The sequence below is a fragment of the Streptomyces sp. NPDC005574 genome (genome assembly GCF_040605435.1).
Taxonomy (GTDB): Bacteria; Actinomycetota; Actinomycetes; order Streptomycetales; family Streptomycetaceae; genus Streptomyces.
Genome location: NZ_JBEXCW010000011.1, coordinates 48,329 through 158,695, shown reverse-complemented (window position 1 = coordinate 158,695; position 110,367 = coordinate 48,329). Strand labels below are relative to the sequence as shown.

Annotated in this window: 90 protein-coding genes, 1 pseudogene and 1 riboswitch; of the genes and pseudogenes, 29 read left to right on the top strand and 62 right to left on the bottom strand. The window is 71.3% G+C overall.

Annotated elements, in window-relative coordinates; genetic code table 11:
• Window positions 1-174: 174 nt before the first annotated feature.
• The 7 genes from ABZT03_RS11015 to ABZT03_RS10985 all read right to left on the bottom strand — a co-directional run bounded on the left by ABZT03_RS11015 (window position 175) and on the right by ABZT03_RS10985 (window position 6,735).
• Window positions 175-936 carry a DUF3159 domain-containing protein gene (locus tag ABZT03_RS11015; protein ID WP_356036625.1) on the bottom strand — a complete coding sequence of 254 codons (762 nt, stop codon included), beginning with the start codon at window positions 934-936 and terminating at the stop codon, window positions 175-177.
• Window positions 937-939: 3 nt separating this feature from the next.
• On the bottom strand, window positions 940-1,338 hold the full coding sequence (locus tag ABZT03_RS11010; RefSeq protein WP_356036622.1) for an OB-fold nucleic acid binding domain-containing protein: 399 nt from the start codon (window positions 1,336-1,338) through the stop codon (window positions 940-942).
• A gap of 79 nt (window positions 1,339-1,417) precedes the next feature.
• Window positions 1,418-2,101, bottom strand: a complete 684-nt coding sequence (locus ABZT03_RS11005; RefSeq protein ID WP_356036619.1) for a response regulator — start codon at window positions 2,099-2,101, stop codon at window positions 1,418-1,420.
• The gene (locus tag ABZT03_RS11000; RefSeq protein ID WP_356036616.1) at window positions 2,098-4,641 is read right to left on the bottom strand and encodes a sensor histidine kinase KdpD; all 2,544 of its coding nucleotides are present in this window, start codon (window positions 4,639-4,641) and stop codon (window positions 2,098-2,100) included. The genes ABZT03_RS11005 and ABZT03_RS11000 overlap by 4 nt, the downstream gene beginning before the upstream one ends.
• A 198-nt stretch (window positions 4,642-4,839) precedes the next feature.
• Window positions 4,840-5,601 carry a DUF3710 domain-containing protein gene (locus ABZT03_RS10995; protein ID WP_356036613.1) on the bottom strand — a complete coding sequence of 254 codons (762 nt, stop codon included), beginning with the start codon at window positions 5,599-5,601 and terminating at the stop codon, window positions 4,840-4,842.
• 1 nt (window position 5,602) lies between these two features.
• The gene (dut, locus tag ABZT03_RS10990; RefSeq protein ID WP_356036610.1) at window positions 5,603-6,154 is read right to left on the bottom strand and encodes a dUTP diphosphatase; all 552 of its coding nucleotides are present in this window, start codon (window positions 6,152-6,154) and stop codon (window positions 5,603-5,605) included.
• Window positions 6,151-6,735 carry a PaaI family thioesterase gene (locus tag ABZT03_RS10985; RefSeq protein WP_356036606.1) on the bottom strand — a complete coding sequence of 195 codons (585 nt, stop codon included), beginning with the start codon at window positions 6,733-6,735 and terminating at the stop codon, window positions 6,151-6,153. Before ABZT03_RS10985 ends, dut begins: the two co-directional genes overlap by 4 nt.
• A 58-nt stretch (window positions 6,736-6,793) precedes the next feature.
• Between ABZT03_RS10985 and ABZT03_RS10980 the strand changes: the two genes are divergently transcribed.
• A complete protein-coding gene (locus ABZT03_RS10980; protein WP_356036603.1) occupies window positions 6,794-7,255 on the top strand; it encodes a DUF3093 domain-containing protein in 462 nt (153 codons plus the stop codon).
• Between the two features lie 160 nt (window positions 7,256-7,415).
• Here the strand turns inward: ABZT03_RS10980 and ABZT03_RS10975 are convergent, their stop codons facing one another.
• The 4 genes from ABZT03_RS10975 to ABZT03_RS10960 all read right to left on the bottom strand — a co-directional run bounded on the left by ABZT03_RS10975 (window position 7,416) and on the right by ABZT03_RS10960 (window position 10,945).
• Entirely contained in the window at window positions 7,416-8,348 is a 933-nt protein-coding gene (locus ABZT03_RS10975) for a hypothetical protein (protein WP_356036601.1), read from the bottom strand.
• A 13-nt stretch (window positions 8,349-8,361) separates the two neighbouring features.
• Window positions 8,362-8,658: a DUF4193 domain-containing protein gene (locus ABZT03_RS10970; RefSeq protein ID WP_005481602.1), complete on the bottom strand. Its 297-nt coding sequence runs from the start codon at window positions 8,656-8,658 to the stop codon at window positions 8,362-8,364.
• Between the two features lie 392 nt (window positions 8,659-9,050).
• The gene (locus ABZT03_RS10965; protein WP_356036598.1) at window positions 9,051-10,286 is read right to left on the bottom strand and encodes a HAMP domain-containing sensor histidine kinase; all 1,236 of its coding nucleotides are present in this window, start codon (window positions 10,284-10,286) and stop codon (window positions 9,051-9,053) included.
• 5 nt (window positions 10,287-10,291) lie between these two features.
• A complete protein-coding gene (locus tag ABZT03_RS10960) occupies window positions 10,292-10,945 on the bottom strand; it encodes a response regulator transcription factor (protein WP_030605557.1) in 654 nt (217 codons plus the stop codon).
• 421 nt (window positions 10,946-11,366) lie between these two features.
• Here ABZT03_RS10960 and ABZT03_RS10955 point away from each other — a divergent pair, with 421 nt between their 5' ends.
• Window positions 11,367-11,534, top strand: a complete 168-nt coding sequence (locus ABZT03_RS10955) for a hypothetical protein (RefSeq protein ID WP_356036594.1) — start codon at window positions 11,367-11,369, stop codon at window positions 11,532-11,534.
• Between the two features lie 268 nt (window positions 11,535-11,802).
• Here the strand turns inward: ABZT03_RS10955 and ABZT03_RS10950 are convergent, their stop codons facing one another.
• Both ABZT03_RS10950 and ABZT03_RS10945 read right to left on the bottom strand, forming a co-directional pair.
• Window positions 11,803-12,618, bottom strand: coding sequence for an inositol monophosphatase family protein (locus ABZT03_RS10950; protein WP_356036591.1), 816 nt, complete (start codon window positions 12,616-12,618; stop codon window positions 11,803-11,805).
• An 8-nt stretch (window positions 12,619-12,626) separates the two neighbouring features.
• On the bottom strand, window positions 12,627-13,754 hold the full coding sequence (locus tag ABZT03_RS10945; protein ID WP_356036588.1) for a ferrochelatase: 1,128 nt from the start codon (window positions 13,752-13,754) through the stop codon (window positions 12,627-12,629).
• A gap of 215 nt (window positions 13,755-13,969) precedes the next feature.
• Here ABZT03_RS10945 and ABZT03_RS10940 point away from each other — a divergent pair, with 215 nt between their 5' ends.
• The 3 genes from ABZT03_RS10940 to sepH all read left to right on the top strand — a co-directional run bounded on the left by ABZT03_RS10940 (window position 13,970) and on the right by sepH (window position 18,046).
• Window positions 13,970-15,208, top strand: a complete 1,239-nt coding sequence (locus tag ABZT03_RS10940) for an MFS transporter (RefSeq protein WP_356036585.1) — start codon at window positions 13,970-13,972, stop codon at window positions 15,206-15,208.
• Window positions 15,168-16,487: a D-arabinono-1,4-lactone oxidase gene (locus ABZT03_RS10935; RefSeq protein WP_356036582.1), complete on the top strand. Its 1,320-nt coding sequence runs from the start codon at window positions 15,168-15,170 to the stop codon at window positions 16,485-16,487. The genes ABZT03_RS10940 and ABZT03_RS10935 overlap by 41 nt, the downstream gene beginning before the upstream one ends.
• Window positions 16,488-17,002: 515 nt before the next feature.
• Window positions 17,003-18,046, top strand: a complete 1,044-nt coding sequence (sepH, locus tag ABZT03_RS10930; protein ID WP_356036579.1) for a septation protein SepH — start codon at window positions 17,003-17,005, stop codon at window positions 18,044-18,046.
• Between the two features lie 151 nt (window positions 18,047-18,197).
• Here sepH and ABZT03_RS10925 read toward each other — a convergent pair whose 3' ends face one another.
• Complete coding sequence (locus tag ABZT03_RS10925) at window positions 18,198-19,052, bottom strand: sulfurtransferase (protein WP_356036576.1); 855 nt, start codon at window positions 19,050-19,052, stop codon at window positions 18,198-18,200.
• Between the two features lie 300 nt (window positions 19,053-19,352).
• Here ABZT03_RS10925 and ABZT03_RS10920 point away from each other — a divergent pair, with 300 nt between their 5' ends.
• Entirely contained in the window at window positions 19,353-20,156 is an 804-nt protein-coding gene (locus ABZT03_RS10920) for a VOC family protein (protein ID WP_356036573.1), read from the top strand.
• Between the two features lie 250 nt (window positions 20,157-20,406).
• On the opposite strand, the gene ABZT03_RS10915 is transcribed toward ABZT03_RS10920, so the two are convergent.
• The 4 genes from ABZT03_RS10915 to ABZT03_RS10900 form a co-directional block, all read right to left on the bottom strand.
• Window positions 20,407-21,072, bottom strand: coding sequence for a thymidine kinase (locus ABZT03_RS10915; RefSeq protein WP_356036570.1), 666 nt, complete (start codon window positions 21,070-21,072; stop codon window positions 20,407-20,409).
• A gap of 46 nt (window positions 21,073-21,118) precedes the next feature.
• Window positions 21,119-22,318, bottom strand: a complete 1,200-nt coding sequence (locus ABZT03_RS10910) for a nucleotide pyrophosphatase/phosphodiesterase family protein (protein ID WP_356036567.1) — start codon at window positions 22,316-22,318, stop codon at window positions 21,119-21,121.
• Entirely contained in the window at window positions 22,318-22,905 is a 588-nt protein-coding gene (locus tag ABZT03_RS10905) for a DUF5998 family protein (protein WP_356036564.1), read from the bottom strand. Before ABZT03_RS10905 ends, ABZT03_RS10910 begins: the two co-directional genes overlap by 1 nt.
• A 121-nt stretch (window positions 22,906-23,026) precedes the next feature.
• Entirely contained in the window at window positions 23,027-26,014 is a 2,988-nt protein-coding gene (locus ABZT03_RS10900; RefSeq protein WP_356036561.1) for a GNAT family N-acetyltransferase, read from the bottom strand.
• Between the two features lie 176 nt (window positions 26,015-26,190).
• Here ABZT03_RS10900 and ABZT03_RS10895 point away from each other — a divergent pair, with 176 nt between their 5' ends.
• A complete protein-coding gene (locus ABZT03_RS10895; protein ID WP_356036559.1) occupies window positions 26,191-26,472 on the top strand; it encodes an HPr family phosphocarrier protein in 282 nt (93 codons plus the stop codon).
• A 216-nt stretch (window positions 26,473-26,688) separates the two neighbouring features.
• Here ABZT03_RS10895 and ABZT03_RS10890 read toward each other — a convergent pair whose 3' ends face one another.
• The 4 genes from ABZT03_RS10890 to ABZT03_RS10875 all read right to left on the bottom strand — a co-directional run bounded on the left by ABZT03_RS10890 (window position 26,689) and on the right by ABZT03_RS10875 (window position 31,534).
• A complete protein-coding gene (locus tag ABZT03_RS10890; RefSeq protein ID WP_356036556.1) occupies window positions 26,689-27,384 on the bottom strand; it encodes a GntR family transcriptional regulator in 696 nt (231 codons plus the stop codon).
• Window positions 27,385-27,641: 257 nt separating this feature from the next.
• Window positions 27,642-28,406, bottom strand: coding sequence for a M23 family metallopeptidase (locus ABZT03_RS10885; RefSeq protein ID WP_356036553.1), 765 nt, complete (start codon window positions 28,404-28,406; stop codon window positions 27,642-27,644).
• 13 nt (window positions 28,407-28,419) lie between these two features.
• A riboswitch (cyclic di-AMP (ydaO/yuaA leader) is annotated at window positions 28,420-28,583 on the bottom strand.
• 213 nt (window positions 28,584-28,796) lie between these two features.
• Window positions 28,797-30,185, bottom strand: coding sequence for a pitrilysin family protein (locus ABZT03_RS10880; RefSeq protein ID WP_356036549.1), 1,389 nt, complete (start codon window positions 30,183-30,185; stop codon window positions 28,797-28,799).
• Window positions 30,182-31,534: a pitrilysin family protein gene (locus ABZT03_RS10875; RefSeq protein WP_356036546.1), complete on the bottom strand. Its 1,353-nt coding sequence runs from the start codon at window positions 31,532-31,534 to the stop codon at window positions 30,182-30,184. Before ABZT03_RS10875 ends, ABZT03_RS10880 begins: the two co-directional genes overlap by 4 nt.
• A 291-nt stretch (window positions 31,535-31,825) precedes the next feature.
• Here ABZT03_RS10875 and ABZT03_RS10870 point away from each other — a divergent pair, with 291 nt between their 5' ends.
• Window positions 31,826-34,282 carry a DNA topoisomerase IV subunit A gene (locus tag ABZT03_RS10870; protein WP_356036544.1) on the top strand — a complete coding sequence of 819 codons (2,457 nt, stop codon included), beginning with the start codon at window positions 31,826-31,828 and terminating at the stop codon, window positions 34,280-34,282.
• Here the strand turns inward: ABZT03_RS10870 and ABZT03_RS10865 are convergent.
• The gene (locus tag ABZT03_RS10865; protein WP_356036541.1) at window positions 34,279-35,544 is read right to left on the bottom strand and encodes a CobW family GTP-binding protein; all 1,266 of its coding nucleotides are present in this window, start codon (window positions 35,542-35,544) and stop codon (window positions 34,279-34,281) included. The genes ABZT03_RS10870 and ABZT03_RS10865 overlap by 4 nt on opposite strands.
• 319 nt (window positions 35,545-35,863) lie before the next feature.
• Between ABZT03_RS10865 and ABZT03_RS10860 the strand changes: the two genes are divergently transcribed.
• From ABZT03_RS10860 to ABZT03_RS10830, 7 genes are all read left to right on the top strand, one after another.
• Window positions 35,864-36,430 (top strand): DUF6082 family protein, encoded by a 567-nt coding sequence (locus ABZT03_RS10860; RefSeq protein WP_356036538.1) that lies wholly within the window; start codon window positions 35,864-35,866, stop codon window positions 36,428-36,430.
• A 149-nt stretch (window positions 36,431-36,579) separates the two neighbouring features.
• Window positions 36,580-36,816 carry a hypothetical protein gene (locus ABZT03_RS10855; protein WP_356036536.1) on the top strand — a complete coding sequence of 79 codons (237 nt, stop codon included), beginning with the start codon at window positions 36,580-36,582 and terminating at the stop codon, window positions 36,814-36,816.
• Window positions 36,817-37,108: 292 nt separating this feature from the next.
• Window positions 37,109-38,275: a citrate synthase gene (locus ABZT03_RS10850; RefSeq protein ID WP_356036533.1), complete on the top strand. Its 1,167-nt coding sequence runs from the start codon at window positions 37,109-37,111 to the stop codon at window positions 38,273-38,275.
• 158 nt (window positions 38,276-38,433) lie between these two features.
• Window positions 38,434-39,690 (top strand): citrate synthase, encoded by a 1,257-nt coding sequence (locus ABZT03_RS10845; protein ID WP_356036531.1) that lies wholly within the window; start codon window positions 38,434-38,436, stop codon window positions 39,688-39,690.
• Window positions 39,691-39,744: 54 nt separating this feature from the next.
• On the top strand, window positions 39,745-40,683 hold the full coding sequence (locus ABZT03_RS10840; RefSeq protein WP_356036528.1) for a sucrase ferredoxin: 939 nt from the start codon (window positions 39,745-39,747) through the stop codon (window positions 40,681-40,683).
• 278 nt (window positions 40,684-40,961) lie between these two features.
• Window positions 40,962-42,635 carry a sensor histidine kinase gene (locus tag ABZT03_RS10835; RefSeq protein WP_356036525.1) on the top strand — a complete coding sequence of 558 codons (1,674 nt, stop codon included), beginning with the start codon at window positions 40,962-40,964 and terminating at the stop codon, window positions 42,633-42,635.
• Window positions 42,632-43,315 (top strand): response regulator, encoded by a 684-nt coding sequence (locus ABZT03_RS10830; protein ID WP_356036522.1) that lies wholly within the window; start codon window positions 42,632-42,634, stop codon window positions 43,313-43,315. Before ABZT03_RS10835 ends, ABZT03_RS10830 begins: the two co-directional genes overlap by 4 nt.
• 68 nt (window positions 43,316-43,383) lie before the next feature.
• On the opposite strand, the gene ABZT03_RS10825 is transcribed toward ABZT03_RS10830, so the two are convergent.
• From ABZT03_RS10825 to ABZT03_RS10815, 3 genes are all read right to left on the bottom strand, one after another.
• The gene (locus tag ABZT03_RS10825) at window positions 43,384-44,445 is read right to left on the bottom strand and encodes an ABC transporter substrate-binding protein (RefSeq protein WP_356036519.1); all 1,062 of its coding nucleotides are present in this window, start codon (window positions 44,443-44,445) and stop codon (window positions 43,384-43,386) included.
• Window positions 44,446-44,506: 61 nt separating this feature from the next.
• Window positions 44,507-45,385, bottom strand: coding sequence for an ABC transporter permease (locus ABZT03_RS10820; RefSeq protein WP_356036516.1), 879 nt, complete (start codon window positions 45,383-45,385; stop codon window positions 44,507-44,509).
• A complete protein-coding gene (locus ABZT03_RS10815; protein ID WP_356036513.1) occupies window positions 45,375-46,190 on the bottom strand; it encodes an ABC transporter ATP-binding protein in 816 nt (271 codons plus the stop codon). The genes ABZT03_RS10820 and ABZT03_RS10815 overlap by 11 nt, the downstream gene beginning before the upstream one ends.
• A gap of 160 nt (window positions 46,191-46,350) precedes the next feature.
• Here ABZT03_RS10815 and ABZT03_RS10810 point away from each other — a divergent pair, with 160 nt between their 5' ends.
• Window positions 46,351-47,046, top strand: coding sequence for a response regulator (locus ABZT03_RS10810; protein WP_356036510.1), 696 nt, complete (start codon window positions 46,351-46,353; stop codon window positions 47,044-47,046).
• A 60-nt stretch (window positions 47,047-47,106) separates the two neighbouring features.
• Here the strand turns inward: ABZT03_RS10810 and ABZT03_RS10805 are convergent, their stop codons facing one another.
• From ABZT03_RS10805 to ABZT03_RS10780, 6 genes are all read right to left on the bottom strand, one after another.
• Window positions 47,107-48,699 carry a cation acetate symporter gene (locus ABZT03_RS10805; RefSeq protein WP_356036507.1) on the bottom strand — a complete coding sequence of 531 codons (1,593 nt, stop codon included), beginning with the start codon at window positions 48,697-48,699 and terminating at the stop codon, window positions 47,107-47,109.
• Entirely contained in the window at window positions 48,696-49,250 is a 555-nt protein-coding gene (locus ABZT03_RS10800) for a DUF485 domain-containing protein (protein ID WP_356036654.1), read from the bottom strand. Before ABZT03_RS10800 ends, ABZT03_RS10805 begins: the two co-directional genes overlap by 4 nt.
• Before the next feature lie 69 nt (window positions 49,251-49,319).
• Window positions 49,320-50,003, bottom strand: a complete 684-nt coding sequence (locus ABZT03_RS10795; RefSeq protein ID WP_356036504.1) for a response regulator transcription factor — start codon at window positions 50,001-50,003, stop codon at window positions 49,320-49,322.
• The gene (locus ABZT03_RS10790) at window positions 50,000-51,151 is read right to left on the bottom strand and encodes a histidine kinase (protein ID WP_356036501.1); all 1,152 of its coding nucleotides are present in this window, start codon (window positions 51,149-51,151) and stop codon (window positions 50,000-50,002) included. Before ABZT03_RS10790 ends, ABZT03_RS10795 begins: the two co-directional genes overlap by 4 nt.
• Complete coding sequence (locus ABZT03_RS10785; protein WP_356036499.1) at window positions 51,148-51,672, bottom strand: DUF1453 domain-containing protein; 525 nt, start codon at window positions 51,670-51,672, stop codon at window positions 51,148-51,150. The genes ABZT03_RS10790 and ABZT03_RS10785 overlap by 4 nt, the downstream gene beginning before the upstream one ends.
• Window positions 51,673-51,868: 196 nt before the next feature.
• A complete protein-coding gene (locus ABZT03_RS10780) occupies window positions 51,869-53,992 on the bottom strand; it encodes a DNA topoisomerase IV subunit B (protein ID WP_356036496.1) in 2,124 nt (707 codons plus the stop codon).
• A 441-nt stretch (window positions 53,993-54,433) separates the two neighbouring features.
• Here ABZT03_RS10780 and ABZT03_RS10775 point away from each other — a divergent pair, with 441 nt between their 5' ends.
• On the top strand, window positions 54,434-54,667 hold the full coding sequence (locus ABZT03_RS10775) for a hypothetical protein (RefSeq protein WP_356036493.1): 234 nt from the start codon (window positions 54,434-54,436) through the stop codon (window positions 54,665-54,667).
• A gap of 103 nt (window positions 54,668-54,770) precedes the next feature.
• Here the strand turns inward: ABZT03_RS10775 and ABZT03_RS10770 are convergent, their stop codons facing one another.
• Entirely contained in the window at window positions 54,771-55,637 is an 867-nt protein-coding gene (locus ABZT03_RS10770) for a serine protease (protein WP_356036491.1), read from the bottom strand.
• Window positions 55,638-55,859: 222 nt separating this feature from the next.
• Here ABZT03_RS10770 and ABZT03_RS10765 point away from each other — a divergent pair, with 222 nt between their 5' ends.
• Both ABZT03_RS10765 and ABZT03_RS10760 read left to right on the top strand, forming a co-directional pair.
• Window positions 55,860-56,516, top strand: coding sequence for a hypothetical protein (locus tag ABZT03_RS10765; protein ID WP_356036489.1), 657 nt, complete (start codon window positions 55,860-55,862; stop codon window positions 56,514-56,516).
• 173 nt (window positions 56,517-56,689) lie between these two features.
• Entirely contained in the window at window positions 56,690-57,556 is an 867-nt protein-coding gene (locus tag ABZT03_RS10760) for a hypothetical protein (RefSeq protein ID WP_356036652.1), read from the top strand.
• Between the two features lie 175 nt (window positions 57,557-57,731).
• On the opposite strand, the gene ABZT03_RS10755 is transcribed toward ABZT03_RS10760, so the two are convergent.
• The 6 genes and pseudogenes from ABZT03_RS10755 to ABZT03_RS10730 form a co-directional block, all read right to left on the bottom strand.
• On the bottom strand, window positions 57,732-59,279 hold the full coding sequence (locus ABZT03_RS10755) for an RNA polymerase sigma factor (RefSeq protein ID WP_356036487.1): 1,548 nt from the start codon (window positions 59,277-59,279) through the stop codon (window positions 57,732-57,734).
• A gap of 431 nt (window positions 59,280-59,710) precedes the next feature.
• Entirely contained in the window at window positions 59,711-60,595 is an 885-nt protein-coding gene (locus ABZT03_RS10750; protein ID WP_356036485.1) for a FadR/GntR family transcriptional regulator, read from the bottom strand.
• 162 nt (window positions 60,596-60,757) lie between these two features.
• Window positions 60,758-62,731, bottom strand: coding sequence for an ABC transporter ATP-binding protein (locus ABZT03_RS10745; protein ID WP_356036483.1), 1,974 nt, complete (start codon window positions 62,729-62,731; stop codon window positions 60,758-60,760).
• Between the two features lie 187 nt (window positions 62,732-62,918).
• Window positions 62,919-63,677, bottom strand: a complete 759-nt coding sequence (locus tag ABZT03_RS10740; RefSeq protein WP_356036481.1) for an NUDIX hydrolase — start codon at window positions 63,675-63,677, stop codon at window positions 62,919-62,921.
• A 130-nt stretch (window positions 63,678-63,807) separates the two neighbouring features.
• Window positions 63,808-64,956: pseudogene (locus ABZT03_RS10735) on the bottom strand (glycogen debranching protein); the annotation flags it as partial.
• 523 nt (window positions 64,957-65,479) lie between these two features.
• The gene (locus ABZT03_RS10730) at window positions 65,480-67,279 is read right to left on the bottom strand and encodes a DUF4192 domain-containing protein (protein ID WP_356036480.1); all 1,800 of its coding nucleotides are present in this window, start codon (window positions 67,277-67,279) and stop codon (window positions 65,480-65,482) included.
• Between the two features lie 229 nt (window positions 67,280-67,508).
• On the opposite strand from ABZT03_RS10730, the gene ABZT03_RS10725 reads away from it, so the two are divergent.
• Both ABZT03_RS10725 and ABZT03_RS10720 read left to right on the top strand, forming a co-directional pair.
• Window positions 67,509-69,680, top strand: a complete 2,172-nt coding sequence (locus tag ABZT03_RS10725) for a RecQ family ATP-dependent DNA helicase (protein WP_356036478.1) — start codon at window positions 67,509-67,511, stop codon at window positions 69,678-69,680.
• A gap of 278 nt (window positions 69,681-69,958) precedes the next feature.
• Window positions 69,959-70,594 carry a hypothetical protein gene (locus ABZT03_RS10720; RefSeq protein WP_356036476.1) on the top strand — a complete coding sequence of 212 codons (636 nt, stop codon included), beginning with the start codon at window positions 69,959-69,961 and terminating at the stop codon, window positions 70,592-70,594.
• Between the two features lie 564 nt (window positions 70,595-71,158).
• On the opposite strand, the gene ABZT03_RS10715 is transcribed toward ABZT03_RS10720, so the two are convergent.
• From ABZT03_RS10715 to ABZT03_RS10705, 3 genes are all read right to left on the bottom strand, one after another.
• Window positions 71,159-71,800, bottom strand: coding sequence for a hypothetical protein (locus ABZT03_RS10715; protein ID WP_356036474.1), 642 nt, complete (start codon window positions 71,798-71,800; stop codon window positions 71,159-71,161).
• A gap of 68 nt (window positions 71,801-71,868) precedes the next feature.
• Entirely contained in the window at window positions 71,869-72,570 is a 702-nt protein-coding gene (locus ABZT03_RS10710) for a ribonuclease HII (RefSeq protein ID WP_356036472.1), read from the bottom strand.
• Between the two features lie 81 nt (window positions 72,571-72,651).
• Window positions 72,652-73,275 (bottom strand): TetR/AcrR family transcriptional regulator, encoded by a 624-nt coding sequence (locus tag ABZT03_RS10705; RefSeq protein WP_356036470.1) that lies wholly within the window; start codon window positions 73,273-73,275, stop codon window positions 72,652-72,654.
• Between the two features lie 186 nt (window positions 73,276-73,461).
• On the opposite strand from ABZT03_RS10705, the gene ABZT03_RS10700 reads away from it, so the two are divergent.
• Window positions 73,462-75,009, top strand: coding sequence for an MFS transporter (locus ABZT03_RS10700; protein ID WP_356036468.1), 1,548 nt, complete (start codon window positions 73,462-73,464; stop codon window positions 75,007-75,009).
• Window positions 75,010-75,527: 518 nt separating this feature from the next.
• On the opposite strand, the gene ABZT03_RS10695 is transcribed toward ABZT03_RS10700, so the two are convergent.
• The 3 genes from ABZT03_RS10695 to ABZT03_RS10685 all read right to left on the bottom strand — a co-directional run bounded on the left by ABZT03_RS10695 (window position 75,528) and on the right by ABZT03_RS10685 (window position 77,830).
• Window positions 75,528-76,433 (bottom strand): ADP-ribosylglycohydrolase family protein, encoded by a 906-nt coding sequence (locus ABZT03_RS10695; protein WP_356036466.1) that lies wholly within the window; start codon window positions 76,431-76,433, stop codon window positions 75,528-75,530.
• 12 nt (window positions 76,434-76,445) lie between these two features.
• Window positions 76,446-77,105 carry a histidine phosphatase family protein gene (locus ABZT03_RS10690; protein WP_356036464.1) on the bottom strand — a complete coding sequence of 220 codons (660 nt, stop codon included), beginning with the start codon at window positions 77,103-77,105 and terminating at the stop codon, window positions 76,446-76,448.
• Between the two features lie 119 nt (window positions 77,106-77,224).
• Window positions 77,225-77,830, bottom strand: coding sequence for a YdbC family protein (locus ABZT03_RS10685; RefSeq protein ID WP_356036462.1), 606 nt, complete (start codon window positions 77,828-77,830; stop codon window positions 77,225-77,227).
• 161 nt (window positions 77,831-77,991) lie between these two features.
• On the opposite strand from ABZT03_RS10685, the gene ABZT03_RS10680 reads away from it, so the two are divergent.
• Window positions 77,992-78,525: a TerD family protein gene (locus ABZT03_RS10680; protein WP_356036649.1), complete on the top strand. Its 534-nt coding sequence runs from the start codon at window positions 77,992-77,994 to the stop codon at window positions 78,523-78,525.
• Window positions 78,526-78,699: 174 nt separating this feature from the next.
• Here the strand turns inward: ABZT03_RS10680 and ABZT03_RS10675 are convergent, their stop codons facing one another.
• Both ABZT03_RS10675 and nrdR read right to left on the bottom strand, forming a co-directional pair.
• Window positions 78,700-81,606, bottom strand: a complete 2,907-nt coding sequence (locus tag ABZT03_RS10675; protein WP_356036460.1) for a vitamin B12-dependent ribonucleotide reductase — start codon at window positions 81,604-81,606, stop codon at window positions 78,700-78,702.
• A gap of 161 nt (window positions 81,607-81,767) precedes the next feature.
• Entirely contained in the window at window positions 81,768-82,346 is a 579-nt protein-coding gene (nrdR, locus tag ABZT03_RS10670; protein ID WP_356036458.1) for a transcriptional regulator NrdR, read from the bottom strand.
• Window positions 82,347-82,912: 566 nt separating this feature from the next.
• On the opposite strand from nrdR, the gene lexA reads away from it, so the two are divergent.
• On the top strand, window positions 82,913-83,692 hold the full coding sequence (gene lexA / locus ABZT03_RS10665; RefSeq protein ID WP_356036456.1) for a transcriptional repressor LexA: 780 nt from the start codon (window positions 82,913-82,915) through the stop codon (window positions 83,690-83,692).
• A 190-nt stretch (window positions 83,693-83,882) separates the two neighbouring features.
• Here the strand turns inward: lexA and ABZT03_RS10660 are convergent, their stop codons facing one another.
• From ABZT03_RS10660 to ABZT03_RS10640, 5 genes are all read right to left on the bottom strand, one after another.
• Window positions 83,883-85,940 carry an ATP-dependent DNA helicase gene (locus ABZT03_RS10660; protein WP_356036454.1) on the bottom strand — a complete coding sequence of 686 codons (2,058 nt, stop codon included), beginning with the start codon at window positions 85,938-85,940 and terminating at the stop codon, window positions 83,883-83,885.
• Between the two features lie 311 nt (window positions 85,941-86,251).
• Window positions 86,252-87,067, bottom strand: a complete 816-nt coding sequence (locus tag ABZT03_RS10655) for a GNAT family N-acetyltransferase (RefSeq protein ID WP_356036452.1) — start codon at window positions 87,065-87,067, stop codon at window positions 86,252-86,254.
• 106 nt (window positions 87,068-87,173) lie between these two features.
• Window positions 87,174-89,117, bottom strand: a complete 1,944-nt coding sequence (locus ABZT03_RS10650) for an IucA/IucC family protein (RefSeq protein ID WP_356036450.1) — start codon at window positions 89,115-89,117, stop codon at window positions 87,174-87,176.
• Between the two features lie 466 nt (window positions 89,118-89,583).
• Entirely contained in the window at window positions 89,584-91,056 is a 1,473-nt protein-coding gene (locus ABZT03_RS10645) for an aminotransferase class III-fold pyridoxal phosphate-dependent enzyme (RefSeq protein ID WP_356036646.1), read from the bottom strand.
• 850 nt (window positions 91,057-91,906) lie between these two features.
• The gene (locus tag ABZT03_RS10640; protein WP_356036448.1) at window positions 91,907-92,854 is read right to left on the bottom strand and encodes a polysaccharide pyruvyl transferase family protein; all 948 of its coding nucleotides are present in this window, start codon (window positions 92,852-92,854) and stop codon (window positions 91,907-91,909) included.
• 314 nt (window positions 92,855-93,168) lie between these two features.
• On the opposite strand from ABZT03_RS10640, the gene ABZT03_RS10635 reads away from it, so the two are divergent.
• The gene (locus ABZT03_RS10635; RefSeq protein ID WP_356036446.1) at window positions 93,169-94,401 is read left to right on the top strand and encodes a hypothetical protein; all 1,233 of its coding nucleotides are present in this window, start codon (window positions 93,169-93,171) and stop codon (window positions 94,399-94,401) included.
• A 139-nt stretch (window positions 94,402-94,540) separates the two neighbouring features.
• Here the strand turns inward: ABZT03_RS10635 and hflX are convergent, their stop codons facing one another.
• From hflX to miaA, 6 genes are all read right to left on the bottom strand, one after another.
• Complete coding sequence (hflX, locus tag ABZT03_RS10630) at window positions 94,541-96,034, bottom strand: GTPase HflX (RefSeq protein WP_356036444.1); 1,494 nt, start codon at window positions 96,032-96,034, stop codon at window positions 94,541-94,543.
• 244 nt (window positions 96,035-96,278) lie between these two features.
• Entirely contained in the window at window positions 96,279-97,748 is a 1,470-nt protein-coding gene (locus ABZT03_RS10625) for a M1 family metallopeptidase (protein ID WP_356036441.1), read from the bottom strand.
• Window positions 97,749-97,913: 165 nt separating this feature from the next.
• A complete protein-coding gene (locus ABZT03_RS10620; RefSeq protein ID WP_356036438.1) occupies window positions 97,914-100,052 on the bottom strand; it encodes an HD domain-containing protein in 2,139 nt (712 codons plus the stop codon).
• Window positions 100,053-100,262: 210 nt separating this feature from the next.
• Window positions 100,263-101,156 carry a diaminopimelate epimerase gene (dapF, locus tag ABZT03_RS10615; protein ID WP_356036436.1) on the bottom strand — a complete coding sequence of 298 codons (894 nt, stop codon included), beginning with the start codon at window positions 101,154-101,156 and terminating at the stop codon, window positions 100,263-100,265.
• 288 nt (window positions 101,157-101,444) lie between these two features.
• Window positions 101,445-101,948: a hypothetical protein gene (locus ABZT03_RS10610; protein WP_356036643.1), complete on the bottom strand. Its 504-nt coding sequence runs from the start codon at window positions 101,946-101,948 to the stop codon at window positions 101,445-101,447.
• A 108-nt stretch (window positions 101,949-102,056) separates the two neighbouring features.
• Window positions 102,057-102,995 carry a tRNA (adenosine(37)-N6)-dimethylallyltransferase MiaA gene (miaA, locus tag ABZT03_RS10605; RefSeq protein ID WP_356036433.1) on the bottom strand — a complete coding sequence of 313 codons (939 nt, stop codon included), beginning with the start codon at window positions 102,993-102,995 and terminating at the stop codon, window positions 102,057-102,059.
• Window positions 102,996-103,177: 182 nt separating this feature from the next.
• Here miaA and ABZT03_RS10600 point away from each other — a divergent pair, with 182 nt between their 5' ends.
• The gene (locus tag ABZT03_RS10600; RefSeq protein WP_356036430.1) at window positions 103,178-103,423 is read left to right on the top strand and encodes a hypothetical protein; all 246 of its coding nucleotides are present in this window, start codon (window positions 103,178-103,180) and stop codon (window positions 103,421-103,423) included.
• Window positions 103,424-103,445: 22 nt separating this feature from the next.
• Window positions 103,446-103,751: an antitoxin gene (locus ABZT03_RS10595; protein ID WP_356036427.1), complete on the top strand. Its 306-nt coding sequence runs from the start codon at window positions 103,446-103,448 to the stop codon at window positions 103,749-103,751.
• Between the two features lie 163 nt (window positions 103,752-103,914).
• Here ABZT03_RS10595 and ABZT03_RS10590 read toward each other — a convergent pair whose 3' ends face one another.
• The 4 genes from ABZT03_RS10590 to ABZT03_RS10575 all read right to left on the bottom strand — a co-directional run bounded on the left by ABZT03_RS10590 (window position 103,915) and on the right by ABZT03_RS10575 (window position 108,437).
• Complete coding sequence (locus ABZT03_RS10590; RefSeq protein ID WP_356036424.1) at window positions 103,915-104,664, bottom strand: class III extradiol dioxygenase subunit B-like domain-containing protein; 750 nt, start codon at window positions 104,662-104,664, stop codon at window positions 103,915-103,917.
• Between the two features lie 156 nt (window positions 104,665-104,820).
• The gene (gene miaB, locus ABZT03_RS10585) at window positions 104,821-106,338 is read right to left on the bottom strand and encodes a tRNA (N6-isopentenyl adenosine(37)-C2)-methylthiotransferase MiaB (RefSeq protein WP_356036422.1); all 1,518 of its coding nucleotides are present in this window, start codon (window positions 106,336-106,338) and stop codon (window positions 104,821-104,823) included.
• Between the two features lie 55 nt (window positions 106,339-106,393).
• A complete protein-coding gene (locus ABZT03_RS10580) occupies window positions 106,394-107,026 on the bottom strand; it encodes a response regulator transcription factor (protein WP_356036640.1) in 633 nt (210 codons plus the stop codon).
• A gap of 376 nt (window positions 107,027-107,402) precedes the next feature.
• Complete coding sequence (locus tag ABZT03_RS10575; protein ID WP_356036419.1) at window positions 107,403-108,437, bottom strand: sensor histidine kinase; 1,035 nt, start codon at window positions 108,435-108,437, stop codon at window positions 107,403-107,405.
• A gap of 183 nt (window positions 108,438-108,620) precedes the next feature.
• Between ABZT03_RS10575 and ABZT03_RS10570 the strand changes: the two genes are divergently transcribed.
• Window positions 108,621-109,106, top strand: a complete 486-nt coding sequence (locus ABZT03_RS10570; RefSeq protein WP_356036417.1) for a TrkA C-terminal domain-containing protein — start codon at window positions 108,621-108,623, stop codon at window positions 109,104-109,106.
• 4 nt (window positions 109,107-109,110) lie between these two features.
• Window positions 109,111-110,322 carry a cation:proton antiporter gene (locus ABZT03_RS10565; protein ID WP_356036414.1) on the top strand — a complete coding sequence of 404 codons (1,212 nt, stop codon included), beginning with the start codon at window positions 109,111-109,113 and terminating at the stop codon, window positions 110,320-110,322.
• Window positions 110,323-110,367 lie beyond the last annotated feature (45 nt).

Genomic DNA, 110,367 nt, shown 5'->3' with positions numbered 1-110,367 from the left:
CCCATTTTTTAACAATTGTGTTTGTGTTAAGAGTGTTGTGTTAAAACGAGGGGAGCGGGGCGCCCCGGATGTCCGGGGCGCCCTTCGCCGTCGTAACCGCTGCGGGGTGGGGCCGGGGGACCAGGCCGGCGCCCGCTACCGCCGCTCAGCCGTCCCGGCGCCGCTATCGCCCGCTCAGCCGTCCCGGCGGTGCCGTCCGCCCGTCGTCTCGGGTTCCTCGGTGGCGGCCTCGCGCTCCCGCTCCGCCTTCTCCTCGGCCTCCATCTCGGCGAACACGTCGATGGGGGCCGGCGCCTTGGCGAGGAAGACCCAGGTGAGCCAGACCGCGAGCAGGAACGGCGGGATCTTCAGGGCGACCAGGACCCAGCCCAGCTGCGCGGTGTTCGCCCACCAGTACAGCGGGAAGAGGATCGCGCACTTGGCGAGCAGGATCAGACCCCACGCCCAACTGGCCTTGGCGTACGCCTTCTTGCGGCCCGGGTTCCGCTTGCGCCAGGAGAGGTTCTCCTTGAAGACGGGACCGAGGATCAGCCCGATCAGCGGGACACCGCACAGGGTCGTGACGATGTACGCCACCGCCAGGCCCAGCGTGTACAGCATGCCGGGCAGGTAGAAGTCCTTGGCGTTGCCGGTCATCATCGCGAAGACGACGCCGAAGGCGACCCCGAAGACACCGCTGAAGGCGTGCTTGACGGTGTCCTTCTTGACCAGCCGGACCACGACCAGGGCGAGCGACACGCCGAGGGCGGCGATGGCCGACCAGTGCAGGTCCTTGTTGATCGTGAAGATGGTGACGAAGAGCAGCCCCGGCAGCACGGTCTCGACCATGCCCCGCACGCCGCCGAACGCCTCGAACAGCGCGGCCTCGGTGACCGCCCGGGCGTCCCGCTGCCGGGCGTCTTCGGTGTCTTCGGTCGGCTTGTCGAGCGACGTCACCGGCTACTCCCGTCCGAGGGGTCTCAGTTCGTATTTGGGGTTGAACAGCACGCGGCGGCCGCGGCTCATCGAGATCCGGCCCGATGCGATCAGCTTGCGTCCGGGCTCTATGCCCACGATGGAGCGCCTGCCTAGCCACACCACGTCCAGAGCGGCGGTGCCGTCGAACAGCTCGGCCTCCAGGGCCGGGACTCCGGCGCGCGGCCGCAGGGTGACCGTGCGCAAGGTACCAGTAACGGTCACGACCTGGCGGTCGTGACAGTCGCCGATGCGTGTGCAGCCCGCCGTCTCGGCATCCTCGCGCAGCTCCTCGGACTCCAGGTCCTCCTGCGACGAGGAGAGCCGGTCGAGCATGCGCCGGAACCGGCCCACCGGCTTCTCGGAACGGGGAACAGCACTCATATCTGAAGCGTACCGGGACACGCCGACAGCTTCGTACCCACCGCGCAGGCGTTCGCACCGGCCCCGTCCGCGCGACGGGTCACTTCTCGAACCGGTACCCCATCCCGGGCTCCGTGATGAAGTGCTTCGGGTGGGAGGGGTCCGCCTCCAGCTTGCGCCGCAGCTGGGCCATGTACACGCGCAGGTAGTTCGTCTCCGTCCCGTACGACGGGCCCCACACCTCCTGCAGCAGCTGCTTCTGGCTGACCAGGCGGCCGGAGTTGCGCACCAGCACCTCCAGCAGGTGCCACTCGGTCGGGGTGAGCCGGACGTCCCGGCCGTCCCGGTTGACCTTCTTCGCGGCCAGGTCGACGGTGAAGCCCTCGGTCTCCACCAGTACGTCGTCCTCGCCGCCGCCGGTGGGCTCGGCGCGGCGGACGGCGGCGCGCAGCCGGGCCAGCAGCTCGTCCATGCCGAACGGCTTGGTGACGTAGTCGTCGGCACCGGCGTCCAGTGCCTCGACCTTCTCGTCCGAGGAGTGCCGGGCGGACAGCACCAGGATCGGCACGCGGGTCCAGCCGCGCAGGCCCCTGATCACCTCCACGCCGTCCATGTCGGGCAGGCCGAGGTCGAGGACGACCACGTCGGGGTGGCGGGCGGCGGCGAGCCGGAGGGCGGTGGCTCCGTCGTGGGCCGCGTCGACCTCGTACTTGCGGGCCCTGAGGTTGATCACGAGGGCGCGCACGATCTGCGGCTCGTCGTCGATCACGAGCACCCGGGTCATGTGGCCTGCCTTTCCGGTGGTACGGCGTGCTGGAGCTCCGGGCGCGTTCCCGCCGCGCGGAGCGTGAGGACCATGGTGAGGCCCCCGCCGGGGGTGTCCTCGGCGGTGAGGGTGCCGCCCATCGCCTCGGTGAAACCGCGGGCGACCGCGAGGCCGAGGCCCACGCCCGCGCCGCGCGGGGCGTCGCCGTAGCGCTGGAAGGGCTCGAAGATGCGTTCCTTGGCGTCGTCGGGGACTCCCGGGCCGCGGTCGACCACCCGCACCTCGACCCGGTCGGCGATGGCGCTGGCGGACACCAGGACGGTGTCGCCGGGCGCGCTGTACTTCACGGCGTTCTCCACCAGGTTGGCGGCCGCCCGCTCCAGCAGCCCGGCGTCCACGGCGACCATGGGCAGCGCCTCGGGGACGTCGAGTTCGACGCTGTCCTCGGGCACCCCGCCGAGCGCCATCGGCACCACCTCGTCGAGGTCGATCTCACGGATCAGCGGGGTGACCGTGCCGGTCTGGAGGCGGGACATGTCGAGCAGGTTGCCCACCAGGTGGTCGAGACGGTCGGCGCCCTCCTCGATGCCCTCCAGCAGCTCCGCCCGGTCCTCCTCGGACCAGGCGACGTCGTCGGAGCGCAGGCTGGAGACGGCGGCCTTGATGCCGGCCAGCGGCGTGCGCAGGTCGTGGCTGACGGCGGCCAGCAGGGCCGTGCGGATGCGGTTGCCCTCGGCGAGCGTGCCGGCCCGGTCCGCCTTCTCCTGCAGGCGGGTGCGGTCCAGTACGACGGCGGACTGGGCGGCGAAGGCGGCGAGCACCCGGCGGTCCTCCGCGGGCAGCACCCGGCCGGTCAGCGCGAGGGCCATGTGGTCGCCGACCGGCATGTCGACGTCGGCCTCCTCGGGCCGCTCCAGCGGCCGTCCGAGGCCCACTCGGCCCGCGCAGGTCCAGGGGGCGACGTCGCTCTCCCGTTCCAGCAGGGCCGCCGACTCCATGCCGAAGGTCTCGCGGACGCGCTCCAGGAGGTCCTCCAGGCCGGTCTCGCCGCGCAGCACGTTGCCGGCGAGGAAGGAGAGGATCTCCGACTCGGCGCGCAGCCGGGCCGCCTGGTGGGTGCGGCGGGCCGCGAGGTCGACGACGGAGGCGACCGACACCCCGACGGCCACGAAGATCGCGATGGCGACGATGTTCCGCGGGTCGGCGATGGTCCAGCGGTGCAGGGGCGTTGTGTAGAAATAGTTGAGCAGCAGGGAGCCGACGGCCGCCGACGCCAGCGCGGGGAGGAGTCCGCCGAGCAGGGCCGCCGCGACGGTCAGCGTGAGGAACAGCAGCATGTCGTTGGCGAGGCCGAGGTGGACGGTGTTCAGCAGGACGGCGAGCACCGCCGGCCCGACGACACCGACGAGCCAGCCCCACACGACCCGGGACCGTCCGAGCCGGGCGCCCCGGGCCACGGGCAGACCGCGCCCCTTGGCGACCTCGTCGTGGGTGACGATGTGCACGTCGAGGTCGGGACCCGACTCCCGGGCCACCGTGGCGCCGACGCCTGGTCCGAAGACGTACTGCCAGCTCTTGCGGCGCGAGGAGCCGAGGATGATCTGGGTGGCGTTGACGCCGCGGGCGAAGTCCAGCAGCGCGGCCGGTATGTCGTCGCCGACGACATGGTGGAAGGTGCCGCCCAGGTCCTCCGCCAGGGTGCGCTGCACGGCCAGTTCCTTGGGAGAGGCCGAGGTCAGGCCGTCGCTGCGGGCTATGTAGACGGCCAGCACCTCGCCGCCGGCACCCTTCTCGGCCAGCCGGGCGGCCCGGCGGATCAGCGTCCGGCCCTCCGGGCCGCCGGTGAGGCCGACGACGATCCGCTCGCGGGAGCCCCAGATCTTCGACACGTGGTGCTCGCTGCGGTACTGCTTCAGGTACGCGTCGACACGGTCGGCCACCCACAGCAGCGCCAGTTCGCGCAGCGCGGTGAGGTTCCCGGGCCGGAAGTAGTTCGACAGGGCCGCGTCGACCTTGTCGGACTTGTAGATGTTGCCGTGGGCCATGCGGCGGCGGAGCGCCTGTGGCGACATGTCGACCAGTTCGATCTGGTCGGCCCGCCGGACCACCTCGTCGGGCACGGTCTCCTGCTGCCGTACGCCCGTGATCGACTCGACGACGTCCCCGAGCGACTCCAGGTGCTGGATGTTCACCGTCGACACCACGTCGATGCCGGCGGCGAGCAGTTCCTCCACGTCCTGCCAGCGCTTGGTGTTGGCCGAGCCGGGGATGTTGGTGTGGGCCAGTTCGTCCACGAGGGCGACCTCGGGCCGCCGGGCGAGGACGGCGCGCACGTCCATCTCGGTGAAGACGGTGTCGCGGTAGCCCAGCTCCTGGCGGGGGACCTGCTCCAGGCCGTGCAGCATCACCTCGGTGCGGGGCCGGCCGTGGTGCTCCACGACGGCGACCACGCAGTCGGTGCCCCGCTCCACACGCCGGTGCGCCTCGGACAGCATGGCGTACGTCTTGCCGACGCCCGGTGCCGCACCGACGTATATCCGAAGCTTGCCGCGTCCCATGGCCTCATTGTCTTCCGCTCCGTGCCGCCCGCGCAGCGTCGACCCTACGGCGGGCGATCGCGGCGAACCGGCCGGAAGGCGGCTGCGGCGCCGCCTTTGACACAACCCTGACGCCGTGGCGCTCGCGCCGGATTCCGCCGGGCACGGGAAAGGGCCGCACTCCTGTGGGAGTACGGCCCTGTTCGCGCGGTGTGTGGTCTAGCGGACCTCGGTGATCTCCGGTCCGCGCTGGAGCTGGCCCATGCCACCGGAGAAGCGGGAGGTGCCGTCGTCCTGCTGGACGCCCTCGGGCACCATCTGCGCGTCGTTCGGCAGCTTCAGGACGATCGGGTCGCGGGGCGCCATCGGGCCCTCGCCGCGGACCACGACCGTGTCACGGAAGATCTGTTCGAGCAGCCCGGCGGCCTGCGGCTGCACCGCGCCCTGACCGGAGATCACTCCGCGCAGGAACCAGCGGGGGCCGTCCACGCCGACGAACCGCACGACCTGGAAGCCGCCCGTGCCGTCCGGCAGCTGCACCGGCACCTGGGCCCTGAGCTCCCAGCCCAGCGGACCCTCGACCTCGTCGACGATGCCGCCCTGCTGGGTGATGCCGGAGCCGATCTCCTCGCGCACCTCGCCCCAGATGCCCTCGCGCTTGGGAGCGGCGAAGGCCTGGAGCTGGATGGCGCTGTCGCGCAGCACGACGGTGGCCGCGACGATCGCGTCGCCCGCGACCTCAACCCGCAGCTCCATGCCGTCGACGCCCGGTACGAACATGCCGCCCAGGTCGACCCGGCCCTCGGCCGGGTCGCGGACCTCGGTGCCGTCCCAGGGTCCGTCGGGACGGGGCTCCGGCTCCAGCCGGACGCGCTTGCGCTCGCCCTCTTCGTCCGCCTCAGCGTCGACGCTGTCGACGACCTGCTCGGCCTCGCCGGCCGCGTCCTCGGCGGCACCCTTATTCTTGCGACGTCCGAACACGTCACTGTCCTTCCCGGTCGGATACGACCGAAGCGTATCGATTCCCACCCGCCCCGCCGCCTGCGACGGCAGGGCCACTTGTGCCGCTTGCGCCGCCCACCGCGGCATGACCTCCGGTGGACCCGAAGCCCCCTTCGGCCCGTGCCGAGTCGGGAAGCTCCGCGACCTCCTGGAAGCGGACCCTCTCGACCTGCTGGACGACCAGTTGGGCAATCCGGTCGAAACGCTCGAACCGCACCGACTCGCGCGGGTCGAGATTCACCACGATCACCTTGATCTCCCCACGGTACCCGGCATCAACCGTCCCCGGGGCATTCACGAGAGCGACACCGCAGCGGGCGGCGAGGCCGGATCGGGGGTGCACGAAGGCCGCGTACCCCTCCGGCAGCGCGACAGACACCCCCGTGGGCAGTACGGCCCGCTCGCCCGGCGCTAGTTCACGGCTCTCGGTGGTGCGCAGATCGGCTCCCGCGTCACCGGGATGTGCGTACGCCGGAAGCGGTACGTCGGGGTCGACGCGCCGGATCAGGACGTCCACGGGGTCGGGGCTCACGGGTTCACCTCGAAGGCCCGGGCACGCCGGAGCCGGTCGGGGTCGCTCAGGGCGGCCTGGATCTCTTCCTGACGGCCGTTCTCGGTGAAGTGGTCGACCTTCACCTCGACGAAGAGGGCGTCGGCCCGGACGGCGACGGGCCCCTCGGGGCCGCCGATGCGGCCGGTGGCGGACGAGTAGATCTTGCGCCGGGCCACCGCGGTCACCTCGGCCTCCAGGTACAGCACGGTGCCGACGGGCACGGGCCGTACGAAGTCGGTCTCCAGCCGCCCGGTCACGGCGATCGTGCGCAGGAGCCAGTTCAGTGAGCCGAGGGTCTCGTCGAGGGCGGTCGCGAGCACTCCGCCGTGCGCCAGGCCGGGGGCGCCCTGGTGGGCGGGCCGCACGGTGAACTCGGCGGTGAGGGACACGCCCTCCCCGGCCCGCGCCTCCAGGTGCAGGCCGTGCGGCTGCTCGTCGCCGCAGCCGAAACACCGGCCGTAGTGCGCACCGAGAAGCTCACCGGGTGCGGGAGCGTCGGGGTGCCGCACCGGCTTCAGGGCGTCGGCGGGAGGCTGAAGAGCTGCGGAAGTACCACTCACAGGCGCAGACCTTACCCGCGCGTCGGTACCGACCCGACACCGTGCCAAGCTTGGCCGTATGCAGCCCTCCGCCGTCCCGTACGAAGAACGCCTCACCGCCCCCCGCTCCTGGTGGCTGATCTCCTTCCTGGTGGGCGTCGCGATGGCACTGATCCTGCTGCCCTTCGGCACCCTGCCGATGCTCGGGGGCCTGGTGGGCGGGACGGCGGCCGCGGCGGTCGTCGCGAGCGCGTACGGCTCGCTGCGCATCCGGGTCGTGGGCGGTCTGCTGATCGCGGGCGAGGCGAAGATCCCGGTGACGGCCCTGGGTGAGGCGGAGATCCTGGACCCGGAGGAGGCCCGCGCCTGGCGCACGTACAAGGCCGACACCCGGGCCTTCCTGCTGCTGCGCGCCTACATCCCCCGCGCCCTGCGCGTGCAGGTCACCGACCCCGCCGATCCGACGCCGTACCTGTACCTGTCGACGCGGGAGCCGGAGCGGCTGGCCGAGGCCCTGCAGCAGGCCCGGACCGCGGCCTAGTGCCGTGACAAGGTTCACCGGCTCCGGCAAACCCTTCCGGTCACGGCACTAGAACATTCGCGCGGGGTGTCGCCCCGCGGGTGACCGCACGGCGCCGGACGGGGTCTCCCCCGGGCCGGCGGGTGCGGGCCACACCGCGTGTGTGCGGGCGGCGCGGGGTTCAGCGCCCGGTCTCCCAGTGGCCGGATCCGAGTTCTCTGGTGACGTCGTCGATGGAGATCGGGTTCGCGGGCTCCTCCAGCGGCGGCAGCGCGGGCAGCGCGTCCCACGGCACCTGGAGCTTGCGGAGGTCCGTGCGGATGCGGGCGGCCAGTTTTCTGGTGTCCCGGCGGTTCATGACCGCCCCGACCGCGGCACCCACCATGAAGGGCATCAGGTTCGGCAGGTTGCGCACCGTGCGCTTCATGATCTGCTGGCGCAGCTCGCGCTTCATGTGGCCGTTCAGCGCCGTGCTCACGGTCGACGGCCTGACCACGTCGATCCCGCGCTCGCCCGACCACGAACTGAGGTAGGCGGTGCTGCGCTGCTTCAGGTTTCCGGGCGGCCGTACGCCGTAGACCTCGTGGAGTTCGGCGATCAGCTTCAGCTCGATCGCGGCGACGCCGGTGATCTCGGCGGCCAGTTCGGTGGGCATCGCCGGGGGCACGGGCAGCATCGCGGCCGCCCCGATCCCGGCGCCGACCGTGGAGGTGGCGTTGGCCGCGCCCGCGACGAGCTTGTCGGCGAGCTCTTCGGGCCCCAGGCCCGGGAACTGTTTGCGGAGCGCCGCGAGGTCCCGTACGGGGATCCGCGGGGCGATCTCGATGATCCGGTCGGCGAGGTACCCGAGTCCGGCCCTGGCGTGGCCGGCGCTCCTACGGACGCCTTCCCTGGCCTTGTCCCGGATTCCCGCCGCCCGTCGCCGGGCGACGGGCGCGGGAACCTCCGCCGGCGCCGGGAGGTCACCCGGGTCGGCCGACGGTTCGAGCGAGGCCGCTCCGATGTCGGATGAGCCCCGCTCGTCGTCACGCGCGTCGTGAGGGCCTGTGTACGGCCCGTGGTCCGCCTTCCGGAGAGGAAAGCGGCGCTTCCGAGGTGGGGTCGAGCCAGTCACGGCCGACCCGCCCTCAGTCGCAGTCGCGGCAGATGGGCTGACCGTTCTTCTCGCGGGCCAGCTGGCTGCGGTGGTGCACCAGGAAGCAGCTCATGCAAGTGAACTCGTCCTGCTGCTTGGGCAGTACCCGTACGGCCAGCTCTTCGTTCGAGAGGTCCGCGCCGGGCAGTTCGAGGCCTTCCGCGGCCTCGAACTCGTCGACGTCAACGGCGGATGTCGACTTGTCGTTCCGCCGGGCCTTCAGCTCCTCAAGACTGTCGGAATCGACGTCGTCGTCGGTCTTGCGTGGGGTGTCGTAATCCGTTGCCATGTCGCTCTCCCCCTCTGGGTGTCTGCGGTGTCTCCAGCGCACGTAACGCGTGAGAGGCCGGACTTGTGCCCGACCCGAGGCGGAGATTTTGCCTCACATCAAGGTCTGTTACTCAATCGACACCCAACCGGACCCCTCGAGAGTGATCGGCTTGGATGGCGAACGGGACCGTACACGGTCCCCATGCCGCTCTACAAAGGCGTCTCACCGTGTACTTCCCGTGATCAGGACCCCCGAAAACCCGGATTTACCCGGCTTTCCGGCAGGTTGCGTGATCACCGACAGTAGATGGCCGGAAATTCGCCCTTGTGATCGAAGACACACGGGACAGCCACATCAGCGGCCCGAAAATTCCGCGCAAAGCGAACATCCTCGTGTGTCGGGACATGCTCTCAGACAGGCAGCGTGACTCGCATCACCAGCCCACCTCCCTCGCGCGGCTGCGCCGAGATGTGCCCGCCGTGCGCCCGGGCCACGGACCGGACGATGGACAGTCCGAGGCCCACACCCTTGTCACTGCCGGTGCGCTCGGTACGCAGCCGCCTGAACGGCTCGAAGAGGTTGTCGATCTCGTACGCCGGCACGACCGGTCCGGTGTTGGACACCAGCAGGACCGCCTGGCCGTGCTGGATCTCCGTGTGCACCTCGACCCAGCCATTGTCGGGCACGTTGTAGCGCACCGCGTTCTGAACCAGGTTCAGCGCGATCCGCTCCAGCAGCACGCCGTTGCCCTGCACCACCGCGGACTTCTGCTCGCTGCGGATCTCCACACCCTTGGCCGCCGCCTCGGCGAGCACCTGGTCGACGGCCTGCTCGGCGACCTCGGCGAGGTCGACCGGCTTGCGCTCGACGATCTGGTTGTCGCTGCGGGCCAGCAGCAGCAGCCCCTCCACGAGCTGCTCGCTGCGCTCGTTGGTGGCCAGCAGTGTCTTGCCGAGCTGCTGGAGCTCCATCGGCGCACCAGGGTCCGACAGGTGCACCTCCAGCAGCGTGCGATTGATCGCGAGCGGGGTCCGCAGTTCGTGCGAGGCGTTGCCGACGAAACGCTGCTGTGCGGTGAAGGCGCGCTGCAGCCGCTCCAGCATGTCGTCGAAGGTGTCGGCCAGCTCCTTCAGTTCGTCGTCCGGGCCGTCCAGTTCGATGCGGCGGGACAGGTCCGAGCCGGCCACCGCGCGCGCGGTGCGGGTGATCCGGCCGAGCGGCGACAGGACCCGGCCGGCCATCGCGTAGCCGAAGGCGAAGGCGATGACCGCGAGACCCAGCAGGGCCAGCAGGGAGCGGCTGAGCAGGTTGTCGAGGGCGTGCTGGCGCTGCTCGCCGACGCAGTTGCTCATCGCGGTGTTGAACACGTCGGGGGTGGCGCTCGCCGGCAGGTCGCAGACCCGGCTGGTGACCTTGCCCTCGGTGATCTTGAACGGCAGGTCACTGCCCACGTTCAGGGCCTGCGCGGCCAGCAGATAGATGATCGACAGCAGCAGGATGCCGGCGATCAGGAACATGCCGCCGTAGAGCAGGGTGAGCCGTATGCGGATCGTGGGGCGCAGCCACGGCAGCGGCTGGGCCATCGGCCGGCGGGGGTCCCAGGTGGGTTTCGGGGGCGCCTGCGGGGGCGCGGGAGTGGTGGCCACGGGGCTCAGATCCGGTAGCCGGAGCCGGGCACCGTGACGATCACCGCGGGCTCGCCCAGCTTGCGGCGCAGCGTCATGACGGTCACCCGTACGACGTTCGTGAACGGATCGGTGTTCTCGTCCCAGGCCTTCTCCAGCAACTGCTCCGCCGAGACGACCGCACCCTCACTGCGCATCAGGACCTCCAGCACGGCGAACTCCTTGGGCGCGAGCTGGACCTCCTTGCCGTCGCGGAAGACCTCACGGCGGTTGGGGTCGAGCTTGATGCCGGCGCGCTCCAGGACCGGCGGCAGGGGCACGCTGGTGCGCCGCCCCAGGGCCCGCACGCGGGCCGTCAGCTCGCTGAACGCGAACGGCTTGGGCAGGTAGTCGTCGGCACCGATCTCCAGGCCCTCGACGCGGTCACTGACGTCGCCGGACGCCGTGAGCATCAACACCCGGGTGGGCATGCCGAGTTCGACGATCTTGCGGCAGACGTCGTCGCCGTGCACGAGCGGGAGGTCACGGTCGAGGACGACGACGTCGTAGTCGTTGACGCCGATGCGCTCCAGTGCGGCCGCGCCGTCGTACACGACGTCCACGGCCATGGCCTCCCGGCGCAGTCCGGTGGCCACCGCATCGGCGAGCAGCTGCTCGTCCTCGACGACGAGTACGCGCACGTCGCTTCCTTCCTGTGTCCGCCCGCGCGGTGCCTCTCGGGCATGCGCGGGCAGGGGCTTCGGTGAGTGTGTTGACGCCCATCCTGCCCCTTTCGGCCATAAGTCGGCGGTAAGGCGGGTGAGCGGCCCACTAAGGACCGGTGTGAGGCCCGGGAATGCCAGATTTTCTCCGAGGGTTGAGGTTTCCGTGCAGAGGAGTGAGGGGAGGACGGCTTTACACCCCGCGATCACGCTCTGCATGTACCGCACCACCGTGCGGTACGCAGCGATCCGCTTTCCGCAGAGTGGGCGTGGGTGTCCGGCACCGTCGCCGCCCAGCACGACGGGCAGTGTGCTGGGCATCCAGTGGAGACGTGATCGCCCCTTCCGACCGGCACACCCCCGTGCCATCGACCCACGACCCAGGACGAGGGGGCGCAGCATGGACGCATTCACCGCAGGACTTCGGCAGCGCATAAGGGCGACCGAGTCCGACCTGACGCGGGCTCGCGACGAGGGCGACGACTTCCTCGTCGAGGTGGAACAGGCCGAGCTCGACGACCTGCGCCGCCTCGCCGCCGAGCACGGTGTGGAGGTCGGCGCGTTCTAGCGTCTGTTCAGCACGTACGGCACGACAGCGGGACCCCGGCGAATCCAGCGCCGGGGTCCCCGCTTCGTGTTCCCTCGCTCAGGCCGACCAAGCCTGCGCCCCGGACGAACCCAGCCGGGCCCCGACGGGATCCCGGCGCGGGCCCACCGACGCCCACTCTCCCCACGCGCCGGCCGCGAGAGAGCCGTAGGGGCGCGCCGGTGCCGGGGGGCCCCGAAGGCGAACGAGCCGGAAGCGCGGCGCTTCGACGGTGAACGAGCGATCCAGCTCAGTCGTGCCAGGCGCCGAAGTCCTCCAGGAGCTGCTGGAGGGGCTCGAAGACTCCCGGGGCGGCCGCGATCGTCAGGTCACGTGCGGGGCCTTGTCCGGGGCGTCCACCGGTCAGCGCGCCCGCTTCCCGGGCGATGAGGTCCCCCGCGGCGAGGTCCCACGGGTGGAGGCCGCGTTCGAAGTAGCCGTCGAGGCGGCCCGCGGCGACGTCGCAGAGGTCGACCGCGGCCGAACCGCTGCGCCGGATGTCGCGCAGCAGCGGGATCAGCTTCCGGGCGACCTCGGCCTGGTGGGCGCGGACCTCCAGGACGTAGTTGAAGCCGGTCGACACCAGGGCCTGGTCCAGGGGTGGCGCGGGACGGCAGGCGAGTGCGCGTGCGCCGTCCCAGGCGCCGGTGGCCCACGCTCCGCCGCCGCGGACCGCGTGGTACGTCTCGCCGCGCATCGGGGCCGCGACGACTCCGACGACGGTCTCGCCGTCCTGCTCGGCGGCGATGGAGACGGCCCAAGTGGGCAGGTCGTACAGGTAGTTGACCGTGCCGTCGAGCGGGTCGATCACCCAGCGGACGCCGCTCGTGCCCTCGCTGGAGGCGCCCTCCTCACCGAGGAAGCCGTCGTGCGGGCGGTGTTCGGAGATCAGGTCGGTGATCAGTTTCTCCGCCGCGAGGTCCATCTCGGTGACCACGTCGATGGGGCTGGACTTGGTGGCGGCGACCGCGAGGTCGGCGGGGCGGCCGTCCCGCAGCAGCTCGCCGGCGCGGCGCGCGGCCTCCTGGGCGAGTTCGAGCAGGTGCGGGTGCAGGGGGTCGCTCACGGGGTTCCTCACGCGTAGGGGCTGTCGGCGCCCGCGGCGGCGGGCCGGGGGGCACGGGCCGGGCAGCAGCCGACGGGGCACAGGGTGTGGCTCGCGCCGAGGGCGCCCAGGGCGCAGGGCGTGACCTGCTGTCCGCGTTCGATGCCGGAGCGCTCCAGGACGAGGTCGCGGATCGCGGCGGCGAAGCGGGGGTCGGCGCCGACGGTGGCCGAGCGGCGTACCGGCAGGCCCAGCTCCGCGGCCTTGGCGGTGGCCTCCGTGTCGAGGTCGTAGAGGACCTCCATGTGGTCGGAGACGAAGCCGATGGGGACCATGACGACGGCCGGGACCCCGGCGGCGTGCCGTTCCTCGAGGTGGTCGCAGATGTCGGGTTCGAGCCACGGGATGTGCGGGGCTCCGGAGCGGGACTGGTAGACGAGCTGCCACGGGTGGTCGACACCGGTGCGTTCGCGGACGGCGTCGGCGATCAGCCGGGCGACGTCGAGGTGCTGGCGCACGTACGCGCCGCCGTCGCCGTGGCCCTCGGCGGGGCCGGAGGTGTCGGCGGAGGCGAGCGGGATGGAGTGGGTCGAGAAGGCGAGGTGGGCGCCGTCCCGGACGTCGTCGGGCAGGTCCGCCAGGGAGCGCAGCACGCCTTCGATCATGGGCTCGAGGAAGCCCTCGTGGTTGAAGTAGTGCCGCAGTTTGTCGACCTTCGGCAGCTCCAGGCCCTCCGCCTCCAGCGCGGCGAGCGAGTCCGCGAGGTTCTCGCGGTACTGGCGGCAGCCCGAGTAGGAGGCGTACGCGCTGGTGGCGAGGACCAGGACGCGGCGGCGGCCGTCGGCGACCATCTCGCGCAGGGTGTCCGTCAGGTAGGGGGCCCAGTTGCGGTTGCCCCAGTAGACGGGCAGGTCCAGGCCGTGGTCCGCGAAGTCCTTGCGCAGGGCGTCGAGCAAGGCGCGGTTCTGGTCGTTGATCGGGCTGACCCCGCCGAACAGGAAGTAGTGCTGTCCGACCTCCTTCAGGCGTTCCCGGGGGATGCCGCGCCCGCGCGTGACGTTCTCCAGGAACGGGACCACGTCGTCCGGCCCCTCCGGGCCGCCGAAGGAGAGCAGGAGCAGGGCGTCGTAGGGGGTGGCATCGAGCGCGTCTGGCATGACTCGATCCTGCCACCCGGCACCGACAGCCGGGAAACGGCGGGGCGGCGGGCGGGGGACGCGACCTGCGGCGCGGGGTGGCGGGGAGCGGATCCGGGCCGTCCGAGGGGGTGCGTTAGGGTCACCTTATTCGTAAGCTGTAACGGCCACCTTCACGCCTTACTGCTGTCTGTGCGCCGCACTGAGCGAGCCCTCCCTCCCCGACCGGAGACACCGTGCCCAGCCCGTACCGCGCCCTGTTCGCCGCCCCAGGCTCCACGGCCTTCTCCGCCGCGGGTCTCGTGGGCCGGATGCCGCTGTCGATGATGGGCATCGGCGTGGTGACGATGGTGTCCCAGCTGACCGGACGGTACGGACTGGCGGGCGCTCTGTCGGCCACCATGGCGCTCGCCGCGGCGGCGGTCGGCCCGCAGATCTCCCGGCTGGTCGACCTGCACGGACAGCGGCGGGTCCTGCGGCCGGCGACGCTGGTCGCGCTCCTGGCGTCGGCGGGTCTGCTGCTCGCCGCGCACTACGCGTGGCCGGACTGGGTGCTGTTCGTGTGCGCCGCCGGCATCGGCTCCGTGCCGAGTCTCGGCGCGATGGTCCGGGCCCGCTGGGCGGCGGTCTACCGGGGCACCCCGCAACTGCACACCGCGTACTCGCTGGAGTCCGTGGTGGACGAGGTCTGCTTCATCTTCGGACCGATCATCTCCATCGGGCTGTCGACGGCCTGGTTCCCCGAGGCCGGTCCGCTGCTCGCGGCCTGTTTCCTGGCCGTGGGCGTCTTCTGGCTGACCGCTCAGCGCGCTACGGAACCCGCCCCGCATCCGCGCGACCACCGCGGGGGCGGTTCCGCGCTGCGCGCACCCGATCTGCAGGTCCTGGTGGCCACGTTCGTCGCGACCGGCGCGATCTTCGGTGCGGTCGACGTGGTGACCGTCGCCTTCGCCGACGAGCAGGGGCACAAGAGCGCGGCGAGCGTCGTGCTCGCGCTGTACGCGGCGGGCTCCTGCCTGGCGGGGATCGTGTTCGGGCTGCTGCACTTCAAGGGGGCGCCCGAACGTCGCTGGCTGCTGGGCGTGTGCACCATGGGCGTGAGTATGATCCCCCTCCTACTGGTCGGAAACTTGCCGTTTCTGGCCGTGGCGCTGTTCGCTGCGGGCCTGTCCATCGCTCCCACGATGATCACGACGATGTCTCTCATCGAAAAGCACGTACCACGCGCGCAACTGACCGAGGGCATGACCTGGGTGAGCACGGGGCTCGCGGTCGGGGTGGCGCTCGGCTCATCCGTGGCCGGCTGGGTCATCGACGCGGCCGGTGCGCGTGCGGGGTACGGGGTTCCGGCGGTGTCCGGGGCCGTCGCGGTCGCGGTCGGTTTCCTCGGGTACCGCCGGCTCAACAGGCCGGTTCCGCGTCGGGGAGGCACCGTTGAGCAGCACAGCGAGCGGGAAGAACGGCACGTGGCGTAACTGGGGAGGCAACGTCGTCGGCCGTCCCGCGCGGGAGGTCACGCCCGCCTCGGTCGAGGAGCTCTCCGCGGCCGTACGCAGGGCCGCTGAGGACGGTCTGAAGGTGAAGGCCGTCGGCACCGGGCACTCCTTCACGTCCATAGCCGCCACCGACGGTGTGTTGATCCGCCCTCAACTGTTGACCGGTATACGCAACATTGACCGGGAGGCCGGGACGGTCACGGTCGAGGCCGGCACTCCGCTCAAGAGGCTCAACATGGCCCTCGCGCGTGAGGGCCTGTCGCTCACCAACATGGGCGACATCATGGAGCAGACGGTCTCCGGGGCCACCAGTACCGGCACGCACGGCACGGGCCGTGAGTCCGCCTCGATCGCCGCCCAGATCGCAGCGCTCGAACTGGTCACGGCCGACGGCTCGGTACTCACCTGCTCGGAGAAGGAGAACCCGGAGGTCTTCGCGGCCGCCCGCATCGGGCTGGGCGCGCTCGGCATCGTCACCGCGATCACGTTCGCCGTGGAGCCGGTCTTCCTGCTCACGGCCCGCGAGGAGCCGATGCCCTTCGACCGGGTCCTGTCGGACTTCGACGAACTGTGGGCCGAGAACGAGCACTTCGAGTTCTACTGGTTCCCGCACACCGGCAGCACCAACACCAAGCGCAACAACCGCAGCGCAGGCCCGGCGAAGCCGGTGAGCCCGGTCGCGGGCTGGATCGAGGACGAACTCCTGTCCAACGGCGTCTTCCAGGCGGCCCAGCTGGTCGGCCGCGCGGCGCCCGCCACCGTCCCGGCGATCGCCCGGGTCTCCAGCAGGGCCCTGTCCGCACGGACGTACACCGACATCCCGTACAAGGTGTTCACCTCGCCGCGCCGGGTGCGCTTCGTGGAGATGGAGTACGCGGTCCCCCGCAAGGCCGTCACCGAGGTACTGCGCGAGCTGCGGACCATGGTCGACCGCTCCGGGCTCCGCGTCTCGTTCCCGGTGGAGGTGCGGACCGCTCCGGCCGACGACATCACGCTGTCCACCGCCTCGGGCCGCGACAGCGCCTACATCGCCGTCCACATGTTCAAGGGCACCCCCTATCAGGCGTACTTCACCGCCGCGGAGCGCATCTTCACCGCGCACGAGGGCCGGCCGCACTGGGGCAAGGTGCACACCCGCGACGCCGAGTACTTCGCCGGGGTCTACCCGCGCTTCGCCGAGTTCACCGCCCTCCGGGACCGGCTCGACCCGGACCGGCTGTTCCAGAACGACTACCTGCGCAGGGTGCTGGGAGCGTGACGGACGGGGGCCTTGTGACGCACGGGGCCCCTGTGACGCCCGGGGCGACGTGACTTCAGAGGCCACTGCGACGCCCGGGACGAGGAACAGGCCGGCGGGGACGAGCCCTCCAAACCATTGGTTCCGTTTCTGCCGATTGCGTGAAGTACGCCACTTCCAAGATCGCGGAAGCCCCGGAGGGACGGCCAAGTCCCGTCCCTTGCAAGAAGTTCGGCGGCGTGCCAATCCACGCAGGTGGTCCGAATGGAGTACTGTGGCGAGCCCTGGGTCAAGTCTCCCGCCAGGGCGTCCGTGGCCACCAAGGACCGCCAGGAGGGGGCCAGTTGCACAGGGTGACGGAGTTGGTCACTTAGCGTTGCGAACAGGTAACCGTGCCATAACGGCGTGACCGGGCCCGCGTCCGACACGCCGGGCAACTCGGCAAGGTTGTGGCAGGCTGCACCCGGGCAGGCCACACTCGACTAGCGGAAGCAGCGACGCACGTGACGTCGGCAGGCACCACCCGGGAGGTCCCCATGCCCGAACTGCGTGTCGTGGCCGTCTCCAATGACGGCACACGGCTGGTGCTGAAGGCTGCGGACAGCACGGAGTACACGCTTCCGATTGACGAGCGTCTGCGCGCCGCCGTACGCGGCGACCGTCCCCGCCTCGGCCAGATCGAGATCGAGGTGGAGAGCCATCTCCGCCCCCGAGACATCCAGGCGCGGATACGTGCGGGTGCGACCGCGGAAGAGGTCGCCCACCTCGCCGGTATCCCCGTCGACCGCGTACGGCGCTTCGAGGGCCCCGTGCTCGCCGAGCGCGCCTTCATGGCCGAGCGGGCCCGCAAGACGCCCGTCCGCCGGCCCGGTGAGAACGCCGGACCCCAGCTCGGCGAGGCCGTGCAGGAGCGTCTGCTGCTGCGTGGCGCCGAGAAGGACACCGTCCAGTGGGACTCGTGGCGCCGCGACGACGGGACCTGGGAGGTCCTGCTCGTCTACCTGGTCGCGGGCGAACCGCACTCGGCGAGCTGGACCTACGACCCGCCCCGGCGGCTCGTCCAGGCGGTCGACGAGGAGGCACGCTCGCTGATCGGCGAGTCCGAGGACCTCGCCGCGCCGGAGCCCAGCTTTCCCTTCGTACCGCGCATCGCCCGACTGCCCCGGGACCGTCCGCTGGACCGCGCCCTCGACCGGGCGCTGGAGCGTCCCGTCCTGCCGCCGCCGGAGCCCGTCGAGGAGAGCACGAGCGAACGGGACTCGCTGACCAGCCTGCTGGAGGCGGTGCCCAGCTTCCGGGGCGACCTGGTGGTGCCGGAGCGCCCGGCGGAGCCTCCCGTGGAGGAGGAGCCCGACCCCGAGCCGGACGCGGAGGAGCCCCCGGCCCCCGCGGCCTCGGCCGGTGCCGGTTCCGCCTACGCGGACGTCCTCATGCCTCGTTCCGTCGGCAGCCACCGTGACCGCCTCGTCGGCGCGACGGACCGCCAGGCCGAGGCGGACGGCGTCCGGCCGGGCCGCCGCGCGGCGGTCCCGAGCTGGGACGAGATCGTGTTCGGAACCCGGCGCAAGAAGCAGGAGTAATCCCGTCGCACGAGGGAGGGCCCACCGCACAGCAGCGGTGGGCCCTCCCTCGTCGTCGTCCTAGGACCCACACGTCTCCAGGGCCCTCACGGCGGACGGCCCCGCGCGTCGCGCCCTGCCGCGCGCGAGCCGTCCGTCGCGCCGGGGGGCCCTACTGCGGGTCGGCGCCCACCGCCACCGGTCGTTCGGGGTCCGACGACCACTGCGACCACGAACCCACGTACAGCGCGGCCGGGATGCCCGCCACCGCGAGGGCCAGTACCTCGTGCGCGCCGGAGACCCCGGAACCGCAGTACACGCCGACGTCCGCCCCTTCGGCCGCCCCGAGTCCCTTGAAACGCGCGGCCAGTTCCTCCGTGGGCAGGAAGCGCCCGTCCGTTCCCACGTTCTGTGTCGTGGGCGCGGAGACGGCGCCGGGGATGTGACCGCCGACCGGGTCGATCGGCTCCACCTCACCGCGGTACCGCTCCCCCGCGCGCGCGTCGAACAACACACCGGACCGCGCCAGTGCCGCGGCCCCGTCCGCGTCGAGCAACCCCACCGCACCGGGCACGGGTTCGAAGTCACCCGGCGCCACCGACACCGGCGCCGCCGTCTCCAGCGCCCCTTCCCAGGCCGTCAATCCGCCGTCGAGCACTCGCACGTCCGGGTGACCCGTCCAGCGCAGCAACCACCACGCGCGGGCCGCCGCCCAGCCCTGTCCGCCGTCGTACGCCACGACCGGCGTCCCGGACGACACACCCGCCCGTCGCATGGCGGCGCCGAACTCCGCGACGTCGGGCAGCGGATGACGTCCGCCGGCACCGGGAGCGCCCGCGAGTTCCCTGTCCAGGTCGACGTAGACCGCGCCCGGAAGGTGCCCGGCCTCGTAGGCGGCACGGCCGTCGAAGGGCGGTTCACCGGCCGCCCTGGCCACGCTGAGCTGCCAGCGGACGTCGAGCAGTACCGGCGGGTTCTGCCCTGCCAGGTCGCTCTCGAGTTGGGATGCGGAGATGATGGCGTTCATGGTCACCATCCTCGCGCACGGGGTGGCCGCAGCGCCCGGGTCCGGTTACTCTGCTCGGCCGGACAGCTCCGGTCACGAGGCGTACGGGATCGGGCACATGCTGTACAGCCGATCGACATCCGTCGGCAACCGCACCGATGAGGACGAGAGGCCGCACACCCGGCATTCTCCGGTCTCGGATCCCGCATCCGTGCGGCGCGCCCGGAGCGCCTCGCACCGCGCGTGGTGCGAGCATCGGCACAGGGTCCGGACAACGGACGCGACACGGCCACCGCGAGGGGCCGAGAAGAGAGAGTGGCGATGACCGAAGCACGTGGGTCGGCCGGCCGGAACGGCGACACGCACGCTCGGTACGCGCCCGGCACACCCTGCTGGGTAAGTCTGATGGTGCACGGGCTGGAAGCGACCCAGGACTTCTACGGATCGCTGTTCGGCTGGGAGTTCCAGCCCGGCCCGCACCAGCTCGGCCCCTACGTGCGGGCCCTGCTGGACGGCCACGAGGTGGCGGGCATCGGCCAGTTGCCGCCCGACCGCCATCTGCCGGTCGCCTGGACCCCGTACCTCGCCTCCGAGGACGTGGACCTGACCGCTGAAACGGTCCGGCTGTGCGGCGGCACGCTCGGCGTGGGCCCGCTGGACGCGGCGGAGGACGGGCGTCTGGCGATCTGCTCCGATCCGTCGGGTGCCGTGTTCGGCGTCTGGCAGCCGCTGGCCCGCCTGGGCATGACCATCACCGGCGTGCCCGGCGCTCCCGCGTGGAACGAACTGGTGACCGCGGAGACGGCGGACGTCGCCAAGTTCTACGAGGCCGTGTTCGGTTACGCGCAGGAGGCGGAGGGCCCCGACGACCTCGACTACGTGAGTCTGCACATCGAGGGTCGCGCTGTGGCCGGCCTGCACGGAGTGGGCGACGCCCTGCCGCGCGAGCGGGGCCCGCACTGGATGACCTACTTCGCCGTCGCCGACGCCGACGAGGCGGCCGGCCGGCTCGTGGACCTGGGCGGGCACCTCCTGGAGCCGCCCCGGGACAGCGTCCACGGGCGGGTGGCCGCGGTGGCCGACCCCGAGGGCGCCAGGTTCTCGCTGCTGGAGCACCCGCACTGATCCTGACCGGCGCGGGCGGCGGCCGGCCTACGGGCGGGCCGCCGTCCGCGCGATCGCGGTCTAGTGCCGTGACCGGAAAGGTTCACCGGCTCGCGACGCCCGGCACGGCACTCCCCCAGCCTTCGGCCGGGGTACCCCCACGCCGCGTTGTCGCATCACCCGAGTACATCCAGTACGCGGGCGATGCTCCGCCTCGCGACGCACCGCACCGGACGCCGCGAACTTCCGGCAAACCCTTCCGGTCACGGCACTAGGCCGACGACACCGGGAGTATGTCGGGCCTCGGCAGCACGTCCGGCGACAGTGCCGCCGCCCGCGCCGTGGCGGCCGTCATACGGCGCCGGTGGTGCCGGCGGCACAGCACCTCGTAACCGACGGCGTCCGCCTGGTCGACGTCGCCGACGACCACCTGCTCGCCCTCGACGACCATTTCACCGCCCGTCGTACGAGCGTTGTGCGTCGCCCGGGCACCGCACCAGCACAGGGCCTCGACCTGGAGGACCTCGACCCGGTCGGCCAGCTCCACCAGCCGCTGCGAACCGGGGAAGAGCTTGGAGCGGAAGTCGGTCGTGATGCCGAACGCGTAGACGTCGAGGCCCACGTCGTCGACCAGGCGCGCGAGCTGGTCGATCTGCTCCGGTGCCAGGAACTGCGCCTCGTCCGCGATGACGTAGTCCGCGCGGCCGCCCTGTGACAGGTGGTCGACGAGGTAGCCGTACAGGTCCTGCCCGTCCTCGACCTCGACCGCGTCCGTCACCAGGCCGAGCCGGGAGGACAGTTTGCCCTCGCCCGCCCTGTCGTCACGGGTGAAGATCACGCCCACGAGGCCGCGCGCCGAGCGGTTGTGCTCGATCTGCAGAGCCAGGGTGGACTTCCCGCAGTCCATGGTTCCGGAGAAGAACACCAGCTCGGACATGGGAGGTTGAGCACCTTTCGGCAACGGGAGGGGCGGGAGTAAGACGTCAGGAGCGTACTTCGAGCAGCGGGACGAGCTGCTCGGCAGGGGTCATCGAGCCGTGGTTGCCGACCATCGCCGACTCCTTGGGCTCCCGCTCGGAGGCGATGATCAGGACGTCGTCGCGCGCGGCGGCGACCACGTCGCCGATACGGTCGTACACCCGCGCGTCGCATCCGTCGGGCGGCCCGAACCAGCCGGCCGCGATCGCCTCGTCGCGCGAGGCCACCCAGAACTGCTCGCCGAGGACCTCGCGCCAGCAGGTCAGGACGTCGCTCGCGGCGCCCGGTACGGCGTAGACGTGGCGGGCGCGGCCCTCGCCGCCCAGCAGGGCGACCCCGGCGCGCAGCTCCCAGTCCTCGTCGAAGTCGATGCGGTGCTCTTCGTCGAAGGGCACGTCGATCATGCCGTGGTCGGCGGTGACGTACAGCGCGGTGCGCGGCGGCAGCTGCTCGGCCAGCCGCTGGACGAGGCGGTCGACGTGCATGAGCTGCCCGCGCCAGGAGTCCGAGTCCACGCCGAAGCGGTGTCCGGCGCCGTCGAGTTCGGCGTAGTACGTGTAGACCAGGGAGCGGTCGCCCGCGGCCAGTTGTTCGGCCGCGAGGTCCATGCGCTCCTCGCCGGTCAACCGTCCGTGAAACGTTCCGCCACTGAGCGCGACCTTGGTCAGCGGGGTGTTCTGGAACGTGGGCGAGGACACCTGGGCGGCGTGCACACCGGCCGCGTCGGCCAGCTGGAAGACGGTGGGGTACGGCTGCCAGGCGCTCGGCGACGTCCACGGCTGCCAGCGCAGCTGGTTCATCAGGGCGCCGGTCTCCGGGTTGCGCACGGTGTACCCGGGCAGACCGTGCGCGCCGGGCGGGCGGCCGGTGCCGACGGAGGCGAGGGAGGTCGCGGTGGTCGCCGGGTACCCGGTGGTCAGGGGGCGCCCGGTGCCGCCGCGCGAGCTGGCGAGGAGCGAGGTCATGAAGGGCGCCTCGTCCGGGTGGGCCCGCAGCTGCTCCCAGCCGAGCCCGTCGATCAGGAAGACGCAGTTGCGGTCAGCCGCGGTCAACTCGGTGATCGCGGCGGTCATTCCCGGTACGGCCATGCCCGCCGCCAGGGTGGGCAACAGGTCGGCGAGGGAACCGGAGCCGTACTCCGGGACCGGCGCGGAGTCGACGGCGAGGGGTTCCGGGAGGTGGTCCCAGGCGGTGGGCTGCGCCATCAGCGGGGCACGTCCGCGGTCGCTTCGGAGATGGCCTGCGCGAAGGTGAGGGCCTGGCGGACCGTCTCCGGGCCGTCCCCCGCCTCGCTGACCCGCAGGCTGAGGTCGTCCGCCGTGGAGCTGCCCGTGTAGCCGTGGTCGGCCTCGCAGTCGGGGTCGCCGCAGGCGGCCGGCTCCAGGTCGATCCGGGAGACGGCGCCCCAGCCGATGGTCAGCACGATCTCGCGGGGCAGCGTGCCCGGCGTGTACGACTCCGGGTTGGCGACCACGCGGCTGACCACGACCGACGAGATCCGGCCGATCTTCACCGACTCGGTGGACGTGGTGGCGTACGGCGTGGGAGAGGTGCTGTCCGCGGCCTGCTCGTCGGTGTGGCTGACGATGAAGCGGTTGCCGGTGAGGACGAGCACGGTCACATGCCGGCGCACCTCGTTCTGGTCGAACGTCGTCTCCTGGTGGACCAGGTACGACCGGACGGGCTCGCCGCCCACGGCGGCCTCCACCGCCTCGGCCACGAGGGCCGGGTAGTAGCCGCTGCGCTCGATCGCCGCACGCAGCCCCTGGGTCGTCGTACTGGTCTTGGCCATGACGTCCATCCTACGGTGGCGCACTGACTGCGAGGCACCGCTCCGTACACAGGAAACGTCGCTAAGTGCGTAGCGCGGCCGGTCGGTGGGCGGTCCGCAGGGCCGTTCCACGGCCGGCCGGTCAGTAGACCGGGAGGGTGCGCGGGCCCAGGTCGTCGCGGGCGGGCGGCGGGGCCAGACGCACGGAGGCGCCGAGCACGCTCAGGCCGCGCGGGGCGACCACGATCGGCTCCAGGGTGATCGCGACGACCTCGGGATGGTCGTCGACCAGCCGCGACACCCGTAGCAGCAGCTCCTCCAGCGCGGGGGTGTCGACCGGCGTCGACCCGCGCCAGCCGAACAGGAGCGGAGCCGTCCGGATCGATCGCACCAGCGAGGTCGCCTCCCGGTCGGTGACCGGAACCAGCCGGTGCGCCATGTCCCCGAGCAGTTGCGAGGCGGCGCCGGCGAGCCCGAAAGACAGCACCGCTCCGGCCGCCGGGTCGATGACCGCGCGTACCACCGTGTCCACCCCGCGCGGGGCCATTCCCTGAACGACCGGACGCAGCTCCTCCGGCTTGCCGAACAGTTCCGTCAACTCGGCGTATGCGCGGCGCAGTTGCTCCTCGTCCGCGAGGTCCAGCCGTACGCCGCCGAGGTCGGCGCGGTGTCGCAGGTGCGGGGCGGTGGCCTTGAGGGCGACGGGGTAGCCGAGGGTGCGGGCGGCTTCGGCGGCGGCGTCGGGAGTGGGCGCGGGCAGCGCGCGGTGCACCTGGACGCCGTAGGTGGCGAGCAGGTCGCAGGTCTCGTCGGGGCCGAGGGTGCGCCCCTCCCCGCGCGCGAGGAGCCCGCTGATCAGGCCGGCGGCCCGCCTCTCGTCGATGTCCTCGTACTCGGGGACCCTGCCTGGCTCGGCGGCCTCCCGCCGCCACTGCGCGTACCGCACGGCTTCGGCGAGGGCCCGCACCGCGCGTTCCGCCGCCGGGTAGGCCGGGATGAGCCGGGAGCACGACTGGGCCGCACCGTCGGGAACGGGCGCGGTCGGGGATTGCGCGGGTGACGGCGCCGTGGCGCGCGCGGACGGGGGTGAGGGCGTGCCGGAGTCCGGTCCGGGTGCCGTTCCGGCGGCGGAGGACCGCGCGGGGCCCACGGTGAGGGGCTGGGCGGGGTCGCCGGACGAGGGGCGTGCAGGGTCCGCGGCCGTCGGTCGGTCCGTGGGGCGGGAGGCGGAGGCCGGTGCCACGCGGGCGGGCGGGCCCGCCTGCGGGGCGGTACTGGCCGCGGCCGACAGCGCCTCGGCGAGGCCGCCGAGTTCGACGTGGACCACCAGCACCGGCTTCCCGGGAACCTCGTCGGCGGCCGCCCGCAGGGCCTCGGCCAGGGCGGCGTCCCCCGCTGACCCCTCCCCCACCGCCGGGATGGCCGTCACGACCACCGCGTCGCACGCGTCGTCCGTCAGCGCGCGCGACAGCGCCGAGCGGAAGTCGTCCGGAGACGCGCCCGTCGTCAGGTCCAGCGGGGTCAGCGGCCTCAGCCCCTCGGAAAGACACGCGTCGTAGGTCAGCAGCCCCAGCGACTCGGAGTTCCCGAGGATCGCCACCCGGGGCCCGGCCGGCAGCGGCTGCCGCGCGAGCAGCAGGCCGGTGTCCACCAACTCGGTGATCGTCTCCACCCGGATCACCCCGGCCTGGCGCAGCAGCGCGGACACCGTCGCGTGCGGCAGCCGCGTCGCGCGTACGGCGTGTCCCTGCGGTGCCGATCCGGCGCCCTGCACCACCACCAGCGGTTTCGCCGCGGCCGTGCGCCGCGCGAGGCGGGTGAACTTACGGGGGTTGCCGATGGACTCCAGGTACATGAGGGCGACGTCGGTGTCCGGGTCGTCGTACCAGTACTGGAGGACGTCGTTGCCGGAGACGTCGGCCCGGTTGCCGGAGGACACGAAGGTGGACACGCCCGTCGTGCCGGTGACGCCTCCTCCGCGCCGGTGCAGACGGGACAGCAGGGCGATACCGATGGCACCGGACTGTGCGAACAGCCCGATCCGCCCCGGCCGCGGCATCTCGGGAGCGAGGGAGGCGTTGAGCCGGATCCGCGGGGAGGTGTTGATGATCCCGAAGGCGTTGGGCCCGATGATCCTCATCCCGTACGCGCGCGCGTGCCGCACGAGTTCGCGCTGGCGCTCCCGTCCCTCGGGGCCGCTCTCGGCGTATCCGGAGGAGAGGACGACGAGACCCTGCACCCCGTGCGCGCCGCACTCGGCGACGGCCTCGGGCACCTGCTCGGCGGGCACCGCGACGACCGCGACGTCGACGCGCCCGTCCACGTCACGCACCGAGCGGTGGGCGGGGATGCCGTCGAGTTCCTTCTGCTCCTCGGGGAACGCCTTGTTCACGGCGTAGAGACTGCCGGTGAAACCGGCGTCCTTGAGATTGTCGAGGACACTGCGGCCGACGCCCCCGGGGGCACGGCCGGTTCCGATGACGGCGACCGAACCGGGGGCCAGCAGCCGCCCTACCGAGTGCGCCTCGGCGCGCTGTTCCCGCGCGCGCTGCACGGCCAGTGAGCGGTCGGTGGGTTCGAGGTCGAACTCCAGGTGGACGACGCCGTCCTCGAAGCTGCGTTTCTGGGTGTAGCCGGCGTCCGTGAACACCTTGATCATCTTGGTGTTGGCGGGCAGCACCTCGGCGGTGAAGCGGCGGATGCCGCGCTCGCGCGCGACGGCCGCGATGTGTTCGAGGAGCGTGGAGGCGACACCGCGCCCCTGGTGGGCGTCCTGCACCAGGAAGGCGACCTCTGCCTCGTCGGCGGGCACCGAGGCTGCCATGCCGTCGGGGCCGATGCGGTCGTAGCGTACGGTGGCGATGAACTCGCCGCCGATGGTGGCCGCGAGTCCCACCCGGTCCACGAAGTCGTGGTGCGTGAAGCGGTGGACGTCCTTGGCGGACAGGCGAGGGTAGGGCGCGAAGAAGCGGTAGTACTTCGACTCGTCCGACACCTGCTCGTAGAAGCTGACCAGGCGCTCGGCGTCGTCGACGGTGATGGGCCGGATGCGCGCGGTACCCCCGTCGCGCAGCACCACGTCGGCCTCCCAGTGAGCGGGGTACTCGTGCCGGTCCGGCGAGGTCTGCATGGGCCCCAGAGTACGGCTCGCGTACGACAACGGCGCGAGGCAGTCTGTGCAGGACGGACGTCGGACCGAGGCCGCGGTCCGAGGTCACCGGGGGGCGGGACGACACCCTCCCCGGGCATGCTTCACCATATGGGAAACTGGTCTAGACAACCCTGAGCACTGAAGGGCAGCATCACATGGCTGAGCGCCGCGTCAACGTCGGCTGGGCGGAGGGCCTCCACGCCCGCCCCGCCTCCATCTTCGTCCGGGCCACCACGGCCACAGGTGTCCCCGTGACGATCGCCAAGGCCGACGGCAACCCCGTCAACGCGGCCTCCATGCTGGCTGTCCTGGGCCTGGGCGCCCAGGGTGGCGAGGAGATCGTCCTCGCCTCCGACGCGGAGGGCGCGGACGCCGCGCTCGACCGCCTCGCGAAGCTGGTGGCCGAGGGCCTCGAGGAGCTCCCCGAGACCGTCTGAGCACCTTCGCCCCACAGCACGCAGCCGCGTCGGCCTTTCCGGTCGGCGCGGCTGCGTCGTTTTTCCGGTACCGGAGGATGCTTTTACCGCGCGCACGGTTCACGTCTCCGTCACGGACATGCAAATGCCGCAGGCGCGGAATTCACCGGCACACACGGAAAAGGGCAGCAGAAATACCGGCCGCCGAATTGCACTTCTTTGTATACGGTGCCCGTGTTAATGCCGCAGACCCGACATGTTTACGGGAGGTTGCGAGTTCCTCACACGGTCGGAGCGGTCGCCGCCCGCGCCGAAACGCAGCCGGTGCGCGGTCGTCGCGCGCTCCGTGTGCAGTGCCGTGACCGCTCGCGCCCGCTCGCTGTCGCCGCGCGCCACGGCGTCCACGATCGCGCCGTGCTCCGCCCAGGAGTCCGCCGGGTCGGCGGGCGCGTCCACCACGAACATCCAGGCGATCTTGTGGCGCAGCTGGGTCAGCATCGACGTCAGCGCCGGGCTGCCGGACGCCTGGGCGAGCGTCTCGTGGAACCAGCCTCCCAGGGAGCGCAGGTCCTCGCTGTTGCCCCGCCGGGCCCGCTCCTGGCCCAGCCTGACCAGGCCGCGCAGCACCTTGAGGTGGGCCTCGGTACGCCGCTGCGCGGCGCGTGAGGCGCCCAGCGGCTCCAGGAGCATGCGCATCTCCAGGAGGTCGGCGCCCTCCTGCTCGGTGGGTTCCGCGACGCACGCGCCCGCGTGCCGCCGGGTCACCACGAACCCCTCGGCCTCCAGGGTGCGCAGGGCTTCGCGGACGGGGACGCGGGAGACGCCGTAGCGGCGGGCGAGCAGTTCCTCGGTGAGGCGGCTGCCACGCTCGTAGACACCGGCGACGATGTCGTCCCGGATCGCCGTGCACACCGAGTGCGCCGGAATACGCATGACCGACCTCCGCCTTAATCCCCGTGAAACGTCGATGATTGACGCTTGTCCAGTGACTCTATTGCAATGAGCGGGAATTTCCGACGGCGGGCCGGAATCCATGGATATTTTTTGGACAGAGGGGGGTCGGAAACGCCGAAAGCCCCGGCTGGAGAGCCGGGGCTTCGGGAAGTACCGCCGTCCGCCGTGGGACGGTCAGCGCTCGCGGGGGCCGCTACGCGCCGCTGACGGCGGTACGGCCTGCGTGGCGGCCGGTGTCAGACGCTCACGCCGTGCGACCGGAGGTAGGCGACCGGGTCCATGTCCGAGCCGTACTCCGCGGTCGTGCGGGCCTCGAAGTGCAGGTGCGGGCCGGTGGCGTTGCCGGTCGCGCCGGACAGGCCGATCTGCTGGCCGGGAGTGACCGTCTGGCCCACCGAGACGCCGATGGACGACAGGTGGCCGTACTGCGTGTACGTACCGTCAATCATCTTGATCACGACGTTGTTGCCGTAGGAACCGCCCCAGCCGGCCTCGACGACCGTGCCCGAGCCGACCGCGTGCACGGACGTGCCGCTCGCCGCGTGGAAGTCGATGCCGGTGTGGCTGCCGGAGGCCCACAGGCCGCTGCTGGCCTGGTAGCCGGTGGAGACGTAGGAGCCGGTGACGGGCAGCACGAAAGTGTTGAGACGCTTGCGCTCCGCCTCGCGCGCGGCACGCTGCTTGGCCTCGTGGGCCCTCTCGGCGGCTGCCGCGGCCTCCTTGCGCGCGGCGGCCTCGGCGGCCTCCCTGCGCGCGGTGTCCTCGGCGGCCTGCTGCTGGGCGACCGCCTGGGCGTCGATCTTCTGGGCGAGCGTGTCACCGATGGTGATGACCGGGGTGAGTCCGGTCTGCTCGACGGAGGGCTCCGCGGCGAGCGCGGGAGCGGCCAGGGTGCCGACGACACCGGTGGTGGCGAGCGCGGCGACGCCCGCCGCGCGAACGGTGGTGCGGTGCATCCGGCTGGGACGACGGTGCTTCCCGGCGGCGCGGGTGAACGCCATGAAGTGGTGGGTCCTTTCCTTCCTTCTCGCCTACCGGGTTAGCTGACGGGTTCGGAGCAGGAAGGTCTCCTACGGACCCCCTCGCTTGCGCGCGGGCGTCCGATTCACCCCAGGGACACATGGTGGGTCCCCGGCTCCCCTGGCTCGCGCCGTACGGGGACTCGGCGATGACTGCCCGGTGCCGCGGATGCGGCGCGGTGCCTGACGGACAGCCGGCATGACGCTAGACGCGGCTGCTTTCAATCCTCAAACGGATCACGCTTTTTGTAGCGCACGCCACAGGCCAGACAGGAGTGCACTCCCTCAATTCGGACATACGGCGGCCCTGACGACTCCTCAGTCACCAGGGCCCCGTAGGCGTGTCCGGCCGTCGGCCGGCCGGCCGGTCCGCTACTCGGCGGAGACGACGGTGACTTCGCCGATGCCGAGAGCCTCCACGGGCTCCTTGATCTGGGCCGCGTCACCGACGAGGACCGTGACCAGACGGTCCACCGGGAAGGCGCTCACGACCGCCGCCGTGGCCTCCACCGTGCCGGTCGCGGCGAGCTGCTGATACAGCGTCGCCTGGTAGTCGTCGGGCAGGTGCTGCTCGACCTGGTCGGCCAGCGTGCCCGCGACGGCCGCCGCGGTCTCGTACTTCAACGGCGCCACGCCGACCAGGTTCTGTACGGCGACATCGCGCTCGGCGTCGGTGAGCCCGCCCTCGGCGAGCGTGCGGAGCACGGTCCACAGGTCCTGGAGAGCGGGACCGGTGTTGGGCGTGTCGACGGAGCCGCTGATCGCGAGCATCGCGGCACCGGTGCCGTCCGGGGCGGAGCGCAGCACCTGGCCGAACGCCCGCACGCCGTAGGTGTAGCCCTTCTCCTCGCGCAGGACGCGGTCCAGGCGGGAGGTGAGGGTGCCGCCGAGGCAGTAGGTGCCCAGCACGCGCGCGGGCCACACCCGGTCGTGCCGGTCGGGACCCACGCGGCCGATGAGCAGCTGCGTCTGGACGGCACCGGGACGGTCCACGATGACGACCCGGCCCGCGTCGTCGGCGGTCACGGGCGGCACCGGCCGGGGCTCGGCCTGCGAGCCGGTCCAGGCGCCCAACGTGTCGCCCAGCAGCGCGTCGAGGTCGATGCCGGTGAGGTCACCGACGACCACGGCGGTCGCGGTGGCGGGGCGGACGTGCTTCTCGTAGAAGGCGCGTACGGCCGCGGAGTCGATCGCGGTGACCGTCTCCTCGGTGCCCTGGCGCGGGCGCGACATGCGCGCGGTGGCCGGGAACAGCTCCTTGGAGAGCTCCTTGGCGGCCCGACGGGAGGGGTTGGCCAGCTCGTGCGGGATCTCGTCGAGCCGGTTGCGGACGAGGCGTTCGACCTCGCTGTCCGCGAACGCCGGGGCCCGCAGGGCGTCGGCGAGCAGGTCGAGTGCCTTGGGCAGGCGGGAGACCGGCACTTCGAGGCTCAGGCGGACACCGGGGTGGTCGGCGTGCGCGTCGAGAGTGGCGCCGCAGCGCTCCAGCTCGGCGGCGAACTCCTCGGCGGAGAGCTTGTCGGTGCCCTCCGAGAAGGCGCGGGCCATGATCGTGGCGACGCCGTCGAGACCGGCCGGTTCGGCGTCCAGAGGCGCGTCCAGGAGCACCTCGACGGCGACGACCTGCTGGCCGGGGCGGTGGCAGCGCAGGACCGTCAGGCCGTTGTCGAGCGTCGCGCGCTCGGGGGCCGGGAACGCCCACGGCCGCGCCTCGCCGGCCTGCGGCTGGGGGTGGAAGTCCATCGTGGCGAGCTCGGTCACTTGGCCGCCTCCTCGTTCTCGTCCTCGTCAGCCTGGTTATCGGTGCCCTCGGTGGGCTCGTAGACCAGCACGGCCCGGTTGTCGGGGCGCAGCCGGGCCTTGGCGACCTCCTGGACCTCCTCGGCCGTCACCTCCAGCACGCGCTGCACGGCGGTCAGGGCGAGCTGCGGGTCGCCGAACAGGACGGCGTAGCGGCACAGTTCGTCGGCGCGGCCGGCGACCGTGCCGAGCCGGTCCAGCCACTCGCGCTCCAACTGGGCCTGGGCGCGCTCCATCTCCTCGGGCGTGGGCCCCTCCTCGGCGAACCGGGCGAGCTCCTCGTCGATGGCGGCCTCGATGACCGGCACCTCGACGTCACCGGAGGTCTTCACGTCCAGCCAGCCCAGGGAGGGCGCACCCGCCAGCCGCAACAGACCGAAGCCGGCCGCCACAGCCGTACGGTCGCGCCGTACGAGCCGGTTGTAGAGGCGGGAGGACTCGCCGCCGCCGAGGACGGTCAGCGCCAGGTCGGCCGCGTCGCACGCGCGCGTGCCGTCGTTCGGCAGCCGGTAGGCGGCCATCAGGGCGCGCGCCGGGACCTCCTCCTCGACGACCTCGCGCAGCTGCTCGCCGAGGGTCTCGGGCAGCGTGCCGTCGCGCGGGGCGGGCTTCCCGTCGTGGGAGGCGATGGAACCGAAGTACTTCTCGACCCAGGCGAGTGTCTGCTCCGGGTCGATGTCGCCGACCACCGACAGGACCGCGTTGTTGGGCGCGTAGTAGGTACGGAAGAACGCGCGCGCGTCCTCCAGCGTCGCCGCGTCCAGGTCGGCCATGGAGCCGATCGGCGTGTGGTGGTAGGGGTGGCCCTCCGGGTAGGCGAGGGCGGTCAGCTTCTCGAACGCGGTGCCGTAGGGGACGTTGTCGTAGCGCTGGCGGCGCTCGTTCTTCACGACGTCCCGCTGGTTCTCCATGGACTCGTCGTCCAGGGCCGCGAGGAGGGAGCCCATGCGGTCGGCCTCCAGCCAGAGGGCGAGCTCCAGCTGGTGGGTCGGCATGGTCTCGAAGTAGTTGGTGCGCTCGAAGCTGGTGGTGCCGTTGAGTGAGCCGCCCGCGCCCTGGACGAGCTCGAAGTGGCCGTTGCCCTTGACCTGGCCGGAGCCCTGGAACATCAGGTGCTCGAAAAGGTGAGCCAGGCCGGTACGGCCCTTGACCTCGTGGCGCGAGCCGACGTCGTACCAGAGGCACACCGCCGCGACCGGGGTCAGGTGGTCCTCGGAGAGCACCACGCGCAGGCCGTTGGCCAGGCGGTGCTCTGTCGCTGTCAGGCCGCCGGAGCCTGCCTGCGCTGTGGCCGTGTGACCCATGGGCATGTCGTCCCTTCGATCGCGGATGCGGTCGTCGAATACCGCGGTTTTCCTGCTGTCCTGCCACTGTATGCAAGCGTGCGGAGCGTCGGCGAAGTTCCCGGGCGACATACGCCCACAGCGGATCGCGTAGCCTGCGGGCAGTCGTGCCGCACGGCGGCACCTGTTCCGAAGCAGCGGCACCTGTGAACGCCGGGCCGGGGGCCCGGCATCGGGTCCTGGTCCGCGTTGTCAGTGCCGCGGTCCACAATGGTCCGCGTCAGATCCCGTTCACGCTTGAGCAAGGAGCCGGCAGCGATGGCCCGCCGCAGCACGAAGACCCCGCCGCCCGACGACTCGTACGAGGAGAAGATCCTCGACATCGACGTCGTCGACGAGATGCAGGGCTCCTTCCTCGAGTACGCGTACTCGGTCATCTACTCCCGAGCCCTGCCGGACGCCCGCGACGGCCTCAAGCCGGTGCACCGCCGCATCGTCTACCAGATGAACGAGATGGGGCTGCGCCCCGACCGCGGGTACGTGAAGTGCGCCCGTGTCGTCGGCGAGGTCATGGGCAAGCTGCACCCGCACGGCGACGCGTCGATCTACGACGCCCTGGTCCGCATGGCCCAGCCGTTCTCCATGCGGGTGCCCCTGGTCGACGGCCACGGCAACTTCGGCTCCCTGGGCAACGACGACCCGCCGGCCGCCATGCGGTACACCGAGTGCAAGGCCGCCGAGCCCGCGAGCCTGATGACGGAGTCCATCGACGAGGACACGGTCGACTTCGCCCCCAACTACGACGGCCAGGAGCAGGAGCCGGTGGCCCTGCCGGCCGCCTTCCCCAACCTCCTGGTGAACGGCGCGTCGGGCATCGCGGTCGGTATGGCCACCAACATGCCGCCGCACAACCTCGCCGAGGTCATCGCCGCCGCGCGTCACCTGATCCGCTACCCGAACGCCGACCTCGACGCCCTGATGCGGCTCGTCCCGGGCCCCGACCTGCCCACGGGCGGCCGCATCGTCGGCCTCTCCGGCATCCGCGACGCGTACGAGACGGGCCGCGGCACCTTCAAGATCCGGGCGACGGTTTCCGTGGAGACGGTCACCGCCCGCCGCAAGGGTCTCGTCGTCACCGAGCTGCCCTTCACGGTCGGTCCCGAGAAGGTCATCGCCAAGATCAAGGACCTGGTCGGCGCGAAGAAGATCCAGGGCATCGCCGACGTCAAGGACCTCACCGACCGCGCGCACGGCCTGCGCCTGGTCATCGAGATCAAGAACGGCTTCGTGCCGGAGGCCGTCCTGGAGCAGCTCTACAAGCTCACGCCGATGGAGGAGTCCTTCGGCGTCAACAACGTGGCACTGGTGGACGGCCAGCCCCTCACGCTGGGCCTCAAGGAACTCCTGGAGGTCTATCTCGACCACCGCTTCACCGTCGTACGCCGCCGCTCGGAGTTCCGCCGCGGCAAGAAGCGCGACCGCCTGCACCTGGTCGAGGGCCTGCTCACGGCACTGCTGGACATCGACGAGGTGATCCGCCTCATCCGCTCCAGCGACAACTCCGCGCAGGCGAAGGAACGCCTGATGGAGCGCTTCTCCCTCTCCGAGATCCAGACGCAGTACATCCTGGACACGCCGCTGCGCCGCCTCACCCGGTTCGACCGGATCGAGCTGGAGTCGGAGAAGGAGCGGCTGAACGCGGAGATCGCGGAGCTGACCCGGATCCTCGACTCGGACACCGAGCTGCGCAAGCTGGTCTCCGCCGAACTCGCCGCGGTCGCCAAGAAGTTCGGCACCGAGCGGCGCACGATCCTGCTGGAGTCGGCGGGCACCACCGTGTCGGCCGTCCCCCTCCAGGTGGCCGACGACCCGTGCCGGGTGCTCCTGTCCTCGACGGGACTGCTGGCCCGTACGGCGAACGGCGACCCCTTCCCGGAGGACGCCGACGGCAAGCGCACCAAGCACGACGTGATCGTCTCGGCGGTGCCGACGACCGCGCGCGGCGAGGTCGGCGTGGTCACCTCGGGTGGCCGCCTGCTGCGCCTGAACGTGGTCGACCTGCCGCAGCTCCCGGACACCGCTGCGGCACCGAACCTCGCGGGCGGCGCGCCGCTGGCGGAGTTCGTGTCCCTGGAGGGCACCGAGACCGTGATCTGTCTGACCACGCTCGACGAGTCGTCGCCCGGACTGGCGCTCGGCACGGAACAGGGCGTCGTCAAGCGCGTGGTCCCCGACTACCCGTCCAACAAGGATGAGCTGGAGGTCGTCACTCTCAAGGAGGGCGACCGGATCGTCGGCGCGGTCGAGCTGCGCACCGGCGAGGAGGACCTCGTCTTCATCACGGACGACGCGCAGCTGCTGCGGTTCCAGGCCTCCCAGGTTCGTCCCCAGGGCCGTGCGGCGGGCGGTATGGCGGGCGTCAAGCTCACCGACGGCGCCAAGGTCATCTCGTTCACCGCTGTCGACCCGGCCGCGGACGCGGTGGTGTTCACCGTCGCCGGTTCGCGCGGCACCCTCGACGACTCCGTACAGACGACGGCCAAGCTGACCCCGTTCGACCAGTACCCGCGCAAGGGCCGGGCGACCGGCGGCGTCCGCTGCCAGCGCTTCCTGAAGGGCGAGGACTGCCTGTCCCTGGGCTGGGCGGGTCCCGTTCCGGCGCGCGCCGCCCAGAAGAACGGCATGCCGGCCGAACTCCCGGAGATGGACCCGCGGCGCGACGGCTCGGGCGTGTCCCTGGCGAAGACGGTGTCGGTGGTGGCGGGACCGCTCTAGTCAGCGCTGGTCGGACCCCTCTCGTCGGTGGTGGCCGAACCGCTCCAGAGCCTCCCCGCGGTGCCGCCCCACTCCTCGGGGTCCGACATCTCGAAGTCCGGCTCTTCGGGGTCCTGTACGTAGCGCAGGACGCCCCACATGCCGTGCTCGTCGGCGTGCGGGGCGTCGCTTCTGCACCCGTCGAGCTCCTTGCCGAGGGCGGGCACGTCGATGCCGGAGCCGATGAGCACGAGCTGCGTGAGCTGGTCCCCGGCGGCCGGCCACGCCTGCGGGTAGAAACGCAGGAACCGCCCGACGGCGTGGACGTCGTACCGGTTGCCGGGATCGTGCGGTCCGAAGTCGACGTGCCCCTTGATCCGGTACAGCCCTTCCGGCCTGCTGTCGAGAAACCGCATCAGCCGACGCGGATCGAGCGGGACGTCGGAGGTGAAGGACAGGCTGTCGTAGGCGGTGTGCAGGTGATCGCCGTGCGCGTCTTGTCCGGCGTGCCCGTCGTGGGCGGTGGGCTCGCCGCGGGTGGTGAGTGGGGTGGGCGCGGTGTCTGCGGGACGGTCGGTGGGCGCGGCGGGCTCATCGCGCTCGGGCAGGTCGTCGAAGGACAGTTGCCCCACGCGCTCCTCGCTCGGCCGGCAGTCGAAGAGGAACTCCGGATCGATACGGCCGTAGGTGGCGGGGACGACCGCGGCCCGGTCGGTGAGGGACCGCACCAGGCCGAGGATCCGCTCCGGCTCCGGTGCCCGGTCGAGTTTGTTGACGACGACGAGGTCGGCGAGCGCGAGATGCCGGTCGACCTCGGGATGCCTGACCCGGGTGTCGTCGAACTCGGCGGCGTCGACGACCTCGACGAGACCGCCGTACACGATTCCCGGGTGCTCGCTGGCGAGCACCATGCGCACGAGTTCCTGCGGCTCGGCGAGACCGCTGGCCTCGATGACGATGACGTCGATGCCGGCGGTGGGCCGGGCCAGTCGCTCCAGGTAGACGTCGAGTTCGCCGGCGTCGACGGCACAGCACAGGCACCCGTTGCCGAGCGAGACGGTGGAGTCGCCGAGCGCGCCCGCGACGGCCATCGCGTCGATCTCGATGGCACCGAAGTCGTTCACGAGGGCGCCGATACGGCTGCCGCCGCTGCGGTGGAGGAGATGGTTGAGGAGGGTGGTCTTGCCGGAACCCAGGAATCCGGCGAGGACGACGACGGGGATCTGCCGCCGGTGCGGGCCGGAACCGGGACTGGCGCTCGAATGCGGACTCGACTGACTCAACGTGCGACCTCTCACGCCCACGCGTGCACCGGCTCACGGTCCGGCACACGTACGAAGATTGAATGCCGACACAGGATACGAGCGGGAAGAATCTCCGCGAAGTGAACGATTGTTAGCAGCCTTTGCTGGGCAGACGTTGGGCAGGCGCCGGAGTGTGCGACCCTCGCTTCCCTCTGTGCGCCTCCTCTCCGCCTCCCCGCCGATCAGAGCCGCTCGGCACCATGGGAGACGGCAAGCGCCGCCCACCGCTCGCCGGTCCCCATCAGTCGACCCGCACCCCGACGACCGGCGGACGGCCGCCTGATTCCGGGGGTTTGACATGGCCACACAGAAGAACGCAGCGGGGAGGGCAGGCTCAACCGCTCTGAGCCTTGCGCTCGCCGCCGCCACGATGGCACTGGCGGCCCGGCAACGGCGTCAGGAAGCGGCGCGTCTGGCGGAACAGCGCCTGGAGGAACGGCGCCTGCAGCTGGCGGAGTTGACGATCCGGCGTACCGCCCTGGCCCATCAGCAACTCATGCACTGGGAACTGCTCGCCCGGGCCATCGACGACCCCTCCCTGGCCGCGGTGATCGACACCTGGGACAAGAGCATCCCCGTGGAGCGGCGTCGCCAGTTCTTCTACGCCAACGCCTGGTACGTCCATCTGTTCCACCTGTACCAGGCGGGCCTCGTGGACCGGGAGGAGCTGTACACGCGTCTGCGTGAGTTCTTCCAGAGCCCCCTCTTCCGTGAGTACTGGAGGGCCTCGAAGACCCAGCGGGCGGCTTTGAACCAGTCGTCCGAGGAGGCATCGATCGGCCACATGGTCGACGGACTCGTCTCGGACCTCGACGAGGCCGACACGGACGAGTGGTGGGTGGTGGGAACGCCTCCGACGGACTGACGACCCCGGCCCTCCCAGGCGCACGAACCGGTCAACCCTTCAGCATCACGACACACCTGAGCGACTTTTGTGGATGTCGGCCACGGACACCTCTTGAATCCCTTACCTTCTGCTCAGCACTGTGCCCACACCCTAAGGACCGGTAACTCTTGAAGATCGTGCGCCGCATCGGTGTGCCCCCGAGCGCCCGTGGCAGTAGCTCAGGATCCACCTGCCCGGACGTGTTCGAACTCAGTGACGGAAACTTCGCCGTGATCGGCACCGAGGCCACCGAGGCGCTGGACGGTGAACTGCCTGCGGACGCCGGGCGCGCCGACTACGAACGCATTGTCATCGTGAGCAGGGAGACGCTGATCCGCGCCAAGGCGGACATCCCCGACGCCTGACACCACCGCACGAGCACGAGTCCACCCCGACCCGTCCCGTCCCACCCCCCGAGCGCACGAAACCGTTGAGCGAGTCGGGCACCACATAGCGAGCAGCCCGGCACCCCGTCGCTGCCCGGTCACCAACGATGAGGCCTGGCGTCAGAACGACACCAGGCCACACGCGTTTCCTCGCCTCCTCCGCCCACCGCTTCCTTCTCTGACAAGCATGGTCCACCTCAAGGTTGATTCAATCAATATTGACGATAACTCTGTCAAGGATTGATAGTCGGATCAAGTTCGAGGAGGAATCATGCTGATCAATCGCGCCGCGTCCACCTCCATAGACGTACCGCGGGGCCTCGCGGGCGTCGTCGTCACCGAGACCGCACTGGGTGACGTCAGGGGACTGGAGGGCTTCTACCACTATCGCCAGTACTCGGCCGTCGACCTCGCGCAAAGCCGCGGCTTCGAGGACGTCTGGCACCTGATGATCCACGGCGACCTGCCGGACACGGCACGACTGTCCGCGTTCACCGCACACACCGCACAGCTCCGCCGTCTGCCCGACGAGGTGCGCGCCGCGCTGCCCGCCGTCGCCGCGGCGAACGGACGGTCCGGTCCGCTCGCCGGCCTGCGCAGTGCGCTGTCGATGCTCGGGGCCGCGAAGGGGTTCCGGCCGGTGTACGACCTGGACGCGGAGCAGCGGCGCGCCGACACGATCGCAGCCGCGGCGGCCGTTCCCACCCTTCTGACCGCGCTGTACCGGCTGGGACACGGCTTGGAGCCCGTCGAGCCGCGCGCGGATCTGCCGTACGCCGCGAACTACCTGTACATGCTGACCGGTTCCGAGCCGGATCCGGAGCGGGCGAGGGCGATCGAGCAGTACCTGATCTCCACGATCGACCACGGGTTCAACGCCTCGACCTTCTCGGCGAGAGTGATCGCATCGACGGGCGCGGACGTGGCGGCGGCCCTGGTGGGGGCGGTCGGCGCGCTCTCGGGCCCCCTGCACGGTGGCGCGCCCAGTCGCGCACTGGACACGCTGGACGCGATCGGCAGCCCCGACCGCATCGACCCCTGGATTCGTGAGCACGTTCTCGCCGGTGAGCGCATCATGGGCTTCGGACACCCCGTCTACCGCACCGAGGATCCCCGTTCCCGCATGCTGCGCGGCATCGCGGAGCGGTTCGGCGGCCCGCTGGTCGACTTCGCCGTCGAGGTCGAACGGCAGGTGGAAGCGATCCTGGCAGAGCTCAAACCCGGCCGTGAACTGCACACGAACGTCGAGTTCTACGCCGGAGTGGTCATGGAACTGTGCGGACTGCCACGGGAGATGTTCACCCCGACGTTCGCGGCGGCACGGGTGGTCGGCTGGAGCGCGAACATCGTGGAACAGGCGGAGGACTCGAAGATCATCCGTCCGGCGGCGCGGTACGTGGGACCGCAACCACCCGTAGCGGTCCCGGCGGTGCTCTGAGACGGGCCGAGCGGCATCCAGATCCGAGTGCACGCCACTTGAGGGGAGCGCATGCGGACGGATCGAGATTGCTGAGCTCGGCTCGGATGACCGGGTGCGGTCGCCGGTTATCCACATTGATTCAGTCAATGTAGGCAGACACGGCTACGGTGACCTCCATGCGCGATCAAGAACCCGCCCCCGGCGACACGGAGCGGCGGCTGAGCACCAAAGAGGCCGCCGAACTGCTCGGCGTGAAGCCCGAGACCGTGTACGCGTACGTGAGCCGGGGCCAGCTGGGCAGTCGGCGCGTCCCCGGCGGCCGGGGCAGCACCTTCGACGCCCGGGAGGTGGAGGCTCTCGCCCGGCGCAACAGACGCGACAGTGGCCCGAGTTCGATCGGCGGCGGCGAGCTGTCCGTGCGCACGCGCCTCACGCTCATCGACACGGACCGGTACTACTTCCGCGGTGTCGACGCGGTCGAACTGGCCGCTCGCCATTCCTACGAAGAAGTCGCCGAATGGCTGTGGACCGGGCGGTTGAGCCCCGGCGTCGTCTTCACCGCGCCCCGCGCCTCGGTCGCAGTCGCCCGGCGCGCGGTGGAGGCACTGCCCGAACACACCACTCCCACGGACCGGTTGCGGGTCGCCGCGATCGCCGCGTCGGCCGCGGACCCGCTCCGCTTCGACCTGTCCGAGGAGTCCGTGCTCGGCACCGCGCGCACCCTCATCCCGACCCTGGTCGCCGCACTGCCTCCGGCGGGGCGGGGCCACCGTGAGGGCGGTCCCCTCGCCCACCGGCTGTGGACACGCCTCAGCGGGACGGCCGCCGACGAGACCTCCCTGCGCGTCCTGGACACGGCGCTCGCCCTCCTCGTGGACCACGACCTCGCGGCCTCGACCCTCGCGGTGCGCGTCGCCGCGTCGGCCCGCGCGCACGCCTACGCGGCCGTCTCCGCCGGGCTCGGCGTGCTGGAGGGCCCCCTGCACGGCGCCGCCAGCGGAGTCGCCCACCGGCTGCTGCTCGACGTGCTCGACCACGGCAGCGCGGCGCCCGTGATCGCGGACGAGCTGCGCGCGGGCCGCCGCATCCCCGGGCTGGGCCACCGGCTGTATCCCGGCGAGGACCCACGCGCGCGTGCTCTGTTCGGCCTCTTGGAGGAACTCCCCCGCGCGGCCCCCGCGCTCGCCGCGGCCCGCGACATCGTGGCCACCGCCGCACGGCACACCCCGTTGCACGCCAACGTCGACCTGGCTCTCGCCGTGTTCACGGCGTCGTCCGGCATGCTTCCGACGGCGGGCGAGACGATCTTCGCCGTGGCCCGTACGGCGGGCTGGATCGCCCATGCCCTGGAGGAGTACGGGGAACGCCCCCTGCGCATGCGACCGAGCGGTCACTACGTGGGCGCGCGACCCCCGCAGCCCCTTCCGGAGTAGGACGACACGACGGCCGAACGCGATCCCGGTTCAAGTCAGGTTAGGCTCACCTCTGTGAGTACGTGCTCAACCGTCTCCCAGAGCCTCGACGAGCCCCTCTCGGGAACCGCGCCCACCGCGAGCGCCTGGCTGCTCATCGAGCAGCCCGGGCCGTGGGGCCCCAGAGCGCTCACTTCCAGCCACCTGGACCCCCTGGTCGGGCGCGCCCTCGAAGCCGCCTCGGAGGGCACGGGCGTACGTGTGGCGCTCATCCGGCGGCCCGGCCGGCACGCCGACAGCGGCACGGTCACCGCGCGTCAGGTGTACGCGGCTCACACCAGGCCAGGGAACGCCTGGCTGCACGAGGCCACCACCTGCGATCCCCGGCGTCTCCTGGACATCGACTTCGCCGCTCTCGGCGCGGGAGACCACCGCGGCTTCGACCGGGCGGTGCAGGGCCGGCCCCACGCGGGCAACCCTCTCGCGCTCGTGTGCACCAACGGCAGGCGTGACCGCTGCTGTGCGCTGCTCGGGCGGCCCCTCGCGGCCGAACTGGCCGCCTCCGGCGCGGATGGCACCTGGGAGGTCACCCATCTGGGTGGTCACCGTTTCTCACCGACGCTGCTCGTCCTGCCGTACGGACACGCCTACGGCCGGGTCGGAGCCGCCGACGTGGAGGCGATCCTGCACGACGTCCAGGAAGGGCGGGTCGTCGTGGACGGCTGCCGCGGGAACTCCGCCTGGGAGCGGCCCGGACAGGCGGCGGAGCTCGCCGTGCGCACCTCGGTGCACGAGTACGCGGCGGACGCCCTGACCGTCGTACGGACCGACGGTACGGCGCCGCGCTGGGAGGTGACCGTCGCGCACACCGACGGACGCCACTGGCGCGTCGTCGTGGCCCAGGGCGCGTCCTCGCCGCCCCGACCGGAGACCTGCGGAACCTCGGTCCTCGGCTCACCGGCCCGCATGGACGTGGTGAGAGTGCAGGAACTGACGGCGGCCCTGGCGGGCTGAGAAGATCCGTGACCCCCGCTGTGCGCGCCGAACGAACGCACCCACGGGCGGACAGGGCAGCCCAGGTCGCATGGGTTCGCCGACGACCGTCCTACGATCACTGCCCCAGCGGCCGGCGAACGCACCGCACCGCACCGACAGCCGACCGGCCCGCCGGCCCCAGCCCAGACTCCGGACTCGAGCGTTGATCAGTTGATCCCGACGCTTCCCTTGATCAACAAAATCCAGGTCACACCCCATCGCCCGCACTTTCCGCCCGTCCACGTACCGTCATGGGTATGAGCCCCACTCCCCCCGCACGCCGTCTGCGCCTCGGTCTGCCCCGGCGGGTGTTCTCGCAGGTGCTGCTGATGCAGCTGGCGATCGCCGCGGGGGTCGCGGTGCTCGCGACCGGGCTGTTCCTCGCGCCGCTCAGCCAGCAGCTGGACGACCAGGCCATGCGCCGGGCGCTGTCCATCGCGCAGACGACCGCCGCGCAGCCGCGGATCGCGGAGGAGGTCGAGACCACGCCTCCGACGGCCACGGGCCCCGTGCAGCAGGAGGCGGAGCGGATCCGCCTCGCCACCGACGCCGAGTACATCGTGGTGATGGACCTGCGGGGCATCCGCTGGTCGCACACCGAGCCCCGGGAGATCGGCAGGAAGGTCTCCACCGACCCGCGCCGGGCCATCGCCGGCAAGGACGTCATGGAGATCGACAGCGGCACCCTGGGCCGCTCCGCGCGCGGCAAGGTACCCCTGCGCAACAACGCGGGTGACATCGTCGGCGCGGTCTCCGTGGGCATCGCGTACGACAGCGTGCGGGCGCGGCTGATCCACGCGATCCCGGGACTGTTCGCGTACGCCGGTGGCGCCCTGGCCGTCGGCGCGATCGCCGCCTGGCTCATCTCCCGCCGGGTGCAGCGACAGACCCGCGACCTGGCCTTCTCCGACATCTCGGGGCTCCTCGCGGAGCGCGAGGCCATGCTGCACGGCATACGGGAGGGCGTCGTCGCCCTGGACCGCGCCGGCCGTGTCCGCCTCCTCAACGACGAGGCGCAGCGTCTGCTGGGCATCGGCGACGAGGTCGTCGGCCGGTCCCCCGACGACGCGCTCGGCACCGGACGTACGGCCGACGTGCTGGCCGGCCGGGTCACGGGCACCGACCTGCTCACCGTCCGCGGCCAGCGCGTCCTGGTCGCCAACCGCATGCCCACCGACGACGGCGGTGCCGTCGCCACCCTGCGCGACCGCACCGAACTGGATCAACTCGGCCGGGAACTCGACTCCACCCGCGGTCTGATCGACGCGCTGCGCGCGCAGGACCACGAGCACGCCAACCGCATGCACACGCTGCTCGGGCTGCTGGAACTGGAGATGTACGACGACGCCGTGGAGTTCGTCGGAGAGGTCGTCGGGGATCACCGCGCGACCGCGGAACAGGTCACCGAGAAGATCCACGACCCCCTGCTCGCCGCGCTGCTCGTCGGCAAGGCGACCGTGGCCGCCGAGCGCGGGGTCGCCCTGTGGATCTCCGACGGGACGCGGCTCCCGGACCGGCTGGTCGAGCCCCGGGGGCTCGTCACGGTCGTCGGCAACCTGGTGGACAACGCCCTGGACGCCGTGGCCGGCACCGCGCACGCGCGCGTGGAGGTCGAACTGCGCGCGGACGGCCGTACCGTCGTGCTGCGCGTGCGCGACACCGGACCGGGCATCCCCGCGGAGCACCACGAGTCGGTCTTCACCGAGGGCTGGACCACGAAGAAGCCGCCCGCCCATCGAGAACGCGGTATCGGACTGTCCCTGGTGCGCAGGTTCGCCGAACGGCAGGGCGGCAGCGCGTCGGTCGGCGAAGCGGCGGGCGGGGGCGCGGAGTTCACCGTCGTCCTGCCCGAGGCCCTGGCCGGGCCGGACCTGGAACCGGCCCTCACCGCCCCCTCCGCGCCGTCGACCGTCCCCAAGGAGGAGTCGTGACGATCGAGGTCCTCGTGGTGGACGACGACACGCGGGTCGCGCGCGTAAACGCCGCCTACGTCGGCAAGGTGCCCGGCTTCCATGTGGCCGGTGAGGCGCACAGTGCCGCGGAGGCCCTGCGTCAGCTGGAGACGCTGCCGCATCTTGACCTCGTGCTCATGGACCACTACTTGCCCGACGAGACGGGTCTGGCGGTCGTCCAGGAGATGCGGCGACGCGGCCACCAGACCGATGTGATCATGGTGACGGCGGCGCGGGACGTCACGACCGTGCAGGCGGCGATGCGGCAGGGCGCCCTGCAGTACCTGGTCAAGCCGTTCGCCTTCGCGGGCCTGCGCGCCAGGCTGGAGGCGTACGCGAGTCTGCGGCACACCCTGGACAGCGGCGGTGAGGCGGAACAGGCCGAGGTGGACCGCATCTTCGGCGCCCTGTCCACGCCCTCGGAGCCCGACCTGCCCAAAGGGCACTCCCCCACCACCGCGGAACTCGTCCGGCGGTCCCTGATGAACGCCGAAGGCCCGCTGTCCGCCCAGGAGATCGCCGAGCGGACGGGGGTGAGCCGCCAGACCGCCCAGCGCTATCTGAAGCTCCTGGAGCGCACGGGCCGGGCCCGGCTCACCCTCCGATACGGCGACGCGGGCCGCCCGGAACACCGTTACGTGTGGGCGACCCGCGCCTGAGGCACCACCCGTGGGGGCGGGGGAAGGGGCCGTGCCCTCCTCACCTACGGACGGCGGGCGTGGGGATGTCAGCCGGCCGCCTTCTTCACGAACTCGGTCGTGTACGTCTTGCTCAGGTCGACCGTCGCGTTCTGGATGTTCGGATTGAACGCCTTGAGCACCTTCTCGACGGTCTCGGGGCCCTCCGCGGGCATCACACCGTCCTTGGTGAACATCGGGAGCGTGCTCTTGATCGCCACCGCGTAGAGCATCTTGTCGCCCTGCGAGTAGTCGGCCGGCATCGTGTCGGCGATTTCGCTCGCACTGTGGGTGGACATCCACTTGAGCGTCTTGACGAATGCATTGGCCAACTTCTGCACCGTGGCCTTGTGACTGTTGACCCAGCTCGTCTGCATGTACAGGCTCGACGAGGGGTACGGACCGCCGAGCGCTTCTTCCGACCCCTGCGGGGTGCGCATGTCGAGCAGCACCTTCCCCGCCTTCTTGTCCAGGATCGTGGCGACGGTCGGGTCGGTGGTCATGCCTCCGGCGATGGAACCCTGCTGCAGCGCCGAGATGAAGGTCGGCCCCGCGCCGACGGCGACCGGCGTGAAGTCGCTGACCTTGACGCCGTTCTTGACGGCGAGGTACTTGGTGAGGAAGTCCGTCGAGGAACCGAGGCCCGTGACGCCGAGCTTCTTGCCCTTGAAGTCCTTGGGCGAGGTGATGTCGCCCGCCGCCTTGGTGGAGACGATCTCCACCTCGCCCGGAGCGTGCGAGAACTGCACGACGGACTCGACAGCCTTGCCCTTGACCTGCAGATCGAGGGTGTGGTCGTAGAAGCCGACGGCGCCCTGCACCTGGCCGGAGACGAGTGCGGTCTCGGCCTGCACGCCCGCCGGCTCGCTCAGCAGTTCCACCTCGAGGCCCTCGGCGTCGAAGAATCCGAGACGCTGGGTGAGCATGGCCGGCAGGTAGATGACCTTGTCGAGGCCGCCGACCATGATCTTGACCTTCTCGCCCTTGCCGTCCCCCTTGCCGCCGGAGCCGGAGGAGGCGGTGCTCGCCGCGTCGTTGGCGCAGGCGGTGAGGGAGGAGAGAGCGAGCAGACCGGCGGCGGCCAGCACGGAGATTCTGGCGGACTTGCGCATGCGGTTCACGTCCTTGTGAGTGGGCTGTGCGGGAGGAGGAGACGCGGGAGAGGGGGCCGGTTCAGCTGTCGGATTCCGACGGCTTCCAGCGGAAGATGCGGCGCTCGCCGAATGTCAGCAATCCTTCGGCGAGCAGCGCGACGACGGCGAGGATGACCATCGCGGCGTAGACCCCGGCCGCGTTGAAGGTGCCCTGGGACTGCGCGACGAGCAGGCCGATGCCCTTGGTCGCGCCGATGTACTCGCCGACGATGGCGCCGATGAGGGCGAAGCCGAAGCTGACGTGGAGGCTGGTGAAGATCCATGAGGTGGCCGACGGGATGACGACCTGGAGTGTCACCCTGCGGTCGCTGGCACCCAGGATCCTGGCGTTGGCGACGAGGCTGCGGTCGACCTCACGGGCGCCCTGGAAGGCGTTGAAGAATACCGGGAAGAACACCAGGACGACGGCCGAGGCCACCTTGGAGGCCGGGCCGAGCCCGAACCAGATCATGAAGATCGGGGCGAGGACGATCCTGGGGATCGAGTTGAGCACCTTGATGTATGGACCAAGGACATCGGCGAGCAAGGTGATCCGCCCCAGCGCGATACCGAAGACCACACCGCCGACCACACCGAAGACCCAGCCGAGCAGCGCCTCGTACAGCGTGTACCAGATCTGTTCACCCAGCGGACCGAGCGCGGTGCCGTGCGTCACCCAGGTGTAGATCTGGTCCCAGATCTTCGAGGGCATCGCGAAGTAGAACGGGTCGATGATCTTGGTCCGGGCGCACATCTCCCACAGTCCGAGAACGGCGACCAAGAGGAGCACGCGGGCAGCCATGACGACGAACCTGCGTCTGCGTGCGGCACGCGCGCGCGTCTGGGCGCGGTCCGTCTTGCCGCCGGACTGGGTGAGGGGCAGCGCGACCGCGGCCTCGGGAAGGATGTCAGGCGACATTGGCCGCACCCCTCTCCCGCGTGATGCGCACCTCTTCGCCGAGGGACTCCCAGATCTCGCGGTAGATCTCGATGAACCGCGACTCCAGGCGGACGGATTCGACCTTGCGCGGCCTCGGCAGGTCGATGTCGAAGACCTGCTTGACGGTCGCGGGCCCGGCGGTCATCACCACGACCCTGTCGGCCAACGCGATGGACTCCTCCAGATCGTGGGTGACGAAGACGACGGAGGCGCGCGTGCCCTCCCACAGCTCGAGCAGCTCGTCCGACATCAGGGCGCGGGTTTGCACATCGAGCGCGGAGAACGGCTCGTCCATCAAAAGGATCTCGGGGTCGTTGACGAAGGTCGCGGCGAGCGCGACGCGTTTGCGCTGACCGCCGGACAACTGGTGCGGATAGCGGTCCTCGAAGGCGCTCAGGCCGACCCGGGCCAGCCAGTCGCGCGCCTTGCTCTTCGCCTCCGCCTTGGGCACACCGCGGAAGCGCGGACCCGCCATCACGTTGGACAGGACGGTGCGCCAGGGAAAGGTGGCGTCCTGCTGGAAGACGAAGCCGACCTTGTCGCCTACGCCGCGCACCGCCTCGCCGGCGACCAGAACCTCACCCTCGCTGGGCTCCTCAAGCCCGCTGACCAGGGTCAGCGTGGTCGACTTGCCGCATCCCGTGGGACCGACGACCGCCACGAACTCCCCACGTCCCACCGTGAGATCCAGTCCCCTGACGGCCGTGTGCAGACCCCCTGACGGGGTCCGAAACGTCTTGCTCGCGCCCCGCAACTCGATGGCGGGGCTGATGTCTGCGCTCATGGCCGGACGGTAGAAGTGGCGCGCGCCACAGCAGCAGTCTTCTGAGCACATGCCGTTCTTTTGCCTGCAACGGCCTGTTGTGCTTCTTTTGCTCGCGCTACAACAGCGAAGCCGAAACACGGGCGCAACGCCTGTCAGGCCTTTGACGGAAAGAGGCCCGATGATTGACGTCCTGGTCGTGGACGACGACTTCCGCGTCGCCGAGATCAACGCCAAGTACGTGGGGAAGGTTCCCGGATTCCGGGTGGCCGCCCGCGCGCACAGTGCTGCCCAGGCACTGGCCGCGGTGCAACGCAGCACCATCGATCTGGTGCTGCTCGACCACTACCTGCCCGACGGGACGGGCCTCGACCTCGTCCATCGCATGCGGGAACAGGGCCACGGCACCGACGTCATCATGATCACGGCGGCCGGGGACGTGGCGACCGTGCAGACCGCCATGCGCCTCGGCGCGCTGCACTACCTCGTCAAGCCCTTCACGTTCGCCGCGCTGCGCACCCGGCTGGACTCCTACGCCGCCCTGTGCCGCACCGTCGACCGGGTGGGCGGCGGTCGCGGCATCGCCGGCCAGGAGCAGGTCGACCGGATCTTCAGCGCCCTGCGCACCACACCGGCGCCGCCCTCACCGGGGCTGCCGAGCGGCCACTCGGAGCCGACCACGGACCTCATCTGCCGCGTCCTGCACAGCGCGAGCCATCCGCTGTCCGCCCACGAGGTCGCCGCCGAAACGGGCCTGAGCCGCTCCACCGCCCAGCGCTACCTCCGCCACCTGGAACAGGCCGGCCGCCTGCGCCTCTCCCTCAAGTACGGCGACACAGGCCGCCCCGAACACCGCTACGCCTGGGTGACTCCGTAGCGGGCAGGTCCCCACGGGTGACACTGAAGCGCATGCCCTACGGCCGTCACGGCGTCGCCTCTACACAGCCCCCGCCCCGGTCAGCGAGCGCACCTCGGTCTCCGCGTGCTTGGCCTCGTCGGGCAGTTCCGCCGAGGTGACGGTGCCGATCCAGCCAGCCAGAAAGCCCAGCGGGATCGAGACAAGCCCGGGGTTCTGCAGCGGGAAGTACTGGAAGTCGACGCCGGGGAACAACGATTCCGGGCTCCCCGACACCACGGGAGACAGCAGCACGAGGACCAGAGCCGGGACGAGACCGCCGTAGACGGCCCACACGGCACCGCGGGTGGTGAAGCCGCGCCAGAACAGGGAGTACAGCAGCACCGGCAGGTTGGCCGAGGCCGCGACGGCGAACGCGAGGCCCACCAGGAACGCGACGTTGAGATCGCGCGCGAGGAGTCCGAGGGCGATCGCGACCACCCCGATGCCGACCGCGGCGACGCGTGCCACGCCGACCTCGCTGCGCGGTTTGGTGTGCCGGCGCCGCAGGGACGCGTAGAGGTCGTGGGCCACGGAGGCCGAGGAGGCGAGCGTGATGCCCGCGACCACGGCGAGGATCGTCGCGAAAGCGACGGCGGCGACGATCGCGAAGAGGACCGTTCCCCCCGTGGAGTCGGCACCGCCACCGAGGTCGAGGGCCAGCAGCGGGACGGCCGTGTTGCCGGCCGCGTTCGACCCTCGTACGGCATCCGGGCCCACGATTGCCGCCGCCCCGAAGCCGAGGACGATCGTCATCAGGTAGAACCCGCCGATCAGGCCGATGGACCAGACGACCGAGCTCCGTGCCGCCCGTGCGGTGGGCACGGTGTAGAACCGCGACAGGATGTGCGGCAGCCCCGCCGTGCCCAGCACCAGCGCGAGACCCAGGCTGATGAAGTCGAAGCGGGCCGTCCAGTCGCCGCCGTACTTCAGTCCGGGTGCCAGGAACGCGTCGCCATGCCCACTGCGCGCCGCCGCCGTGAGCAGCAACTGGTCGAAGTCGCCGTGGAAACGCACCAGGACGAGCACGGTCAGCGCGATGGTGCCACCGAGCAACAGGACCGCCTTCACGATCTGGATCCAGGTGGTGGCCCGCATCCCTCCCAGCGACACATAGATCACCATCAGCGCACCGACACCGATGACGGTCCAGGTCTGCGCCGCCTTTCCGGTGCCGCCGAGCAGCAGCGCGACCAGGCTGCCCGCGCCCACCATCTGCGCCACCAGGTACAGCACGGACACGGTGACCGACGACGCGCCCGCGGCGATCCGTACAGGCCGCTCGCTCATCCGCGCCGCGACCACGTCGGCCAGCGTGAACCGCCCGCAGTTGCGGACCAGTTCGGCGACCAGGAACAACACCACCAGCCAGGCCACCAAGAAGCCGACGGAGTACAGCAGCCCGTCGTAGCCGAACAGCGCGATGATCCCGGAGATCCCCAGGAAGGACGCTGCCGACATGTAGTCGCCCGCGATGGCGAAGCCATTCTCCATGGGTGAGAAGAGACGGCCGCCCGCGTAGAACTCCTCAGCCGAGCCGTGCCGGTGGCGGCTCACCCATGTCGTGATGCCCAGGGTGACCGCGACGAACGCGCTGAACAGCAGCAGTGCCAGCGTCTGGTGCTCACCTCTCACAGCGCACCGCCCCGCGCACCGCGCGTGAGTTCCTGGGTGTCCCACCGCAGTTCGAGCGCGGCCCGGTCCCTGCGCAGTCGCGCGTGGCGGGTGTACGCCCAGGTGAGCAGGAACGTGGAGAGGAACTGCCCGAGCCCGGCGAGCATCGCCACGTTCACCGCGCCCGCCACGGGCCGCGCCATCAGCCCGGGAGCGGTGGTGGCGGTGACCACGTAGGCGAGGTACCAGGCGAGGAACCCGGCCACGCCCGGCACGACGAACCTGCGGTAGCGGCTGCGCACCTCCTGGAACGCGGCGCTGCGCTGCACTTCGAGGTACACGTCGGCCGCCGCGGCGGCCCGTGTCGCACCCTGCCGACTCGCCGGCACGGCCGCGGGCGCGCCTGCCGTGTGCGACTCACCCCAGCCGGAGGCGAGCGCGTCGTACCAGGGGTCGTCGTACCGGACGCTGCCGGACGTCTCGTCGGCGACCTGGTCGTGACCGGTGGGGGGCTCGGCCGGACTCTCGGCACCATCCGCGTCCCCGCGGGGAAGGCCGTTGCTTGACTGCATGCCCAAGGATGGACAGAACGGGAAGATCCCCGACACTTCTTCCCCCGGCTCTTCACCCCATCAGGTGACTCAATTCACCGATGGCCGCACAAGACCCTTCGCATACGCATAACGGACCGCCTGTGCACGGTCCTTGAGACCCGTCTTGGCGAACAGGTTGTTGATGTGGGTCTTCACGGTCGCCGTGGAGACGTGCAGCCGGCGGGCGATGTCCTGATTGCTCAGACCCTCGGCGATCAGCACCAGCACCTCGGTCTCCCGCACGGTGAGTCCGTCCGGCGCCTCGGCGGGCGCAGCCGGCCGGGGGTCGGGCTCGGACAGCCGCTCCAGCAAACGCCGTTGGATGCTCGGCGACAGCCCCGCGTCCCCGGACAGCACACTGTGCACCGCCCGCACGATCTCGTCGCCCCCCGCGTCCTTGGTGAGATAACCGCGCGCACCAGCCTTCAACGCGGGGAAGAGGGAATCGTCGTCTGCGAAGGTCGTGAGCACCACGACCTGCGTGCCGGGATACTCGGCCCGGATCCGCCGGGTCGCCTCCACCCCGTCGCACCGGGGCATCCGCAGGTCCATCAGCACGACGTCGGGGGCGAGTTCGGCGACCAGCTTCACCACTTCGTTCCCGTCACCCGCCGCACCGACGACCTCGATGCCGGGCAGCAGCCCCAACAACATCACGATGCCCTCGCGGACGACGGTCTGGTCGTCCGCGACCACGACCCGCGCGGGCTTCCTCGTCGCCTCCTGCGTCATACGGGCACCTGCAACCTCACCACGAACCCCTCCTCATCCGGCCCGGCGGCCAACGAGCCGCCCAGCAACTCGGCACGCTCCCGCATGCCGAGCAGACCGTACCCGGCTCCGGTGGCCGTGAGTTCGCCCGGCGAACCACCCGTGTCCCGTACGACAAGGGCCACTTGGTGCTCGCCGTAGACGAGCTGCATGCGCACCTTGGCGCTGGGGGCGTGCTTGCGGACGTTCGTCAAGGCTTCCTGGGCGACCCTGCGCACGGCCTGCGACGCCTCGGCCGGCAACGGTCTGCGCTCACCCTCAACGGTGACCTCGGCACCCTCGGACGCGCTGACGAGCTCGGTGAGGAAATCCTCCAGCGGGGTCAGGTCCCCGCGCAGCGCCGACAGTGCCTGCCGGGTCTCGGACAGGCCATCGCGTGCCATTCCCCGCGCCGCCACCACCCTTTCGAGGATCTGCTGCCGGTCGGCGCCCCGCTCGATCAGCAGCCGGGCCGCCTCCAGGTGCACGAGCTGTGCCGACAGACTGTGTGCCAGCACGTCATGGATCTCCCGCGCGATGCGGGCCCGCTCGGTGAGGGCCGCCGACTCCCTCTCCGCCGCGCGCGCGGCCCGCTCCTGGGCGAGCAGCCGCTGCGCGCTCCCGCGGGCCTCGGCGTCCAGCCGTAGGACGTATCCGGCCAGGGCGAGTCCCGCCGTCGTCGCCGTGGTGGTCAGCCACACGTCGTCGTTGACCGCGGCGTAGGCGGCGAGGGCCACGGATGTCGCGGGCAGGGCGACCGCGATGGGCAGCCGCTCCAGGGATACGACGGCGCAGGCGCACCAGAGGACGAGCGCGGGAATCCTGAAACCGGCGGCCTGCGCGGCGACGGCGACACCCCACAGCAGAACGAGGAGCGCCAGGGACGGCCAGAGCCGGTGTGCCAGCGTGGTCCGGAAGAAGCCCCAGGCCGCGAAGGCGGCGACGACGACGCCGACGGCCGCTCCCACCGCTCCCCAGCCCCGGCCGTCCTCACTGGTGAACACGCCCCAGAGGAGGATGCCGAGGGCCAGCAGCCGCGCGACCCGGCCGAGCATGAGCCTGGCCCGGGAGATGCCGGTTCGCCTCAGCGCTTCCGGTGAGGGCCAGCGTGTCCAGGCGTTGTCCTTCACACGCGCTCCTTCCACGCGGGCCGGGCCGTGCCGTCACGGTACGCCGCGGCCGCCTCCGCGGGCCGTTCCAGGGACCGGGCCCGCCAGACCATGATCCCGGAGCGGACGAGCAGGGTGCCCGCGAGGGCGAGCAGCAAGGCAGAGGTGTGCTGGTGGATCCCCAGCACGGCGCCGAGCGCGAACAGGGCGACGCGCAGGGCGATGCCGACGGCCCATACCGCGACGCTGCTTCCGGTGCTCCGGGTCCAGACACCGCCGTCCGCCTCCGCCCATATGCGTGAGGTCCAGGCCCAGCCGACACCGGTCACCAGGCCGATGAGGAGCTCGGCGCCGAGCAGCAGCGCGGAGGCGACGGGGTGGTGGGCATCGAGTACGCCCGGCTCGCGCAGCGCTATGACCGCCAGGACCGTGGGCACGAGCCACCAGCGCCGGCCGCTGTCGAGCCGGGTGGTGCGGAACTGCCGCACGATCACCAGGGCCACCACGGCCACGATGACCAATGTGTTGACGAGCCCGGACATCGGAGCCTCCGTGAGCGAGGAAGGTCGGTGCCGGCAGCGAGCGCTGCCGACACCTTCGACGCTACGGAAACGCGCAGGCCAGGAGATCGGCGTACGGGTGGATCGTGGGTGGATCCTCCGACGACGAAGGCTCCACCCGGGGGTGGAGACACTTTGCCGGCCAAGGGTCAGGCACCCGCACCCGCACCCGCACCCGCTAAGCGTCGATACGCGACCGATCCAGCGTCGCGGCCGAGCTGGAGATGAACTCCTTGCGAGGCGCCACGTCGTTGCCCATCAGCAGGTCGAAGACGGACTCGGCCGAGTCCAGGTCGGACAGGTTGATGCGGCGGAGGGTGCGGTGGCGGGGGTCCATGGTCGTTTCGGCCAGCTGGTCGGCGTCCATCTCCCCGAGGCCCTTGTACCGCTGGATGGAGTCCTTGTAGCGGACACCCTTGCTCTGGAACGCCAGGAGCTTGTCCCGCAGCTCACGGTCCGAGTACGAGTAGACGTACTTGTCCTGGCCCTTCTTCGGCTGGACCAGCTCGATGCGGTGCAGCGGCGGCACCGCGGCGAAGACACGGCCCGCCTCGACCATGGGCCGCATGTAGCGGTGGAACAGCGTCAGGAGCAGGGTGCGGATGTGGGAGCCGTCCACATCGGCGTCGGTCATCATGATGATCTTGCCGTAGCGGGCCGCGTCGATGTCGAACGTGCGGCCGGATCCCGCCCCTATGACCTGGATGATCGCACCGCACTCGGCGTTCTTCAGCATGTCCGTCACCGAGGACTTCTGCACATTGAGGATCTTGCCCCGGATCGGCAGCAACGCCTGGAACTCGGAGTTCCGGGCGAGCTTCGCCGTACCGAGCGCGGAGTCGCCCTCGACGATGAAGAGCTCGCTGCGGTCGACGTCGTCACTGCGGCAGTCGGCGAGCTTGGCGGGCAGCGAGGAGGACTCCAGGGCCGTCTTCCGGCGCTGGGCGTCCTTGTGCTGGCGGGCGGCGATGCGCGTGCGGGCCGCCGCGACGGCCTTCTCCATCACGACCCGGGCCTGCGCCGCCGCATCCCGCTTCGTGGAGGTCAGGAAGGCCTTGAGTTCCTTGGAGACCACATTGAAGACGATGCGGCGTGCCGCCGAGGTGCCGAGGACCTCCTTGGTCTGGCCCTCGAACTGCGGCTCGGCGAGACGGACGGTGACGACCGCGGTCAGGCCCTCCAACGCGTCGTCCTTGACGATGTCGTCCTCGGCCACGCGCAGCAGCTTCTTGGCGCGCAGCACCTCGTTCATCGTTTTTACGATGGCCTGCTCGTACCCGGCGACGTGGGTGCCGCCCTTGGGCGTGGCGATGATGTTGACGAACGACTTGAGCAGGGTGTCGTAACCGGTCCCCCAGCGCAGGGCGACGTCGACGCCGAGTTCGCGGGTGACCTCGGTGGGCGTCATCTGACCGTGGTCGTCGAGGACGGGCACCGTCTCCTTGAAGGTGCCCTGGCCGGAGAAGCGGAGGATGTCACAGACGGGCTTGTCGCTGGCCAGGTACTCGCAGAACTCGCTGATGCCGCCGTCGAAGCGGAAGGACTCCTCACCCTTGCTTCCGCCCTCGCCGAGACCGTACTCGTCACGGACGACGATGGTCAGGCCCGGCACCAGGAACGCGGTCTGGCGGGCGCGCTGGTGAAGCGTCTCCAGGGAGAGCTTGGCGTCCTTGAGGAAGATCTGGCGGTCCGCCCAGTACCGCACGCGCGTGCCCGTACGGGTCCTGGCGATCCTCTTGGCCTTGCGCAGGCCGCTCGCGGGATCGAATCCCGCGTCCGGGCCGGCACCGGCGAAGGCGCCGGGGACACCGCGCCGGAAGCTGATGGCGTGGGTGTGGCCGCTGCGGTCGACCTCGACGTCCAGCCGGGCGGACAGGGCGTTCACCACGGAGGCGCCGACGCCGTGGAGGCCGCCGGAGGCTGCGTAGGAGCCCCCGCCGAACTTGCCGCCGGCGTGCAGCTTGGTCATGACGACCTCGACGCCGGACAGTCCGGTCTTGGGCTCGACGTCGACCGGGATGCCACGGCCGTTGTCCCGCACCTCCACCGAGGCGTCGTCGTGGAGGATCACCTCGATGTGGTCGCAGTGCCCCCCTAGGGCCTCGTCCACGGAGTTGTCGATGATCTCCCACAGGCAGTGCATCAGGCCACGGCTGTCGGTCGACCCGATGTACATGCCAGGGCGCTTGCGTACGGCCTCGAGCCCCTCGAGGACGAGCAGGTGCCGCGCGGTGTAGTTGGAACCGTCCCGGTCTGCTCCTGCCAGCAGAGCTGTGGACGGCACGGACGTTTCGGCGGTCACGCGGTTCGCTCCTCGCTGAATTTCAGGTGGGGCCCTTCTGGGTAAGGGCGCGGCCTGGGTTGCCGCTCAGAGGGTACCGAGGCCTGGTAGAGCCGTTGTAACGCCACCCTCGTCTGCACTCACACTAGTCCAGAGTCGTATGCGCGTTCGATCCCTCGATGGAGTGAAGTACATATCACGTTCCCTTCGGGGCATGAACCATTTAGGCTCCGGGCACGTCCTCAAGAACAACCGGCAAGCCAGCCGGGAGGACCCGACCCTGCCAGACAGCGCGAACCCGTAAGACACACAGACACGTAATACGGCACATTCGCCGCCAACCGGCAGCAGACAGCCGCCTCGCAGATTTTTTTTCGAGGAGAAGCCACGAGCGGGAACGTTTTGGGGCTGGTTGGATGTTGACCCTGGTACGACAGCTCGTCGAGCTAGAGAAGAGGCGACGTGACTACTGTTCTGACCCCCGCGAGCCCGTTGACGGCCGCCGATCGCTGCGACCGTTGCGGCGCCCAGGCATACCTGCGCGTCGTCCTGCTCAGCGGCGGAGAGCTGCTCTTCTGCGCCCACCACGGCCGCAAGTTCGAGCCGGAACTCAAGAAGATCGCCGCCGAGATACAGGACGAGACGGAGCGACTCACGTCCGTTCCCGCGACAGCCACCACAGAAGAAGAGCGCTGACACTTCGCACACACGACGAGCCAGCTCCGGCACAGGCCGGTGTACGGGCGGCGGCCCCTGACCCCAGGGACCGCCGCCCGTACGTTATGCCCGTAAATGCCCCTCAGCGGCGTGCAGGCGCCCTCACGGCACCTCTCGTCACGCCGCCCCAGCCCAGCTTGCTCACCGCGTCGGAGACGCGCGTGTAGACGCCTGGGCTACCGGCGCGCCCGCAGCCGCTCCCCCAGGACACGAGGCCGATCAGTTTCCCGCCGGCGACCAGCGGTCCGCCGCTGTCGCCCTGGCAGGCGTCCCGGCCCCCCTCGGCCTCGCCCGCGCACACCATGGCCCCGGCGACGTACGTGCCGTCCGTGCTGCCCGGATACGCTTCTTCGCAGAGCGCGTCGGCCAGCACGTGCACGTGCGCCCCTCGCAGACTGTGCGCGTAGTCACCGACGCCCGTCAGGTCGCCCCAGCCGTAGACCGTGGCATCGGTGTCCGGCGCGTACGCGGGGTCACCGGCGCCCGCCATGCGGATCACCGAACCCTGCGGAAGCGGCGTGGCGAGGGTGAGCACGGCGAAGTCGCCGGCGTTGCTCGTACTGTCGTAGTCGGGGTTCACCCAGGTGTCGCGCACGGCGATCTCCTGACCCTGGTCCGACAGCAGATCGGTCCGGCCCGCGATGACCTTGAAATCGCGCACCCCGTCCGGTGACGCCCCCAGGACGTCCTTGGCCAGGCAGTGGGCCGCGGTGAGCACGGTGGTCGTGCCGACGGCGACACCCCCGCAGAACTGACCGGCCCGGGTACCCCCGAACCGGTCACGGCTGGACAGCGCCACCGTCCAGGGGCTCTCCGACACGTCTACGGGGAAACTGCCCACGACCACGGTGTCGGCGGCGGCCGGGACGGTGGACACCAGCGGTATCGCGGCTGCCGCGGCCGCCAGGGCCAGCGGCCGGGACAGCGCCCGGAAGATACGGCGACGCATGCGCACTCCTCACTCGGGGTGATGACTGAAAACCCAGAGTCATCCAGAGCACGGCGCCTCGCAGCACGAGAGCTCGGCCACCTGCGGGAACAGGACGGTGACTTCGAGTCAAAACAGCTGGTTGCAGGGCCGTGTTAGGCGCGGACCCGGCTTGGTGTCACGCGCGCCCCGTCGATAGCGTTGGCCCACTCGTGAGGCCCTCGCCCCACCGTGGAGCCATCCGTGAACCGCCGCCTCACCCTGTTCGCAGCCACCACGCTGACCGCCGTAGCGGCCCTGTCGCTGTCCGCCTGTGGGAGTGGGAATGACGGGGCGAAGGGGAACGACAAGATCGCGGGGGCCGGCGCGGGGAGTGAGGTCTCCGCATCGCCGTCCGCTTCGAGATCGAACGCGGCGGATCGACCGAAGATCGAGCTGCCGTCAGATCTGACCTACACGTTCGAGTGGCCCAAGACGGGCGATGAGGACAAGGACGCGGTGCTGGCCGACAGCGAGCAGTTCGTACGGGCCGTCGACATGGCTGTCGCCGAGCAGGACCCACTCGGCAGGGCATACCGCTTCTACTCAGACGGTGAGGCAGCGGCGGGGAGCCGGAAGTTCATCCAGGAATTTGTGGATTACAAGGACCGCATCACCGGGGCCAAGCGCTACTACGACGCAAACGTCAAGATCAACAGTGATGGGACTGCGGGACTCGTCTACTGCGAAGACCAGAACAAGGCGTACAACCGGAGCATCAAGACCGGTAGGACCGATGTGACTCCGGTGTCGAAGGACAACTATGTCCTCTACGGCAGCCGGCTTCGGGTCAACAAGCAGGGTGTCTGGGTCACCGAGACGCTGGCATCCCAGCGAGGGAGCGCCGCGTGCCAGTCGTGACCTGCCTCAAGCCCGGCTTGGTCGTGTGCGCCGCGGTCGCGACCCTCTCCCTGTGCTCACCGCAAGCGTTCGCCGGTTAGGGACACCATGGCAGCACCAACGGCTCAGACACGGACGCCAACGCCTCCGCCGGAGTCGACGGCGACAAGGTCTCCTCCGCCGTCTCCGGTGGGATCGTCTTCGACACGTCGAAGAACGGCAGGGGTGGATCGGCCGGTGCCGTCACCACGGCTTCGTCGTGGACTCCCCCTGCCTGCTACTACGCGCCGGCATGGACGCCCAAGGAGATTGGGGCGCAGATGCGGCAGGTGTGGGAGAGCAGCGCGCCCAGTCACGAGTGGGCGTTGGACTCCCAGAACTACTTCGTCAACGGCGACCCGTACAAGAACTTCAACGAGGCCAAGGCCGACAAGGGTTACTGGTGGGACTCGTTCGTCACCGAAGGGCGGGAGGCGGACCCGGCGTCCCAGGACTGTGACGAAAGGCCCTTCTGGGTCGACAAGGGTGCCGCGGCGCCCGCCGAGGTCCCGCAGGCGATCACGTCCGAGATGCTCGCCCAGCTCGCCTACGCCGAGATCCGTGTTCCCTCGACCAAGGTGGACCTCGCACCGAGGGACGCGACGAAGGTGAATCTGCCGACCTGGGCATGGCTGGACACGGCGGAGTTCGAGCCGGTGTCCGTGACGGCTTCCGTCCCGCTGCTCGGCCTCAGCGCGACGACGACCGCCGAGCCGGTCTCGCTGACGATCACCCCGGGCACGGACGACGCGGTCACCTACCCGGCCTCCGGACCCTGCGCGATCCGGAACGGGCGCATCGGCGAGCCCTACGCCAAGGGCAGGGCCGACGGGACTCCGCCGTGCGGGGTGAAGTACCTGCGTTCCTCCGGCGACAGCTCCTTCAAGCTCCGAGCGACCCTCGCCTGGAAGATCAGCTGGACGAGCACCACGGGTCAGGGCGGCGCCCTCCCGAACGGTACGTTCGGCGCGGACCAGGATGTCGTCGTCCAGGAGATCCAGGCTGTCAACCGCGGACGCTGAAACCGGAGTGAGCGGCTGGAGAAAGCCGTGCGGCTGAATCGGCGCGGACCGACCGTGGACGAGGCCCCCGCCGTAGGCGTCACCGCGGGTGGGTCATGGGCGTCATGGACGCACGCAGAAGCGCCCCGCCGGGTGAACTACCAGGTCAGGGCGCTTCTGAGGATTGCCTGATCGACTAGTCGAGGTAGTCGCGCAGCACCTGCGAACGGGACGGGTGGCGGAGCTTCGACATCGTCTTGGACTCGATCTGGCGGATGCGCTCGCGCGTGACGCCGTAGACCTTGCCGATCTCGTCGAGGGTCTTCGGCTGGCCGTCCGTGAGGCCGAAGCGCATGGAGACGACACCGGCCTCGCGCTCGGACAGCGTGTCGAGGACCGAGTGCAGCTGCTCCTGGAGGAGCGTGAAGCTGACCGCGTCGGCCGGGACGACCGCCTCGGAGTCCTCGATGAGGTCACCGAACTCGCTGTCGCCGTCCTCGCCGAGCGGGGTGTGCAGCGAGATGGGCTCACGGCCGTACTTCTGGACCTCGATGACCTTCTCGGGGGTCATGTCGAGTTCCTTGGCCAGCTCCTCCGGGGTGGGCTCGCGGCCCAGGTCCTGGAGCATCTGACGCTGCACGCGCGCGAGCTTGTTGATGACCTCGACCATGTGCACCGGGATACGGATGGTGCGGGCCTGGTCGGCCATCGCGCGGGTGATCGCCTGACGGATCCACCAGGTGGCGTACGTGGAGAACTTGTAACCCTTGGTGTAGTCGAACTTCTCGACCGCGCGGATCAGACCGAGGTTGCCCTCCTGGATGAGGTCCAGGAAGAGCATGCCGCGGCCGGTGTAACGCTTGGCCAGGGAGACCACCAGGCGGAGGTTGGCCTCCAGGAGGTGATTCTTGGCGCGGCGGCCGTCCTCGGCGATGATCTCCAGCTCGCGCTTGAGCTTGGGGGCGAGCTTGTCGGCGTTGGCCAGCTTGTCCTCGGCGAACAGGCCCGCCTCGATGCGCTTGGCGAGTTCAACCTCCTGCTCGGCGTTGAGCAGGGGGACCTTGCCGATCTGCTTGAGGTAGTCCTTGACCGGGTCGGCGGTCGCGCCGGCGACGGCGACCTGCTGGGCGGGCGCGTCGTCCTCGTCGTCGTCGGAGAGGACGAAGCCCTTGCTCTCCCCGCCCTCTTCTTCCTCTTCACCGGCCTTGCCGGTGCCGGGGGTCTCCTCGACTGCCTCTTCGTCGCCGGCGTCGGCGTCGTCCTTCTTGCCGGTCGTCTTCTTGGCCGCCGTCTTCTTGGCGACGGTCTTCTTCGCGACCGCCTTCTTGGCGGTCGTCGTCTTCTTGGCGGCGGCCTTCTGAGCGGGCGCCTCTTCCTCGGCGGAGGTCTCGGCGGGGGGCGCCGCAGGCGTCGCGGTGGCGGTGGCCTTCTTCGTCGTCACCGTCTTCGCCGCGACCGTCTTGGTGGCGGTGCGCTTGGCCGGACTCTTCGCTGCGACGCTCTTTCGGGTGCGCTTGGGCTCCGCGGCACTGACCATCAGCGTCACACCCTCTTCCTCGAGGATCTGGTTGAGGCTGCGCAGTACGTTCTTCCACTGAGTGGCCGGAATCTGGTCAGCTTCGAAGGCCCGACGCACGTCATCGCCGGCGATCTGCCCCTCAGCCTTTCCCCGCTCAATGAGCGCCATGACAGAGACGGACTCGGCGATCTCCGGCGGGAGCGTACGGGATGTGCTGGCCGACACGAACAACCTCTCGGAACGTTGGAAAACGGCTTCCGGCTCCGTCCGTCGCGGACTGGAGCCGACCACCGGCTTGGGATGGGCCGACGGTGCGGGCGGGCCGGGAAGATGCACAGCGCCTTGAACGGCGTCCGTATTCCCTCCGCGGCTGTCACCTCTTAGGTCATCGCACTGTTCCCAAGAGCGTTACGCCCAATCTGCGTGGCCCGAGTCACACCCCACAAACGATCAAAAGCGGTCATACGTGGACTTACAGGGTCAGACACAGCCCTTGACAGGGGACTCCGGCGACGGTCGGCGACCATATCGCGCCGTCGGACCCCGCAGTATCCCTGGGGATCCTGCGGGGTCCGACGGGAGACGGTTCGCCGGCCGAGCGGTGCCTGGGAGGAGGACGACGACACACTCCCCGCCGCGCCGCCCACGGTGCGCGATCAGTGCTCGCGCGGCGCGGGCACAACACGCTCCACCTCGGGATGGACGGTGAGCAGCTGCCGCATGGCCGACTCCGCCGCCGGGCCATCCCCGGCACCGAGGGCGTCGACGATCCTGCCGTGGTGCGACAGGGACGCGTCGGTCGGCCGGTCACAGCCGGTGACCGGGGCGCCGGAAACCTGCAGGGCGGCCGAGACGATCCCCGACAGGTGCTCCAGCATCCGGTTGCCGGCGACCTGGATGAGCAGGGAGTGGAACTCGGCGTCGGCACGGGAGAAGGTGAGCGCGTCGCCCTGCCCCATCGCGTGCCCCATGATCTCGACCATGTCGACGAGCCGCTGCTGGACGTCGGCGCGTCCGTGCCCGGCGGCGAGGCGCGCGGCGAGCGGCTCGATCGTCCAGCGCAGATCGCTCAGCTCCCGGCGCTGATTGTCGCGCTGCGGTCCGAAGGCGCGCCACTCGATGATGTCCGGGTCGAGAAGGTTCCAGTCGCTGACCGGGCGCACGCGCGTACCGACGTTGGGGCGGGCACTGACGAGGCCCTTGGCTTCCAGCACCCGCAGGGACTCGCGGACGACGGTGCGGGAGACCTCGAAGCGCTGGCCGATCTCCTCCGGCACCAGCGGGCGGTCGGCGCCCAGGTCACCGGAGACGATCATCTGTCCCAGCTGCTGAACGAGTTGGCCGTGCAGCCCGCGCCCGCGGCTGCCCGTAGCGCGCCGGCCCACGCGGCCCAGCTCCTGGTCCGCGCCGTCCCATACGGAGGCCCCGACACGGCCGGTCGGCGCCTCGGCGTAGGGGTAGCGGTCGAGTTCGCCCGGGCCGGCGAGGCCGGAGTCTGCGGAGCGGGCGGCGGTCATCATGGTGTGCGCAAGGGTACTCACGGATCATTTGTCGGCGCTGGTTCCAACTCCCTTGAGGTCTTTGGTGAAAAGCACACGAAAGGGTGATCGCTCACCCCATCGCAATTGACGCCTTATCGGAAAGAAACGTGCTTTCTCCGGGGAGTTGTGCGCAGGCCCGGTCCGGAAGACGACGGACGGTCGTCATCGGACCCTGCTGCGCAGGGTCGTGAGCAGATATGCGCAGAGCAGCGCCGTGAGAGACAACGTCAGTGCGCCACCCACAGGTTGGGCGAGTACGCGCGCGACGGCAGCAAAGTATCTCTCCCCGCCGAAGGGCCACTGCATGAGCAGCCCCTCACGCAGCCGTTCGGGGAATCCGGCCGCCGTCCGCACGGACGGCCGTGGCAGGACCTTCTGTACGAGGGGTACGACGACGACCGGGACGGTGACCACCGCGGCGAGCCCGGCCGTGGTGGATCTGAAGAGGCCCGCGGCCAGTACGCCGGCCCAGGCGCAGCCGACCATCAGCCCGGTCCAGCTCGCGCCCAGCGCCAACCAGTCGCCCGGAACTTCCGCGAGCTCCCGTCCGTAGACGAGATAGAGCATTTCGACGTCGCAACCCACCGTGAGGAAGGCCAGCAGCAGGGCGGTTGCGGCGGCGACGAGGAGTTTCGCGGCGAGCAGTCCGAGTCGGCGGGGCACGGTGCCGCGGTCCGCGGCCAGGGCGGGGTGGCGGAACTCGTCGCCGAAGGCGAGCGCCCCGAGCAGTCCCGCGCCGAGGGCCGCAGGCGGCAGGGGCAGTTCCCGCGGCCAGGCGGTGAGCAGACGCGTCTGTGGAGTGTGCCCGATGCGGGCCAGAAGTACCGCGGTGAGCGCGGAAGTGACGAGGACAGCGGCGCCGGTGAGGAACCCGGTGCTGATTCCGGTGGCGCGGCGCAGTTCGTAGCGCAGGGGGCGCAGTGGGCCGGGTGCGGTGCGGACGGAGATGGGGGGTGGGAGAGTGGGCGAGGATTCGGCCGGGGTGCGGGCTTGTGGGGCTTCTGCCGGGCGGGCGGCTGCCCGACCGCGGGCGTCTTCCTCGCCTGCGTGCGTGGGCGTACGGGCGGGCGTGCCCGTCAGTGGCCCGGGCTCTCGGGTCGTGGGCGACTCGGGCTCACCTGTCGTGACAGGGTCGGTCTCACCGGTCGCGAGGGGATCTGCCTCACCGTTCGGGAGCGGATCGGCGGCCGGGCGTGTCACCCTGTCCGACACCGCCGCCTCCAAGAGGTGTGACGACGACGGGGAGGGAAGCCGCGCGTGAGGCCCCATGTCGCCTGTCTCGTCGGCGAGTTGGTGTACGAGGATGTCGTGCCGGAAGGCTGTCTCGCCGACCTCGGCGCAGGTACTGCCGTACACGCTCAGGCGGTTGCCCTCCTCCCGTACGACCTCGACGGAGCGCCGGGTGGTCCGCGCCTCCTTGGTGAGGTGAGCCGCGAGACGGGCCGCGTGCGGGCTGCGGACGGCGACGCGGGGGCGTAGCCGGGTGCGGGCGAAGGCCGCGGCCTCCTGGTCGGCGACGAGCCGTCCCTGCTCCAGGGTGACCACGCGGTCTGCGGTGCGCGCGGCCTCCTTCGGGTCGGCCGTGGTGAACAGCACGGTGCCGCCCCGGTCGGCGTGCGCCCGCAGCATGCCGTGCAGCCAGCGGGCTTCGCGAGCGGAGAGTCCGTCGGCCGGGTTGTCGAGTACGAGTGCGTGCGGGTCGGCCAGCAGCGCACAGGCGAGGCCGAGACGGCGGTCCATGCCGCGCGCGAGGGTGCCGAGCGGTTCGTCGCGCAGGGCGGACAGGTCGGCGGCGTCGAGAACCTCGTCGGCCCGCCGGGCGGACACTCCGGCGGCGGCGCACAGCATGCGCAGGTGACCGCGGACGGTGCGGGCGGGATGGCCCGGCACGTCACCCAGCAGCACGCCGACCTCTCGCGCCGGGTGCGTGACGCGGTGCAGCGGGCGACCTCTGAAACAGGTGATTCCGCGGCCCTGTTGCAGTTCGAGCATCAGCCGGAGCACCGTCGACTTGCCGGCGCCGGGGGCTCCCAGGAGCGCGGTGACACGGCCTGCGCGCGCTTCGAAGGAGACGTCGTCGACAGCGGGCGGCAGGTCCTTGCGGGGATTGCTGGTCAGTCCGAAGGCCTGGATCATCCGTAGCAAGATAGCGCGCTATGTCCAAATTTGCGGGCATGGGATCGCCCGTCGTGCAACCGGAGATACCTCCGAACAGCCCCAGATCGATCCCCGTGAGGAGCGGTCGCGTGCCGTTGCCGTATTCCGCAGGCCGGATTCAGTGGGTCGCCGACCATTCGATCTGCCTGCCCTCCCCGCCCCGGCGTCAGACCTCCGGACGGAGCATCGGCGGGTTGAGGAGGGTGGCGCCGCCAGCGCGGAAGAGCTGGGCGGGGCGTCCGCCCTGGCGGGTGGTCGTGCCACCGGTGGGGACGAGGAAGCCCGGTGTGCCCGTGACCTTGCGGTGGAAGTTGCGGGGGTCGAGGGCGACGCCCCACACCGCCTCATAGACCCGGCGGAGCTCGCCGACGGTGAACTCGGGCGGGCAGAACGCGGTGGCCAGCGACGAGTACTCGATCTTGGACCGTGCGCGCTCCACCCCGTCCGCCAGGATCTGGTGGTGATCGAAGGCGAGCGGCGCGACCGTTTCTCCGTCGCGGCCGTACCCGCCCTGTTGCAGCAACTCCTCGACGGGTGCCCAGCGCGCGTTGCTCGCGTCGCCGCCGGCCCGTGGGGCCGGCAGGTCGGGAGCGAGCGCCAGGTGGGCGACGCTGACCACGCGCATGCGGGGATCACGCTTGGGGTCGCCGTAGGTCGCCAGCTGTTCTAGGTGGGCGCCGTTGCCCTGGGCGGGAACGGACGGGTCGTGCGCCCGCAGCCCGGTCTCCTCCGCCAGCTCACGCGCCGCGGCCTGAGCGAGGTCCTCGTCGTCCCGCACGAAACCGCCGGGGAGCGCCCAGCGCCCCTGGAAGGGCGGCTCCCCCCTGCGCACCGCCAACGCGCACAGGGCATGGCGGCGCACGGTCAGCACGACCAGGTCCACGGTGACGGCGAAGGGCGGAAACGCTGACGGGTCGTAGGGCATGCCGCGATCATAGTCGTCTGCCTGACGATAAACACTCCCTTCGCCGGCCGCATCGACGGCTGGATCGCCTGGGTCCGGCAACGTTCTGGCGCTGAGTCGCCCACGGCGTGCGGTGCCGTGTTCCACGAGGTCATGCCCTCAATTGCAGCCCGTCCGCGGCCTCCTCCATCAGGGCGAGGCCGAGGCGGCTGACCCGTACGGAGAAGGGCGCTCCGGCCACCCGCAGCCCCGTCAGGCCGATCTCTCCCAGCGGCGCGCTGCTCACGGGCCTCAGGGTCACCGTCCCGGCAGGTGCGTCGGGACGGACGCCGGCAAGAGTGGTCAGGAGCAGGACCCCAGCGGCGGCTGCCGTGGCCGACGGGCGGCAGGCCGCAGGATGCGGCACGGGCGCGCTGCCGTCGGTGCGTCGCTCCTCCGCGTACATCTCGGGAAGACGGTGTCCGAAGGTCTCGGCGGCCGCGAGTAGGCCTCGCAGCAGTGCTCCGGCCTCCTTCTCGTAGCCGGCGGTGGCCAGCCCTGAGACACCGATCGCCGTCTCGTGCACCCGCACGGCGCCGTCGCGGTGGCCGAACGGGATGTATCCGGTCTCCTTCTCCCCGAGCCCCCGCAGGCCCCAGCCGGAGTCCATGGCAGGGCTCCCGAGGAGCCGGGCGAGCTGTTCGGTCTGCACCTTGTCGAGCAGACCGGGCGCCTGTCTGCCTGCGCCGAGCAGGCCGGTGTCGAGCAGGTGCAGAGTTGCCGCCCCGAGCTGGGGAAAGAGACGTCCGTCCGGAGCGCGGGCCGCGGCGGGCCGACCGCCACCACGGTCATCGACCCAGAACTCCTCCCGGAAGGCCGCCCTCGGTCGATCGGCCCATTCCCTCAGTGCGGAGCCGCCGGGTCTGCCGAACGCGTCGAGCAGTTCCGCTCCGAGCAGTGCCGCCCGGTACGCCTGGGCCTGAACCTCGCAGCGGGCTGGACCGTCGGGGTACGGGTCGTGCAGGTACGTACCCTCACCGACCGTCGTCCACAGCCAGGCCAGACAGCGCTCGGCCGCCGGCGGCAACTCATGTATCTCCTGCTCCGGGAGCCCCCACCGGCGGGCCTCCGCCAGCAGCACGGGGAAGAGCAGGGTGGCCTCCGTGCCCGTGCAGCTCGGCGGCAGATGGACGCCCGCGTCCCGTCGCGGCCCGGGGATCATCCCGAATCGCGTTGCACCTCCCGGGAGTTGTGCTCGCGCGAGGGTACGCAAGGTACCCACGGCGAGCTTGGTGCCGAGGGGCAGCGTCATCCGGGCGGCGGCCGGCGCGGCACCGGCCGCGCGAGTGCGAGCCGGCGGGCCGGGGCGGCGAGCCGGTCGCCCCTCCCCCCGATCGGTGCGGTCGCGTCGGTGGAGTGGCGGTCGTGGTCATCGGCTGGAGGCGGGACGGCTGGCAGGTCGGCTGGTGCAAGGGGCGGCTTCCTCTGCTCTCTGAACGCTTCGTACGGTTTCGGCACCGGCGGCGGGGCTCCCAGGGGAAGATCGGTGGTCAGCGGCGCGGCTCGCTCAGGCGTTCCGCCACTCAGGTGAACCGGGCGGACGTCCCGCCGGTCACGCCCGCGGCCGGAGAAGCCGACCGAATGGCAGCGGTGGGCGGGACGGCAACCGGTACCGGTGCCATGACTGCGGTGCCCGTCGTCCTCGGCCACGCCACGGGCTCGTCCGTGCCGGGGTGTGATCGTGGTCAGATGGCCGGCGACCCAGGTCACGCGGGGGCCACTTCTCGGGCCGCACACCAACCCAACCGCCGGCCCGGAAACGGCTTGCCGTGTGATTCGGTCGATCAATTCTTGCTCTCGTCGGTGTCGTCCCCAGAGCTGACCTTGCCTGTACGGGTGCCGCGCCCTGGGGCGGTTTCCTTCCCGGGGCTGCTCGGTCCCGAGCCTGGCACCCTTCGCGTCCCGGGGCGGGAACTGCCCGCCGTCCGTACCGGGGGGCCCGATCCGTCTTTACCGCGTGCGTGCTCTCCCGGCTGCCTCGCGCCGATTTCCGCAGCCGTGGGCCCGGTGACCGGGCGCGTTGCCATGCGGGTCCGCCGTCGCCTCCGTGAAGCTCCGCTGGGTGACGGGAGCGGTTGGACTTCCTCCGGCCAGGGCGCCGCGTCGTGCTCCGTCGTGCTTGCGGGCGTCCCGTCGTACTGCGCCGGGACGGTCTGGGCGTCGGCGGACTGCCGCTCCTCACCCGCCGGTGTGCCTTCCGACCGCGCCCGCCTTTCCCGTTCGGCGCGCAGACAGGACCGGATCGACTCCGGGTCCAGACCCTCGTTGCACGCCTGATGCAGGAGACGGGCGAAGAGGTAGCCGGAGTCCGCGCCCAGCGCCATCGCCAGGGCTTCCCGGGCCTCGACGCCGTCGCCGCTCGACCATGCCACCCAGCCGGCCAGGGTGAGGGGCGCCGCCGCGTGCTCGCCGTACGAACCGACGCAGCGGCGGGCCAGGGCTCGCCACAGACGCAGAGCCGGGCCGGCTTCCTCGACCTCCATCCATTCGGCAACGCGATCGCGGGTCGTGCGGTCCTGCAGACCGATGATCAGGGCGGCGGCTTCGGGATGTCCGAGCAGTTCGTCGTCCCGCATGTCCGACTGCAGCGCGCCGGACGCGCGAGGTGCTTCGGCGAGGCGCGTCATGACCCGCTCGGCGAGCCGCACGGTCTCCTCGGCCACCCGCGCCCGATCCTCCCCGTCCAGCATCCTCGGGAGCAGACGCATGCTGGTGGCATCCAAGACCGTCTCCTGCTCCAGAGCCGCAGCGGTCTCCCAGGGCTGCAGCCGGGCCCTGAGCTCGCGCAGTGTGCCCCGGACCTGAAGGCCCGCGTACGTCGCCGCGGCGGCCAGGACGGACGTGCCGGGGAGCCCCATCGGCATGCCCTCGGGCGGGCAGCAGCTTTCGCTCGGACAGCAGTACGACCAGAAACGGCCGTCGGAGATGCACAGTGCCTCGATGACGGGCACATCCAACCGGCCGCACTCGGTGCGCAGCGTGGCGGCGAGGGACGCGAGTCGCGTCATGACCTGCCGCCCCGACTCACCCTTCGCGGGTTCCTGGCAGAGATAGGCGACCATCTGCTCGGGCTTGCGTCCTCGTCGCTCACTGCCCGTGATCAGGCCGTGGGTCAGCTGCCGGGCTACGGAGGCCCAGTCGTCCTCGTTCGACGGAATGCCGAGCCGGGCCCGGCCTCCGAACCGGCCGCGCCCGCTCCGGTCGTGCAGGGCGACCAGGACGATGCTGTCCTCGGGTCGATACCCGAGCAGATACGGCAGGGCGTCGGCCAACTCGGCCGGGGTCCGCAGGGTGATCTGGTGCTCGCTTCCGGGGGCGTCGTAGGTCAGGCACTCGACGTGCTCCTCGGCGCCTGCCCGCTCGGCTCCCACCCCGGCGAGGCCGGGTGTGTTACCTGCGGCTCGCTGGTGCCCCCCTCCGCTTCCATGGCCCCGCGCTTCGATGCCGCCGACGGTGCCGATGCCGTCGATGCCGCCGGAGTCTCCGAGGTCGCAAACAGCCTCACCGTCGGGGGCGTCGAAGACATTGCCGAAGCACTCGAACGTGGCCGAGGGTCCGGCGGTTTCGGGCGATGCCGCGTTCATACCGTTTCGCCCAGCTTCAGAAGGTTCGGATGATTCGGAAGGTTCGGGTGATTCGGACGGTCCGGTCGTTTCGCTGTGATTCGTCATGCGCCGACGATCTCGCGAATCACGGAATCCCGTTTCACCCTGTGGATAACTTCGATCAGGAACACGTCACCAGCACCTCGGCCGCCGTCCGGCGTCCACCGCCGCGCTCCCGCCTGTCAGTGGCGTCCTGTTGTATGGAGGCATGACGGACAGCAACAAGGCGGAACTGCGCACGACCGCGGACGCAGTACTGGCCCGACTCGTCGGGGACACCACGGGCTCGGCGCGGCTGCGCGAGGATCAGTGGCGCGCGATCGAGGCGCTGGTCGCCGACAAGCGGCGGGCGCTCGTCGTGCAGCGCACGGGCTGGGGCAAGTCCGCGGTGTACTTCGTGGCGACCGCCCTGCTGCGCGAGCACGGCGCCGGGCCGACCGTCATCGTCTCCCCGCTGCTCGCGCTCATGCGCAACCAGGTCGAGGCGGCCGCCCGGGCCGGCATCCACGCCCGCACCATCAACTCCTCCAACCCGGAGGAATGGCAGACCATCCAGGCCGAGGTGGCCGCGGGCACGGTCGATGTCCTGCTGGTGAGTCCCGAGCGGCTCAACAACCCCGACTTCCGCGACAACGTACTGCCCGAACTGGCCGGCGCCACGGGCCTTCTCGTCGTGGACGAGGCGCACTGCATCTCCGACTGGGGCCATGACTTCCGCCCCGACTACCGGCGGCTGCGCACCATGCTCGCGGACCTGCCGCCGGGCGTCCCGGTGCTGGCCACGACCGCCACGGCCAACGCACGGGTCACCGCCGACGTCGCCGAGCAGCTGGGCACGGGAACCGGCTCGGACGCGCTGGTGCTGCGGGGCCCACTGGACCGCGAGAGCCTCAGTCTGAGCGTCCTGCAACTGCCGGACGCCGCTCACCGACTGGCATGGCTCGCCGATCACCTGGACGATCTGCCCGGTTCCGGGATCATCTACACCCTCACGGTCGCGGCCGCCGAGGAGGTGACCGCCTTCCTGCGACAGTGCGGGCACACGGTCACCTCGTACACGGGCAAGACGGAGAACGCCGAACGGCAGCAGGCCGAGGAGGCTCTCCTGGCGAACCGGGTGAAGGCCCTGGTCGCCACCTCGGCTCTCGGGATGGGCTTCGACAAGCCCGACCTGGGTTTCGTCGTCCATCTCGGGTCGCCCTCCTCCCCCATCGCCTACTACCAGCAGGTCGGGCGGGCCGGACGCGGTGTCGAACACGCCGAGGTGCTGCTGCTGCCCGGACGGGAGGACGAGGCGATCTGGGCCTACTTCGCCTCCGTGGCGTTCCCGCCGGAGGAGGCCGTCCGACGCACGCTCGACCTCATCGCTCGGGCGGACCGGCCGCTGTCGCTCCAGGCCCTCGAACCGCTCGTGGAACTCAACCGCACCCGCCTGGAGACCATGCTCAAGGTCCTCGACGTGGACGGCGCCGTCCACCGGGTCAAGGGCGGCTGGATCTCCACCGGCACGCCTTGGTCGTACGACGCGGAGCGCTACGCCTGGGTCGCCAAGCAGCGCTCGGCCGAGCAGCAGGCCATGCGCGACTACGCCACCACCACGGCCTGCCGCATGGAGTTCCTGCGGCGGCAACTGGACGACGAACAGGCCGCTCCCTGCGGCCGTTGCGACAACTGCGCGGGAGCGCGCTTCACCGCCGAGGTCTCCTCCCGGGCCCTGGACACCGCCGGCGGCTCGCTCGCCCGCGCGGGAGTCGTGGTGGAGCCCCGCCGCATGTGGCCGACCGGGCTTCCGGCCGTCGGCGTCAACCTCAAGGGTCGTATCCCGCCCGGTGAGCAGGCAACCCCGGGCCGGGCCCTCGGCCGCCTTTCGGACATCGGCTGGGGCAACCGGCTGCGCCCCCTGCTCTCGCCCCAGACCCCCGACACGCCGGTGCCGGACGATGTGGCGAACGCGGTCGTGACCGTGCTGTCCGACTGGGCCACGGGGCCCGGCGGCTGGGCGTCGCGCGCTCCGGACGCCCTGGCCCGCCCCGCCGGCGTGGTCGCCATGCCGTCCCGGAGCCGGCCGCAGCTGATCGAATCGCTGGGCGACAGGATCTCCTCGGTCGGCCGCATCCCGATGCTGGGGTCTCTCGCCTACACGGACCAGGCGGACGCCCTGTCCGGGCCCCGCTCCAACAGTGCCCAGCGCCTTCGGGCCCTGAACGGGGCGCTCGTCGTGCCGCCGTCGCTGCGCGAGGCGCTCCAGGCCGCCGACGGTCCCGTCCTGCTCGTCGACGACGTGACCGAGACGGGCTGGACCCTCGCGGTCGCCGCGCGCCTTCTGCTGCAGTCCGGGGCGCAGGGGGTGTTGCCGCTGGTCCTGGCGGTGAGGAGTTGAGCCCGCCGGGTACACGCTGAGCACCCGCGGACGCGAAATCGCTGTGTTCGGCGGCCTCATGCGTCATCCGGCGACGCACTGGGTAGGGATATAAGCCTCGAACAATCCCATAGGGGTCACCGGGCTCAATTGCTCGTTGCCGCAACCCAGTTCGACAGGAAGAATTGAACTCCGCTCCCCGCACGGCTCGTCCGTGGTCCGGTAGGGCTCTGCTGCGGCGTGCGTTCCCCCGATTCCGACCTCGCCCGCAGTGCGGGCGCGTAGCCGAAGGGAGGACCGTGACCTTCGGACTTGCTCCGTCCTCCGCGGCATCGACCTCGTCGTCTGCCGTTCTGTCCGCCGCATCCGCCACCGCGATGGCCCGCATGCTCGAACCCGCCGAGTGGGCCGCCGCGGGAATCCCTCTGCTGCGCAACCCCCGTGAGGTCGTCAGCGGACTGCACTCCCGGCACCGGCCCAGACCGGCCACGGCGATCGTCGCGGTCCTCGATCCGGAGGAACGGGTGTGCGCGAGCGCCTCGTTCACCCGGCGCTCGGCCCCGGCCGACGGCTGGATGTTCCGCAACGTCCTGCTGGACCAACTGCGCCGGGTGATCCCGCACGATCTGCGGCGCCGTACACCCGTGCGCACCGCCGTGCTGCTCTACTGCCGTGACGGCGACGCACGTTGGACGCCGGAGGACGGTGCGTGGATGTGGGGGCTGCGTGACGCCTGCACCCTGCACGGGCTGCGCTGCGGTGCGTACATCACCCTGACCCGGGACGGCTGGCAGGTCCTGGGTGAGGGACGCGGCGGGCGCCGCCCGAACTCCGAATCGAAGCCGGAGCCCTTCGCCCTGTCCGAGGCGCCGCCTCCGCTACCGCGCACCGGTGGCGCCGCCTCGGAGGTGCTTCGCCGGGCGGCAGCCCGCTGACGCCGACCGCTGACGCCCGTCGGTGGCGTCGGCGTCGGCGTCAAGATCAGCGCCGTGCGGCGGCAGAGGCAAAAGCGACGCACACGTGTCGAGGCCAAGCGTGGCCGTCTGTTCGGTAGCACTGCTTGGACCGAATTCTGTAGCACCGCACGGTTGATGGTTGTACGTCAACGACCACAGGCCGCCCGCACCTTCGGGCCCAGGTCGGCCGTCGTCTACGACCGCTGCCCGGACGCGCGCAGGCACGCACACACGCCCGCAGTCACCGCAGGGCGAATCGCCCACCGTACGACGCCCGAAACCCCCGAGTCGCGGCTTACGCGACACCGTCACGCCGCCCAAGGCGACGGGGCGGCCGCCGGGAAGCGGTCGCCGGAGCGGCCCGTCGGCGCCCGCCGACACCCACCACCCGGCGCCCGCGCCACAGGCACGCCGGCGCGCGAAATCGACCTCCGTGCAAACGCACAGCCGCACGCACGCCGGACTCCTGAACACCGTCCGGGTGCCGCCGCGGCGGCACTCTTCAGCACACTTCGGAGCTTCCGGACCGTACCGGAAGCAGCCTCAGACGTCCGTGCCCAGTACCGAGTTGATCTGCTGCGGGTCTCCGCAGACGATCAGCAGGGCACCGGCCCTGGAGCGGGCCTGCGGCAGAGCGGCAGCGGTGGTGGCGCGGTCGGCACTGTTGACGGCGACCACGACCACCGGGCGGGGCGTGGCTCGGGAGGCCTTGGCGGCCTCCGCGTAGAACACGTCGTCGCCCGCGTCGTGCTGGGCCCAGTAGGAGGCTTCGCCGAAGGACAGTTCGTGGGTGGCCCACGGATGCGGTTCGCCGGTGGTGATCACCAGCACCTCACCGGGGGCGCGGCCCGACTCCAGCAACAGGTCGACGGCTTCCTCGGCAGCGTCCAGCGCACCCTCGGCCGAGGCCGGGATCAGCTGGATCTGCGGGGTCGCCGGCGCCGTGGCGGAGGCGGTGGGGGCGCTCGGACCGGCCGGTCCGGGCGTCTTCGTGGCCGGGTCGCGCGGTGCGCGCTGCACCGGCGGCGCGGGCCGCACAGGGCCCGGACGACCGGGGCGCGGCGGAGCCGCGGGGCGGGGGCCGGGTACGGGGCGGGGGGTCGGCGCGACGCGGCTGCTGGCCGGCGTGGCGCGGGGACCCTGGGCACTCTCGTGAATCTGAGGCTCCTCGGGAATGAGAGGCATGAGCTGATTTTTATCAAACGTTGGTGCGGCTCGCGCCAGGGGGTGGCACATGAGTGCGAGCGGAGTTGTCAGAAATCGAAGCCGAGCTGCCCCTCGATCTCCGGAACGCTTCCGTCCGCCCAGCTGCGGGCCTTCTTCAGGTGCCGCCACTGAGGCAGCGCATCAAGATACGCCCACGACAACCGGTGGAACGGGGTGGGGCCCCGCACCTCCAGTGCTGCCTTGTGCACGGGCGACGGATACCCGGCGTTGGCTGCGAAGTCGAAGTCTGCATGGTCGGAACCCAGTTCGGCCATCATTTTGTCGCGCTGAACCTTCGCGATCACCGAGGCCGCGGCCACGGCCACGCAGGACTGGTCGCCCTTGATGACCGTGCGGACCTGCCAGGGCAGCCCGAGGTAGTTGTGCTTCCCGTCGAGGATGACGGCGTCGGGGCGGACCGGGAGGTCCTCCAGCGCGCGGATCGCGGCGAGCCGCAGCGCGGCTGTCATGCCGAGGCTGTCGATCTCCTCCGGGGAGGCGTGCCCGAGGGCGTACGACGTGACCCACGTCCGCAGGACGGAGGCGAGTTCGGTACGCCGCTTCACGGTGAGCAGCTTGGAGTCGGTCAGGCCTTCGGGGGGCCGGCGCAGTCCGGTGATCGCCGCGCAGACGGTGACGGGACCGGCCCACGCGCCGCGCCCCACCTCGTCGACACCTGCGATGACCTTCGCTCCGGTCGTCGCGCGAAGGGAGCGCTCGACGGTGTGGGTAGGGGGTACGTACGGCATGGCGTGCTCAGCCTACGCCGCCCCGTTCACCCCGCGACACCGGGTTTCCCGGAGCGGTGCCGCGGGCTGGAGCGCGAGTGATCATCCACCGCTCGGCCGCAGCAGCGGAAGCACCAGCTGGTCGAGCAGCTCCTCGAGATCCGCGTCGTTCCATTCGCTTCCGCAAAGTTTCGAGCGGTACATCATCATGGCGGGGATGGCGTCGCAGACGTATCCGTTCGCCGCGTCGGGTCGCACCTCTCCCCTTGCTATTCCGCGGGCGATGACCTCGCCGATCAGCCGTATGGCCGGCTCGATCACTCCACCGAGGATCACGCCGTGGAAGCGCTCCGCCTGCAGGTGGTCGCATTCGTGAATCACCGCGCGCAATGCCGAACCGGGGCGCGAGAACATCGCGTCGCGTGCTTTTCGGCACAGCGCGAAGAGGTCCGCGCGCACGTCACCGAGGTCGGGGGCCTCCTCGAAGCTCGGCAGCCCGGCCTCCAGCGCGTCCGCGACGAGATCCTCCTTGGAGGGCCAGCGGCGGTACACGGCGGCCTTGCCCGTCTGCGCTGCGGCGGCGACGCCCTCCATCGTGAGGCCGTTCCAGCCGACGGTGCCGAGTTGCTCCAGGGCGGCATCGAGGATGGCTTGTTCGAGTACGGCGCCGCGCCGACGAAGGGCGGCCGGCCGGGCGGGGGTCGCCGTCCAGCGCGAGGTAACCATCTGACTGTCTCCAGCGGGCAGGGGAGCGGGGAGGTGGCGGAGGTGGACCCCGTCGTGCGGCAGCAAAGGGGGACGTGCCGCGTGACGCGAAGTTAAGTGAACGCTTGCGTTCACTACTGGGGACTCACTACCGTTGACGCAACAGTGAACGCGATCGTTCACTAAGGCACTTGTGGGGGACCCATAGTGACAACCTCTCAGTTGACGAAAAATCAGACACCGGGTGCTGCCCGGCGGCAGGGGCGCCCCGGTATCGCCCTCGCCGTCATCGCGGCCTGCCAACTCATGGTGGTACTCGACGCGACGATTGTGAACATCGCCCTCCCGCACATTCAAGACGCTCTCAAGTTCAGCACCACCGACCTCACCTGGGTCGTCAGCGCCTACACGCTCACCTTCGGCGGCCTGCTCCTGCTGGGCGGCCGGGCCGGGGACATCCTCGGCCGGCGCCGGGTCTTCATGACCGGCATCCTGCTGTTCACCTTCGCGTCGCTGCTCGGCGGACTCGCCCAGGAACCCTGGCAGTTGCTGGCCGCGCGCGTACTGCAGGGAGTCGGCGGCGCCATCGCCTCGCCCACCTCCCTGGCCCTGATCACCACCACGTTCCCCGAGGGACCGGAACGGAACCGGGCCTTCGGCGTCTTCGCCGCGGTCTCCGCCGGCGGTGGCGCCATCGGTCTGCTCGCGGGCGGCATGCTCACCGAGTGGCTCGACTGGCGGTGGGTGCTCTTCGTCAACGTACCCATCGGCGTGGTGATCGCCCTGCTCGCACCGCTGTACATCAACGAGTCCGAACGCCATTCCGGGCGCTTCGACTTCGCGGGTGCGCTGACCTCGACCGCGGGCATGGCCTCGCTCGTCTACGGCTTCATCCGCGCGGCGGACGAGGGCTGGCGGGACGCCCTGACGATCGCGTCCTTCGCCGCCGCCGTGGTGCTGCTGCTGGCCTTCGTCTACGTCGAGTCCCGCGCCAAGGAACCGATCACCCCGCTGCGCATGTTCACCGACCGCAACCGGTCCGGCACGTACGTGATCATGCTGAGTCTCGCCGCGGCGATGTTCGGAATGTTCTTCTACATCGTGCTTTTCGTGCAGAACGTGCTGGGGTACAGCCCGATCAAGGCCGGTCTCGCCTTCCTGCCGGTGACGGTGGTCATCGCGCTCGGCGCGGGTCTGTCGCAGCGGTTCCTGCCGGTGCTCGGCCCGAAGCCGTTCATGCTGACGGGCTCGGCGCTCGCGGCGATCGGCCTGGCCTGGCAGACGCTGATCAGCTCCGACAGCTCGTACGTCGGTGGAGTGCTCGGTCCGATGCTGGTGTTCGGTTTCGGCATGGGGCTGAACTTCGTCACGCTGACCCTGACAGCGGTGTCCGGTGTGGCCCCGCACGAGGCGGGCGCGGCCTCCGGACTGCTCAACGCCATGCAGCAGGTGGGCGGCTCGCTCGGTCTGTCCATCCTCACGACGGTGTTCGGCACGGCCAGCAAGAACGAGGCCGAGAAGCAGTTGCCGCACTTCCTCGCCGACGGATCGCCGCAGCAGAAGGCGGAGTTCGCCAAGACGCATCAGCTGCCCGCCCCGTGGGGACACGAGGTGCTCGCCCAGGGCATCTCGACGGGCTTCGTCGCGGCGGCCGCGATGGCCGTACTCGCCCTGGCCACGGCCTGGTTGGTGATCCGGGTCCGCAAGAGCGATCTGGAGTCCCTCGCCGGGACGTCGGGAGCCGGCGTCGCCTGAGCCGGCCGACGCCGGCGGCCGCCACGGCCGCCCGGCCCGCCTCCAGGGGCCGGGCGGCCAGGTCGGCGAGCCGGACATCCGCGCCTCGCGGGCGAGGCCCTCGCCCCCTCGCACTGTGAGCAGGAACGCCGGTCGGAGCACGGCACGCGCGCCGACCGGCGAGAGCACCCGGAACAGCGCGGCAAGAGGGGCGAACGCACAGGGACAGGCCGGAGCGATCACGAGGGCCGACCCCACCGCGAGAGCCAGCACGGCCATCACCGACATCACTGCCATCACCGCCATGACCACCACCCCACACCCTCCCGCCGCTCAGCCCTCGCCGCCTCCACCCCGCACCCCTGGCGGGTCGGGTGTCGGTAGGACGTCCCACTCCGCACAGCAGATGTCATGACAACGGCCGGACGGTCACGCAGAGTTCCCATCCAACACAGAGAGTTTCGGCAGCCATGCCTCGCGGCTCACGCCCGCCGACCATGCCCACCGAACATGCCCACCCACCCGCGCCCCGCGACCGGTCAGGTCTCCGCCGTGACCCACTCCGGAAGCGGTTCCGTCCGGTGCAGCCACGCGGCCGGCGGAGCTCCCGCCTTCCCTCCGGCGAGGACTCCACCCACGATGGCGCAGGTCGTGTCCACGTCGCCGCCGACCTGGGCCGTCGTCCAGAACGCCTGCTCGAAGTCGCGCAGACCGCGTGCGGCCGACCAGAGCGCGAAGGGCACGGTGTCATGGGCACTCGTACGCCGTCCGCAGCCGAGCACGGCCGCGACCGTGCCGGCGTCGCCGTAGTCGAGCATGTCCCGGGCCCGCCGGAGTCCCGCTCCGACGGCGCTCCTGGGGACGAGGGCGATGACCCCGTCGAGCAGCGCCTCGGCGCTGGGCGGGCCGCCGGGGGCCGCGGCCAGCGCGGCGGCAGCAGCCACGGCCATGGCGCCGACCACGGCCTCACGGTGCTGGTGGGTGGGGTACGCCGAGATCTCCGCCTGGTGCGTCGCCTGCTCGGGGTCGTCCGCGTACCAGGCGCCGAGGGGGGCGATGCGCATCGCGGCGCCGTTGCCCCAGGATCCCTGTCCGTTGAAGAGCTCGGCAGCGAGTTCGCGCCAGTCGCCGCCCTCCCGGACCAGGCGCAGCAGACGGTTGACGGCCGGGCCGTAGCCCCGGTCGAAGTCGTGGTGCTCGGCGAAGGAGTGGGCCAGCGCGTCCTGGTCGACACGGTGGTGGGCGGCCAGGACGGCGACGACCGAGCAGGCCATCTCCGTGTCGTCCGTCCACTGCCAGGGACCGGGCGGCAGCTCGCGCCGCTTGAGCAGCGGGTAGTGCACGGGGACGAAGAACTGTGAGCCCAGCGCGTCTCCGACGGTGAGTCCGCGGAGGCTGGCCAGGGCGCGGTCCAGGCGCCCGTCGGATGAGGAGTCGGCTGTCATGGCTTGGCCACCTTATCCGGTGATCCCGTACGGTTCCGGGTCCCGCCAGCGTTCGAAGGGCGGGTCCAGCACGTATTTCCCGTCGTCCCCGAGAACGAGCATCCGCATCTCCGCGTTCCCCGGGTTGGACAGTGACTCGAACTCCGACACCGTCCAGTGGAACCAGCGCATGCAGAACAGCCGCATCGCCAGGCCGTGGGTCACCAGCAGCACGTTCGGCGGGTGGTCGGGCGCCTCGAAGCTGCGGTAGAGGCTTTCCAGGAAGCCGCCGACCCGGTCGTAGACGTCGGCTCCGGACTCGCCCTGGGCGAAACGGTAGAAGAAGTGGCCGTACGCGTCGCGGTACGCCTTCTGGAGCCGGACGTCGTCCCGGTCCTGCCAGTTTCCCCAGTCCTGCTCGCGCAGCCGGGGCTCCTCGCGCACGCGTATGAGCTCGGGGTTCAGGTGGAAGGCGCGCAGCGTCTCGTGCGTGCGGCGATACGGGGAGACGTACACGCTGACGGGTTCGCGGCCGAGCACCTCGCGCAGCCGTTTGCCCGTCTCCTCGGCCTGCTGCCAGCCCCGGTCGGTCAGGGCCAGCGCGTGGTCGGGCTCGCGTTCGTAGACGGTGTCATCAACATTGCCCGTTGACTCCCCGTGCCGGACAAGGACGATGCGCCGTGGTCGTGCCATGCCCAAACCCTAGATCGGCCAGCGGCCCGCCGAGCACTCGTACGGGCTCCATACGGCGTACGTCACACGCCGTCCGCGCTCTTCGCCACAGCGGGGAGCCCGAGGACCGGGTCCGGACGTCAGACGATCCAGCTCGGTTCCAGCTCGACTATGTCGCCCGTGAGGGCCGCGACGTCGGTCTCCGTCTGCGCGCGCAGGGCGAGCCGCTCCAGGCGCTCCACGCGGTACTTGCCGTGTTCGGCGGCGGACCGCCACATGGACAGCACCATGAACTCGCTGCCCGGTGCCTCGCCGAACAGTCCGCGGATCATGCCCGGCGAACCGGCCATGGCGGGGTTCCAGACCTTCTCCTGCATCAGTGTGAAGTGCTCCGCGCGCTCCTCGTGCACCCGGCAGTGGGCGACCCTGACCAGGTCGGCGTCGGTGAAGCGCGGCTCGAAGCCGGTCTTCACGTCGAAGCGGTAGTCGAACAGTTTGACCTGGGCGTCCTTGAACGTGCCGGACTGCGCCGTGGCCAGCCGGTCGTGGGAACGGGCCATGAAGGAGTCGTAGAAGGCACGGCTCTCCCAGAACGCGAAGACGTGCGCCACGCCCGGCCGCACCCGGCTCCAGCCTCCGCCCTGTCCCCTGAACCCCGGCTCCCCCAGAAGCCCCGCCCATTTTCGCTGCCCGCGCTCGAAGCCGCGGCGGTCCACCACGGTGCAGCGAATCCACTTGACCAGCACCGCGCCATGGTAAGGCCAGGGAGCGTGGCGCCGGTCACTCTCCGGCGGACAGCTCTTCCGCACGCCCGGGTGCGCGCGTGGCAGGATGGACAACCGGCCTTGCCCGCCCGGCAGTTCGGTGCCGAGGGGGCACCTGGGGAGACGGGGAAGGGAAACGCATGGTGCAGGGCATCAACAAGGGGATCCGTAAGGTCGAGGTGTCGGTCAAATGGGACCCGAGTCCGACAGGGCAGCCGCCCACGGATCTGGACATCGTCGCCGCGACCTACCTGGCGAGCGACCCGTACGGCGATCCGGACTATGTCGTCCACTTCGACAGCCGCTCCCCCGACGGCACCATCTATCTCAACCGCGACAGCAAGGACGGCAAGGGCTTCGGCTGGGACGAGGTCATGACGCTGGAGCTCGACCGGCTGGACGCCCGCTACGCGCGCGTGGTGGTCGGCGTAGTCATCCAGCAGCGCTCGGCGCACCGCACGTTCGTCGGGGTGATCAACCCCGGACTGCGCATCCGCGAGGGATACACCGTGCTCGCCGAGGACGATTTCGGCAGTGTCCTCGGATCTACGGCGACGACGATCGGCGAGTTCGTGCGCGAGGGTGCGGGCACCTGGGACTTCCATCCCGGTATCCACGGCTCCGACGACGACCCCGCGACCTTCACGCGGACCATGGGACAGGCGCCCCGGCCCTGAGCGCCAGCCGTGCGGGGCGCGTCGTACGCACGCGAGGTGCCACGCACGCCGGCTACGGGTTCGACGGTATGCCTGCGCCGTGAGGGGCCTGTACGCCGACGAGGGGCGCCGGTGGGTCACCGGCGCCCCTCGTCTCAGGGCGTGTCAGTCAGACGGGGACGGGTCCCTGCCGGGTCAGCTGCAGCCGCTGGTCGAGCCGCAGCCCTCGCAGATGTAGCAGGAACCGGCTCGCTGCATCTTCGTACCGCAGGAGAAGCACAGCGGGGCGTCGGCCTGGATGCCCAGCTGCATCTCCACCAGCTCGGCGCTGGTGTGCGCCTGCTGCGGGACGGGCTTGACCGCCTCGATCTCGGCCTTCGGGGTGGCGACGGCCTTCAGCTCCTGGGTACGCGGCGCCGACTGGGCCAGCCCCTCGACGTCGACCTCGTCGTCGATGGACTGCTCGTAGGAGCCGGTCTCCAGGTGGCGCTGACGCTCCTCGGCGGAGTGGATGCCGAGCGCGGAGCGCGTCTCGAAGGGCAGGAAGTCGAGCGCCAGGCGGCGGAAGATGTAGTCGACGATCGACTGGGCCATCCGCACGTCCGGGTCGTCCGTCATGCCGGCGGGCTCGAAGCGCATGTTCGTGAACTTCGAGACGTACGTCTCCAGCGGGACGCCGTACTGCAGACCGACCGAGACGGCGATCGAGAAGGCGTCCATCATGCCCGCGAGCGTCGAGCCCTGCTTGGACATCTTCAGGAAGACCTCGCCGAGACCGTCGTCCGGGTAGGAGTTGGCCGTCATGTAGCCCTCGGCGCCGCCGACCGTGAACGACGTCGTGATGCCGGGCCGGCCCTTGGGGAGGCGCTTGCGGACCGGGCGGTACTCGACGACCTTCTCGACCGTCTCGCGGATGGTCGCCTCGGCCTTGGCCGTGACGGCGTCCTTCTCGGCCGTGCCCTTGTCCTTGGTCTTGGCGGACAGCGGCTGGCCGACCTTGCAGTTGTCGCGGTAGATCGCGAGCGCCTTGACGCCCATCTTCCAGGCCTCGAAGTAGACCTCCTCGACGTCCTCGACGGTCGCCGTCTCCGGCAGGTTGACCGTCTTGGAGAGGGCGCCGGAGATCCACGGCTGGATCGCGGCCATCATGCGGACGTGGCCCATCGCGGAGATGGAGCGCTCGCCCATGGCGCAGTCGAAGACCTCGTAGTGCTCCGGCTTGAGACCCGGGGCGTCCACGACGTTGCCGTTCTCGGCGATGTGCGCGACGACCGCCTCGATCTGCTCCTCCTGGTAACCCAGACGGCGCAGAGCCTGCGGGACGGTGCCGTTGACGATCTGCATCGAGCCGCCGCCGACCAGCTTCTTGAACTTGACCAGGGCGAGGTCGGGTTCGAGGCCGGTGGTGTCGCAGGACATCGCGAGACCGATGGTGCCGGTCGGGGCGATGACCGACGCCTGCGCGTTGCGGAAACCGTTCTTCTCGCCGAGGTGCAGGACGTCCTGCCAGGCCTCCGTGGCGGCGGCCCAGATCGGCGTGTCCAGGTCGTCCACGCGGACGGCCTTCGTGTTCTCGTCGGCGTGCTGCTTCATGACACGCAGGTGCGGCTGCGCGTTGCGGGCGTACCCGTCGTACGCGCCGACGACCGCGGCGAGTTCGGCGGAGCGGCGGTACGAGGTGCCGGTCATCAGGGAGGTGATGGACCCGGCGAGGGCGCGGCCGCCGTCGGAGTCGTACGCGTGGCCGGTCGCCATCAGCAGGGCGCCGAGGTTGGCGTAGCCGATGCCGAGCTGGCGGAAGGCGCGGGTGTTCTCACCGATCTTCTGGGTCGGGAAGTCCGCGAAGCAGATCGAGATGTCCATCGCCGTGATGACCAGCTCGACGACCTTGGCGAAGCGCTCGACCTCGAAGGACTGGTGGCCCTTGCCGTCGTCCTTGAGGAACTTCATCAGGTTCAGCGAGGCGAGGTTGCAGGACGTGTTGTCCAGGTGCATGTACTCGCTGCACGGGTTCGAGCCGTTGATCCGGCCGGACTCCGGGCACGTGTGCCAGTTATTGATCGTGTCGTCGTACTGGATGCCCGGGTCGGCGCAGGCCCACGCGGCCTCGGCCATCTTGCGGAAGAGCGACTTGGCGTCGACCTCCTCGATGACCTCGCCGGTCATGCGCGAGGTGAGGCCGAACTTCGCGCCCGTCTCGACGGCCTTCATGAACGCGTCGTTCACGCGGACCGAGTTGTTGGCGTTCTGGTACTGGACGGACGTGATGTCGTCGCCGCCCAGGTCCATGTCGAAGCCCGCGTCGCGCAGGGCGCGGATCTTCTCCTCTTCCTTCACCTTGGTCTGGATGAAGTCCTCGATGTCGGGGTGGTCGACGTCGAGGATGACCATCTTGGCGGCACGGCGGGTGGCGCCACCGGACTTGATGGTGCCCGCGGAGGCGTCGGCACCGCGCATGAAGGACACCGGACCCGAGGCGTTGCCGCCGGAGGACAGCAGTTCCTTGGAGGAGCGGATGCGGGAGAGGTTCAGGCCGGCGCCGGAGCCGCCCTTGAAGATCATGCCCTCTTCCTTGTACCAGTCGAGGATCGACTCCATGGAGTCGTCGACGGACAGGATGAAACAGGCGGAGACCTGCTGGGGCTGCGGGGTGCCGACGTTGAACCAGACGGGGCTGTTGAAGCTGAAGATCTGGTGCAGGAGGGCGTACGCCAGCTCGTGCTCGAAGATCTCGGCGTCGGCGGGCGAGGTGAAGTACCTGTGGTCCTCGCCGGCCTTCCGGTACGTCTTCACGATGCGGTCGATGAGCTGCCTGAGGCTCACCTCGCGCTGCGGGGTGCCCACGGCGCCCCGGAAGTACTTGCTGGTGACGATGTTGACCGCGTTCACCGACCAGAAGTCGGGGAACTCCACGCCGCGCTGCTCGAAGTTGACCGAGCCGTCGCGCCAGTTGGTCATGACGACGTCACGGCGCTCCCACGCGACCTCGTCGTACGGGTGTACGCCGGGAGTGGTGTGGATGCGCTCGATACGCAGTCCCTTGCTCGCCTTGGTGCCCTTGGCGCGGGAACTCCGTGCCGGACCACTCGCCGTCTCTGTCATGCCGCCTCCCTGTACGGGCGAAAACGCCCTGAAGTGCCCTGATGTTCCCGTGGCACGTTGTTCTGTCTGGTGTCGCGGGCATTGACGCGCTGCCGCCCGCGACAGATCTGTCGCCGCCGTCCGGCCGGTTCCCGGGTCGCCGCCCGGTACCGGCCCGCCGGTCAGTCGGCGGCGTGGGCGGGTTCGGGGACCTGTGCGGTCCCTCCGGACCCGCGGTCCTCACCGGGGCTCCCCGTGGCGGCGCCCTTGCCGCCGGCGGTGCCCTCGCGGTCCTCGTCGTCCGCGGCGGGCGGCCCCGTCTGTTCCCTGAGTTCCTCGATCGCGGCCGCGAAGTCCTCCAGCGAGTCGAACGCCCGGTAGACGGACGCGAACCGCAGGTAGGCGACGAGGTCCAGCTCCTGCAACGGGCCGAGTATGGCCAGCCCCACGTCGTGGGTGGTCAGCTCGGCGCTCCCGGTGGCCCGCACCGCCTCCTCGACCCGCTGGCCGAGCTGGGCGAGGGCGTCCTCGGTGACAGGTCGTCCCTGGCATGCCTTGCGCACGCCGTTGATGACCTTGGTACGGCTGAAGGGCTCCGTGACTCCGGACCGCTTCACCACCATGAGCGAGCACGTCTCCACGGTCGTGAAACGACGGGAGCAGTCAGGGCACTGGCGGCGCCTGCGGATCGACGTGCCGTCGTCGGTCGTACGACTGTCGACCACGCGGCTGTCGGGGTGCCTGCAGAAGGGGCAGTGCATGAGCTTCCAACCCTCCTCACAGCAGACTCAACAACCTCGAAAGGCCCCTCGGGCCCCCCGAAGCAGCCCCAAGCATAGGCGATCGCCAGGGACTCGGAGACCCGAGGGACCACAACTTCTGGGCCGCTGCCGCAATCCAACCACTAGATGTGGGGATTGGCTCATACATCCAGGCGGTGAAGGCGTGTCGCGCGTGGGAGGCGGGTTGCCGCAGGGGCGCACCCCTTTCGAAGACACGCACGCGCCGCAGCCGTACCGCTGCGGCGCGTGCGGAGATACCGTGGGCGCCGCAAGGAGGTCGCGTGGGACTCCCGCGCGAGCGGGGGTCGGTTCGCGGTCGACGGGATGCCGGATGGCAGACTGAGGCAGCACCCCACGAGGTCGTCGCCCCGGCGGTGAAGAGTACAGCGATGGACCTCTTCGCCCGCCAGGCACCGCGGTAGCTATACACCCAGACACGTGATCAAGTCAGACACTTCACGGTTTTTCACTCGAACGTGTGTTTGGCGCAACCTTTCGAAAGCTACTACCGTTGTCCAGCAGGGAGACCATCGAGAGGGGCCGACGTGACCACCACCGCAGACAGTGCCACCATCACTGCCCAGGACCGCTCCCAGGGCCGACTCGAGCCGGTGCATGCGATGAACGAAGCCGCGAATCCTGAGGTACACAAGCGCTCCCTGCCAGGGCGACCTCCAGGCATCCGGGCGGACAGCTCCGGACTCACGGACAGGCAACGCCGGGTGATCGAGGTCATCAGGGATTCCGTGCAGCGGCGCGGGTACCCGCCGTCGATGCGCGAGATCGGTCAGGCGGTCGGCCTGTCCAGCACCTCGTCGGTCGCACACCAGTTGATGGCACTGGAGCGCAAGGGCTTCCTGCGCCGTGACCCGCACCGGCCGCGCGCCTACGAGGTGCGTGGCTCGGACCAGGCGGCGTCGGTGCAGCCCACCGACACCGCGGGCAAGCCGGCCGCGTCGTACGTTCCGCTGGTCGGCCGCATCGCCGCCGGTGGCCCGATCCTGGCCGAGGAATCGGTCGAGGACGTCTTCCCCCTGCCCCGGCAGTTGGTCGGCGACGGCGAGTTGTTCGTGCTGAAGGTCGTCGGTGACTCGATGATCGAGGCGGCGATCTGTGACGGCGACTGGGTCACGGTGCGCCGTCAGCCGGTCGCCGAGAACGGCGACATCGTCGCCGCGATGCTCGACGGCGAAGCCACCGTCAAGCGCTTCAAGCGCGAGGACGGCCACGTCTGGCTCCTCCCGCACAACTCGGCGTACGAGCCCATCCCGGGTGACGACGCCACCATCCTCGGCAAGGTGGTGGCGGTACTGCGGCGCGTGTGACGGCTACGGCGGGCGGGCCCGAGCGGCCCCCCGCCCTCTGACCGGGCCCCGGGACCCCTGCGCCGGTTCCGGGGCCCTGCGCTGTCCGCGTGCGGTTGGGCCCGAGGGCTCCGGGGGCGGAAGCATTGGATCAGGAACCGGGCGACCTCGGGGCCGGAGGAGCGACCTGCGATCGCCCGGCCTTCCGCGGTCACTCCGCGTCGGTTTCTTCCGCCTTGCCCGCCACGGCTTCGTCCGCCTTGCCCGCTGCGGCTTCGTCCGCCTTCTTCGCTGCCGCTTCTTCGGTCTTCTTCGCCACGGCGTCGATCGCGGTCAGCGACCTGCGGACCTGGTTGCGGTCCGTGGTGTACCAGAAGTCGGGCAGGGACGCCTTCAGGTAGCTGCCGTACCGGGCCGTGGCCAGCCGCTGGTCCAGCACCGCGACCACACCCCGGTCCCCCGTCGCCCGGACGAGACGGCCGGCGCCCTGGGCCATGAGCAGAGCGGCGTGGGTGGCGGCGACCGCCATGAAGCCGTTGCCCCCGGCGTCCTCCACGGCCTTCTGGCGGGCGCTCATCAGGGGGTCGTCCGGACGCGGGAACGGGATCTTGTCCATGACCACCAGCTGACAGCTGGGACCGGGGACGTCGACGCCCTGCCACAGCGACAGCGTGCCGAACAGGCAGGTCCTCGGATCGGCCGCGAAGTTCTTGATCAGCTCGCCGAGGGTCTCCTCGCCCTGGAGCAGGATCGGGAACTCCGGAATGCGCGTGCGCAGTTCCTCCGCGGCGAGCTGGGCGGCCCGCATCGAGGAGAAGAGCCCCAGCGTGCGGCCGCCGGCCGCCTGGATCAGCTCCGTCAGCTCGTCGAGCATGTCCCCGCGGTCTCCGTCGCGAGCGGGCCGCGCCAGGTGCTTCGCGACGTACAGGATGCCCTGTTTGGGGTAGTCGAACGGGGATCCGACGTCCACGCCCTTCCACTGCGGCAGGTCGTCTCCCTGGGTGCCCTCGGGGGCGAGGCCGAGGGAGGCGCCCACGCCGTTGAAGTCGCCGCCCAGCTTGAGGGTCGCCGAGGTCAGGACCACGGAGCGGTCCGTGAACAGCTTCTCCCGCAGCAGGCCCGACACCGACATGGGGGCCACGCGCAGGGAGGCGCCGAAGCGGTCGTGCCGTTCGTACCAGACGACGTCCCACTCGGAGCCGTTCGTGATGCGCTCCGCCACGTCGTGCACGCTCTCGACGGAGGCGAGTGCCTGCTTGCGGACCGCGTCCTCGTCCTGGACGGACTTGTCGCGGGTCGCGCCGATCGCGGAGATGACCGTGCGCGCGGCGTCGCGCAGCGCCATGAGGGCGTAGCCGAGGTCCTCCGGGACCTCCTCCAGGCGGCCGGGGAGCGCCAGTTCCATCAGCCGCTCGAAGCCCTCGGCGGCGGTCTGCAACTGGTCCGCGGCCTTCTCGTTCACGAGTCGTGCGGCGCGCCGCACGGCGCGGTTGACCTGGCCGGGGGTGAGTTCGCCCGTGGCCACTCCGGTGACCCGCGACACCAGTTCGTGCGCCTCGTCGACGATCAGCACCTCGTGCTGCGGGAGCACCGGCGCGCCCTCGATGGCGTCGATCGCGAGCAGCGCGTGGTTGGTGACGACGACCTCGGCGAGCTTGGCCCGCTCACGGGCCATCTCCGCGAAGCATTCGGCGCCGTACGCGCATTTGGAGGCGCCCAGGCACTCCCGCGACGAGACCGACACCTGGGCCCACGCACGGTCGGAGACGCCCGGGGTGAGGTCGTCGCGGTCGCCGTTCTCCGTGCCGTCCGACCAGTCGCGCAGGCGCAGCAGGTCCTGGCCCAGTTTGCTGGTGGGGGCGGCCGCCTCGAACTGGTCGAAGAGCCCTTCCTCCTCTTCCTGCGGGACGCCCTCGTGCAGGCGGTGCAGACACAGGTAGTTCGACCTGCCCTTGAGCATCGCGAACTCCGGGCGGCGGCGCAGCAGCGGGTGCAGTGCGTCGACCGTGCGGGGCAGGTCCCGCTCCACGAGCTGGCGTTGCAGCGCCAGGGTGGCGGTCGCCACGACCACCCGCTCCCCGTGTGCGAGGGCCGGCACCAGGTAGCCGAGTGACTTTCCGGTACCGGTGCCGGCCTGCACCAGCAGGTGGGCACCGTCGTCGATCGCCTCGGCGACGGCTTCGGCCATGGTCACCTGGCCGGGGCGCTCCGTACCGCCGACGGCAGTGACGGCAGCGTGCAGGAGTTCAGGGAGTGAGGGCTTCGTCATAGCCCGACCACCCTACGGCCCGGCACTGACAAACGGGTGATCACGGGGACGGCCAGGGAATGGATCAAGACCGGGTGCCCTTCGGTCGCGGATCACTATGGATCATTCGCTGGAGGGGAGAGTCCGAAAGGGACCGGTTCGATTCGCATCGGCTTCGGACCGGGATCGAGCCGAGGTCGCATCGGGTGCGGGTGCGGGTCGGGCTCGGGTACGGGTCGGGTTCGGATCGCGTACGGCTCGGGTTCGGACGACTCTTCGGGGAGAACGGGAGTGCGTCGGGGGCCGGGGTCCCGCACGCGGTACGCGCGGTCCTACAACACCCGGCGCAACGACCGGTCCCGGATCACGAGGGCGGCCCGTTTGGCGGGCAGGTCGATCTCGGCGGAGAAGCGGAACCCGGCGCTGAGGAAGGAGGCGACAGAGGGGACGTTGCGAAGGTCGGGCTCCGCGACGACGCGGGCGCAGGCGGGCCGTCGGTCGAGGACGAGGTCGGCGACGGCTCTCAGAAGGGTGCCGCCGAGTCCGCGCCCCCGGTCCGCGACCCCGCCGATGAGGAGGTGGACGCCGGTGTCGTGGGGCCGGGCGGGGTAGTGGCGGGCGAGCGGGTCGAGGTCGGCGCGGTAGATCTCCCAGTAGCTCATCGGGGTGCCGGCCAGCATGCCGACGCACGGGACGCTGCGGCCGTCCCCGTCGACCTGTTCCCGGACATGGCGTTCCGCCGCGGACTCGGGGCCGGCCAGGTCCCAGAAGGCGGCCACCGCGGGGTCGTTCATCCACCGGCTGATGAGGGCGAGGTCCCGTTCGAGGCGTACGGGGACCAGCTGGAAGACACCCGCGGGCGTGCCGGTCGGCCCCCAGCCGGCCACGCCGTCGAGCAGGTCGTCGGCGGTGGACGCGGCGGCGGGTGACGCCGCCGCCTCTCCGGGGCGGCTCGCCGGTCCGTCCGGGTCGAGTCGGCCCTGCTCGATGAGCGCGAGCAGTTCGTCCGGCAGCCGCAGGTCGAGGGTGTCCTCGCTGTCGCTGCCCGCGCCGCCACCGGGTGCGGTGGGGTCCTCACCGGTGACGGTGTCGGCGTCGGCGTCGTGGGTGAGGGGGACGGTGCCGGTGCTCGCGTCGTTGGGAGGCACGGCGACGCTCCTTTCAGGAGTACGGGTGGTTCGTGTTCCGCGGTGCGCGGGAGGGGCGGGGTCCCGCAGCCGGTCGCGGGTGGATCAGGTGGCAGGCCGGGGACGGTCAGACGGCGAGTGGGTTGGCGATGGTGACGTAGACGGACTGGGTGTCGACCGGGCCGACGAGCTCGTCGAGGCCGTGCAGGCGGGTCAGCAGGTTCGCCTTGCAGCGCAGGACCGGGGCGTCGAGCAGTCGGGCGGGGAGTGTGGTGCGCGGCCGGGCGGGGCCGCGGGCGATGTCGGTGAGGAAGCGCCGGAACGCGGCCAGCAGCAGGTGTTCGTCGGCCAGGCGTTGGGAGCCGAACGCGCCGATGAGTCCGAGGACGTTGTTGATGCCGAGGTAGTAGGCGAAGCGCTCGTCGGTCACGTCGTCGGGCACGAACGTGTCGCTGTGCTCGCCGATGCCGGGCAGCAGGGCGTCCAGTTCCGCGCGCCGGGACTGGCGGAAGTAGTAGCCCTGGTTGTCGCGGTAGCGGCCGCCCCTGGGCCAGCCGGCGGGATCCAGGAGCACCAGGGTGTTCTGCTGGTGGGCTTCCAGCGCGATGCCGGCTTCCGCGTCCAGCCACAGCACCGGGCGGACGACCTGCTCCAGGTAGCGCAGGAACCACTCGGCGGCGACGGCCCCGGCCGGGCGGCCGGTGCGGCCGGCGAGGCGGTGGACGAGCTGCGCCAGGCGGGACCGTGAAGCCGGCCGGTCCGGCTCGGCGTGCCCTCCTGCCGCACCGGATCGGGCAAGCGGGCGGGGTGAGACGAGTCCGGCGACGCAGGAGACGTCCGTGGACGGGCTGAACGGGTTGTGGCGGATCACCGCGTCGAGTCCCTGCACGGGGGTGCCGTCGGGGGCGTCCACAGCGACCCACGCCGGGTCGCGCACGATGTCGAACCCCGGATGCGCGGCCTGCCACCGCCTGGACAGGCCGCCGCGCAGGAGCCGGTGCACTTCGACGCCCCGGTGCAGTTCCTTGCGGAGGTTCTCGCGGCGGGAGTTGGTGATGCGCAGTCCCAGCGACAGCTTGAGCATGGCCGCGGCGCCGGACCTGTGGACGGTGCGTACGGAGGAGGTGGGGTACCAGGCGGGGCCCTGTGGGCCGAGGTCGCGGAGCAGTCCGGCGTCGAACAGGCCCGCCACCGAGGCGCGTTGGCGGACCTCGCGCAGTTGCCAGGGGTGGGCCGGCAGGGCGGCGTAGCCGTCGGGCAGGGGCAGCGAGGTGTCCGCGAGGCGTGCGGTCAGCAGGGGTGCGGCGAGCGGGCGCCCGCGTTCGGTCCAGGCCGAGTCGGTGGCGAGGAGGGCGGGGGCGACGGCCAGCCAGTGCGGGACGAAGGAGCCGTACAACTCGGGTGAGTAGAGCGGTGCCTCGGACTCGGAGAGGCCCTCGCGGCTCTTGGGGGCGGGGTGCAGGGGATGTCCGAGAACGAGTGCCTGCTCGGCGGCGAGGAAGAGGTCGGGGTCACCGGCGGGGCGCATCCGGCAGGCGCTGATGAACATGGCGGTACGGCGGCGGGAGTCGGCGACCCGTGCGACCAGGTCGGCGCTGTCGGTCGCCGCGGTCGCGTGGGACGGGCGGGATGCTCCTGAGTGGGGGTTCGCCGGGCACGGTGCCTCCGGGCGGGCGGCCTCCGCGGCAGGGGCCTTGGCGGCGGGGGCCTGCGCGGGGGCCTTCGCGCGAGGGGTCGGCAGGTGCGGGTCCGCCGGGCGCGGGGTCGCGGACGCCTCTCTGGCGAGGAGTGCGGCGATCGTGACGGCGTCGGCGGGCGGGGAGTGGTCCGGGGCGCCTGCCAGGAGGGGGCGGCCGAAGCGGTGCCATCCGGTCGGGGACCAGTGGCGGACGGGGACGAGCAGGGCGGTGCCGCTGGCGGGGAGCGGGATGCGGAGGGGACCGCCGGCAGGGTCTCGGAGGTCGGCCTCGCGCACCCAGCAGCGCAGCAGGTTCTCCACGGTGGCGGCTTCGGCGGCGGCGAGGGGGTCGGGGTGCTCCAACGGGTCGGGGTGGTCGTGCGGCAGGGACACGAGGGACTCCTGGTACTCGGGAGCGCCCGATCCCTTCACCGGACCCACGTCCGAAGCCGGACCGGCGTCCGAAGCCGGACCGGCGTCCGAAGCCGGACCCGCATCCGAAGCCGGACCCACGTCCGAGACCGGACCTGCGTCCGAGGCCCTGTCCCCCGTGGAGGTTCGCTGTCGGGGATCCGTCGCGTCGGACAGACGTGGCAGCGGCCCGAGGGTGCGGCCGTCGGAAGGGGAGGTGGCGTTCAAGGTCGAGGTCCTCGGGTTGAGCTGGGCTGGGCTGGGTGCGTGAACTCGAATCGAGTCAAGTGCGTTGACGGCGGCTTGTGTTGACGCTGGTGAAGAACCACTGCGGCAGGCCAGGCAGGCTCGAACTCGGTGGGGAGACGGAACTCACCGGCGGATGTCAGCTCCGGGCGCGGTGCGGCCGCGGGCGGGTCGGCGGGCGGTCGCGCGGCTCGCCTCGGGCTCACCCCGCGCGCTCGGCCGGGTCGCCGTGCCGCCGGGGCCGTCGGTGCGGTGGAGGCGTCCGGCCGCCGCGGGTGGGCCGGCGGGCCACCTCCTCGACCGCGTCGGTGAGACGGTCGAGTACGGCGGCGGCCTGTTCGTCGCTGATGGTCAGCGGCGGCAGCAGTCGTACGACATTCGCGTGCGGGCCGCCGACGTCGACGATCAGGCCGCGGCGCAGGCACTCACGCTGGACGGCGGTGGCCAGAGCGGACGCGGCCGGCCCGGAGCCGGGTGAGTGATCCGGCGCCCGCGTCCCTGCCGCGTCCACGGGGGCCACTTCCCGCTCCCCCGGCGCGACTTCGGGACCGACCGGTGCGGCTTCGGCGCCCGCGAGCGCGACTTCGTGGTCCGCCCGTGCGACATCCGGGTCCATCAGCTCGACGCCGATCATCAGGCCGCGCCCCCGGACGTCCCGGACGCACGGGAACCGGGCCGGGAGGGAGCGCAGTTGGGCGAGCAGGCGGTCGCCGAGGGTCGCCGCCCGGCGAGCGAGTTGGTGGCGGCGGACGTGGGCGAGGGTGGCGGTGCCCGCGGCCATGGCGAGCTGGTTGCCGGGGAACGTGTCGCTGCGGCCGTCGGATCGCCGTACGTCGAGATCCTCGCGGTAGACCAGTACGGCGAGGGGGAGGCTGCCGCCGATGGCGTGGGAGAGGACCATCACGTCGGGGGTGACTCCGCTGTGGTCCACCGCCCAGAAGGCGCCCGTCCGCCCGACCCCGGTCATGGACTCGTCCGCGATCAGCGGTACGGACCGGGCGGCCGTGAGTCCGCGCACGCGCCGCGTCCAGTCGTCGGAGGCGGGAAGCACCGCGCCCTCCCTGTGGACGGGGTCGAGGACCGCTCCGGCGGGGAGCGGCAGGCGCGGCACGGGATGGCCGAGACCGGTCCCGTCCCGGCGGGAGGTGAGGTCGAGGGCGCCGAGGATCTCGGCGCGCCCGGTCGCGGTGCGTACGAGACGGAACGCCGCCTCCATCGCGTCCTCGCCGGCCGGTCCGCAGAACCGCACGCGGGCGCGGTCGGCGAGGCCCGGCGGCAGGGTGCGGAACAGTTCCTCGGTGAAGGCGTCCCGCACGGGTGTCGTCAGGTCGGGGACGAGCAGGGGTGCGCCCGAGTCGAGGACCTCGCGGATCGCGCCGAGGACCACGGGGTGGTTGTGGCCGAGTGCCAGGGCGCCCGCGCCGGAGGCGCAGTCCAGGTACCGGCGGCCGTCCGCGCCCTCGATGGTCAGACCGCGCGCCCGGACCGGCACGATCGGCAGGGCGCCCGCGTAGGTGCGGGCCGCCGGCTCACGCGTCGTCTGCCGCCTCCCGACCCCCTCGCGCGTGGGGCACGGGCTTCCTCGGTGTGCGGGGTGCGCGCCCGCAGGGCCGCGGGTCACGCCCACCGCCTCGCAGGGCCCTCCGGGCGCAGACTCGGCGCGGAACACGCCCATCGCCTCGTAGCTTCCTCCGGGCGCAGACTCGGCCACGGCCACCGTTCCCGTCCTCCCGCTGTCCACGGACGAGGGGTCCTCGCGACCTCGTCCACCCCCGAATACGTATCCCCGCGAGCGTCGAGTCGATCTGTCGACGCCCCGGCGACCTGAGTGCAGGGGACCGGACACCGTCAGCAGGACCCCATGGCTACCAACCGCGGACCGTCCGGCGGGTTACGGGTTGCCGCAAGATCATCGCGGTCCCCCGGATCCCCGCCCGCGCGAGAGCTCACGGGGTTCGCCGGGCCCCAGCGGGCGCACGAGACCTCCACGGGGTTGTTCACGCGAAGGCGACGCGGCGCGGATGCTGCGCCGATGAACAGTCCCCCACCACCGTCACAGAAGGTGACTGATCGTCATATGCCCTCATTGCGTGGCCTTCACCTGTTTGAGGCGATGCGGCACCCAGGGGACCGTGGCCATCCGGCGACCGGCTCGGAGAGGGAAGGGCGAGAACCGTTCACCGCGTGGCCGCGTCGCCCGCTGCCGTACGCCCTGGCTCGCACCCGCGCCCTGGCCGCCGACGCCCGCCACGACCCGTCCGCCCGCCGCGCCCTGCGCGAGGCCGTGGCCCGCCTGCCACCGCCTCGCACGCCCGCCGCCCGCTGCCCCCGCGCGTGGAGCGGGGAGCCCGCACCGTGGAGGGACCCGCGGAGGTTCGGCGTGACGGCGACGGCGACACTGCACCGTCGTGACTGACTGTCCATCACTAATGGTCGCGCGCGTAGCAGACTTGGCACCGCCGTGCGGGCACGGAACCCCCAACACCCCTTGGTGCAACCGGCGTCCCGCCAAGCCACCCCCGCACCTACCCCGCCCGGTCCTCAAGACGTGTCCACAGCGTCTCCACCAGCCGGTCGGCGCCGTCCCGGACGACTCCCTCGCGGAACTCGGCGGCCATCTGCCGGGCGATGACCGGGCCGGTGGTCAGGCACCAGTGCCACCAGCGGTCCAGCTCGCGCACGTCCAGGCGTTCCGCGGGCACCAGCGCGGGCCAGTCGCAGGCCCGAGCCTGCGCGGCCAGCTTCGCTCCGGACGGAACCGGATCGACGGCCAGCACCGGGACGCCCGCGCGCAGCGCCAGGACCAACCCGTCCAGCCGGTCCGTGACGACGAGGTCCAGGCGCGTGAGCACGGACTCGAACTGGGCGGGCGTCGCGCACCGGCGCCAGTCGCGGCTGTCGAGGCGGGTGTCGAGCTCCAGGCGGGCGCAGTCCTTCCCGGCCAGCCAGGCGGTGACCTCCCCGGCGACCCGGTCGGGCCGTCGCCGCTGGCCGGGCTCGTGCCGGTCGTGCGTGAGGACGACGCCGACGACCGGTAGGGGCGGAGCCGCGGGTGCCCGCGTCGCCAGGTCCCGGCCCGGTTCGATGTCCGAGGCGTCGTGGGCCAGGACGCGGTGGAAGCCGGTCACGGCGGGGCCGCCGGGCGCGATGACGGACGTACCGACCGCGATCCGCACGCAGTGGGCGAACCGCCGGTGCAGGTGCTCGATCTGCTCCCCGTGCAGCGGACCGCACACGAAGACGAGGTGGGAGTAGTCCTCGGGCCGCACGTCGTCGAGGTGGAGGGCCTCGGGCCGGAACTCGGCGCTCCAGGCGACGTCATGGGTGATGCCGGCCTGCCCGAGCACGTCGCTGACCCGCTCCAGGGCCAGTACGTCCCCGGCGGTCGCCTCGCCGTGCGGGAAGCTGAACCATCCGGTCAGCAGCACCTTTCCGCGCGTTCCGGGAAGTGCTCGCAGCAGTAGTTCGTGCATAGTGCGACCGGGTTCCCGCCGGGGCGGAAGGCAATCACCGGTGCCGGAGCGATCCCGCGGTGGACGGCCAGGTCAGGCAGCCTGTAGCCGAACCGTTGCGGTCCCGTCCGCGGTCACCCACAGGGACCGCATAGTGTGTGGTGCCGTTCCGGGTACGCGCCCGGACGGCGGCGCCCGCCCCGACACGCAACGGCACCCGACCGCAACCGCGTTCACACCCGGGACGCGGCCGGGCCCACCCGAGCACACCAGGCACGTCACCGCACACCCAGGCACGACCAGGCACGTCAAGGCACCTCAGGGGGAGTCAGACCATGCGATTCATACGGCCGTCGTTCACCGCTCGGGAGGAGACGCGCGGAGAACGTGCGCGCCGCCGAACCTCCCCCGTGCTCGCCACCGTCGCGCTCGCCTCGGCGCTCGCGCTCACGGCCACCGCCTGCGACTCGGGCGACCCGCAGGCCGACGGCCAGGCCTCCGCGTCCGCCACCTCGAACGGCGACGGCAAGATCAAGATCCCCGACGACATCAGGCAGAAGCTCAAAGAGCACGGGATCGACGTCGACAAGTGGAAGAAAGGCGCCTGGAAGAACTGGAACCGGGACGACTGGCTGCGCGAGGCCCAGGACTACATCAACCCGATCATCAAGGGCCTGTGGGACTCGAACCGCATGCGCGGGGCCGACGATCCGGACAAGGTGGTCGACCCCGGCGACCTCGCCGACGACCAGGGCGTGACGGACCCGACGCCGGCGTCGGTGGAGGCGAAGTCCGTGCCGCCCGCCTACCACGCCAACGCCGCCGAGGCGGGCAAGGTGTTCTTCGACTCCCCCGAGGGCACGATGGTCTGCTCGGCGACGGTCGTGCGGGACCCGGCCCACCCCGGCAAGTCCAACCTGGTGTGGACGGCGGGCCACTGCGTCCACGCCGGCAAGAAGGGCGGCTGGTACCGCAACATCGCGTTCGTCCCCTCGTACAACAACGCGGGTGACACGGCGGCGCAGTTGCAGAACGCCCCCAAGGAGAAGGTCGCTCCCTACGGCGTGTGGTGGGGCGACTGGGCGCGGACCTCGCAGCAGTGGATCGAGCAGGGCGGTGCGACCGGCGGCGACGGCGCACCGTACGACTTCGCGGTCATTCACGTGACACCGGAGGAGGGCAGTGACGGCAAGTCGCTGGAGGAGACGGTGGGTTCGGCACTGCCGGTGAACTTCGACGCTCCGGCCGTGCCGAAGGTCGCGAGCATCACGGCCACCGGCTACCCGGCGGCGGCGCCCTACGACGGGCAGAAGCTGTACCAGTGCGCGGACCGGCCGGGACGGCTGTCGATCAACGCGTCGGCCCCGACGATGTACCGCATCGGATGCAGTATGACCGGCGGAGCGTCCGGCGGCGGCTGGGTCGCCGCGGGCTCGAACGGCGAACCCGCGCTGGTCTCCAACACCTCGATCGGCCCGGTGACTTCGGGCTGGCTGGCCGGACCGCGGCTGGGTGACGTGGCCAAGGGCGTGTACGACTCGGTGAGCAGGAAGTTCGCCGGCCGGTAACCCCTCGTGGCCTCGGTGGCCCAGTACCTCGCTGACGTCGTCGGCGGCCGGCACCGCGCACGCACGGCGAAGGCCCACCTCCTGCGTCAGGCAGGGGGCGGGCCTTCGGACTCTCCCGGGACGGCCTCCCGGGCGCGACTCAGCCGAGCGGCGCGGGGACGTACGGCGCGAGATCCGCCGCCAGCTCCTCGTGCACCCGCGCCTTGAGCAGGGTGCCCTCCGGGGTGTGCTCCTCGGAGATCACCTCGCCCTCGGTGTGGGCACGGGCGACGAGCTTGCCGTGGGTGTACGGCACGAGCGCCTCGATCTCGACCGAGGGCCGCGGCAGCTCGTTGTCGATCAGCGCGAGCAGCTCGGTGATGCCGAGTCCGGTGCGGGCCGACACCGCGATCGACCGCTTCTCGACCCGCAGCAGCCGCTGCAGCGTCAGCGGGTCGGCCGCGTCCGCCTTGTTGATCACGACGATCTCGGGCACGGCGGTGGCGCCGACGTCCCGGATCACCTCGCGCACGGCGGCGAGCTGCTCCTCCGGGACGGGGTGCGAGCCGTCCACCACGTGGATGATCAGGTCGGCGTCACCGACCTCCTCCATGGTGGAGCGGAACGCCTCGACCAGGTGGTGCGGCAGATGCCGTACAAAACCGACCGTGTCGGTCAGCGTGTACAGCCGTCCGCTCGGGGTCTCGGCCCGGCGCACGGTCGGGTCGAGGGTCGCGAACAGGGCGTTCTCGACCAGGACGCCCGCGCCGGTGAGGCGGTTGAGCAGCGAGGACTTGCCGGCGTTGGTGTAGCCCGCGATGGCGACGGACGGCACCTTGTGGCGCCGGCGTTCCTGGCGCTTGATCTCGCGGCCGGTCTTCATCTCCGCGATCTCCCGGCGCATCTTCGCCATCTTCTCGCGGATGCGGCGCCGGTCCGTCTCGATCTTCGTCTCACCGGGGCCACGGGTGGCGAGACCGCCGCCCTTGCCGCCGCCCATCTGACGGGACAGCGACTGACCCCAGCCTCGCAGCCTCGGCAGCATGTACTGCATCTGCGCGAGCGCGACCTGCGCCTTGCCCTCGCGGGACTTGGCGTGCTGGGCGAAGATGTCCAGGATCAGGGCCGTACGGTCGATGACCTTGACCTTGACGACGTCTTCGAGGTGGATGAGCTGGCCGGGGCTGAGCTCACCGTCACAGATGACGGTGTCCGCGCCCGACTCGATGACGATGTCCCGCAGTTCGTTGGCCTTGCCGGAACCGATGAAGGTGGCGGCGTCGGGCTTGTCGCGGCGCTGCGTCACGCCGTCGAGCACGACCGCGCCGGCGGTCTCCGCGAGGGCGGCGAGCTCCGCGAGGGAGTTCTCCGCGTCCTGCACGGTCCCCGAGGTCCAGACGCCGACGAGCACGACCCGCTCCAGGCGGAGCTGGCGGTACTCGACCTCGGTGACGTCCTCGAGTTCGGTGGAGAGGCCAGCGACGCGGCGGAGCGCCGCGCGGTCGGAGCGGTCGAACTGGTCGCCGTCCCGCTCTCCGTCGATCTCGTGGCTCCAGGCGACGTCCTCTTCCATCAGGGCATCGGCCCGAAGACCGTCGGGGTAGGCGTGCGCGAGGCGCTGACTGTCCTGGGAAGGGGATGAAGAGGAGGTCATTGGGTCCTTACGTCGTCGGGGATGGTGTGCCGCGACCGGCACGCGGCGGAGGCCGGGTTTCCGACCTGGCCCGCCACTGTTGTCAACGTACGGGTACCCCGGGAGATTCCCGTGTCCCGTGCCGCGCCGGCCCGACGATGGTCGCACGGGGCGGTCGGTCCCGTCATCGCCTTATTCACCGCCGGTGACGCCGCCGGCCGGGGTCCCGGACGCCCTGCGGGCGGCGGGCCCGGCGGCGCCGCCGTCACGGAGCGGCCGGCTTCCAGTCCGGGTGACCGGGCATCGGCGGGGTCTTCTCGCCGTACAGCCACGCCTGGAGGAAGTCCCCGAGGTCGCGGCCGGAGACCTGGGAGGCGAGCCGTACGAAGTCGGCGGTGGTCGCGACGCCGTCGCGGTGGCCGCTCACCCAGGCGCGTTCCAGGTGCTCGAAGGCGGGCCCGCCGATCTCCTGGCGCAGGGCGTACAGGGCGAGGGCGGCGCCGTCGTAGACGTTCGGCCGGAAGATGCTGATCTTCTGGCCGGGCTTGGGCGCCTTGGGTGCGGCCGGTGGTCCGCCGGCCGCGCGCCAGCGGTCGGAGACGCCGTACGCCGCCTTCATCCGCGCCGCCATCGGCCGGTTCGCCTTCTCCTGCGCGTAGAGGGCCTCGTACCAGGTGGCGTGGCCCTCGTTGAGCCACAGGTCGGACCAGGTGCGCGGGCTGACGCTGTCGCCGAACCACTGGTGGGACAGCTCGTGCACCATGATCGACTCGACGTACCACTTGGGGTAGGCGGGCTCGGTGAACAGGTCCTTCTCGAAGAGGGAGAGCGTCTGCGTCTCCAGCTCGAAACCCGTGGCCGCCTCGGCCATGAGCACGCCGTACGTCTCGAACGGGTAGGGCCCGACCTTGCTCTCCATCCAGGCGATCTGGTCGGGGGTCTTCGCCAGCCAGGGTTCGAGCGCGCCCCGGTCCTTGGCGGGCACGACATCCCGCATGGGCAGATGGTGCGGGCCGGTGCGGTGCACGACGGCGGAGCGGCCGATGGACACCTGGGCGAGTTCGGTGGCCATGGGGTGCTCGGTGCGGTACGTCCACGTCGTCGTCCGGCCGGCCCGGTGCACGCCGGTCGGCAGTCCGTTGGCGACCGCGGTGTAGCCCTCGGGAGCGGTGATCCGGATGGTGAACATCGCCTTGTCGGAGGGGTGGTCGTTGCAGGGGAACACGAGGTGGGCGACGTCGGCCTGGTTGGCCATGGCGAGGCCGTCCGCCGTCCGCACCCAGCCGCCGTCGCGGTCGTCGGCGGTGACGGGGTCGCTGGTGTGCCGGACCGTGATCCGCGTCCAGGTGCCCCGGGGCAGCGGCTTCCGGGGGGTGACGACGAGGTCCTCGCCCGCGCCGGCGAACGTGGCGGGCGCTCCGTCGACCTCGACCGACTCGACGTCCCCGTGCGCGAAGTCGAGGTTGACGCGGTCCAGCGAGGTGGTCGTCCAGGCGTTGATCGTGGTGACGGCCCGCAGGGGCTTGTCGTTGGCGCCGGAGTAGGTGAAGTCGAGGTCGTAGGAGGCGACGTCGTAGCCCGGGTTGCCCAGGAGCGGGAAGAGCCGGTCGCCGACGCCGAGCGGCACGGCGGGGGCGCTCGCGGCGAGGAGGCAGACCGAGACGGCCGACACGAGCAATGCGGCCGCCTTGGACCGTCGGGGGCGGCGGACCCGGGTGCGGGGGGTGAGCAGCATGGACCACCGCTACCAGCGCGCGCGTGCGCTACGGCGGCGACGCGCGCCCGGCCCACCCGAACGGGTGGGTCATGGGCGACGGCGACCGGTGGGGCCGTCGGCGGGGCGGCGCGCGGGACGGTTCTCCGCGAGACGGCGCGCGCCCGCGGCCGCGGGCGGGCGTGCTCAGTCGTCCGGTGTCTCCAGCTGGGTCTGGGCCCGGCTGACGTCGTACACGCCCGGCACGTCGCGCATCGCCCGCATGAGGGCGGGGAGGGCTGCCGCGTCCGGGATCTGGACGGTGTACGTGTGGCGTACACGTTGCCTGCTCGGGGGCTCCACGGTCGCCGAGACGATCTCGGCGCCCTCGTGGGCCATCGCCTCGGTGAGGTCCGCGAGGAGATGGGGGCGGCCGAACGATTCAGCGAACAGGGTCACCCGACACGCGGTGGTGTCACCCCAGCGCACCCCGACCTCCGCACGCCCCGCGCTCTTCATACGCTCCACTCCGGGACATTCGAGGCGGTGGACGGTCACCGCGCCGCCGCGCACGGAGAACCCGGTGACCTCGTCGGGCGGTACGGGCGTGCAGCAGCCGGCCAGTCGCGCGCTCGCGCCGGGCTGGTCGACCACGGCGTTCGCGGACCCGGAGGGGGCGAGGGGTCCGTCGGCGACGGGCCGGGGCGGCGCCTCGCCCGGCACCGCGGAGGTGGCCGCGGCCTGCGCCTCGGCGGCCGCCGGATGCGTGGTGAGCCAGCGCTGGATGGCGATCCGGGCGCCCGGGGTGTGCGCGTGCTCCAGCCACTCCCTGGACGGCTCGGAGGCGGGATCCTGGCCCATGAGCAGCTGGACGGTGTCCCCGTCCTTCAACACGGTGCTGAGGGTCGCGAGGCGGCCGTTGACCCGGGCGCCGATGCACGCGTGGGCGTCCTCGCCGTACTGCGCGTACGCGGCGTCCACGCAGGTCGCGCCCTCCGGCAGGCCCAGCCGCCCGCCGTCGGGCCGGTACACGGTGATCTCCCGGTCCTGGGCGAGGTCCTCGCGCAGGGTGGACCAGAAGGTGTCCGGGTCGGGCGCGGCCTCCTGCCAGTCCAGGAGCCGGGACAGCCAGCCGGGGCGGGTGGGGTCGACGCGCTCGTCGTCGGTCGCGGACTGGTCCTCCGGGGAGGGGGCGTAGGGGTTGCCGAGCGCGATGACCCCGGCCTCCGCGACCTTGTGCATCTGGTGGGTGCGGATGAGGACTTCGACGACCTGGCCGTCGGCACGGGCCACCGCGGTGTGCAGCGACTGGTACAGGTTGTACTTGGGGACGGCGATGAAGTCCTTGAACTCCGAGACCACGGGCGTCAGACAGGTGTGCAGTTCGCCGAGCACGCCGTAGCAGTCCGCGTCCTCGTTCACCAGGACCAGCACCCGGCCGAAGTCGGAGCCGCGCAGCTGTCCGCGCTTGCGTTCCACCCGGTGCACGGAGACGAAGTGACGTGGCCGGATGAGGACTTCGGCCTGGATGTCGGCGTCCCGCAGGACACCGCGCACCTCGTCGGAGACCTCGGCGAGCGGGTCGTCGGGGCGCGCGGAGTTGCCGACGATCAACTCCCGTGTGTGGGCGTACTCCTCGGGCAGCAGGATCGCGAAGACCAGGTCCTCCAGTTCGGTCTTGAGCGCCTGCACACCGAGTCGTTCGGCGAGCGGGATCAGGACGTCCCGGGTGACCTTGGCGATCCGCTCCTGCTTCTCGGGGCGCATCACCCCGAGGGTGCGCATGTTGTGCAGCCGGTCGGCGAGTTTGATCGACATCACGCGGACGTCGTTGCCGGTGGCGACGAGCATCTTGCGGAAGGTCTCGGGCTCGGCGGCGGCGCCGTAGTCGACCTTCTCCAGCTTGGTGACGCCGTCGACGATGTAGCGGACCTCGGCGCCGAACTCCTCGCCGACCTGATCCAGCGTCACATCGGTGTCCTCCACCGTGTCGTGGAGCAGAGAGGCCGTCAGAGTCGTTGTCTCGGCGCCGAGTTCGGCGAGGATGAGGGTCACGGCGAGCGGGTGTGTGATGTACGGCTCACCGCTCTTGCGCATCTGGCCGCGGTGCGAGGACTCGGCCAGCACGTAGGCCCGGCGCAGGGGCTCCAGGTCCGCTTCCGGATAGTGGGCGCGGTGCGCCTCGGCGACGTGGCCGATGGCGTCGGGCAGCCGGTCGCGGGCGGCGGGGCCGAGCAGCGCGGCCCGGCCCAGACGGCGCAGGTCGATCCGGGGGCGGGCCTTCCTGCGGGGCACTGTCGGGGCGACAGGGCCTGTGCTCGCAGGATTTGTGGCCTCCGCACTCATGGGCACCTCCGGCTGCGTCGACCGGCGGACGGGGTGCCCCAGGGCGGACACGGCTCCAGGGCTGGCATCGGTCCCCCGTCCGGGCCGGTGCTTGATGCTACCGAGCCCACCACGTGCGACTGACCGCCTCCCGCCGAGCGTGAAACGGATCACCCATTCGAGCGACCGTTTCCAGGTTTACGGTTTCACGGTGTGTGACAGGTGATCACCTCAGCGTGTGACGGCGTCGAGCCAGGCCGTGTCGATCTCGCCCTCGGCGAAGATCACCGCGGGACCGGTCATCTCGATCTCCCCGTCCGGCCGTTCGGTGATCACCAGGGTGCCGCCGGGCACGTCGACGGTGTAGGTCGCCGGGATGCCCGTGACCGCCGGGTCGGCGCCGTCCCTGCGGGCCGTGGCCACGGCCACGGCGCACGCGCCGGTGCCGCAGGAGCGGGTCTCGCCGGAGCCGCGCTCGTGCACGCGCAGGGCGACGTGCCGGGGACCGCGGTCGACGACGAACTCGACGTTCACCCCGTCCGGGTAGGCGGACGCGGGACCGACCGGCGGCGGGGAGTACAGGTCGCCGGCGTGGGAGAGGTCGGCGACGAAGGCGACCGCGTGCGGATTGCCCATGTTCACGTTGTGCGCGGGCCAGCTGCGCTCGCCGACGCTCACGGTGACGTCCCCCTCGGGCAGGCGCGCCCTGCCCATGCCGACGGTGACGTCCCCGTCGGCGGAGCCGCTGCCCGGCGTGGCCTTCGCGATGTGCACCCGCTTCACACCGCCGCGCGTGGCCACCGCGAGGTCGCCCTCACCGGCGTGGCCGGCGCGCTGGAGGTAGCGCGCGAACACCCGCACGCCGTTGCCGCACATCTCCGCGATCGAACCGTCGCCGTTGCGGTAGTCCATGAACCACTCCGCCTCGGCCGCCAGGTGCGCGGCCTCGGGGTGGGCCGCGGACCGCACCACGTGCAGCAGTCCGTCACCGCCGATGCCCGCGCGCCGGTCGCACAGGGCGGCGACGGTCACGGGCGGAAGAGCGATGGCGTTGTCCGGGTCCGGCACGATCACGAAGTCGTTCTCCGTGCCGTGACCCTTGAGGAAGGCGATCCGCGTGCTCATTCCTCGATCGTACGGCGTGAGGACGACGGGGCGGACGGCGAGCGAGGGTGGGCGGGTGCGCGGCTGGACGGGTGCGGGTGGGCCACGGGAGGGGCGGAGAGGCCTCTGCACAGGCGGGCGGTGGGGGCGCGCACGCAGGCGGGGCAGGGAGCGGGCGGCAAGCGCCTCAGCGCGGATGGAGAACGTCAGCGGGTGGCCGGCGCGTCAGCGCGGGTGGCCGGCGCGTCAGCGCGGGTGGCCGGCGCGTCAGCGCGGGTGGCCGGCGCGTCAGCGCGGGTGGCCGGCGCGTCAGCGCAGGCGGGCCACTCGCCAGACGGCGAGGACGACCGCCGCGGCGACCAGCAGGGCGTACGCGCCCGCGATGCGCCAGTCCGCGCGCCGGCCGGAGCCGCGCTGCGGCAGGCCGGGCCAGGTGTGGCCCACGCGGCGGGCGGCCGTCATGCCCCAGCCGGCCGCGCACGAGCAGATCAGCAGCCCCAGCATGGCGATCACGGCCCCGCTGTCGCCGAAGTCGAAGGCGAGCGGGAAGGCGAACATCAGGGAGCCGACCGCGGCGAGGGCCACGATGGGCGCGAGCTGCCAGATGCGCAGTCGGCGCTGCGGACGCAGTTCGACCTCCACCTCGGGGCCGCCCGCGAACATCTCCTCGGGCTCGGGACCGTCGGCGGTCACACCGCCCTGGGTGTCGTCGGGCCCGTCGGGGCTCAGTCGGTCGTCGTCCTGCTCGGCCGCACCACTGTCGGTGGTGAGACGCCCGGTGCCTTCTGCGGTGTCGCGAGGGCCGGCCTCCATCGCCACGCGCCCTCCCAACTTGGACTCCACCTGGTCGATCGAAGCTCGATGATGGCACGGCACCGGAGGGCCGGATGACGGCCTGAGCGTCCCGATGCCATGACGTGATCAGGCTGTGACCGGTCGCTCGACCAACGTCAGCGCGAGCTGAGGAAGTTCTGTGAGATCCGCCGCAGCCCCACTCAACCAATGCACCCGCGGATCGCGCCTGAACCACGAATCCTGGCGGCGCGCGAAGCGTTTGGTGGCCCGCACGGTCTCGGCCCGCGCGTCCTCCAGACCGCACTCCCCCGCGAGCGCCGCGAGCACCTGCTGGTAGCCGAGCGCGCGCGACGCCGTACGCCCCTCGCGCAACCCCTGCGCCGCGAGTGCGCTCACCTCGTCCACGAGTCCGGCTTCCCACATCCGGTCGACCCGGCGCGCGATGCGCTCGTCGAGTTCGGGCCGGGTCACGTCGACGCCGATCTGCAGGGTGTCGTAGACGGAGTCGTGGCCGGGGAGGTTGGCGGTGAAGGGCTTGCCGGTGATCTCGATGACCTCCAGGGCCCGGACGATACGGCGGCCGTTGCTCGGCAGGATGGCCCGCGCCGCCTCCGGGTCGGCGGCGGCGAGGCGGGCGTGCAGCGCTCCGGAGCCGCGCAGGGTGAGCTCCTCCTCCAGACGGCCCCTGATCTCGGGGTCGGTGCCGGGGAACTCCAGGTTGTCGACCGCCCCGCGGACGTACAGCCCGGAGCCGCCGACGAGGATCGGCCAGCGGCCCTCGCCGAGCAGTGCGTCGATCCGCTCCCGGGCGAGCCGCTGGTACTCGGCGACGGAGGCCGTGACGGACACGTCCCAGATGTCCAGGAGATGGTGCGGGACGCCGCCGCGCTCGTCGGGCGTCAGCTTGGCGGTGCCGATGTCCATCCCTCGGTAGAGCTGCATGGAGTCGGCGTTGACGACCTCTCCGCCGAGCCGCTGGGCCAGAAAGACGCCCAGATCGGACTTTCCGGCCGCGGTCGGTCCGACGACGGCGATGACGCGGGGGGCGGGGGGTGCGCTGCTCACGGCCCCAGTCTCGCAAACCTCACCCGCTGGTCTCGAACGGGTTACGTGACGGCGCGCGTCCGGGGTCGTTGCCAGTTCCGAGGTTCATGCCGCCGGTTCACAGGGGCGGCGATCCAGGTGGCGCATTCGGGCGCACCGGACGACGCGGGATTTCGCCCGCACGAGTAGCGTATGGAGTCGACATGGGCGTTTTCGCACGACTTATCCGCAGGTCGAAGAGCACGGAGGACGCGCAGGCCGTCGAGGCTTCGGCCGAGTCGGCAACGGCGGCCGAGGAGACCACCCCCGAGGCCGGGAAGCCGGCCGGGGCAGCGGAACCGGCGCCGGAGGGTGACGAGGCCGGCGGGGAGGCCGTCGAGATCCCCAAGCAGCAGTCGGCCGGTGAAGCGGCCGACAGCGAGGCGGGGGAGAACTCCCGCGCCAAGTAACTCCCGCGTGGAAAGGCGGAACATGGGTCTGCTGGACGATTTCAGGGCCAGGCTCGCCCCGGCCAGGGACAAGGTCTCCGACCTCGCCCAACAGCACGGGGACAGGATCGCCCACGGTCTCGACAAGGCGGCGAAGGTCGTCGACGAGAAGACCAAGGGCAAGTACAGCGGCACGATCGAGTCGGGCACCGGCAAGGCCAAGGGCGCCGTGGACCGGCTCGCGCACAAGGACGGCACCTCGAAGCCGGGCGGAGGCACCACGCCTCCGGCCGCCGGGCCGCCGCCCGCCTCCCCACCGACGTCCACGCCACCACCGCCGGCGTCCTGAAAGGAACGGGACGGGACAGGACGGGACGCGACAGGGCGCTGGAGCACGGCCCATCGACGGACGGCCGCGGAGCCTCACGGTTCCCGGCCGTCCGCCGTCTCCCGGACGCCGGCCCCGCCCTCCGGCCGTCGTCGCCGACGATCCCGCGAGGGGCGGTACGCGCCTACGACCAGGCCGCGACCACGTATCCCACGCCGTACGGGGCGTCCTCGTACAGCAGCGTCCCGCCGAGGTCCGCGCCCTCGGCCGCACCCGCCAGTACCTGCCACGGCGCCCGACCCGACGCCTTCAGCTCGTACGCCAGACCTGCGTCCAGCTCGCGGAGGGCCGCCAGGTCCGCCGCGCCGAGCGCACGCGCGATCTCCGCGTCGAAGGGTGCCGCCCGCTCGTCGAGGTACCCCGGCGCCTTGAGCGTCCGGCAGGCGCTGGCGTCGCCCATCACCAGCAGCGCGACCCGGTCGGCCCGCGCGGCGAGGTCCCGCCCGGCCCGCAGGCACCGCTCCGCCTCAAGAGGCTCGCCCACCCCGAGTCCCTCGACCGGCGCGTCCGCCCACCCGGCCCGCTCCAGCAGCCAGGCCGCGACGGCGAGCGAGGCGGGGAGCGTCCGCCCGGGCGTGGTGCCGTCGGCTTCGAGCTGCTCGGCGGGCCGTGCGCCGGCCTCGTCCGCGCCCAGCCGTACGTCGAGGTCCACGCCGAAGCCGCGGAGGGTGCCCCGCGTCCCCGCCGGGTGCGTGCCGCGCCCGCTCAGCTCGGCGGGTCCGACGACCACCAGAAGGCCGGGCCGGGCGGCGGCGAGCACGCCCAGCGCGTCCGAGCAGGCGGCACGCGCCGCGTCCAGCTCGGACGCGGCGCCCGCGGCGACGGCGGGCACGAGAAGCGGCGGGCAGGGGCAGACTGCGGCGGCGACAAGCATGATCGGCAGGGTAGTACCGGCGGCCCGGCCGTGCGCGGCACGGGGCAGACACGACAGGTCGCGGCCGCCGAAGCACGAACGGCAGCTCACATGTGACCGGCCGTGGACGGCTCAGTCCTCACCGCCCCCGCCGGACGGCGGGGGCACACGGACCGGTCAGTCGCAGCCGCAGCCGCTGCCCGTCGCCACCGGCAGCGGTGTGGGCGCGCCGATCTTCGGCAGGCCGAGCATGACGCCCGCCGGCTTCGCGGCCGCGGCCGCGTTCCGCTTCTCCCAGGCGTCACCCGCGCGCGTGCGGCGCACGCCCAGCGGCCGGCCCTCGGCGAGGAGGTGGTGCGGGGCGGCGTAGGTGATCTCGACCGTGACGACGTCACCGGGGCGGACCTGCTCGTCCGGCTTGGTGAAGTGGACGAGGCGGTTGTCGGGGGCGCGGCCGGAGAGGCGGTGGGTGGCGCCGTCCTTGCGGCCTTCGCCCTCGGCGACCATCAGCTCCAGCGTGCGGCCGACCTGCTTCTTGTTCTCGTCCCAGGAGATCTCCTCCTGGACGGCCACCAGACGCTCGTAGCGCTCCTGGACGGTCTGCTTGGGGATCTGGCCGTCCATGGTGGCGGCCGGGGTGCCGGGGCGCTTGGAGTACTGGAAGGTGAAGGCCTGCGCGAAGCGGGCCTCGCGGACCGCGTGCAGGGTCTGCTCGAAGTCCTCCTCCGTCTCGCCGGGGAAGCCCACGATGATGTCGGTGGTGATCGCGGCGTGCGGGATGGCGGCGCGCACCTTCTCGATGATCCCCAGGTAGCGGTCCTGGCGGTACGAGCGGCGCATCGCCTTCAGGACGGTGTCGGAGCCCGACTGCATCGGCATGTGCAGCTGCGGCATCACGTTCGGGGTCTCGGCCATGGCCGCGATCACGTCGTCGGTGAAGTCGCGGGGGTGCGGCGAGGTGAAGCGGACCCGCTCCAGCCCCTCGATCCTGCCGCAGGCCCGCAGCAGCTTGCTGAACGCCTCGCGGTCGCCGATGTCGGAGCCGTACGCGTTGACGTTCTGGCCGAGCAGCGTGATCTCCGAGACGCCCTCGCCGACCAGCGCCTCGATCTCGGCCAGGATGTCGCCGGTACGGCGGTCCTTCTCCTTGCCGCGCAGCGCCGGGACAATGCAGAAAGTGCAGGTGTTGTTGCAGCCGACGGAGATGGAGACCCAGGCCGCGTACGCGCTCTCGCGCCGCGTCGGCAGGGTCGAGGGGAACGCCTCCAGCGATTCGGCGATCTCGACCTGCGCCTCCTCCTGGACGCGGGCGCGCTCCAGGAGCACCGGCAGCTTGCCGATGTTGTGCGTGCCGAAGACGACGTCCACCCACGGCGCCCGCTTCACGATGGTGTCGCGGTCCTTCTGCGCGAGGCAGCCACCGACCGCGATCTGCATCCCGGGGCGCTTGGTCTTCATCGGCGCCAGCCGGCCGAGGTTGCCGTAGAGCCGGTTGTCGGCGTTCTCCCGTACCGCGCAGGTGTTGAAGACGACCACGTCGGCGTCGCCGTCGGCACCCTCGGGTGCGCGGACGTAGCCGGCGTCCTCCAGCAGACCGGACAATCGCTCGGAATCGTGGACGTTCATCTGGCACCCGTAGGTGCGCACTTCGTACGTCTTGACGTCCACTGCCTGACTCCGGTCGTTGCTGCTCATGTGACAAGGGTAGGCGGTGCCGGTGGGGGCTCCGGACCCCGGAGCGCGCCGGGGCTCAGGGATCGATCAGGCCCGCGCGGATCGCGTAGCGGGTGAGTTCCAGGCGGTCGCGCATGCCCAGCTTGTGCAGCAGGTTGGCGCGGTGGCGCTCGACCGTCTTGGCGCTGATGAAGAGGAGTTCGGCGATCTCCTTGGTGGTGTGACCCTCGGCGACGAGCTTGAGGATCTCCTCCTCGCGCTCGGTGACGGCCCGCGCCGGGAGGCCGTCGCCGCGGTGCAGGCGTTCCAGGTAGGAGCGGACGAGGGCCCGTTCGGCGCCCGGGTAGACGAAGGGTTCGTCGCGCATGGCGGCCCGGCATGCCTCGACGAGGTCGCGGTCGGCGACGGACTTCAGGACGTATCCGCTCGCGCCGGCCTTCAGGGCCTCGAAGAAGTACTGCTCGTTGTCGTACATGGTGAGGATCAGGATGCGCAGACCGGGCAGGCGGCGGGAGAGTTCACGGGCCGCCTGGAGGCCGGTCGAGCGGGGCATGGCGATGTCCAGGACGGCCAGGTCCACGTCCCCCGCGCGGGCCCGCTCGACGGCCTCCGCCCCGTCCCCGGCCTCGGCGACCACCGTGAGATCCGGCTCGTTCTCCAGGATGAGCCGCACGCCACGGCGTACGAGCGTGTGGTCGTCGGCGAGCAGGACACGGACCGGAGCGTGGCGGCACCGGCCGCGGCACCTGTCGTGGGCCGAGGCCGGGGGCTGGACGCGAGGCCTGTCGTAGATCCCGGTGTCGGGCCGGTACCGGCGCCGGACGCGCGGCCCGTCGTAGAACCAGGCACCGGGCCGGTACCGGCGCCGGACGCGCGGCCCGTCGTAGAACCAGGCACCGGGCCGGTACCGGCGCCGGACGCGCGGCCCGTCGTAGAACCCCGAACGTGGCCGGTCCCGGCGCCGGACGCGCGGCCCGTCGTAGAACCCCGAACGTGGCCGGTCCCGGCGCCGGACGCGCGGCCCGTCGTAGGTCCCGGCACGGCGGCGGACGCGGGCCCCCGCGGTGCTCCGGGTGCGGGCGCCATCAGTGGTCCCCGGGGGCGGTGGCCGGCAGACGCAGCCGCAGGTCGGTGCCCCCGCCGGGGGCGGGGTCCAGGGCGAGGGCCGCGCCGATGAGCAGGGCCCGTTCGCGCATCCCGCCGATCCCGGCGCCCTCCGGCATCCCGCCGAGGCCCTTGCCGTTGTCGCGTACGAGGAGTTCGACGCCGTCGGCGACCGACCGCAGCCGGACCTCGGCGCGGTCGGCCCCGGCGTGCCGTGCCGTGTTGGTGAGGCCTTCCTGGGCCACCCGGTAGACCACGAGTTCCGTCTCCTCGCTGAGGGGCGGCAGACCGCCGGCGATGTGGTGGCGCACCGTCAGGCCGTGCCCGGTGAACTCGTTCGCGAGGGAGCGCAGGGCGCTGGCCAGGCCGAGTTCGTCCAGGACGCCGGGACGCAGCCGGCGGGCGATGCGGCGGATCTCGTCGAGACCCGCGCGGGTGGCCTCCTGCGCCTGGCCGACCTCCTCGCGCAGTGCGCCGGGCGCCCGGTCGGCGACGCGGCTGAGCTGGAGGAGGACGGCGGTCAGGGTCTGGCCGACCTCGTCGTGCAGTTCGCGGGCGATGCGGTGGCGTTCGCGCTCCTGGGCGGACAGCGCGCGGGCCGCTCCGGCGGCACGCTCCGCCTCCAGACGGTCGAGCATCGTGTTGAACGTCACGATCAGCTCGGCGGCCTCCGCCGGTCCGGCGACGACCGGGCGGGGCCCGGGGCGCAGCAGGTCCGCGGTGGCCATGGCCCCGCCCAGCCGCCGCAGGGGTGCGAGTCCGATCCGCAGCACGACCGCGTTGCCGGCCAGCAGGACCGCGAGGCCGGCGGTCACCACCAGCGCCTCGGCCGGCAGGACGGGCGTCGACACGGTGACCGGGCCCAGCAGCAGCGCGGCGGCGAGCACCAGGCCGGCGGCGTTGAGCGAGAAGATCCGCCAGAACAGCGACACGTTCCTCCCTGCCTCACCGCGCGACCCCGCCGGGACCAGACTGGCCGCCCGCCGCCGGCCGCGTATATCCGTCACAACACCCATGTCGCCACGGTACGGGCGGATGACAGCATTCGGATGCGGCGCCCGAAGGCCCCGCGCGGCCACCGTGCCGGCACCCAGCACTCGCCGCGCTAGCGCCCGGGAGCTCACCGTGGGACCGGCCGTGAGTTCACCGTGCGACCGCCCGAGAGCTCACCGAGCCCCCCGACGAACAGGAGAAGAAACGTGTCCGCTCCACGCCTGAGGGCGACGCCGCTGCCCGGCATCGGGGTCCAGTACGACCTCGTGACCAGAGAGGACCGTCATCTGTCGGTGGTGGCCCACCGCGACGGCGCACGGACGGTGAGCGTGTACCGGGCGGACGACCCCGACTCCTGCGCCCAGTCGCTGCGGCTGACCGGCGCCGAGGCGGGCACGCTGATCGACGCGCTGAAGCCGTCGCACCACAGCGCGAGCCTCCTCTACACCTCGGACCTCGGGCTGGTCGCGGAGCGGATCGCGGTCGCCGCGGCCTCCCGCTGGAACGGGCGGGTGCTGGGCGAGACCCGGATGCGCACCGAGACCGGCGCGTCGATCGTGGCGGTGCTGCGGCGGGCCGAGGCGATCCCCTCCCCGGCGCCGGACTTCCGGCTCGCGGGCGGGGACACGCTCATCGTCATCGGCACCCGCGAGGGCGTCGACGCGGCCGCGTCGATACTCGGGCGGGAGTGAACGGGTGCATTCCGCGGTCCTGTTGATCGAGTTCGGTTCCATCATTCTCAGCCTCGGCCTGCTGGGCAGGTTCGCCGCCCGGTTCCGGCTGTCGCCCATCCCCCTGTACCTGCTGGCGGGGCTGGCCTTCGGGGAGGGCGGGCTGCTGCCGCTGGGCGCGAGTGAGGAGTTCGTCGCGACCGGCGCCGAGATCGGCGTCATCCTGCTGCTGCTGATGCTCGGCCTGGAGTACTCGGCCGGCGACCTGGTGACCAACCTCAAGTCGCACTACCCGGCGGGCCTGGTCGACGGCGCCCTCAACGCGCTGCCGGGCGCGGCGGCGGCCCTCCTGCTCGGCTGGGGCCCGGTGGCGGCCGTCGTCCTCGCCGGCGTCACCTGGATCTCGTCGTCGGGCGTGATCGCGAAGGTCCTCGGAGACCTGGGCCGGGTCGGCAACCGGGAGACCCCGGTCATCCTCAGCGTCCTCGTCCTGGAGGACCTCGCGATGGCGGTGTACCTGCCGATCGTGACGGCGCTGGTCGCGGGGGCCGGACTGATGGCGGGGAGCGTGACGCTGGCGATCGCGCTGGCCGCGGCCGGCCTGGTCCTGTTCGTGGCCGTCCGCTACGGCCGGGTGATCTCCCGGTTCGTCTCCAGCGACGACCCGGAGAAGCTGCTCCTCGTCGTGCTGGGCCTGACGATCCTGGTGGCGGGCGTGGCGCAGCAGTTGCAGGTGTCCGCCGCGGTGGGCGCGTTCCTGGTGGGCATCGCGCTGTCGGGGGAGGTCGCGGAGGGGGCGCACACGCTGCTGAGCCCGTTGCGCGACCTGTTCGCCGCGGTCTTCTTCGTCTTCTTCGGGCTGCACACCGACCCAGCGAGCATCCCTCCCGTGCTGCTGCCCGCTCTGGCACTGGCCGTCGTCACCGCCGGGACGAAGATCGCCACCGGCTACTGGGCGGCCCGCCGCGCCGGCATCTCCGTCAAGGGCCGCTGGCGCGCGGGCGGCGCCCTGGTGGCGCGCGGCGAGTTCTCGATCGTGATCGCGGGGCTGGCGGTGAGCGCGGGCGTCGAACCGTCGCTGGGGCCGCTGGCGACCGCGTACGTCCTGATCCTGGTCGTCCTGGGCCCCCTGACGGCGCGTTACACGGAGCCCGTCGCGTCCTGGTGGACGAATCGCACCCGTGAACGCCCCGAGGTTCGAAGGGAGTTGCCGGAAGAGGCGTCGGTACGGGACTGAGGTACGCCGGGAGTTGCCGGCAAAGGCGTCGGTACGGGACTGAGG

Excerpts from the sequence above, each read along its gene's own strand:
- ABZT03_RS11010 (WP_356036622.1), bottom strand. The coding sequence starts at position 1,338 with ATGAGTGCTGTTCCCCGTTCCGAGAAGCCGGTGGGCCGGTTCCGGCGC.
- ABZT03_RS11005 (WP_356036619.1), bottom strand. The coding sequence starts at position 2,101 with ATGACCCGGGTGCTCGTGATCGACGACGAGCCGCAGATCGTGCGCGCC.
- ABZT03_RS11000 (WP_356036616.1), bottom strand. The coding sequence starts at position 4,641 with ATGGGACGCGGCAAGCTTCGGATATACGTCGGTGCGGCACCGGGCGTC.
- ABZT03_RS10980 (WP_356036603.1), top strand. The coding sequence starts at position 6,794 with ATGCAGCCCTCCGCCGTCCCGTACGAAGAACGCCTCACCGCCCCCCGC.
- ABZT03_RS10970 (WP_005481602.1), bottom strand. The coding sequence starts at position 8,658 with ATGGCAACGGATTACGACACCCCACGCAAGACCGACGACGACGTCGAT.
- ABZT03_RS10955 (WP_356036594.1), top strand. The coding sequence starts at position 11,367 with ATGGACGCATTCACCGCAGGACTTCGGCAGCGCATAAGGGCGACCGAG.
- ABZT03_RS10945 (WP_356036588.1), bottom strand. The coding sequence starts at position 13,754 with ATGCCAGACGCGCTCGATGCCACCCCCTACGACGCCCTGCTCCTGCTC.
- sepH (WP_356036579.1), top strand. The coding sequence starts at position 17,003 with ATGCCCGAACTGCGTGTCGTGGCCGTCTCCAATGACGGCACACGGCTG.
- ABZT03_RS10925 (WP_356036576.1), bottom strand. The coding sequence starts at position 19,052 with ATGAACGCCATCATCTCCGCATCCCAACTCGAGAGCGACCTGGCAGGG.
- ABZT03_RS10920 (WP_356036573.1), top strand. The coding sequence starts at position 19,353 with ATGACCGAAGCACGTGGGTCGGCCGGCCGGAACGGCGACACGCACGCT.
- ABZT03_RS10915 (WP_356036570.1), bottom strand. The coding sequence starts at position 21,072 with ATGTCCGAGCTGGTGTTCTTCTCCGGAACCATGGACTGCGGGAAGTCC.
- ABZT03_RS10910 (WP_356036567.1), bottom strand. The coding sequence starts at position 22,318 with ATGGCGCAGCCCACCGCCTGGGACCACCTCCCGGAACCCCTCGCCGTC.
- ABZT03_RS10905 (WP_356036564.1), bottom strand. The coding sequence starts at position 22,905 with ATGGCCAAGACCAGTACGACGACCCAGGGGCTGCGTGCGGCGATCGAG.
- ABZT03_RS10900 (WP_356036561.1), bottom strand. The coding sequence starts at position 26,014 with ATGCAGACCTCGCCGGACCGGCACGAGTACCCCGCTCACTGGGAGGCC.
- ABZT03_RS10895 (WP_356036559.1), top strand. The coding sequence starts at position 26,191 with ATGGCTGAGCGCCGCGTCAACGTCGGCTGGGCGGAGGGCCTCCACGCC.
- ABZT03_RS10890 (WP_356036556.1), bottom strand. The coding sequence starts at position 27,384 with ATGCGTATTCCGGCGCACTCGGTGTGCACGGCGATCCGGGACGACATC.
- ABZT03_RS10885 (WP_356036553.1), bottom strand. The coding sequence starts at position 28,406 with ATGGCGTTCACCCGCGCCGCCGGGAAGCACCGTCGTCCCAGCCGGATG.
- ABZT03_RS10875 (WP_356036546.1), bottom strand. The coding sequence starts at position 31,534 with ATGCCCATGGGTCACACGGCCACAGCGCAGGCAGGCTCCGGCGGCCTG.
- ABZT03_RS10870 (WP_356036544.1), top strand. The coding sequence starts at position 31,826 with ATGGCCCGCCGCAGCACGAAGACCCCGCCGCCCGACGACTCGTACGAG.
- ABZT03_RS10860 (WP_356036538.1), top strand. The coding sequence starts at position 35,864 with ATGGCCACACAGAAGAACGCAGCGGGGAGGGCAGGCTCAACCGCTCTG.
- ABZT03_RS10850 (WP_356036533.1), top strand. The coding sequence starts at position 37,109 with ATGCTGATCAATCGCGCCGCGTCCACCTCCATAGACGTACCGCGGGGC.
- ABZT03_RS10845 (WP_356036531.1), top strand. The coding sequence starts at position 38,434 with ATGCGCGATCAAGAACCCGCCCCCGGCGACACGGAGCGGCGGCTGAGC.
- ABZT03_RS10835 (WP_356036525.1), top strand. The coding sequence starts at position 40,962 with ATGAGCCCCACTCCCCCCGCACGCCGTCTGCGCCTCGGTCTGCCCCGG.
- ABZT03_RS10825 (WP_356036519.1), bottom strand. The coding sequence starts at position 44,445 with ATGCGCAAGTCCGCCAGAATCTCCGTGCTGGCCGCCGCCGGTCTGCTC.
- ABZT03_RS10820 (WP_356036516.1), bottom strand. The coding sequence starts at position 45,385 with ATGTCGCCTGACATCCTTCCCGAGGCCGCGGTCGCGCTGCCCCTCACC.
- ABZT03_RS10815 (WP_356036513.1), bottom strand. The coding sequence starts at position 46,190 with ATGAGCGCAGACATCAGCCCCGCCATCGAGTTGCGGGGCGCGAGCAAG.
- ABZT03_RS10810 (WP_356036510.1), top strand. The coding sequence starts at position 46,351 with ATGATTGACGTCCTGGTCGTGGACGACGACTTCCGCGTCGCCGAGATC.
- ABZT03_RS10800 (WP_356036654.1), bottom strand. The coding sequence starts at position 49,250 with ATGCAGTCAAGCAACGGCCTTCCCCGCGGGGACGCGGATGGTGCCGAG.
- ABZT03_RS10795 (WP_356036504.1), bottom strand. The coding sequence starts at position 50,003 with ATGACGCAGGAGGCGACGAGGAAGCCCGCGCGGGTCGTGGTCGCGGAC.
- ABZT03_RS10785 (WP_356036499.1), bottom strand. The coding sequence starts at position 51,672 with ATGTCCGGGCTCGTCAACACATTGGTCATCGTGGCCGTGGTGGCCCTG.
- ABZT03_RS10770 (WP_356036491.1), bottom strand. The coding sequence starts at position 55,637 with ATGCGTCGCCGTATCTTCCGGGCGCTGTCCCGGCCGCTGGCCCTGGCG.
- ABZT03_RS10745 (WP_356036483.1), bottom strand. The coding sequence starts at position 62,731 with ATGATCCAGGCCTTCGGACTGACCAGCAATCCCCGCAAGGACCTGCCG.
- ABZT03_RS10740 (WP_356036481.1), bottom strand. The coding sequence starts at position 63,677 with ATGCCCTACGACCCGTCAGCGTTTCCGCCCTTCGCCGTCACCGTGGAC.
- ABZT03_RS10730 (WP_356036480.1), bottom strand. The coding sequence starts at position 67,279 with ATGAACGCGGCATCGCCCGAAACCGCCGGACCCTCGGCCACGTTCGAG.
- ABZT03_RS10725 (WP_356036478.1), top strand. The coding sequence starts at position 67,509 with ATGACGGACAGCAACAAGGCGGAACTGCGCACGACCGCGGACGCAGTA.
- ABZT03_RS10715 (WP_356036474.1), bottom strand. The coding sequence starts at position 71,800 with ATGCCTCTCATTCCCGAGGAGCCTCAGATTCACGAGAGTGCCCAGGGT.
- ABZT03_RS10710 (WP_356036472.1), bottom strand. The coding sequence starts at position 72,570 with ATGCCGTACGTACCCCCTACCCACACCGTCGAGCGCTCCCTTCGCGCG.
- ABZT03_RS10705 (WP_356036470.1), bottom strand. The coding sequence starts at position 73,275 with ATGGTTACCTCGCGCTGGACGGCGACCCCCGCCCGGCCGGCCGCCCTT.
- ABZT03_RS10695 (WP_356036466.1), bottom strand. The coding sequence starts at position 76,433 with ATGACAGCCGACTCCTCATCCGACGGGCGCCTGGACCGCGCCCTGGCC.
- ABZT03_RS10690 (WP_356036464.1), bottom strand. The coding sequence starts at position 77,105 with ATGGCACGACCACGGCGCATCGTCCTTGTCCGGCACGGGGAGTCAACG.
- ABZT03_RS10675 (WP_356036460.1), bottom strand. The coding sequence starts at position 81,606 with ATGACAGAGACGGCGAGTGGTCCGGCACGGAGTTCCCGCGCCAAGGGC.
- nrdR (WP_356036458.1), bottom strand. The coding sequence starts at position 82,346 with ATGCACTGCCCCTTCTGCAGGCACCCCGACAGCCGCGTGGTCGACAGT.
- ABZT03_RS10660 (WP_356036454.1), bottom strand. The coding sequence starts at position 85,940 with ATGACGAAGCCCTCACTCCCTGAACTCCTGCACGCTGCCGTCACTGCC.
- ABZT03_RS10645 (WP_356036646.1), bottom strand. The coding sequence starts at position 91,056 with ATGGGCGTGTTCCGCGCCGAGTCTGCGCCCGGAGGGCCCTGCGAGGCG.
- ABZT03_RS10640 (WP_356036448.1), bottom strand. The coding sequence starts at position 92,854 with ATGCACGAACTACTGCTGCGAGCACTTCCCGGAACGCGCGGAAAGGTG.
- ABZT03_RS10635 (WP_356036446.1), top strand. The coding sequence starts at position 93,169 with ATGCGATTCATACGGCCGTCGTTCACCGCTCGGGAGGAGACGCGCGGA.
- hflX (WP_356036444.1), bottom strand. The coding sequence starts at position 96,034 with ATGACCTCCTCTTCATCCCCTTCCCAGGACAGTCAGCGCCTCGCGCAC.
- ABZT03_RS10625 (WP_356036441.1), bottom strand. The coding sequence starts at position 97,748 with ATGCTGCTCACCCCCCGCACCCGGGTCCGCCGCCCCCGACGGTCCAAG.
- ABZT03_RS10620 (WP_356036438.1), bottom strand. The coding sequence starts at position 100,052 with ATGAGTGCGGAGGCCACAAATCCTGCGAGCACAGGCCCTGTCGCCCCG.
- dapF (WP_356036436.1), bottom strand. The coding sequence starts at position 101,156 with ATGAGCACGCGGATCGCCTTCCTCAAGGGTCACGGCACGGAGAACGAC.
- ABZT03_RS10610 (WP_356036643.1), bottom strand. The coding sequence starts at position 101,948 with ATGGAGGCCGGCCCTCGCGACACCGCAGAAGGCACCGGGCGTCTCACC.
- ABZT03_RS10600 (WP_356036430.1), top strand. The coding sequence starts at position 103,178 with ATGGGCGTTTTCGCACGACTTATCCGCAGGTCGAAGAGCACGGAGGAC.
- ABZT03_RS10595 (WP_356036427.1), top strand. The coding sequence starts at position 103,446 with ATGGGTCTGCTGGACGATTTCAGGGCCAGGCTCGCCCCGGCCAGGGAC.
- ABZT03_RS10590 (WP_356036424.1), bottom strand. The coding sequence starts at position 104,664 with ATGCTTGTCGCCGCCGCAGTCTGCCCCTGCCCGCCGCTTCTCGTGCCC.
- miaB (WP_356036422.1), bottom strand. The coding sequence starts at position 106,338 with ATGAGCAGCAACGACCGGAGTCAGGCAGTGGACGTCAAGACGTACGAA.
- ABZT03_RS10575 (WP_356036419.1), bottom strand. The coding sequence starts at position 108,437 with ATGGGTGTTGTGACGGATATACGCGGCCGGCGGCGGGCGGCCAGTCTG.